This window comes from Embleya sp. NBC_00896 (assembly GCF_045207785.1).
GTDB lineage: Bacteria > Actinomycetota > Actinomycetes > Streptomycetales > Streptomycetaceae > Embleya.
In genome coordinates, this window is the sequence record NZ_CP108776.1 from 230,687 (window position 1) to 346,029 (window position 115,343).

Genomic DNA, 115,343 nt, shown 5'->3' on the forward strand with positions numbered 1-115,343 from the left:
CCATGGTGCCGTCCGCGGCGATCGTGCTCGGCATGTCGTCGCTGGTCGCCCGCAACATCGTTCGCACCCGCAGCGAACGCTCGGGCCTACTGGTCAACCACACCACCGTCGTCGGCGCCGTCGGCGTGGCGCTGGTCCTGGCCATCAAGCGGCCGGACGCCCTGACGAACCTGCTGCTGCTCACGTACTCCGGCCTCGCGCAGATGGCGCCCGGACTGCTGTATGCGCTGAACCGTCGCCGCCCGCTCGTCGGCGCGTGGTCGGTGGCGGCCGGAATCCTCGCAGGCGAGGCGGTGGTCATCTGGCTGACGTTCGGCGACGACGGCCACGCCGTGGACACCAACCACGTCAGCGCGGGGCTGATCGGCCTGGGCGTCAACCTCGCCGTCGGCCTCCTCGTCGAAGCCGCTCGGCGCCTGGTCGCCGGCACGCAACCGACGGTCGACGCGATGCCGCGCCCGACGGAGAAGGCGGCCGCGTGAGCCCGGCACCGGCTGAGACCGGGACCGGGACCGCGACCAGGCGACACAACGGGGAACAAACGAACGAATGGCACACGCAATGACGACCCAAGGCATCCACGGCGGCACGGCACCCGCTCCGGCGAACACCCTGTCCCACCCGAACGAGCCCACCGCGAAGATCTTCCGATCCCGCCGCATCATCACCCTCGCCGACTCGGGCGGCGCCGCGGCCGCCGAACCGGAAGCCATCGCCACCTTCGGAGACCGCGTCGTCGCCGTCGGAGACGTCGCCGACCTGCGGCCGCGTCTCCCCGGAGCCGAGCTGGTCGACCTCGGCGACGCCGTCGTGGTCCCCGGCTTCAACGACGCGCACTGCCACCCCGCCGGGTTGGCGGACACCCGCATGCGGGTGCCACTGACGCCGCAGACCCTGGCGGCCGCCGGCGGATCGCGCAACCCGCTCGCGGAGCGCGTCCGAGCGACCCCGCCCGGAGGCTGGGTGGTGGCCGAGGGATACGACCCCAACGCCGACCCGCAAGGCCGCCTCGACCGTGCGGCCCTGGACGCGATATCCGCCGAACACCCGGTCCTCGTCGTGCACTTCTCGTGCCACATGGCCGTCGCCAACTCCCGAGCCCTGGGACTCGCCGGCTACCGCGACACCGACCTCGACCCGCACGGGGGCACGCTCGGCCGCGAAGCGGACGGTCGGCTCGACGGGTGGATGTACGAGGGCGCGTGGTTCGACCAGTGGTTCCGCCCGAGCGGCGCCCCCGAGCTGCTGGGCGAGTTCACCCTCGACGACCTCGTCCCGTCGTTCGTCGAAGTGGTCCGCGAGTTCCACGCGGCGGGCATCACCTCCTGGTGCGACGCGTTGGTCTCGCCGCGCGAACTCCGGCTGTACCAGGAAGCCGCGCACCGCGGGGTCCTCACCGCCCGCGTCGGCATGCTCATTTGGCACCGCTACTTCGCGGACCTGGCGCGGACCGGACTGCGCACCGGTTTCGGCGACGAGCACCTGCGGCTGGTCGGCGTCAAGCTCATGATCGACGGCGCGCTCGCGGGCGGCACCTGCCTGTGCCGCGCCCCGTACCCCAGCCAGACAGGCGCCGACAACGGCATCCAACTCATGACCGACGAGGAGTTCGCCGAAACGGTCCTCGCCGTCCACCGGACCGGCAGCCGCGTCGCCGTGCACGCGAACGGGGACTTGGCCGTCGGCAAGGTCCTGGACGCCATCGAAGCCGCCCGCGCCGAAGTCCCGGCGTACGCGGGGATCAATCACCGCATCGAGCACTGCAGCCTCGTCGACGACAGCCTGATCGAGCGCATCGCCGCGGCCGGGATCACCCCCGTGCCGTTCGGCTCGTTCGTCCACGACCACGGCGGCAAGCTCCGCGGCTACTACGGCGACGAACGCGCCGCCGCGGCCTGCGGCCACCGCCGCTTCCTCGACGCGGGCATCACCGTGGGCGGCTCCTCCGACCACCCGGCCGGCCCCCTCCCGCCGCTGCTCGCGATCCGCACCATGGTCACCCGGCAGACCCGCGACGGCGAAGTCCTCGGCCCGGACCAGCGCATCAGCGCCCGCGAAGCCCTGGCCGTCTACACGACCGGCTCCGCCCACGCCACGGGCGAAGGCCACCTGAAGGGCCGCCTCGCCCCGGGTATGCTCGCGGACTTCACCGTCCTGGGCGAGGACCTGCTGTCCGTCGCACCCGAACACATCGCGGACATCCCGATCCTGTCGACTTGGGTGGGCGCCCGGCAGGTGTGGGGCGCGTAGGAGCCCGACCGTGTCCGGAACCGGCGCACGGACCGGTTGGCGGCGCCGGAGTCCCGGCCGGACGATCGTCGACCGCGTTGGCGAGCGGCTGCGGTCGTGTTGCGCCGGGCCCGGCCGGCGGACGTCGCCGCGTGCCGTGCCGCTCGCCAACGCATCTCAGCGTTAGCATGCGTCCCATGTCGGACGCCCTGCCCCGTCCCGAGCCGTTCACCCGCAGGCCGCCCCCACGGCGCTCGAGGACCTTCGGGCGCGGTTGCGCGCGACGCGCTGGCCGGACACGCCGGAGGACGCCGGGTGGTCGCTCGGGTCCGACCTCGCCTACCTCCGCGAGCTCGTCGCCTACTGGGCGGACGGGTTCGACTGGCCGGCCCAGGAGGCGGCGCTCGCCCGGCTCGCCCGCTTCCGCGTACCGCTCGACGGCCTCGGGATCCACTTCGTGCACGTCCGGGCCGTCGCGCCGGCCGGGCCCGTCCTGCCGCTGGTCCTCAGCCACGGCTGGCCGGACTCGTTCTGGCGCTACGCGAAGGTCGTCCCGCTCCTCACCGACCCCGGCGCGCACGGCGCCGATCCCGCCGACGCGTTCGACGTCGTCGTGCCCGACATGCCGGGCTGTGGCTCGAGCGCACGGCGAACGTCGTGCGCGTGACCGAGCCCGCGCGCGGCGGTCACTTCGCCCCGTTCGAGGAGCCCGAGCTCTACGCGGAGGAACTGCGCGCGTTCTTCCGCCCCTACCGGTCGGCGGCAACGGGCTGACGGCGCCGCCGCGCACCCGGCCGGCAGGTGGAGGGCCGATGTCGCCTGCCGCCAGGAGACCAACCAGCGGCGCCGCATTCCCGTTCTCGGTCACGAAGCCGTGGTTACTGCGGGTCCCGGTGCCCCAGTTGGCCACATGGTTGGGGACGGCCAGGGAGTCTTCGTAGACGACGCCCATCCCGTTCTGATCGCAGCCGACGGACTCCATGTGCAGGTGTGCGGGATGGTGCGGCCTTCGGAGTAGAGCGGTGTGATGCGGTGCCGCATGGTCAGCGTCGGGTTCGCCTGAATGAAGTCGTAGACCTTCTTGTCGTACTTCTCGTAGCTCCTCATGCTCTCGTCCAGACGGCCGCGGTCCGCACGCAGGCGGGGCCGACAGGTACTGCCCGTTCCCGGCCATGTGCACGGAGGGCACGTTCTTGCGGCGACGGGGCCCATTACCGACTATGCACGGCGGCCAGGCACCACCCATTCCCTCGGGTCGCCGTCGGGCCGGCTGGTGGTTCCGGCGGCAAGGTCCTGGAACCCGGCGAGGCGGTTGCGGACGGAGTCGGCCACGTAGTCCTCGAGGGACGTGGCGAGCCCGAGTCCGATCAACACCCGTACGCGTTCCACCGCTTCCGGAGACAGGCTGACCCGGACCTCGGCCCCGCCGCCGCGGGTTGGTTCGATACTCATCCGGCGGACGGTACCGCCGCCCACCGACACCACCCGCGTCCGAGCCGCCATGTCCCGCCCATCGAGACCTCGCCGAACGCGCCGGCCACGCCTGATGATGCCTGCATGTCGTTTCTCTCCTTTCACGGTGCCGTGTTCTTCGACGTCGACGGGACGCTGGTCCCGGGCACCAGTTCGTCCGCGTTCCTCGCCGGCCGTCTGGGCCATCTCCGGCCGTTGGCGGCGGCCGAGGAGGGGTACGCGGGCGGGCGGCTGACGAACCAGGAGGTCTCCGAGATCGATGCGCGCGGGTGGGCCGGTGCCTCGGCCGCCGAAGTCCGCGGCTGGCTCGCGGAGTTGCCGCTCGTGGTCGGGATCGACGAGACGATCCGATGGTGCCGCGCCCAAGGCCTCGCCCCCTTCCTCGCCACGCTTGCCTGGGATCCGGTGGGCGGGTACCTGACCGACCGCTTCGACTTCGAAGGCTTCTGCGGCGCGCGGCTCGCCGTGGAGTCCGGGCGGTACACGGGTACGGTCTCCCGGGACTTCGACGAGTTCGGCAAACGCGACTACGCCGCGCACCAGGCCCGACGCCTCGGACTGGCCCGGCACCGCTGCGCCGCCGTGGGAGACAGCCGCTCCGACCTACCCCTGTTCACCGACGTCGGCTTGAGCGTGGCCTTCAACGGCGACGCCGCCGCACGCCGAGCAGCACACGCCGTAGTGGACGCTCCCGACCTGCGCGCCATCGTCCCGACCCTCGCTGCCTGGGCCGAACGCCTGTGACCGGCATGCGCTCGTGGTCCGATGGGGGCACGCCGTGTCCGGCCGGATGGAACGTGGGCAGCTCCTGGCTTCGTTTCCGTCGGTCCGGGGGTGCGGATCTCGGCCGACTGCCCGGGGCGCAGCGCCGCCACGGCGGGTCTGCCGGCGATGTGCGCGCTGAACGCGCCACGATGTCACCGGCGGGGCCGAGGATCTGAACGAGTTGCTCGTCGTCCTCGGTGACCGCCAGAGCCTGCGGCTCCCTCCCGGCCTCCAGTACCGCGGCGACCTCCTCGGCGCGCACCCGGGTGGCCGATCGCACCTCCTTGGTCAGCGTGTCCCGCTACGCGCCCACCAGTGCCAGGGCCCCGATCAGGAGCGCCAGGCCCACCACGACCACCGCCGCGGTGGCGTCGATTTGCGGCGTAGCGGGGCAGGTGGCGCCGGTGGGGAGGGCCGCGCCGCCCGGTCTCGTACATCGAAGTGCGCATCCGCCTCTCGTTCGGCGCGTCGACGCGCCGGGGTGTTCGGGCCGCGAGGCTTGCGGGGTCGGGCGTCGACGACGGCGAATCGACGGGATCGGACGGCGGAGGCGACCACCATGACGACGGACGAGGGCAAGCGCGAGTCCACTGCGGCAGCGGGCTGGCTGGAGGGATTCGGCTGGGCCGCGACGGTGCAGGGGGTCGGCGCGGGGATCTCCTGGTACGGCTTCGACACGCGCTTCGGGGTGGTCGCGACCAGGGCCATGCAGCCGTGGGCCTCTACCGTGCTTGTGGCACTCGGCGTGGCCCTGATCGCCGCCGCCTACCGGGAACGGGCACGCGTGAAACGGGTCCACCGGTGATCGCGGTGTGACGGGAATGGCCGTCGTGGATACGCGGGTTCGGGCGTCGCGGAGAACCGGAGGGGCTCGACGCGCGGGCGGGCCGGCCGGTTACGGTTTCCGGAGTGGGATCGGGGTCGGGATCGGCATCGGAGCGGGGAGTCGGAGTTGAGTTTCGAAGGGCGTATCGAGTATCGGTCGGCCCTGCCGCGGGACGGGGCGGGGATGGGCGCGATCGACGACTCGTTCACAACGGACACCGTGTACGAAGTCGTGGTGGAGGAGGAGGCGTTCACGCTTCGGCCGGTCTCCGTGGATCCGCCGCTGGTCAAGGTCTTCCCCGCGGAGGACGAGGGCGAGCGCGAGGATGAGGATGAGGATGAGGACGACGCGGACGACGAGTCGACCGGCCGACACGTCGTGGTCGCAGTCCACGGCGAGACCGACGCCGACGCCGAGACCGACACCGACACCGACACCGTCTGTGGCTACGTCGAGGTCGAGGTGCAGGAGTGGAATCGCCGCCTGGTCGTGCACGTGATCGCGGTCGCTCCCGGGTATCGCGGGCGCGGTGTCGGCGCGGGCCTGATGGAACGGGCCCTCGCGTACGGGAGCAGCCACGGCGCGCGCACGGCCTGGCTGGAGACCACCAGTGTCAACGTCCCCGCCGTGCGCGCGTATCGACGGATGGGCTTCGTCTTGTGCGGCCTCGACACCACCCTCTACAACGGAACGTCGAGCGAGGGTGAGACGGCCCTGTTCATGAGCAAACCGATCGACGGCGGGTAAGGAACAGGGGGCGCCTCCCGCGTGGTCCAGGGCGTGGTGGGTCAGGGGGCGACGGACAAGACGATCTTTCCGGTGGTGCGGCCGGTCTCGCCCAACATGTGGGCTTGAGCGGCTTGTTCGAGGGGGAAGACCGCGTCGGCGATTACGCGCAGGCGGCCGTTCTCGACCAGGGTGGTGATCTCCCGCAGGGCGTGGTGGTCGGGTTCGACGAGCATGAACACCGCCCGTACGCCGACCGCCTCGGCCTCCTTGACCGGGAAGGTGTCGTCCGGCGGGAGGATCGAGATCAGCATGCCGCCCGGGCGCAGGGTGCGCAGGGAGCCGGCCCAGGTGGGGCCGCCGAGGGCATCCAGGACGACGTCGACGTCGCGGACGGTCTCGGCGAAATCCCGGGTGCGGTAGTCGATCGGTTCGTCGACGCCCAGTGAGCGCAGCAGGTCGTGCTTGGCGGCACTGGCCGTGCCGATGACGTACGCACCGCGGGCCTTGGCGATCTGGACGGCCAGGTGGCCGACGCCCCCGGCGGCGGCATGGATCAGTACGCGTTGCCCGGGCTGGACGTTCGCGGTGTCCACCAGGGCCTGCCAGGCCGTCAGCGCGGCCAGCGGCAGGGCGCCGGCGTGGATGTGATCGAGGCCTCGGGGGCGTGGGGCGAAGTGTCGGGCCGGGGCGGTGACGTACTCGGCGTACGCGCCCGCCGGGTGCGGGAAACGCGGCATCCCGAACACCTCGTCGCCCGGCTGGAAGAGCGTCACCCCGCGGCCGACCGCCTCGACCACCCCCGCGACGTCGAAGCCGAGGGTGAACGGCGGCTTGGCTCCGGTGGAGAACGCGCCTCGGGCTCGGCTCTTCCAGTCCGCGGGGTTCACACCCGCCGCGTGTACCCGGACCAGGATCTCGCCCACGCCCGGATCCGGGCGCCTCGTCTCGACGACCTTGAGCACCTCCGGGCCTCCGGCGGCGTCCTGGACGACGGCGCGCATGGTGGTGGTGGTGGGGACGGTGGAGGTCTGGGACATGACGATCTCTTTTCGGCGCGTATTTCTTGTGGTTCGTGCCGGTTCGCTTGGGCACGTTCCCAGCCTGCCGGAGCCGGAAGCCCCCCAGTAGTGGCCCGATGGCCAATGAGTGAAAGGATCGGGCCAGGCACGACTTCGGGTGCGGCGTCGATGAGGTTCGTCATTCCGTCGCCCGGCGTCGGCGCGGTCGGGCACACAGACGGCCCCGCCGCGATGGTTGCGACGGGGCTCGGCCGGTGGATCGTCAGCCCAGGACCTTGACCGCCTGGTAGTAGGTCCACGCCGTGCTGTTGCACGTGGCGCGGGTCACCGCGCCGTAGCGGGCGCACACGCGCTTGAGGTCCTCGTAGAAGGCGCTGTCGATCCGCGACTTGTTCGCGCTGAAGGTGCCCGCCGCCTTGTAGTTGCGGTAGCCGAAGTCATGGCGCGCGCACGAGACCTGGAAGGGGAAGCCGAAGGGGTTGTCGGGCGAACTGCTGCAGTAGTCGGTCGACCAGTCGAAGGCGTAGGCGGACCAGGATCCCTGGTTCTGGCGTGCGGAATACCAGGCGTTGTAGCTGTCTACGCTCGTTTGGGTCCAGCTTGACAGTACTTTCGGCTTGTCCGCCGGGGCGGCGTGGACGGGCAGGGCCACGCCGACTCCGGCGATGGCGGCCACCGCCGTGGCGGCAAGGGTTGTGGTCAGCCGACGCATCAAATACCTCCAATATTCCGACGCTCCCCGTATGGACGTCGGGTCAGGGGTGTGCAGCCGAACTCCGAACTCCCCGCCGTCCACCGGAAACGCAAGGCCCGAGTGGAGAACGGGGAGCGCAAGCCATCCCACAGGGTGAAGCGGTCGGTAGTCCATAGTTCGACCCCGCCGCATTCGAAAATTCACTCGACCGGTCCTTCCCGTTCGCGGCGACGCGGGCGAACGACCGATGCGGGCGATGCAACCGACGCGGCCGATGCGGCCGACGTAAGGCGCGGGCACGGGTGTCGGGAGCATGCCGCAACGCGGGCCGACCACGACCGATTCGTAAAACTCGTGCAACTCGCGTGTGAACACTGAGGGTTCGAGCCCCCGCACCGGGCCGGGGCGCGACCTTTGCCGCGCCCGCCTCCCGGCCGCGGACCGCCCCCGCGCCTCGCGCCATGGCGACCCGCGCGACCTCGTCATCAGCGCACTTCGCCTCGCCGCAGGCACGTTCGCGGCACCCGCGTCACGACGCAACACCCTCTGCCCGAAGCCCTCTTCGGCGCGGAGAGCGGCACATCGCGGCACTTGACGTGACGATTGGTCCAGGCCAATATTTCAATTGGTCTGGACCAAGTGCCCCGCGCTGCGGTCCATCCATCGGCACTCCAGGAAGGCCCGGCTGACCTTGCCCAGTACACGAAGCAGCGAACTGACGACCCTCGCCTACAAGATCCTCCAGCCCGGCTTCAAGGGCACCGAGGCACCGGAGTGGCTGCTTCGCCGGATCGGCGAGGGCCTGTCGGGCGTGGTCCTGTTCTCCCGCAACATCGCCAACGCCGGGCAACTGGCGCGACTCACCCGGCAACTTCGCGCCGAGAACCCGGACCTCGTCATCGCCATCGACGAGGAGGCCGGCGACGTCACCCGGATCGAGTCGCTGACCGGCAGCACCCGCCCGGGAAACCTGGCGCTCGGCGCGATCGACGACCCGGATCTGACGGAGGCGGTGGCCCGGGACATCGGGCACGAGCTTCGCTCGGCGGGAATCAGCCTGACCTACGCGCCGAGCGTGGACGTCAATTCGAATCCGAACAACCCGGTCATCGGCGTCAGGTCCTTCGGTGCGACCACGGACCTGGTGGCCCGGCACTCGGCCGCCTGGATTCGCGGTCTCCAGTCCGCGGGCGTGGCGGCCTGCGCCAAGCACTTCCCCGGACACGGCGACACCGAGGTGGACTCCCACCACGGACTGCCCACCTACAACGCGTCGGTCGAGGTGATCCGGGAGCAGGCGCTGCCGCCGTTCCGGGCGGCGATGGAGAGTGGTGTCCGGGCGGTGATGAGCGCTCACCTGCTCGTCCCGGCCTACGACCCCGAGCTTCCCGCCACGCTGAGTCCGCGACTTCTCGTGGATCTGCTGCGAACGGAGATGGGCTTCGACGGCCTCGTCATCACGGACGGCATCGAGATGGGAGCCGTCAGCGGCCTCTACGGCATCGCCGGTGCCACGGTGCGGGCCGTGGCCGGCGGTTCCGACGCGGTGTGCATCGGTGGGGAGAGTTCCGATCCGGAGGTCGTCGACCTCCTGACTGCGGCGCTGGTGGTCGCCGTCCGTGACGGTGGACTCTCGGAGGATCGGCTCAGGGAAGCGGCGGCGCGCGTGGAGGAGTTCACCGCCTGGTCGAAGGGCATCTTCCGAGCCGCCCCGCCGCATCGGATCAAGTCGGACATCGGCTTCGTGGCCGCCCGTCGTGCCCTTCGCCTGACCGGGGCCGACGCCGAGGTCCTGCCGCTCGGCGCTGCACCGCACGTCGTGGAGCTCATCCCGACGATGAACCTCGCCATCGCCAAGGAAACACCCTGGGGGGTGGCCGCACCGCTGCGCGAACGACTGATCGGGACGACCTCGGTCGGGATCCACGAGGAGGACGTGAACGGCGAGGACCTCTCCGTACTCGACCGGTACGTACTGGGGCCGGCGACCGAGCGGCCGCTGGTCATCGTGGTCCGGGACGCGTCCCGACACACCTGGATGGCGAACTCCCTCAAGCACCTGCTGAGCGCCCGTCCGGACGCCATCGTGGTCGAGATGGGTCTGCCGACCGCCGAGACACAGGGAGCGGTGCACATCGCGACCTACGGAGCCACCACGGCCTCGGGCGTGGCGGTCGCCGAGGTGCTTGCGGGCTGACGCCCCTCGCGGGGGATTCGGCGCGCACGGCCGGCGGCGCGGCGATCCCGTACCGGGCCGTCGGGCGCGCCGCCGGCGGAAAAAGCGCTGCCGCGATCCTCCGGCCCGACGTCCGTCGACGCGGGGACGAACCCCCGTGTCCTGTAACGGCGTTCGACGACCCTCGTCCCGGGTCGGCATCCCGTCGCAGCACGAGCGGCGGGCCGAGGTCGCGGCGTGCTCTGCCCCGGCAAGCCGGCCATCCGCCCATCGCGCCGAGGCGACCGGTCGATCCGGTCGATCCGGTCGAACCCGGCACATTCGAACTCTGGAGTGGTTGCATGCCCACGCCCGACCGATACCTGTATCGAGCCCCTTCGGACATCCCGTACTTCAGCGCGGACGGTGAGACGTACCTGGCGCAGACACCGCTCAGGGATCTCCGAAAGTCCCGACCTCTTCGCGTGTTGTCGCAAGAGGACTTCGCCTTCTGGCAGACCTACGGCTACGTCATCGTCAAGCAGGCGATCCCCACCGCCGCGGCGGCCCGTCTGCTGGAGTTCACCTGGGACTTCCAAGGACTCGACCCGGCCCGACCGGAGAGTTGGTACTCGGATCATCGACGGTTCCGGTCGGACCTGGACCGAGAACTGCACATATACGGGTTCGTGGAGGCGTACCACCACCAACTCCTGTGGGACAGCCGTCAGGCACAGCGCGTCTACGACGCGTTCGTCGACGTGTGGGACTGCGAAGAGCTGTGGGTGACCCTGGACCGGCTCAACCTCAACCCGCCCAACGTCAAGGATCGCGATCGCGCGCACATCGCGCCCACGGACAAGGGGTTCGACATCGAACTCCATTGGGATGTCGACACCACGCTCGGCGTGCTGCCCCAGCGGGTCCAGGGGATCATCGCGCTCAACGACACCCGGCCGGAACAGGGCGGATTCCAGTGCGCGCCCGAGTTGTTCCGCCGGTTCGACCAGTGGAAGGTCGCTCAGCCGGCCGACCGCGATCCCATCAGACCTCGGGTCGACCGCGCGGAGTTTCCCGTGATCCGACCCGAACTCCAAGCGGGCGACCTGCTGATCTGGAACGGTCTGCTCGCGCACGGGGTGGCACGCAACGTCTCCGAGAGCGGCGTTCGCGCGGTCCAGTACCTCTCCATGATGCCCGCGCTGGAAGCACACGAGGAGATGCGGCGATCCCGGGTCGACTCGTGGCGCCGGCTCGGCACGCCGGACTGGAACAAGACGCTGGTCGGCGACGCGACGAAGCATGAATCGCTCAGGTACGGCACGGCCACGCTGAACGATCTCGGCGCGAAGTTGTTGGGGCGCGAATCCTGGCGTGGGCGGAACTCGAAGAGTCGACCGGAGAACTGGCATGCCCAAAATCTGCCTGACCCTGCCCACGAACAGGCCCTGCGCCGCGACGATATCGGCCATCGGCGAGGAAGCCGCCCACGCGGCCGAACACTTCGATGTCGAGGTGCACCTGCTGATCCTGGACTCCTCCGACGAACGGGCGCTCGCGGAGCACGCCAGGGTCGTCGGCGAGGTCGCCGGGGCGCCGAACGTCATCTGGCATCACCTCGGCGAAGCGGCGCAGCGGCAGTTTCTGCGGGAGGTGATCGACCGCGCCGGCGTCGCCAAGCCCGAGCTGATCCTCGATCTCATGTTGCCGGCCGACGTCTCCTACGGAGCCTGCACCAATCGCGCGTTCCTGATCGCCGGTGCACTCGGGTGTCGATCCGTACACCGCAGGGATTCGGACAGCGGCTATCAGGTCCTCGACGGTGCGCCGGTGTTTCCCGTTCACCACGAACTCATGTCGCTCGGCAAGCGCGCGATCGACGCGGTGGACGGCGTATCCGAGAGCACGTTGGCTCCGGAACTCGCCGACCGGCCGGTGGTGTTGGTGGGCAGTTCGTTCGTGGGCGAGCTCTCCGTGGACATCGGTGAGATCCAGCGGCTCGACCCGGACGTCTACCACGACGTGGTCAGCCTGTGGGCGCCCGCCCAAGCGTCGGACGAGGAGAAGAGGCAACTCGTCGCCGAATCCTTCACGGGAGCCGGCACCGACCCCTTCGTCCGGGATCGATCGACCCTGACGATCGTCGATCCCATGCGGCTGGACATGTGCAATATCAGTTTCGATCACGAGGTGTACGACCGCGTCCCGCTGCCACCGGCGACCGACACCATCGGCAGCGACTACTTCCTCATGCACCTGGTCCACGACGCCCGGTTGCCCGGCGTCCTGCACAACCGCAACATCGTGAACTTCTACACCAAGGAACGGCGAACGGACGCCGGATTCATGGCGTACCAGCTGCGGTTCACGAAGTTCTTCCTGTCGATGCTCTACTTCAATTTCATCTACGCCGGGATGGCGGCGGCCGACGCGGCGCTGCTGGACGATCGCCACCGCGTCCGCGCGTCCACGATCGTCGCGTTGGCCAGGGAGAGCACCTGGCTGGACAGGGCAGAGAACGAACAGCGACTGAGGGAACTGGACCGTTCCTATCGAAAGCTGGGCGGTAGATATGCCGAGTTCGCCGACATCCTGGCGTCGTGCGGTCGGCAACTGCTCGACGAAGCTCGGCAGGACCTCGAGGAATTCGCCCTGCTGATCGAAGCGTGGGACCCGCTGATGCGGGCGAGCAAGGCCACGAGCCTCTACCAGCCCATCCCGTAGCCGGATCCAGACCAGCACTTAGGCACATGAATATACATATGCACGCCGCCCTGGCCGCCGCCTCCGAGGACCAGCTCGTCTTCGATCTCGCCGGAATCGAAAGACAATACGAATCGCTGACGCGGGAACTACCCGGCGTCGACGTCCGGTTCGCCATGAAAGCCTGCCCCGTGGACGAGGTGCTCACCTGTCTCGCGAACAAGGGCGCCGGTTTCGACGCGGCGGGTCCCAACGAGATCGCGCAGGCGATCCGGACCGGCGTACCGATCGGCAGGATCCACTACGGCAACACCATCAAGTCCGACCGGAACATCGTCGACGCCCATCGTCTCGGCGTCCGCGACTTCGCGACCGACTGCCTGGAGGACGTGGCCGCGATCGCCACCCATGCCCCGGGGGCACGGGTGTTCTGCCGGTTGGCCACCAGCGGGGACGGGGCGCTCTGGGGCCTCAGCCGGAAGTTCGGCTGCTCGGGTGCCGACGCGGTGCGGGTGATGGAGGCGGCGCGGGACGCGGGCCTGACGCCGTCGGGGCTGTCGGTTCACGTCGGCTCACAACAAATGACGGCCGAGGCCTGGAGAGAGGCTCTCGAACGCCTCTCCGAGGTGCTCGCCACCCTGAATCGGCGAGGGATCTTTCCGGACCACATAAACCTCGGTGGCGGCCTGCCCGCCCTCGGCTATCTCGACAAGCGGGGCAGGTCGCTGGATCCCCCGGTGGACAAGATATTCGCGGTCGTCCGAGAGGGAATGCAGCAACTCCGGGGGATGTCGGGGACTCCCCTGGAATTCGTCATGGAGCCGGGACGTCACTTGGTCGCCGATCACGGTGCCATCAAGGCGCACGTTTCCCGACTTTCCTCGCGGCAACAACTGAGCGGCGAACGGCAGTACTGGCTGTACCTGAGCTGTGGAAAGTTCAACGGATTGTATGAGATGGACGAGCTGCAATACAAGCTTGTCTTTCCCTCCCACGCCGACGCGGAATACGTGCCGGCCGTGGTCGCGGGCCCCACGTGCGATTCGGACGACGCCTATGCGCACGAGGACAATCTCGTTCGAGTGCCCGAGGCGGTCGAATCCGGGGATCCGGTCTGGATCCTGTCGTCCGGCGCCTATGCCACCAGCTACATGACGCAGGGGTTCAACGGTTTCAGCCCGCTTCCGTACACCCTGATACACGGCGAACAGTCGCCCCGTGTCGGCGTATCCGTGGGTGGTCGGAAGTAGATGGCCTCCGACGTGCATATCCGGCGGATCACCGACGACGACTGGAACGGCATCGTGGCGCTGGAGGCCGGCGCGTACACCGACAGCGCGCTGTCGGAGGAACGGGCCGCGCTGGAGTCCAGGGCGCGCGCCTCACCGGCCACGTGCTTCGTACTGGAGTGTGATCGGCGACTGGCGGGCTATGTTCTGGCGCTGCCCTATCCGATGTTCCGATACCCCGATCCGACCAGACGGGAGGAGATCGCCTTTCGCTCGCCCAATCTGCATCTGCACGATCTCGTCATCGCCGAGAATCTGCGCGGGAGGGGGTTGGCGAAGCGTCTTCTGCGCCACCTCACCACGACGGCCGGATCCAGGGCGCACGAACGGATCTCCCTGATCGCCGTGGGCGGCAGCGAGACCTTCTGGTCGACGAACGGATACAAGGCCCATCACGAGGTCGAACTCCCCAGCAGTTACGGCCCGAACGCGGTGTACATGTCCCGGGCGGTATGAGGTGTCGCGCCGAGACGTCGACGCCGTAGCCGTAGCCGTAGCCGTAGCCGAAATCGAAGCCGACCAGCGATCCGCTGCACGGATCACCACCGGAAGACAAGTGGGCTGATTCATATGTTTCGCGTTCGCGTTCGCGATCCGTTCCGCAGAGCGCAGTTGGCGATCGCGGCGTTGTTCTGCTTTCTCGGGTTCCAGTACGGCACCTGGGCTTCGCGGATCCCCACGATCAAGTCGCGGCTCGATCTGAGCGAGGCGGAGATCGGGCTGCTGTTGATGGCCACCGGTGTCGGCGCCGCGGCCTCCTATCCCCTCCTGGGGATGCTGATGAAGCGACTGGGCTCGAAGCGCCTCGCGTCGTTGTCGGCCCTCGTGCTGGGCCTGCTTCTGCTCGCGTTGGCCGCGGCGCCGAACTATCCGGTGGCGCTGGTGGTGCTGCTCTGCGACGGCGTCGCCGTGGGCTGCCTGAACGTCGCCATGAACGCGCAGGGCGCCGCGCTCGAGGTCGAGTTCCGGCGCACGACCATGGCCAAGCTGCATGCGACGTTCAGCGCCGGGGCGCTGTTCGCCGCGCTCCTGGCGTCCGGCATGAACTGGTTGACCTCGTCCACGGGGGCACACTTCGCGGTGGCCACCGGCCTGCTGTTGCTGCTGGTCGGGTCCACCCGGTCGGGATTGTTGACGCAAGACCAGCCGACGGACGATCCGGAGCCGGTGAAGAAGAGCCCCCGCAAGTGGAGCGTGCCGGCGCGCATGACGCTCTGGATGGGCTGCGCGATGGCCTTCGGCACCGTGACCGAGGGCGCCATGAACGACTGGTCGGCGCTGTATCTGGAGGACGTCGTCGACGCGCCCTCCGAACTGGCACCGATGGGCATCGCCGTCGTCTCCGTCATGATGGTGCTGGCCCGGATCTTCGCCGACGGCCGGCGCAGCCGCTGGGGCGACGGGCTCGTCGTCCGGGTCGGCAGCGCGGTGGCCGGTGCGGGGCTGGCGCTGGCCCTGGTGGTCGGTGGCGTGGTGCCGACGCTGATCGGGTTCGCGTGCGTCGGGCTGGGCGTCGCGGCCGTGACGCCGTGCGTCTACGTGACCGCCGCACGACAGGGCCCGGACGCGTTGGCCCTGGTCGCCACCATGGGGACCGTGGGCCTGCTGGCCGGACCGGCGGTCATCGGCTTCATAGCGAACGCGAGCAGCCTGGTGTGGGGCATGGGCGCGGTCGCGGCGGCGGCGATCCTGGTGTCCCTGTGCGCCACGCGGATCCGTTGGTCGACCCTCGCCGACGCGACCTGATTCCGGGCGGGGTGCCGCGTCGGGTGCGCCGCGGAGGGGTGAGGCGTGCCGGGCCGGTACATCCTTCGGTGTAGGCCCGGCAGACGATGTCCCGGCGTTCGGTCCGTGCTGGGATGGGCACTTGGAGGCGGTTCGGTCGCCCTCACGGATCGGTAGGCGCGGGGGAAGTATGAACGTTTGGCTGCTCGCCTCGATCATCGCGGTCGTGGCGATCGCGGTGGTGATCAAGCGGCTGGTGGGCGAACCGCCCAATGCCCGGGACCTGTTCGGGCCGCCGGTGGTGCTCGTCGCACTCGGGATCTGGTCGCTGGCCGAGGTCGACGGGCTGACCGGCACCGACATCGGATGGGTCGTCGGCGGTGCGGTGCTCGCGGTGGGGCTGGGCGCGGCGCGGGGGGCGACCGTGCGCGTCTACCCCCAAGACGGGATGCTCTTCCAGCGTTATACGGGCCGGACGTTCCTGGCCATCGCCGCGACCCTGGCGGCGATGGCCGCCTTCGGCTTCGTGGCCGTGCGAATGGGCATGAACGAGGATGCCTGGCCGATCAAGCTGTCCATCGGCCTCGGCTTCCTGGGTGAGGCGCTGGTCGTGGGGGCGCGTGGTCTGGCCGTCGGAACACCCTTCGCCCCCGAACGGCCCGGCCTGCTCGACGGGTACACCCGGCGCTGAGCACCGCGCGTCCGCGATGCTGCGGGACGCGCCCACGGACGGCGGAGTGCGCGCTCGCCGGCAGCAGGCGGTGAGTTGATATGGGGAAGGGCACACCGCCTGCTGTCGAGAATGCGAGGAGACACACTCCATGACGACCGAGAACGATCTCGGGACCACCGTGAGCGAACTGCGCCACGATGTCGAAAGGCTCGTCGGGAACGTCGGCGCGGTGTCGGCGGCCGGCGACTACAACGAGGTGAACGACTACAAGAGCTATCTCGGGCGCCTGCACACGCTGATGGACGACGCGCGTTTGCAGCAGCTCGGCGAGGCGGAGCGGTACGCGTTCGGTGACGCCTTTCGCAACGAGGTGAACTGGGTGAGGTCGCCCGAGGCGAACCAGGATGCGATCCCGGCTCGCTTCAAGGCACTTCGAGCCGTGTGCAACCCGATCCTCAGGAAGGCGGGCATCACGCTCTGACGGACGCGCGCGGGCAGGTGGCGCGATCCCGCCGCCGTGGTGGACCGGGTCGCCGCGCCGGCCATCCGGACCGCGAGCACGGGGGTGTGGGCTGTTTGGTCATCGGTCGCCCCCGACGTCGCACGACGCGGCCATGTGCGGCCGGCCTCGTGGCGAGCGGACCACGAGGCGGCCGTCGGTCTCGTACCGGTGTTGTGGGTCAGGCGGGCGGGCGGTTCGACAGGGTTTCGGTCAGGGCGCGCTTGTCGATCTTGCCGATTGCGGTGAGGGGAAACTCGGTGACGGCCGCGATGCGGTCCGGCATCTTGAAGGCGGCGACGCCCCGGTCGACCAGGAAGGCGCGGAGTTCGGCGAGGGTGGGTGCGGTGTGTCCGGCGGCAAGGACGACCACGGCGCAGATCTGCTCGCCGCGGGCGGGGTCGGCCAAGCCGATCGCCGCGCACTGTCCGATGCTCGGGTGGGCGCGGACGTGGGTTTCCACCTCCTCGGCGGAGACGCTCTCGCCGTTGCGGTCGATGGTGTCCTTGACCCGCCCCTCGACGACCAGGTGTCCGGAGGGGAGTCGGCGCACCAGGTCGCCCGAGCAGTAGAAGCCGTCGGCGGTGAAGGCCGTCGCGTTGACCTCCGGTGCCCGGTAGTAGCCGCGGAGCGTGTAGGGCCCGCGGACGAGGAGTTCGCCGATCTCGCCGGGCGCGACCTCGCGCCCTTGCGCGTCCACGATCCGCAGTTCGTCGTCGGGGCTCAACGGGCGGCCCTGGGTGGTGGCCACGGTTTCGGCGTCGTCGTCGGCGCGCGTGTAGTTGAGCAGTCCCTCGGCCATGCCGAACACCTGTTGCACGGCGCAGCCCAGGCCCTCGGGCACGGTCCGGGCGACCTCGGCGGACAGCTTCGAGCCGCCGGCCTGGAGCAGCCGCAGACTGGAGAGGTCGCTGTCGTCCCATTCCGCGGTGTCCAGCCACAGCGGGATCAGCGGCGGGACCAGCGCCGTGTGCGTGACCCCCTCGGCCGCGATCAGCGCGAACGCGGCGTCCGGTGCCGGGGACGGGGACAGCACCACGGTGCCGCCCACGGACAGGGTGCCGAGCATTCCGGGGCAGGCCAGCGGGAAGTTGTGCGCGACGGGCAGGCACGCGAGGTAGACCGTGTCGCCGCCGAGGTCGCAAGCCTGGGCGCTGGCCCGGGCGTTGTAGCCGTAGTCGTCGTGCGTGCGCGGGATGAGCTTGGGCACGCCGGTGGTGCCGCCGGACACGAGCAGCAGCGCGACATCGGCGGGGTCGGGCTCGGGTCGCGGGCGGGGCTCGCCGTCGATGGTGTCGAGCGCGACGTACGGCCCGGGGTCGCCCGCCACGAGCACATGGCGCAGATCGGGCGCCTCCGCGAGCACCTGCGCGGCCAGATCGCGGTAGTCGAAGCCCGCCACCTCGTCGGCCACGACGTAGGCGACGGCGCCGCTCAGCCGGGCGAGATGGCCGATCTCGGTGAGCCGGTGCGCGGGAAGGGTCAGCACGGGTATCGCGCCCAGCCGGGCCAGCGCGAAGAAGAGCACGGGAAAGGGGGCGACGTTGGGCAGTTGGACCAGCACCCGATCCCCGGAGCGGATCCCGAGCTCGGCGAGGCCGGTGGCCATCCGGTCGGCGCGCTCGTCGAGTTGACGGTACGTCAGCCGCTGGTCGCCGGCCACCACCGCGAGTCGTTCCGGGTATTCGGCGGTCCAATCGCCCAGCAGGCGCCCCAGGGTGCGGCCGTCCCAGTAGCCGGCCTTGCGGTATTCGGCGGCCGTTTCCGCCGGCCATGGTGTCAGGCCCGAACTTAGCGACGGCGCAGGAGAGTTGGGATGACTCATCGGGTTCGTCGACCTCCGCGTTGATGACCGCTCAGGCGAATTGGAGTTTGGTTAGGCTAGCCTAAATCTCATCTGTGTGTCCTTGCCGGATGGAAAGCGGCTGGTCCGGAACGGCCCGGAACGGCCCGGCACAGAACGGCTGGAGCACAGTGCGACTACCCGGAATCTCCGGTGTCGGACACGGCGCGGAAGAAGCGGGCGGGTCGGTGGCCGTCGTGTCATGGTGGGCGCATGGCGATCCTCTCCGACTTCGTCGGCGCGTGGGCGGGCACGAACGGGTTCCGGTTGATGCCCGGTGACCCGCTCACCGAGTTTCCGGCGGCGGCGACCGTGACGGTCGCGGCCGGCGGCCATCTGACCTCGGTCGGGTATTCCTGGCGGCACCCGGACGACGGGCCGCAGGACGGGCTGGTCGTGCTCGGGTCGGCCGGCGACGACGGCTCCCTTGTCGCCATGTGGGCCGACTCCTGGCATCAGCAGCCGGTGCCGATGTCGTTGTCGGGGCGCCCGGGAGTGGACGCGGGGGTCGAGCTCGCCGGCGGTTACGGCGACGGCTGGGGTTGGCGCGTCGGGTTCGAGGCCACCGGGGACGGGGGTCTGCGGATGCGGATGGACAACGTGATTCCGGAGGAGCAGGCAACCGCCGAGATCTCCGCCGGGCCGTACCCCGTGATGGTCATGGACCTGCGCCGCGCCTGAAGGAGCACCCAAACGTCCGCACCGGTACCGGGCCGGGGCGCGCTCGTGGGATAGCCGCGCCCGGGACGGCGGCGTCGCGGCGGTCCGAGGCGCGGCGCGGGCGCGTCTCGGGGTCGGGTCGAGTCGGGGAAACCGCCGCTCGGCGCCCGCACGTGAGCGGCGGACGGGCGGACGGGCCGACGCTCGGTGGGACGGCCGAGACGATGGGGTAACCGCTCCGGTCCGCCGGGACCTTCGGCGTTCGTGGTGGGCCGGGTGGCCCTGGGGTAGAGGCGTCGGACCGAGTTGACTGAGGTCGTACCGCCCGGGTCGATCGGCCGAACGGCGGCCATAGCCGACGCAGGAGACTCCGTGATCACCATCGCAACGACGCCGAGTGGTTCGAGCACCCATGGGGTCCCCGAGGACCGGGTCGTCGTTCACGTCCGCGGCGAGCTCGATCTCGACAGCGTCGCCGCCATCGAACCGACACTGTCGGCGCTGGCTCGGCACGGCCGTTCCGCCTTACGGCTCGACCTCGGCGGCCTCGACTTCTGTGACAGCTCCGGGATCAACCTGTTCCTGCGCATGCGAACCCGCTGCGCCCGCTCCGGAACGCGTCTCACGCTGACGGGAATCGCCGGACAACCGGCCCAGGTGATTCGGCTGGTGCGACTGGCCGAGGCGATCGACTGCCATTTCACGACCGCGGCGCCGCCGAACGCACCGCGACGCCGAACGGGGACCCGGGCGTAGCGTGCGGCCACCGCTCCCACCCGCGCCGTCCTCGTTCGGCTGAGCGGCCGGACGACTCGGGCCTGTTGCGAAAGGGATCAAGAGACTCGGCCGGCGTCCGATACGGGTCGTGTGAAGCTGGCGTCATGACTGATCAACCCGAGGTTGTTGTCGTCCGTTGGCCAGGTCGGAGCCCTTCCGATGAGGGCGGGTTGGCTGAGCTGTTGGCGGCCTACCATCTGCGTACGGAGGCAGAGAAGGGCGAGGCCGTTGCCGGTGTGGACGGGCTGCCGGACCGCTATCGGGCGGAGATCCTGGACCCGCGGACCGCGTTCGGCGGCGATGTCGTGCTGGTGGCGTTGAGCGGGGACACCGCCATGGGCTGCCTTGTGGTGACCGCCCCCGTCGGGGGTCGGGCGGAGCTGAAGAGGCTGTGGACGGACCCGGCATGCCGAGGCCGGGGTATCGCGTCCGGGCTGGTCGGCGCCGCGCTTGCGCACGCCGCGGAAAACGGCGTCGAAACCGTTGGGCTGTCGGTGTGGACGTGGCGGACGGGTGTCATTGCCCTGTACGAGCGGCTCGGGTTCACCGTCACCGAATCGTGGGACGAGCGGGATCAACTGGTCTGCATGGAGCGCGCTTTGTGAGTGGTCACAGCGTGCCGGAGCGGTACCACCGCCACCGGGCAGGGGGCGTGGTGGACCTGATCGGGCCCCGGCACGGCGCGCAACGGCCTTGCGGTGGACGCTGATTGGCGGCAACCGGCCGTTGTGCCCGGGCGATCGGGCCGGTCGGCCCTGGGGGCGCCGCAGTGCACGCGGGAAGGTCGGGACACGGCCCGAGCACGAGACGCACCAACCGAACGCCGGAGCACCACTCGGCGACACACCACCGCGCCACACTGGGAGGGAACCCACCATGACCACGTCACAGGACCACCGCCCGAGCACACGCTTCCACCTGCCGCACCGCGCATCCGCGAAACACCCGGCGCCCGCGACTCCCGGGACTCCCGCGGACGGTGCGACTCCCGCCGCCGGCGCTCGGCACGCGACCGTCGTGGGTACCCGGATCGGCGCCGCCGACGCCGCTCTCGCCGGTCTGCGGGTGGTGCTGGGATTCGCGTTCCTGTGGGCGTTCCTCGACAAGACCTTCGGCCTCGGGTACGCCACCCGCAGCGGCAAGGGCTGGATCGACGGCGGCTCGCCCACGCGGGGATTCCTGTCGCACGTGGACGTCGGCCCGATGGCCTCGACCCTGCGCGGCTGGGCCGGCGCCGGATGGGCGGACTGGTTGTTCATGCTCGGCCTGCTCGGGCTCGGCGTCGCGCTGACCTTCGGCATCGGTCTGCGGCTCGCCGCCATCGCCGGCACCGCGATGATGGCGCTGATGTGGATGGCCGAATGGCCCCCGGCCAAGCACCTCGACAGCGGTGCGGCGAGCGGCTCCACGAACCCGTTCGTGGACTACCACCTCGTCTACGCGATCGCCCTGGTGGCGCTTGCCGCGTTCGCGGTCCGCAGCCGCCTGGGCCTGGGCGCCCGTTGGGCCCGCCTGCCCATCGTCGAGCGCAACCACTGGCTGCTCTGAACCGCGCGGTCCGACGCGGTCGGACCGGCACGTCCGGGCGCCCCTCAGTACTCCGACACCTCCAGGAGGTTCGCATGTTGCACAGGAAGATCGAGGACGTCATGACGCACGACGTCGCCACCGTCGGCACCGACGCCGGATTCCCGGAGATCGCCGGCCTGTTGGAGACGTGGCGGGTCAGCGCGTTGCCGGTGGTCGACGACGAACGCCGCGTACTCGGGGTGGTCTCCGAGGCCGACCTGCTGCACACGCGGATCGCCCAGGCGCGGGCCGACGCGATATCGCCTGGGCCGCACCGGCGCACCGGCCGGGAGCCCAAGGGCGTGGGGCACACCGCGCGGGAGCTGATGACCTCGCCCGTGGTGACCGTGGATCCGTTGGCCGGCACCTTGCGGGCCGCGCGCCTGATGGACCGTCACCACGTCAAGCGCCTTCCGGTGGTGGACGGTTCCGGCCGACTCGTGGGCATCGTCAGCCGCCGCGACCTGCTGCGCACGTTGCTGCAGCCGGACCCGGTGATCCGCACGGAGATCGAGGAGGGTGTTCTGCGTGAGGCGTTGTGGCTGGAACCCGGACAGGTCACCGTCGAGGTCCAGGACGCGGTCGTGCGGCTGTCCGGCAAGGTGGACAACCGCAGCCTGATCGACATCGTGGTGCGGCTGTGCCGGGCGGTCGAGGGCGTGGACAGCGTCACGCACGACCTGACGTACGAGTTCGACGACAGTCACCTCAAGCCGGGTCCACCCCGCTTCAAGCGGCGCGCGACCGGTCGCTGAGTTCTCCTCGGCAATCGGTCGCCGAGGAGAACTACCGCCTCCCCCGGGCGCGTTGCCCGCGGCCGGGGGATGGCCCGGGCGGACCGTCAGGGGTGGGCGCGGTCGGTGCCGTGGTGCAACTCCGTGGCGTACACGGCGGCTTGGACTCGGCGTTCCAGCCCCAACTTGTTCAGCACGGCCGAGACGTAGTTCTTGACGGTCTTCTCCGCCAGGCCCAGGCTCTCCGCGATCTCCCGGTTGGTCTGGCCCTGGGCGATGTGTTCCAGGACCTGCCGCTCCCGTTCGCTCAGCCCGTCCGGGGTCGGGTCGGCGGCGGGCCCCCTGCGGACCCGGTCCAGCACGCGTGTGGTGACCGCCGGATCGAGCAGCGACTGGCCCGCGGCCACGGCACGCACGGCCGCGATCAGGTCCCGACCGCGCACCTGCTTGAGGATGTAGCCGGCCGCACCCGCCATGATCGCCGCGAACAGCGCCTCCTCGTCGTCGAACGAGGTCAGGATCAGCGCCTTGATCTCGGGGAAGCGCGAGCGCACCTCCCGGCAGACGTCGATGCCGCTCCCGTCCTGGAGTCGGCCGTCCAGGATCGCGACGTCCGGCCGGAGCGCGGGGATGCGTCGGGTCGCCTCGGCGGCGGACCCGGACTCGCCCACGATCTCGATGTCGGGTTCACCGCCGAGCAGGTCCGCGAGGCCCCTGCGGACCACTTCGTGGTCGTCGAGGAGAAAGACTCGGATAGGCGGTGTCGACATGCCCCTCCTTGGGATGATCCGCCGGGAACCGGCTTCGGGCGCCGACTCTACCGACGCTCCTCACCGTAGTGGTGGGCCGACCCGACCAGAACCCACCGACGGAGCAACCGACAACCACGCGAGACGACCGACGCGTCACGGGGGTCACGGGCCTCCTGGGCGTCCTCGTCGTCTTGGTCGTCCTGGTTCCTGATCGTCCTGGTCGTCCTGGTTCCCGGTCGTCCTGGGCGGCTACGACGGCTCCCCCGACCGAGGACGGCCGAAGGCGCCGCAACGGTCATTCGGTGACCAAGCAGACGTGCGCGGGCGTCTTTGACAGGATGGCGGTGGGAGCTTCCCGACGATTCACCGAACCCTTGGAGGGGCTGTGACGTCGGACCACTATCGACCGGCACTGCCACGCATGCGCCTGGACGAACTCTTGGACGAGCTCCAGGCGCACGTGGAGCTGGTCCGCTCCACCCGGAATCGGGTCGGCGGCCTGCTGGAGGCCGTCCTCTCCGTGGGCGGCGACCTCGACCTGGAGACCGTGCTGCGCCGGATCGTCGAGTCGGCCGTGACCCTGGTGGACGCCGGGTACGGCGCCCTCGGGGTGATCGGCGACGAGGAACAGCTCGCCCGGTTCCTGCCCGTGGGCATGGACCCGGAGACGATCCTGAGCATCGGGCCGCTGCCGACCGGCCGCGGCATCCTCGGGTCGATCATCCGCGACCCGCATCCGCTGCGGCTGCACGACCTGTCCACCCACGCCGACTCCTTCGGGTTCCCGAAGGGACATCCGCCGATGAACACCTTCGTGGGCGTGCCGATCCGAATCCGGGGCGTGGTCTTCGGCAACATCTACCTGACCGAGAAGCGCGGCGGGACGGACTTCGACGACGACGACGAGGCGGTGCTGCGCACGCTGGCCGCGGCCGCCGGGGTCGCGATCGACAACGCCCGCCTGTACGACGACGTGCTCCGGCGCGAGCGGTGGTTGGCCGCGAGTTCGGACCTGACCCGCAGTCTGCTCTCGGGGGACGCGCCCGCGGACGTCCTGCGGGCCTTCACCGCGACGATCCGAGAGATGGCCGACGCCGACCTGGTGACCCTGGCGGTACCGGTCCCGGGTGGCGACCTGCTCGTGGAGGCCGCCGACGGACCGTTGGCGGATCGGGTTCGCGGCATGGTCCTGTCCGGCGAGGACACCCTGATGGGGAAGGTCTTCAGCTCCGGGGAGGCGATCACGAGCACGGATCTGAGCACCGATCCGCGCGCGGTCGTCGCGACCGCGACCGGTCTCGACCTGGGCTCGGCCTTCCTGCTGCCGCTGGGGACGCCCGAACGGATCCGCGGGGTGCTCCAGATCGCCAATCGGACCGACCGCCCCGAGTTGCCGACCGCGGTCGTCCGCATGGTCACCGGCTTCGCCGACCACGCGGCGCTTGCCCTGGAGATCGCCGAACGGCGGCGCGACGCCGAGCTCCTGACGGTGCTTCGGGACCGCGACCGGATCGCGCGGGACCTGCACGACCTCGCGATCCAACGCTTGTTCGCCACGGGGATGACGCTGCAGAGCGCGACCCGCTTCATCGATCATCCCGTGGCGCTGGAACGGGTCGAAGCGGCGGTCGACGCGTTGGACGAGACCATCAAGGTGATCCGCTCGACGATCTTCTCGCTCAAGGCCCGCGGCCGGGACCAGGGCACGGGGCTGCGTTCGCGGTGCCTGCGCGAGGTGGACGGGATCGCCGAAGTGCTCGGCTTCGCCCCGACGTTGCGGGTGGACGGCCTGCTGGACACGCTCGTGTCGGATGACATCGCCGAGGACGTGGTGGCGGTACTGCGCGAGGCGCTGACCAACGCGGCCCGACACGCGCGGGCGAGCCGGGTGGAGGTGCACGCCGAGGCGAACGCGGAGCGGGTGCGCCTGCGCGTGAACGACGACGGCGTGGGGCCGTCCCCCGACCTCGTCCGCGGCAGCGGCCTGGACAACCTGCGCGAGCGCGCCGAAGCCCTCGGCGGCTCCTTCTCGTTCGGCCCCGCCCCGGACGGCGGCGCCCTCCTGGAATGGCGCGTACCGCTGGAGTGACGGGCGCCGGGCCGAGGACGTGTCCTCAAGCCCCGCCGAGTCGGCCCCACCGAGTGCGCGCCGCCGGTCCCGGCGGTCCCGGGGCCGACGACGAAGCCGACGACGGGGCCGTCCGGCCCGTGGCGGCGGGACGAACGGCCCTGTCCGGACGGGTGCCGGAGCGACCAGGGTCGACGCAGTCGTCGGCGGCCGCCGACGAGCCACCGCAACCGCATCCACCCGAAACGGCGGACCATCATGCGCGACGGCCCCATCGCGGCCCTCCCACCGCGATCCGCGACACCGAGCCAAGGGCTGACGACAGGTCAGGCGTCCGACCGGCGGGCCGCGTTCGGGAGCAACACGATCGAACGGGCCCCGTCGGTACCGGTTTGGGCGCGGATCGCGGCGCAACTGCGGGATCCGCTCGTCCTGGTCCTGCTTGCCGCCGCCGTGCTGACCACCGTGACGGGGGACGTGGCCGACACCGCGATCATCCTGGTCGTGGTCATCTTCAACACGGTGGTGGGCGTGGTCCAGGAGATCCGGGCCGATCGCGCGGTGACAGCCCTGTCCGACCTGACCACACCCGCCGTGCGCGTGCTGCGCGACGGTGTCGAGCGCGAACTCCCGTCCGTGGACCTGGTCCCCGGGGACGTCGTGCTCCTGGAGGAGGGTGCTGTCGTGCCCGCCGACGCCCTCGTATCGGAGGCGTCCGCGCTGCTGGTCGACGAATCCTCGCTGACCGGCGAATCGGTGCCCGTGGACAAGTCGCCCATCGACCCGACCGGGCCCACAAAGACCCAGAACGTGCTCGCCGCGGGCACCGTCGTGCTGCGCGGACGGGTGGTCGCCGAAGTGATCGCGACCGGTGCGAACAGCGCGCTCGGTCGGATCGCGGCGCTGATGCGCGAACGCCCCGGCCCGACCCCGCTGCAGCGCCGACTCGCGCGGCTCGGCCGGGTATTGGCGCTCGTGGTCGTCGTGCTGTGCGGGGTCGTGTTCGCGCTGGGTCTGCTGCGCGGGGAGCCGACCGAGGCGATGGCGATCAGCGCGATCAGCCTGGCGGTGGCGGCCGTTCCCGAATCGCTGCCCGCCGTGGTCACCCTGGGCCTGGCGCTCGGCGCTCGCCGGATGGCCGCGCGGCACGCCATCGTGCGCAACCTGCCCGCGGTGGAGACCCTGGGGTCGGTCACCGTGTTGGCCACCGACAAGACCGGCACGCTCACCGAGGGCAGCATGGTCGCCGAACGACTGTGGACACCCTCGGGCACCGCCGAACTCACCGGCACCGGCTACGCCCCGACCGGACGACTGCGCGTGGGCGATCGGGTCGCGGCGCTCGACACCGTGCCGCACATCCGCGAGTTGCTCGTCGCGGCCGCGCTGTGCAACGACGCGACGCTGGTGCCGCCGGACGCCGACCGGGCGGCCTGGCAGGCGCTGGGCGACCCCACCGAGGCCGCGCTCGTGGCCGCCGCGGGCAAGGCGGGCCTGGACCGCGCTGCCCTGCGCGAGCGGTACCCGCGCGTCGCCGAGGCGCCGTTCGACAGCGGACGCAGGCGCATGACCACCGTCCATCGCGCGCCCGGCGGCGGGCTGCGCGCCGTCCTCAAGGGCGCGCCCGAAGTGGTGCTCACGGCCGAGTTCGTCACCGCCGATCCGAACGCGCTGCGCGCGGCCCGGCACGCGGCCGACGTCCTCGCCGCCGAGGGCTACCGCGTGTTGGCGCTCGCCACCCGCGACCTCGACGAGATCCCGGCGCACGCCGAGTCCGTCGAGCGGGCCATGACACTGCTCGGCCTGATCGCCATCGACGACCCGCCCAAGGCCGCGGCCAAGGAGACCGTCGCCGCGTGCCGCGCGGCCGGCATCACCACGGTGATGATCACCGGAGACCATCCGGCCACCGCCCGCGAGATCGCCGTACGCCTGGGCATCGTCGACGACCGCTCCGCGACGGTCCTGACCGGCGACGACCTCGCGGCCGACCCGAACCTCGACCTCACCCGGACCCGCGTCTTCGCCCGGACCTCCCCCGAACAGAAACTGACGATCATTCAGGCGTGGCGCGCCCGCGGCGCGGTGACCGCGATGAACGGTGACGGCGTCAACGACGGCCCCGCGTTGCGCCGAGCCGACATCGGCGTCGCGATGGGCCGGCGCGGCACCGAGGTCGCCCGCCAGGCCGCCGACGTGATCCTGGCCGACGACGAGATCTCCACCGTGGTCTCCGCCGTCGAGGAGGGTCGTCGGGTGTACGACAACATCCGCCGCTTCCTCGTGTACGCGCTCTCCGGCGGCACCGCCGAGATCGCGGTCATGCTGATCGGGCCGGCCCTGGGGCTGCCGATCCCGCTGGTCGCCGCGCAGATCCTGTGGATCAACCTGCTCACGCACGGCCTCACGGGGGTCGCCCTGGGCACCGAACCCGTCGGCCCCGGCACGATGCGCCGGCCGCCGCGCCCGCCCGAGCAGAGCATCCTCGGCGACGGCCTGTGGCAACGCGTCGGCTGTCTGGGCGCGATCGTCACCGGTGTGACCCTGGCGGTCGGTGTCTGGGCCGAGCACACCGGCCGCGCCTGGCAGACCCTGCTGTTCCTGACCCTGCTCGCCGCCCAACTGGGCGTCGTCATGGGCCTGCGCACCCGGCCCTTCGGCCGCGCGAACCCGGCGCTGCCGCTCGCGGTCCTGGCATCCGCCGCGCTCGGCCTGGCCGGCGTGTACACGCCGTGGTTGCGCGAACTGCTCGGCACCGAGACGCTGCCCGCGGTCGAGCTCCTGCTCGCCCTGGCCGGTGCCCTCGTCGGCTTCCTCGCCGCCCGCGTCGCGCGGTGGGCCGGCTCACGCGCCCGCCGCGCCGGCGATCCCCCGCCGCCCGCCGCCGGCGAACGGGCCGATCGGCTCGCCCGTACCGGGACTTCCGGCCCTGTGGCCCACGCGCCCGACGCCCGAGGCTGAGGGCAGATCGGCGTACCCGGTCGATCGACCACACCGCGAAGGGACCCACCATGAACCACGCATCGCCGTCCGCCGGTTCGAGTCCGCGGCCCACGCTTCCGCTCGGCCACGTGATCGTCGGCGTGGACGGCTCACCGGCCGCGGAGGTCGCCGCCGACCTCGCCGCCGACGAGGCCCTGCGCCGACACACCACCCTCGAGGTGCTGCACGTTCTGGAGTGGGTCGAACTCGGCGGCGGCAAGGACCGCTTCGGGCAACAGCTGCGCGAGAACGCGCACGCCATCGCCGACGCGGCGGCCGAACGCGCCCGCCTGCGACACCCCGATCTGAAGGTCGTCGCCACCGTCGAACTCGCGGACGTCGTGGACGCGTTGGCGGCGGCGAGCGACCGCGCGGCCCTGCTCGTCGTCGGCAGTCGCGGCCTCGGCGGTTTCGCCGGTCTGCTGATGGGTTCGGTCGGCCTCCCGATCGCGGCCGTCGTCCGCTGCCCGCTCCTGGTCGTGCACCCTGAGCACCGGCCCGCCCCCGAGCGCACGCCGGGGCCGATCGTCGTCGGTGTCTCCGGCACCGACTGCGCCCCCGCCCTGGAGGCCGCCTTCGCCCAGGCCCTGGCCCGGTCCGTCCCCGTGCACGCCGTGCACGCGTGGCGCCACCCGGCCATGGTGTCCGCGGGCGCCCCCTTCGCCCCGGCCCCGTGGGTCGTGCAGGACTGGCAGGGCCTGGCCGAGACCACCCTGGACGCCGCCGTCGCACCGCTGCGCGAGAAGTACCCCGACGTCGCCGTCACCGAGGCCGTCGTCCTCGACGCCGCCGCCCACGCGCTGATCGCCGCGAGCGCCGACGCCGACCTCGTCGTCCTGGCCGCCCACCGCCGCACCGCCCGCTTCGGGCCCAACCTCGGCCGCACCACCCACACGGTGCTGCACCACGCCAAGGCCCCGATCCTCCTGGTTCCCGTCGGCACCCGGGCGCCCCACCAAGGGTGACCGGCACCCACACGCCACGCGCACACCCGCGCGCTCCGCACGACCGACTCACCAACGCCACGGCCGCGTCCACGACCTCGTCCGACACGGCTACCGCCACGAGAGGGTCCTGCTGCGCCCGCAGGCCGTACAGGTCTGCCGCCTGAGCGAACCGACCGCCTGACCGGTCCGCCCGGCGGCGCGTCCACCGGGCGGACCGGGATCGGACGGGGCCCACGGCGATCGTGGGCCCGTCGGGTGTGCGGGACGCGTCGTGGCGGCAGGTCGGGGATGAGGAGCGCCGTTCGGGGTCGGCGAGAGGTGTTGTGGAGCGGACGCTCTGTTATTGTTTCGGCATGCCTCGGCCTCGGGTTCACGATCTTGAACGGCTGCTGGACGTCGCCGAGTCCTTGGTGGCCGCCGGTGGGCCGGAGGGCTTCACCGTGCGGGCGCTGGCGGCGGCGTCCGGGGTGTCGAACGGGGCGATCTATCACGCCTTCGGGTCGCTGCCGGTGCTGCTCGGGCGGGTGTGGTTGCGGGCCGCGGGCGACTTCCTGGATCTCCAGGCCGAGCTCGTCGACGCGGTGCGCGGCAGCGGGCCCGAGGCGGCCGTCGCGGCGGTGGTGGCCGCGGCGAGCGCGCCCGCGGTGTTCGCCGACCGGCGGCCCGCGGCGGCCCGCATGCTCATGGAGGTGCGCCGCGAGCAGCTGCTCGGCCCCGAAGTACCCCCGGAACCGGCCGAGGCGATGCTCGCGCTGGACGAGCGCGTGTCGGCGATGCTGACCCGGCTGGCACGGGCATTGTGGGGCCGGGCCGACGGGCCGAGCGTCGCGGTGATGACGATGTGCGTGGTCGACCTGCCGACGGCCCTGTTCCGCCGGGCGCTGACCGGGCCGACCCCGACCGGCGGGCCCGTGGTCGGCCCGGACAATCGAGAACGTCTGGAGGCCGCGGTCCGCGCGGTCCTCACCCTGCCGCCGCCGCCTCCGCGCGGCGGGCGGCCGACACCCTCCGGAAAGGATTGACCATGCCCGAACTGCGCCACGAGGACAGCGTCTTCGTCCTGGACCTCGGCGACGGGGAGAACCGGTTCGCGCCGGACTGGATGAAGAGCGTCCACTCGCTGCTCGACACGGTCGTCGACCACCCGGGGCCGGCCGCGCTGGTCACCACCGGGCGAGGCAAGTTCTTCTCCAACGGGCTCGACCTGGACTGGCTCGGCGAGCACGGCGACCGACTCGCGCCCTACGTCGCGGACGTACAGGTCCTGCTGGCCCGGCTGCTCACCCTGCCCGTCCCGACGGTCGCCGCGGTCAACGGCCACGCGTTCGGCGCCGGGGCGATGCTCGCGATGGCCCACGACTTCCGGATCATGCGGGCCGACCGGGGCTACTTCTGCTTTCCCGAGGTCGACATCCACATCCCCTTCTCCCCCGGCATGGCCGCGCTCATCCAGGGCAAGCTGACGCCCGCCGCGGCCATCGCCTCGATGACCACCGGACGGCGCTTCGGCGGCGGCGAGGCCCGCGATCTCGCCCTGGTCGACGACGTCGCCGACGAGAGCGGCCTGATCGAGGCCGCCACCGCCCGGATTCGGCCACTGGCGGGCAAGGACCGCACCACCCTCGGCACGATCAAGTCGACCATGTACGTGACCGCCGTCACGGCACTCACCAACCCCTGAATCCCGCTCGCGGCCCATCGCCAAATCAGGACACGCCGACCTAAAAGCCGTGGATAATTCGCGATCGGGCCGCGCCGCGAGCAAAACGGGTCGCCGGAACGGCAACCACCGCTCGGCATTTTCACTAGTCTCTGCCTGGGTGAATTCGTCACCCCTCTACACGACAGAGATAAAGTGCGAATACCAGGACAATATCTGCGACAAATCCTCGGTTCGGCGGTACTGACGGTCGCATTGGCGCTCGGCGCCTTGCCGCCGGCAGCCGCGGGGCCCTCGGATCCGCCCAGCGGTTTCTTGCAAATCCTTGCACATCCCGACGACGACCTGTACTTCATGAATCCCGAGTTGCTGGAGGGGATCCGGGCGGGAGGGTCCTCCACGTCCGTCTACCTCACGGCCGGCGAGATTCAGGATCCGCTCCTGCTGCGCCAGCAGGGCATCATGGCGGCCTACGCGGCCATGGCCGAGAAGTGGGGCTCGTCGTGGACCGGCTCCTCGATCACGGTGGCCAACGCGAAGGCCGAGGTCTACACGCTCGACGACCGACCCGACATTCGCGTGGTGTTCCTCAACCTTCCGGACGACGCCTGCCTGCAACCGCTCGCGCAGAACCCGGCGGGATCCTGCATCACGAAGAACCCGGCGTCGCCCGGGACGGGCGTCAACGCCACCTACGTCTATCGCCCCGAGGACCTCTCCGAGGCCCTGTACCAGCTGCTCCGCGAGTATCGGCCCGCGGGGGTACGAATATTGGACGCAAATCCCGACATACGGAACCAATCCGATCATCGTGATCATATCTCCGCCGCGATTTTCGCAAATCGGGCAATAGGTCGCTACAGCGCGACGGAGACCAGCCGCATATTCGTCGCGGCGTTCCAGGGGTACGGGACGGCCAACGCCCCCGACAACCTCGCCGAGGACGACCTGTACAACAAGCTGGCCGCGTCCGGCGAGTACGAGAGCATCGCCACGAACGCGCAGGGCACCCAGGCCTGGCGCCGACCGCAATACGAACGCTGGTCACGCGGATCGAACTGGATCGGCCGCAACACCGACGGCGGCCTCCAGGCGTTCGCGGTGGTGGGCGAAAAGGTCCTCACCTGGCGCCAGAGCGCCAACGGGACGTGGAGCGCCGCGCAGCAACTCCCTTCGCCCGGTGGCCCCCTGGCACCCGGGCTGTCCGTGGGCAACAACCCCGACGGCCGACTCCAGGTGGTGGGCCGGCGGCTCGACAACGACGCGATCATGACGATCCACCAGACAGCCGTCAACGGGAACTTCGCCGCGTCGTGGAGCAACTTCGGCAATCCCAACGACCTGGTCGACACGACGAAACGCACCCAGGTCGGCACGCCGCTCATGGTCCGCAACGCGGACGGCCTGCTGCAGATCTTCGTGAAGAACGGCGCGGGCAGGGTCGGCACCGTCTACCAGTCCAACCCGAGCAACGGCGCGTGGGACCTCGGCTGGAAGGACATCGGCGGGTTGGGCGTCCAGGACGGCCTCAGCGCCGTCGTGAACGGGGTCGGCCGCATCGAACTGTTCGGCTGGACCCTCAACAGCGGACGCGTGGGGAAGCTGGCCACCTGGTACCAGGGGGACACCAAGGGCCAGTTCTCGCACAACCCGTTCCTGGTGGCGAGCAACGTCGCCAGCGCGCCCACCGCAATGGTCGCGGCGAACGGCCGGGTCCGGGTGTTCTACCGCACGAGCGGGACCGGGTCCGTCTCGGTGCTCAACCAGCTGAACGTGGCCGGTGCGTGGCAGCAGACCACGTCGAGCACGGGCGACCAGGGCGGCACCCGACGGCCCGAGGTCGCCCGCGGGTCCGATGGGCGGCTGCTCCTGTACGCCCGCAACGACAATTCCGGGCTCAGCCTGAACTGGCAGACCTCCCCGACCGGCGGGTACGCGGGATGGGGACGGTTCGCCAGTCTGGTGATCGACTCGCCGGCGATCGTCACCCGGGGTGACGGTCGGCTGTCCCTCTTCCACATCGGGGCCAACGGCCTCCTGTATGTGGCCGAGCAGTCGGCCGGGGCCCCCGACGCGGCCTTCGCCGACTGGAATTCCATCAGCTGAGCCCCACGGCACGCCGATCGTCGCCGCCCCGGCGCGTCGAGCAGTCGTGTACGACGGGTGACCCCGGACTTCGAGCCTTGGGCTCGGGGTCCGGGGTCGTTCCCGTTCCGTGGGTAGGGCCGCGACCGCGGCCCCGATCACGGGCCTCGTGTACAGGGAGGGGCGGCCGGTTTGGCAGATGTTGCCGTCGAGGGGGGTAAGGGAGACGGCGTGTACTGGACAACGATCACTCGGGCGGGGTCGTGCCGAGGTGAACCGAGCAGCATGTGCGTCGTGTGCGTCGAGAGGTGCGGACCGTGACGGAGCCGTGGTGGGATGGCGAGGGCGTCGATGGCGACGGCCTCGGTGGGCCCGAGGGGGTGGTCGGGCGGCTCGATGCCGTGGACTACCTGGCCGGCGACGGCATCGGGACCGCCGCCTATCTCGCGTTGCGAATGAGCCGGCCGTTGCTGGTCGAGGGTGAGCCGGGGGTAGGCAAAACCGCGCTGGCGCAGGCCCTCGCGGACGCGTTTGCGGTACCGCTGTTCCGGTTGCAGTGCTACGAGGGGCTGGACGCGTCCCAGGCGCTCTACGACTGGGACTTCCCCCGTCAGATGCTGCACCTTCGAGCGGCCGGCGTGGCCGGCGAGACCGATGCCGCGACGCTGGAGGCGGGGCTGTACGACCGGCGGTATCTGATCGCCCGACCGGTGCTGCAGGCGATCGAGGCGGCGCCGGCGGTGCTGCTCGTGGACGAGGTGGATCGCGCCGACGACGAGTTCGACGCGTTCCTGCTCGAAGTGCTGTCGGACTTCGCGGTGACCGTGCCCGAGCTGGGGCGGATCGGCGCGAAGGTGCCGCCGCTCGTGGTGCTGACCTCGAATCGGACCCGCGAACTGCACGACGCGCTCAAGCGGCGCTGCCTCTACCACTGGCTCGATCACCCCGATCACGCGCACGAGGTGGCGATCGTGCGCCGCCGGCTGCCCGAGGTCGGCGCGCGGCTCGCCGACGACGTGGTGCGGGCCGTCGGTCGGCTGCGCGCGGCCGACCTGGTCAAGCAGCCCGGGGTGTCCGAGACCCTCGACTGGGCCTGCGCGCTGCTCGTGCTCGGGGTGCGCGAACTCGACCCGGACAGCGCGGCGCGCACGCTCGGGGCGGTGCTCAAGCACCGGGAGGACCTGGAGAGCGTACGGGCCACCGGGCTCGATCGGCTGCTCGCGGCGGGCGCCTGAGATGGCCGCGCGCAGCCCGCTCGACGCCGCGACCGTCCGGGCCGCCGCCGGCGCGCCGGTGCGACGGGACGGGGTGGAGGTGCTGGTCGCGTTCGCGCGCACGGTACGGGCCGCCGGCGTCGCGGCCGACCCGCAGCGGGTGCACGTGTTCCTGGCCGCGGTCGCCGCGCTCGGCGTCGACGAGCGGCACGCGACCTACTGGGCGGGCCGGCTCGCGCTGTGCTCCACCCGCGAGGACCTGCCCCGCTACGACGCCGCGTTCACCGCGTACTTCGGCTGCGAGCAACCGCCGCCGGGCAAGCGCCGACCCGTCGTCGACGTCGAGCGCGCCGTGGGCCTGCCCGGCGCCGACCGGCCCCCGCCGCCGCGGGAGGGCGAGCACGATCGCGAGGACCGGATCGCCGCCGCCGACCGCACCGAGATCCTGCGCCGCCGCGACATCGCCTCGCTCGATCCCGCCGCGCGCGTCGAGCTGCGCCGGCTGCTGGCGTTGTTGCGCCCGGCCGCGCCCATGCGCCGCACCCGGCGCCGGCGCCCGGCCCGGCACGGCCGGATCGACCGCAGGCGCACGGTGCGCGCGGCGCTGCGGACCGGCGAGTTCGACCGGTTGCGGTACGCGGAACGCACCGTCCGCCCGCGCCGCCTGGTGCTGCTCCTGGACGTCAGCGGCTCGATGGCCCCGTACGCGGACGCGCTGCTGCGCTTCGGCCACGCCGCGGCCCGCCGGCGCCGGGGCACCGAGGTGTTCACCATCGGCACCCGGCTGACCCGGATCAGCCGCGAACTCGCGCACACCGACCCGGACCGGGCGCTCGCCGCCGCGTCCGCCCTGGTGCCCGACTTCAGCGGCGGCACCCGGCTCGGCGACCAGCTGCACACGTTCCTGGAGCGCTGGGGCCGGCGCGGTGTGGCCCGGGGGGCGGTCGTGGTGATCGCCTCCGACGGCTGGGAACGCGGTGATCCCGACCGCCTCGGGATGGGGATGGCCCGTCTGCACCGGCTCGCCCATCGGGTGATCTGGGTCAATCCGCACCGGGCCCGGGACGGCTATGAACCCCTCGCCGCGGGTATGGCCGCCGCCCTGCCGTACGTTGACGACTTCGTCGCCGGGCACAGCCTGGCGGCCCTGGAGGAATTGTGCGCACTGCTGGTCGACGAACGACGGACGAGGTGAGCGGCCATGCGTGAACTGCTCGATCACCTCGAGGCGTGGTACCTGGACGGGCGTACCTTCGCGCTCGCCACGGTGGTGTCCACGCTGCGCAGTGCCCCGCGCGACGCCGGCGCGGTGATGGCGGTGTCCGCCGACGGCGTGGCCCTGGGCAGCGTCTCGGGCGGGTGTGTCGAGGGCGCGGTGTACGAGTTGGCGAACGAGGTCATCGACACCGGCCTGCCCCGTACCGCCGCGTACGGGATCAGCGACGACGACGCGCTGATGGTGGGGCTGACCTGCGGCGGCACCCTGGAGGTGTACGTCGAACCGGTCGATCCGGCGCGCTACCCCGAGTTCCCCGAGCTGATCGCCGCGCTGCGGGAGGGCCGGCCGGTCGCGGTCGCCACCGTGGTCGCGACCGGCGATCCGACCCGGCTCGGCGCCCGGACGCTGGTCGGCCCGGACGGGGAGGCCGCCGGCGACGACGAGTGCGGCCCGTTCGTGGGCGGCCTGCGCGACCTGCTCGAAGCCGACCGGACCACGCTGGTGCGGCCGGACGGCGACGACCTCGTCCCGGTCGGCGAACTCGGCGTGTGGCCGGGCGAGATCATATTCGTGCGCTCCTACGTACCGCGGCCGCGCCTGCTGGTGTTCGGCTCGAACGACTACGCGGTGGCCGTCGCCCGGGCCGGCGCGTTCGCCGGCTACCGGGTGACCGTGTGCGACGCCCGTCCCGTCTTCGCGACCGCCGACCGCTTCCCCGACGTCGACGAACTCGTGGTGGACTGGCCCGACCGCTACCTCGCGAGTACCCGGGTCGACGCGCGCACCGCCGTGTGCGTGCTCACCCACGACCCCAAGTTCGACGTGCCGGTGCTGGTCCGGGCGCTGCGCCTGCCGGTCGCCTACGTCGGTGCGATGGGCAGTCGGCGCGCGCACGAGGACCGGGTGCTGCGGCTGCGCGAAGCGGGCCTGGCCGAGGCCGAACTGGCGCTGCTGCACTCCCCCATCGGCCTCGACCTGGGCGCGCGCACTCCGCAGGAGACGGCGATCGCGGTGCTCGCCGAGATCATCCGCGGCCGGCACGGCGGCTCGGCGCGACCGTTGTCGCACACGAGCGGACGCATCCACCGCTGAGCCGACCCGCGGGCGGCGAAAACAAAGGGCCCGCCGGGTGCGATTCGCACCCGGCGGGCCCTTCGTTCGCCTCGACTCAGCCGAGCGGCGCGGCCGCCTCCGCCAGCGCCCCGATGGCCGCCACGAAGCAGTCCGCCGGCGGCGTCACCAGACCCGCGCCGACCTGGCCCGTGCCCGCGACCCGACCGGCGATGCCGGTGTTGATCTGCGGCAGGATGCCGGTCCGCACGACCTTGGTGACATCGATGCCGGTCGGCGTGCCGCGGAAGTCGAGCACCGGGATCTGGTACGCGGGGTTCTCCGCGAGGGTGATCTCGTACATCCGCCGGGTCGCGGCCAGCGCGTCGTCGACCTCGCCGCCGATGAAGCGCACGATCGCCGGCGCCGCCGCCATCGCGAAGCCGCCGATGCCCGCCGTCTCGGTGATCGCCGAGTCGCCGATGTCCGGGTTGGCGTCGTCCGGCCCGTACGCGCCCAGGTAGAGGCCGTCCGGGACCTCGGCGGGGCCGGTGTACCAGCGGTCGCCGGTGCCGGACACCTGGATGCCGAAGTCGGTGCCGTTGCGGGCCATCGCCACCACGAGGGACGAGCCGGGCACGTCGCGGCCCGCGTCCATCGCCAGCTTGCAGGCGGGCATGTCGAGGTTGAGGAAGAAGTGGTCGTTGCCGCCCACGAACCTGGCCGCCTCGGCGATGTCCGACGTCGGCGCGCCGCTGTCGATCATGTTCGGCAGGAGCTCGCGCAGCAGCATCAGGGTGCCCGCGCGGTTGCGGTTGTGGCCCTCGTCGCCCATCTGCAACATCTGCGCGATGATCGCCCGGATGTCGATCGGTTCGCCCGCCCGCACGGCCGTGCGCAGCAGCGGGCCGAGCACCGCCGACATCCACTGGAGCCGCTCGATCACCTCGGGGCCGTACGCGCCGTAGCGCAGCACCTTGCCCAGGCCCTCGTTCAGCGAGCACCACGCGCGGGTGCCGTGGGTGGTGTCCTCCAGCTCGAACATCCACATCGACGGGCTGACCACGCCCGCCATCGGCCCCACCGCGCGGTGGTGGTGGCAGGAGTCCAGTTCGGCCCGTCCCTCGGCGAGGAACTTCTCCGCCGCCTCGGGCGAGTCGGCCAGGCCCTCGAAGAGCACCGCGCCGATCAGCGCGCCGCGCATCGGCCCGGAGGCCCGCTCCCAGTCGATCGGCGGTCCCGCGTGCCGGAACTGGCCCGGCGTCAGGCCCAGCGCCTCGCTCGCCGGCTTGACGTCCACCAGGTGCGGCGTGGACGCCAGGACCCGCTCGATCGCGACCTTGTTGGCCGCTTCGCGGCGCGCGTCCGCGAGGACTCGGGCCAGCGCGTCCGCGGTGCCGGGCAGCGGCGGGCGCCAGTCCACCGCCGTCACCGGTACCGCCTGCGCGGTCAGCGCGTCGGCGAGCAGTTCGGCGCCGGCCGTCACCACCGACGGGTCCCGGGTCAGCAGCGCGTTGCCTGGGGGGTTGGGAGCACTCACGCGTCGAGCCCTTCTACGATCGCCACGGCACGCCGGGCGGCCTCGGCATTGGAGAGGTGGACCTCGGCCCCCGCAAGGGCCAGCGTGCGGGCCTGGGCGTCGAGGTCCTGGGGGTCCAGGTCGGTTCCGCACAGCGAGATCAGTACGGCCGGCGCGTCCGGCCCGGCCGCGCGCAGCACCTCGGCCAGTTCCGCCGCGGGGTCCGCGTGCGCGCCGTGTCCGAGCACGACGTCCAGGAGCAGCACGGCCGTCTCGGGGGAGGCCAACTCCTCGGCGAGCCGCTCCAGACGCAGGCTCGGGTCGATCATCGGGTGCGGGCGCCCGGCGGTGAGGCCGTCGTCGCCGAAGTCGATCATCAGGTGGCCGGCGGCGCGCAGGTCGGCGGGCAGCGCCCAGTCGGCCTGGAGCGGGATGTTGGACGCGATCGGCCCGAGCCGGTCGGCGGCGATGATCATCGCCTCGTCGCACAGCGTGCCGCCGCAGAACAGCCCGCGCAGGGCGCCGGTGCGGGCGGCGGGCGTCCGCTCGGGCCGCCAGGTCCGGTCCTGGACGCCGGCGTGTCCGACCGCGGCGAGCGCCTTGGTCGCGGCGGCGGTCAGGTCCGCCCGTCCCCGGCCCAGGAACGCGAGTTGGACCGGCGTGGACAAGGTGGCGGCGTACCGCTCGACCTCGGCCGCGACCGCCTCGGCGGGCGGCTTGGAGACCACGACGATCAGCTCGGTGGCCGGGTCCGCGTCGAGCAGCGCGAGTGCCTGCAGGGTCGAGCGGGCGCCGACCGCCTCGCTCAGGTCGCGCCCGCCCACGCCCAGGCAGTGGCTCACGCCGCTGCCGGCCGCGTGCAGCAGGCACATCAGTTCCTGCGAGCCGGTGCCGGAGGCGGCCACCAGGCCGATCGGCCCGGTCCGGACTGTGTTGGAGAAGCCGAGGCCGACCCCGCCGACCATGGCCGTCCCGCAGTCGGGTCCCATCACCAGCAGTCCGCGTTCGCGACCCGCGTCCTTGAGCCGGATCTCGTGTTCCACGGGGACGTTGTCGCTGAAGATCATCACGTCGAGGCCGGCTTCGAGCGCGTCCATCGCCTCGGCGAAGGCGTGCGGCCCGGGGACCGACACGAGCGCGAGCGTCGCGCCCGGCGTCGCGTTCGCGGCGGTGCGGATCGTGCGCGGCGGGACGCCGGCGGCCGAACCGATCCCGGTGCCGCCGCCCGTCGACAGGACGAGGGCCTCCTCCAGCACCTCGCGAGCGCGCCGCAGCGCGTCCTCGTCGTCGGCCCGGATCGCCACGATCAGGTCGTTGGGGCCGGCGCCGTCGGGCGTCTCGAAGCCCATGCCCGCCAACAGGCCGACGTTGAGTTCCGTCGCCATGGCGACGAGCGCCTTGGTCACCCCGTCCACCGCGGATACCGATCGGCTCACCTGCATCAGGCTGACCGAGTCTCGGTATGTTCCGCGGCGCAGCTCAAGCGCGCTGCTCACGGGCGCTCCTTCCTTCGGGGGTACGGGAGTTCGGGTCCAGCGGGGTGCCCGCGCAGGCCGCCTCGGCCCCGGCGAGCACGCCGAGGGAGAGGTCCGCGCCGGAGGTATGACCCACCGTCAGCAGGCGGCGCAGGCAAGGAAATACGTCATGTCCGCGGCCCACGGCGCCGATCAGGTCGACCAGTTGCGCGCAGCCGTCGCCGCGGGCGGCGTGGCCGAGCAATGCCGCGGACAGGTCGGTGGTGCGGCCCGCGGCGTGCGCCGTGACGCGTGCGCCGAGCGCGGTCGCGAGCCGGGCGCCGGTCGGGCCGGGAGTCAGGTGGCGCAGCGCGAGCAGGAGACCGCACAGCGCGTCGTCGCCGCTGGGGGTCAGGCCGGGGCCGAGGCCGATCAGGCGCAGCGCGGCGGCGCCGGCGCGCTCGGGGTCGGTCGCGACGTGTCGGCCCACTTCGGCGAGGTCGGCCCGCGCACGGGTGGACAGGCCGGTGGGCACGGTGTCGAGGGCGGTGCGCAGCGCGGCGACGCCGGCCCGCGAGGCGTCGGTGTCGTTCGGCGCGGACGGGCGCGGCGGGTCCACCAGCGGACCGCGTCCACCCGCAGCGCCCCGATCGTCAGCAGGCCGTCGCCGACGCGTGCGTCGGCGAGCGCGTCGGGGTGGGCGGCGAGCGCGGGAAAGGGCGACGCGTCGGTTCGGGCGGCGAGCACGACGGCGTTCGGCAGCCGGACCGCGTCGTGCGTGCACAGGGCGAGCACTGCGCCGTCCGGGTCGGCCAGGTACACCGCGGCCGGGAAGATCCCCAGCACCCGGGCGGGCCGCGCGGGCCGCTCCAGCAGGTCGCGCACCAGCACCGACGCCGAGCCCGGCACCGCGGTCGGGCCCGGCACCGCGGTCGGGCGCTTCGCCGAGGCGTGCGCACGGGCGCGGTGCGGCGGTGCGGCGGTGGTCGTGCCTCCCGGGTCTGCCACGGTGCGTGCCTCCCGGGAACGGTGCGGAGCCGGCGACGGAAACGGTGGGGACGGGATCCCCGGGACGGGTCGGCGGCGGTGTGGCCGACCGTTCGTTGCGACTTGAATCGGACCGGCTCTATGTCTGTTGTGAACGTAATCCAATGGCTATGGTCCTCGAATGGAGAATGTTGCCAGCCTTGGCGCACTTAATTCGCGTAACTTGCCAAGCCCCGGCGGAGTGCGATCCGCGAGTACCGGCACGCTCGTTCGTGGCGTGTCGGTCCGCGACGTGCTGAGCCTCTCCAGCCTGTCCGGCGCCCGACTGTTGGCCGGCGAGCGCGGCCTGGACCGGGTCGTGCAGCGGCTCAACGTGATGGAGGTCCCGGACATCCTGCCCTGGACCAAGCCGCACGAACTGCTGCTGACCACGGGTTATCCACTGCGCGAGACCCCGCAGTCGTTGTCCGACCTGGTGACCGAGCTGGAGTCGCGCCGGCTGGCCGCCGTGGGGATCAAGCTCGGACGCTATCTCGACGAACTGCCGGCCGACATGCTGGCCGCCGCCGACCTGGTCGGCCTGCCGATCATCCGGCTGCCCGACGACGTCGCGTTCGACGACATTCTCAACCAGGTGCTCACCGACATCCTCAACCGCCAGGCCGCGGTGCTGGCCCGCTCCGAGGAGGCGCACCGCGCGCTGGTGAGCGTGGTGCTCGCCGGCGGCGGCCTGGAGGCGATCACCGACGAGCTCAGCCGGCTGCTCGGCGGCACCGTCATGGTCACCACGCCCGACGGCCGACTGCTCGCCTCGTCCGACTCGGCCGACGCGAAGCCGCACGGGCGCGGCGTGTTCGACGCCACCGGCCGCTTCCGGGTGGAGCGCTTCAAGCACGGCTCGCGCGCCCTGGACGAGCCGGGCACGGGCGTCGCGCTGGTGCCGATCCTGGCCGGCGCCCTCGACCACGGCCGGGTCGTGCTGATCTCCGCGGGCCGCACGCTCGACGAGAGCGACATCCAGGTCCTGGAGCGAGCCGCCGCCACCGCGGCGCTGGTGATCACCAAGGAACTCGCGGTCGCCGCGGTCGAGAGCAAGTACCAGGGCGACTTCATGCGCGACCTGCTCGCCGGCCGGGCCGGCGACCCGCTGCACACCGTGCGGCACTGCGCCTCGCTCGGCTGGGCCATCGACCGCCCGCTGACCGTCGTCGTGGCGCAGCTCGAACCGGGCGAGAACCCCGACCTGGAGCCCGACGACCTGCGGCCCGCGCACGAGCGCTTCGCGACGGCCTGGGGCATCGTGGTGCACGAGCGCGATCCGCAGGCGGCCGTGGTCGGCTACAGCCAGGAGGTCGTCGTGGTGATGGGCGCGTCCGGGCGCACCCCGCCCGGCGAGGCGGTCCGGCACATGGTCGCCCAGGTCTCGGGGGACGGCGGCGGCGGACGCCGGTCGTTCTCCACCGGGGTCAGCCGGGTGGTCACCGATCCGGCGCTGCTGCCCGAGGCGTACGAACAGGCCCGCCGCGCCGCCAAGGTCGGCCGGCAGATGCACGGCCCGGGCGGGGTCGCCGACTTCGACAGTCTCGGCGTGTACCGACTGCTGAGCCTGGTCCCGGACTCCGCCGAGCTGACCAGCTTCATGAGGGAGACCCTCGGCGAACTCGCGAGCCGCGAGGACGAGGAGACCGTCGATCTGCGCACCACCCTGGAGGTGCTGCTGGACACCAACCTCAACGTCGCCGAGACCGCGCGGATCCTGCACTTCCACTACAACACGCTGCGTTATCGGATCGGCAAGCTCGAGCGGCTGCTCGGCTCCTTCACGACCGACTCGCATCTGCGGCTCAACATCATGCTGGCGTTGCAGGTCCGCCGCATGCGCGGGCTGTAGCGTCGCGGGCACGGACGGACAGACCTTTGGGCGTTCCTCCAAGGCCCGACACACGAAGGCAAACAAACCTTGGGTGAATTCCACAACAGTGCCGGAGCAGCTCTGTCACCTATCACCCAAGCCTCGGTGTCCGGCCCGTCCGTAGCCTTCCTCCAACCTCGTGGCGGGAACGGCGGATACCACCGGATCGCGCTCACCGTGCCGGGTCGTGCGACAACGAATCGCCCTCGCACCCCCATACGCCTGGAAGGCGGCTGAACATGGCACTCGGCTTGGGATGGAAACTCTACGGGGACGGCAGCACCCCACCTCCTGGTGAGGTCGTGCGCCCCGACCAACGACTCTCGTGGGGCCGGACCATCGGCCTGGGAGCACAGCACATCGTCGCGATGTTCGGCGCGACGTTCGTGTTCCCGGTGGTGATGGGTCTCGACCCGAACCTCGCGATCATGATGTCGGGCCTGGCCACCGTGGTCTTCCTGCTCATCGTGCAGGGAAAGATCCCCAGTTATCTCGGTACCAGCGCGGCCTTCGTCGGCGCGGTCGCCACGATCCGGGCCTCCGGCGGCTCCAGCGCCACGGTCACCGGCGCGATCCTGGTCGCCGGCGCCGTGCTCGCGCTCGCCGGCGTCCTGATCCACCTGCTCGGCGCCGCCGCCGTCAACAAGGCGCTGCCGCCGGTGGTCACCGGCGCGGTGGTGCTGTTGATCGGCTTCAACCTGGCACCCGTGGTGGCGAAGGTGTACTGGCCGCAGGACCAGTGGATCGCCATCCTGACGATGACCGCGGTCATCGCGATGACGGTGCTGCTGCGCGGCTTCTGGTCCCGGATCGCGATCTTCCTGGGCCTGGTTTTCGGGTACGCGATGTCGTGGCTATTCGACAAGGGCTTCGGTCAGATCACCTCGGTCCAGCCGGGCCAGAACGACGGCAAGGAGTTCGCGCACGACCGCGTCGACTTCTCCGGGGTCACCTCGGCCGACTGGTTCGGCCTCCCCGGCACGCACGCGCCGGACTTCAAGACCTCGGCGATCCTGGTCGCGCTGCCCGCCGTGATCGCGCTCATCGCGGAGAACGCCGGACACGTCAAGGCGGTCTCCGAGATGACCGGTGCCGACCTGGACGGCAGCCTGGGCAAGGCGATCACCGCGGACGGCCTCGGCACCATGATGGCCAGCGCCGTCGGCGGCTCCCCCACCACCACCTACGCCGAGAACATCGGCGTCATGGCGGCCACCCGGGTCTACTCCACGGCCGCCTACTACGTGGCCGCCGCCGTCGCCGTGCTGTTCGGCCTGTGCCCCAAGTTCGGCGCGCTGATCGCGGCCACGCCCGGCGGCGTGCTCGGCGGGATCACCGTCGTGTTGTACGGCATGATCGGCCTGCTCGGCGCGAAGATCTGGATCGAGAACAAGGTCGACTTCGCCAACCCGATCAACCTCGTGCCGGTCGCCGCGGGCGTCGTGATCGGCATCGGCGGGGTCGCGATCAAGTTCAGCGACGACTTCACCATCGAGGGCATCGCCCTGGGCACGATCGTCACCCTCGTCATATACCACGTCCTGCACGCCCTCGCCCCCGCGCACATGCGGGACCCGAAGGCACCCGCCGACGTCGAACTCGAAGGTGGCACGGCGCTCTCTCTGGGCACAGTCGAGGAACACCCGCACGCCGCCGAACACAAGCAACCCGTGACCGGCACCGGCTCGCCGCCGAGCTGACGTCCACGCGCACCCACCGCGACACCGCACGCGAACACCAGGAGAGGACGAGCACCGTGAAGCCGTCGGCATTCCGATACCACGCACCGACCAATCTGGCCGAGGCCCTCGAGGCCCTCGACGCGGTCGGCCACGACGGAAAGGTCCTCGCCGGCGGCCAGAGTCTGATCCCGATGCTCAACATGAGACTCGCGGCCCCGGCTCACCTGGTCGACATCAACGGGCTCGCCGAACTCTCCTATGTCCGCACCGACCCCGGCGGTGTCGCGGTGGGCGCGCTCGCCCGGCACGCCGAGGTCGAGGCGGACGACGCCGCGTACGCGGCCGTTCCACTGCTGCGCCAGGGCCTGCGCCTGGTCGCCCACCCGGTGATCCGCAACCGCGGCACCACCGTCGGCAGCCTCGCGCACGCCGACCCCTCCGGCGAGATGACCGCCGTACTCGCCCTGCTCGGCGGCTCGGTCGTACTGGCCCGCAAGGGCTCGACCCGCACGGTCGCCGCCGAGGACTTCTTCGTCGGCCCCCTCGAGGCGTGCATCGAGACCGGCGAGCTGGCCGTGTCCGCGTACTTCCCCCGGCTGCCGGGCCGCACCGGCACCGAGTTCGTGGAAACCGCGCGCCGACACGGCGACTACGCGATCTGCGGCGTGGCGGCCGCCGTCACGCTCGACGACGACCTGCGGATCGTCTCGGCCCGCGCCGCGTACCTGTCCATCTCCTCCACCCCGCTCGTGCTCGACCTCACGGACGCGCTGATCGGGCGCACCGCCGACACCGCGATCTGGCGGGACGCGGTGACCCTGGCGACCTCGCGGATCGACCCCGAGCCCGACATCCACGCCACCGCCGAGTACCGCGCGCAGGTCGCCGGCGTGCTGACCGCCCGAGCCCTGCGCACCGCCACCGAACGCGCGGCGACCACCGACCCCAACGCACCCGGCAGCACCGGCACCACCGGCACGAACGAGCGGAGCGCATGATGACGGAGACGCAGATCCCCACCGAGCAACGGCTCGACATCCGGTTGAGCGTGAACGGCGTCCTGCGCACCACCACCGTCACGCCGCGCCGGCTGCTCTCCGACTGCCTGCGCCACGACCTCGGTCTGACCGGCACCCACGTCGGCTGCGAGCACGGCGTGTGCGGCGCGTGCACCGTACAGATCGACGGCAAGCCGATGCGCGCGTGCCTGATGTTCGCGGTGAGCGCTCAGGGCCACGAGATCACCACAGTCGAGGGGCTCGCCGATCCGGACGGCACGATGCACCCCGTGCAGCAGGCCTTCCGCGAATGCCACGGCCTCCAGTGCGGGTTCTGCACCCCCGGCTTCCTCACCGTCGTCGCGGCCTTCGTGAAGGAGAACCCGACGCCCACCGAGGAGGAGGCGCGCGAGGCGATCTCCGGCAATCTGTGTCGCTGTACCGGCTACCAGAACATCGTGAAGTCCGTGCTGCGCGCCGCCGAGATCACCGCCGAGCAGGGCCGGGACCAGGCCGAAGGGGACGCCCGATGACCACGAAGATGTTCGGCGCCCCCGTCCAGCGCACCGAGGACCTGCGGCTGTTGGTGGGCAACGGCCGCTACCTCGACGACCTCGGCGAGGGCGCGTACGAGGCCGCGTTCGTACGCAGCCCGCACGCCCGCGCCAGGATCACCGGCATCGACGTGAGCGACGCCCTCGACGTGGACGGCCTGGTCGCGATCTACACGTACGAGGACCTCACCGACCGGGTCGCCGAGCCGCTGCCGCTGCTCATCCCGCACCCCGCGCTCACCCACGGCCGCACCGCCTACGCGCTGGCCAAGGAGTTCGTCAACCACGTCGGCGAGGCCGTCGTGATGGTCGTCGCGCGCGACCGCTACCTCGCCGAGGACGCGTGCGAGCGGATCACCGTCGAGTACGAACCGCTGCCCCCGGTCGTCGGCATCGAGAACGCCTTCCGCGCCGAACGCCTGGTACACGAGGACGTCCCCGGCAACTGCGCCGCGCACTTCGTCCAGGAGGTGGGCGACGCGCCCGCCGCGATCGCGGCCGCGCCCAACCGGCTCGAACTGCACCTGGACATCGAACGCAGCGCGTGCATGCCCATGGAGGGCCGGGGCGTCTACGCCCGCTGGGACGCCGCCGACGCGAGCCTGCGCGTGTACACCTCCACGCAGACCTCCACCGGCGTCCGGGCGGCCGTGGCCGCCAAGCTCGACCTGCCGCTGGACCGGGTCGAGTGCGTCACCCCCGACGTCGGCGGCGGCTTCGGCGTCAAGATCGTGCACCCCTGGCCCGAGGAGATCCTCGTCCCGTGGGCGGCCCGGCTGCTGGACCACGAGGTCAAGTGGACCGAGGACCGCCGCGAGCACTTCATCTCCGCCGCGCACGAACGCGGCCAATTGCAGACCGTGCGCGTGGGCTTCGACGACGACGGCCGACTGCTCGGCCTCGACGTGGAGATCCTGCACGACAACGGCGCCTACACGCCGTACGGGATCATCGTCCCGATCATCACCTCCACCCAGCTCCTGGGACCGTACAAGCCGGGCGCCTACCGGGTGGACTTCCGCAGCCTCTACACCAACACGGTGATAGTCACCCCCTACCGCGGCGCGGGCCGCCCGCAGGGCGTGTTCGCGATGGAACGCGCGATGGACGCGATCGCCGACCACCTCGGCAAGGACCGCACCCAGGTGCGCGCGCTCAACTTCATCAAGCCCGACGAGATGCCCTACGACCACGGCCTGCTCTTCCAGGACGGCCGCCCGCTGATCTACGACTCGGGCGACTTCCCCGCGTCGCTGGACGCGCTCAAGAAGCTGGTCGGCTGGGACGAGTTCGAGGCCTACCGCGCGCAGGCCCGCGCCGAGGGGCGCCGGGTCGGCATCGGCGTCGCGTGCTACGTCGAGGGCACCGGTGTCGGGCCCTACGAGGGCGGCCACGTCCAGGTCGAGACCAATGGCAAGGTCAACGTCGCCACCGGCCTGACCAGCCAGGGCCAGGGACACCAGACGGTGTTCGCGCAGATCGTCGCCGACGAACTCGGCGTACCGCTCCAAGACGTCACCGTGACCACCGGCGACACCCGCCGCTTCCCGTACGCGGTGGGCACGTTCGCCTCCCGGGCGGCGGTGATGAGCGGCAACGCCATCGCGCTGGCGGCGCGCAACGTCAAGGCCAAGGCGCTGCGGATCGCCGGCGAGGCCCTGGAGGCCGACCCGCGCGACCTGGAGATCGTCGACGGCCACGTGCGGGTCAAGGGCAGCCCCGGCTCCTCGGTCGCCCTCGGCACCGTCGCGGTGCTGTCCAACCCGCTGCGCTACGCCTTCGACGAGGCGTCCCAGGCGGCCACCCAGCTCACCGGGACCGCGGACCTGTCCAAGCCGCCGATCGCCGAGGGCGAGGAACCCGGCCTGGAGGGCCGCGACTACTACTCGCCGCCGACCGCGACGTTCGCCAACGGGATGCACGCGGTGATCGTGGAGACCGACCCGGACACCGCCGAGATCCGCATCCTGCGCTACTGCGTCGTGCACGACTGCGGACACCTGATCAACCCGATGATCGTCGAGGGACAGGTGCACGGCGGCGTCGCGCAGGGCGTCGGCGGGGCGCTGTACGAGCGGATGGAGTACGACGAGCACGGCCAGTTGGTCAACGCGTCGTTCATGGACTTCCTGATGCCGTACGCGAGCGAGGTCCCCAAGATCGAGATCGACCACCTGGAGACGCCCTCCCCGCTCAACCCGCTCGGCATCAAGGGCGCGGGCGAGGCGGGCGTGATCCCCGGGGCGGCCGTGTTCGCCTCCGCGATCGAGGACGCCGAGGGCTTCCCGATCGTCCGGATGCCCATCCAGCCCTCCGAACTGTTCCACCTGCGCAAGCGGTTCGCCGCCGGCGAGATCCCGGCCCTGCGCCGCGGCGCCGATCACTCCGCCGGCGCGGGCAGCGCCCCCGGCACCCACCGTTAAGGAGCACGTCGCACCATGAAGGTCCAAGGAAACGCCATCCTGAACGCGCCGGCCGAGAAGGTCTGGGCGGCGCTGAACGACCCGGCCGTGCTCACCCGCACCATCCCCGGCTGCGAGAAGCTGGAGGAGACCGGCCCCGACGCCTACCGGATGACCGTGACGATGGGCGTCGCCTCGATCAAGGGCACCTACCTGGGCAACGTGCAGCTCACCGACCAGGTGCCGCCCGGCTCGTTCATGCTCAAGGCGTCCGGCTCGGGCGGTCCCGGCACGGTCAGCGCGGAGGTCAAGGTCACCCTGGAGGACCTCGACGGCGGCCGGACCCGGCTCGAATACGACGCCGAGGCCGTGGTCGGCGGCGTCATCGGCGGGGTCGGCCAGCGGATGCTGACCGGCGTCGCGAAGAAGACGGCCGGTGAGTTCTTCAAGTCCGTCGACAACATCCTCACCGGCAAGACCCCGCTCGCCCCCGCCCCCGCGCTCAACGGAACGCCCGTCGTGGCCGCGGCCGACGGCGCCGCCCCCGCCGGCGTGTACGCGGCCCCGGCCGCGACGTCTGCGCTCGCCGGAATCGGTGGCGACGACTTCGCGAAGGGCGCGCTGTTCGGCGCGACCGTGGCGCTGCTCGGCGCGATCGTCGGCGGCCTGATCGCCCGGCGCCGCTGACCCGTCGTACCCGCGTCCCGAGTGCCGCGACCGGGAACCGGTGAAGGTTTCCGGTCACGGCACCAGCAAGGAGGATCAGACATGCGTGCGTTCACGGCGGCGGCCGTCCAGATCGTGCCCCGGCCCGGGCCGCTCACATCGGCGGTGGTCGAGGCGAACATCGCCCACGCGCTCGACTGGGTCACCCGATGCGTCGAGTCCACCGGTGCCGAGTTGATCGTGCTGCCGGAGAGCGTCACCACCGGGTTCACCCCGGCGCTGGGCGCGGAGGAGTTGTGGGACCTCGTCGACGACATCCCCGGCGCGCTCACCGCGCCCTTCCAGGAACGGGCCCGCGAACTGGGCGTGCACCTGGTGTGGGGCACCTACGAGCGCGGCGAGGACCGCGGCGTCGTGTACAACTCGTCGGTGCTGGCCGGACCGGACGGAAGGGTCCTCGGCGTCTATCGCAAGACCCACCCGTTCGGGCCCGAACTGCGTTCGCGCGGCGGCTGGGTCACCCCGGGCGAGTGGGTGAGCGTGGTGGAGACCGACCTCGGCCGGATCGGCATGATCATCTGCTTCGACGGCGACTACCCGGAGCTCAGCCGGATCCAGGCCGTGCACGGCGCCGAGGTCATCTGCCGGCCGTCCGCGCTGCTGCGCTCGGCCGACCTGTGGGAACTGACCTGCCGGGCCCGCGCGTACGACAACCACGTGTACGTGATCGGCGCCAACGCGACCGGCAGCGATCCGGCCGGCGTGCTCTACTTCGGCAATTCGATGATCGTCACGCCCGGCGCCGAGGTGCTCGCGCGGGGATCGTCGCACGAGGGCTGGGTCTCGGCCCGGCTGGACCCGGACCGCGCGCTCGCGTCGCTGACCCCCGGTTCCAACGTCCCGCAGGTGTTCGACCACCTCGCGGATCGCAACCTCGATCTGATCGCGAACTACGCGGACGACCTGGTCCGCCCGGCGAAGACGACCTTCCCGCACGGCTGACGGCCCGGCGGGCGCCGATTCGGGGACCATCCATCGCCGCGGCGGAGGGTGGTCCCCACCGGCATGCCCGGGCGGTCAGCCCATGGTCTTCGCGCCGTCCAGCGATTCGCGGAGGATGTCCGCGTGCCCGGCGTGCTGGGCGGTCTCGGCGATGACGTGCAGAAGGACGCGGCGCACGGACCACCGGGCGCCCGGCTCGAACCACGGGGCTTCGGGCAGCGGATGGGACGCGTCCAGGTCGGGCAGGTCGGCCACCAGCTTGTCGGTCCCGCGCGCCACCGCTTCGTACGCGTCGAGCAGTCCGACGAGCGTTTCCCCCTCGGCCATCCGGAACTGGCCCTCCCAGTCGACCGGTTCGCTCGCCATGGCCTCAGCGCCGCCGACCGCGAATCGCATCCAGGACGCCTCGGTGCCGGCCACGTGTTTGATCAGGCCGCCGAGACAGAGTTCGCTCACGGTGGTGCGCGTCGCCGCCTGTTCGTCGGTGAGCCCTTGGACCGTCTGCCGCAGGAACCCGCGATGCCTCGCCAGCGATTCCAGCAGGTCGGCGCGCTCGCGCGTGGTGGCCATCGGGTCGCCGCTCATGGTGCCTGCCCTTCGACGTCGTCTACCAACTCGCCCGCGCCGCCCGACTATGCCGGCAACGGCGACCACGCACCCGCAACAACACGAAACGGCTCGACCCGAATCAGCCCATCCGGTCGCGACTCGTCCACCTCGGAATCGACATGGTTCGTGACGGGACCGCCATTTTGGCGTCCAATGGGTGAAGTGTCGTGTCGATGACGTTCCGCCGGCGTGGTCGGCCGAACACTGGGGGTAGGCCGATGCGGCTCGGCGAACGTAACCGGAGGCACCATGGCGACAGTCCTGCAAGGCACTCTCACGTTGAGCGAGCGGCAACTCCTCGTCGACCAGGCGCTGGTCCTGTTCGAGCAGAACTACGTCCATCTACCGCTGAAGACGGCGATGCACGCGGTGAATCCGGTGCAACGGCTGCGCGTGTTGCGCCGGCGGCTGGAGCGGCAGACCGAATCGACGATGCCCAAGGAATGGCTCTTCCACGCCGAGCTGTCGGAGATCTTCCACTCGGTCAGGGACCTGCACACCAACTACCTGCTCCCCCTGCCCTTCGCGGGCAAGGTCGCGTTTCTCCCGTTCCTGATCGAGGAGTACACCGACGAGCAGGGTCCGCACTTCCTGGTGACCCACATCGCCCCCCAGTTCCCGCTCCCCGAGCCCGATTTCAAGCCCGGCGTCGAGATCACGCACTGGAGCGGCATCCCCATCGCCCAGGCCGTCGACCTCAACGCCGCCCGCTACGCGGGGAGCAACGCCGCCGCCCGGCACAGCCGCGGCGTGCAGTCGCTCACGGTCCGTCCGCTCAGGATCCACCTGCCCCCGTTCGAGGAGTGGGTGACCGTCAGCTACCTCGCCGCCGGCGCCGCTCGTGAGCTGCGGGTGGACTGGCGGGTCGGGGACAACGCGCCGCCGTTCGTCAACGCCGACACGATCACCTCCGCCGCGCTCGCCCAGGGCCTGGACCTGGACGCGGACGAGACCGGCCGGGCCAAGGTGACGCTGTTCGCACCGCAGATCGCCGCCCAGGAGCGCGCGTTCGCCGCGGGCGAACCGGCGCCCGACCTCGCGCAGGGGGAAATCGCGAGCACGATGCCCAAGGTCTTCCGGGCCCGCGAGGTGACCACTCCCTCGGGCACCTTCGGCCACGTCCGGATCTTCACGTTCAGCGTGGACAACCCCGCCGCCTTCGTGCGCGAGTTCGTCCGCCTGATCGGCAAACTTCCGCAGAACGGTCTCATCGTCGATGTCCGCGACAACGGCGGCGGGCACATCCACGCCGCCGAGTTCACGCTCCAGACGCTCTGCCCCCGACGGATCGCCCCCGAACCGGTGCAGTTCATCAACACGCCCGTCAACCTGCGCATCTGCCGCACGCATCAGGACAACCCGAACATCGACCTCGGTGCCTGGGTGCCGTCGATGGAGCAGGCCGTCGAGACCGGCGCCACCTTCTCCAACGCCTTCCCCATCACCCCTGTGGCCGGTGCCAACGACATCGGGCAGGAGTACTCCGGGCCCGTCGTCCTGATCACCAACGCGCGCTGCTACTCCGCCACCGACATCTTCGCCGCCGGTTTCCAGGACCACGGGATCGGACCCGTGCTCGGGGCCGACGACAACACCGGAGCGGGTGGGGCCAACGTCTGGACCCACGACCTGCTCAGCGCGCTGCTCGAGGGCGACCCGGAGACGCCGTACGAGCCGTTGCCGAAGGGGGCGGGCATGCGCGTGTCCATCCGTCGGACACTGCGCGTCGGCGACCTGTCGGGCACACCCGTGGAGGATCTCGGCGTCGTCCCGGACAAGCGCCACACCATGACCCGCAAGGACCTGCTGGAGGACAACGTCGACCTGCTCGCCCGAGCCGGAGAGCTGCTCAAGGCACAGACCCCGCACACGGTGACCATCGCGGGCCTCGCGCGGACCGACGGTGTCCTGCGATTCACCCTGAAGACGACCAACGTGGACCGGGCCGACGTCTACCTCGACCGGCGCCCCCGCACGTCGGTGGACGTCGCCGACGGCCGGGTCGACGTCACGGTGCCGGGACCGGGCGCGGCGCAGTCCGTACGGGTGGAGGGGTTCTCGTCCGGAGCACTCGTCTCCAGCTGCACCGAGCCGATCCAGTAGTACTCGCGGCAACGCCGCGATGCCGTGCACGTCGTGCGCACCCGCACGACGTGCACGGCGAGCCCGCGCGCCGTCCGGGGTGCGTCGGTCCGGCCGCGGGCCCGCGAACTCGGGCAGCGCCTGCGCGCAGCGCCCGCGCGCGCAGCGCCCGCCGAAGCCGACCTGCGTGATGTGTTCGAACCCGAACCTCGTCGGTTCGGGGCGCCACGCGGCCCGTACGTCCACCTCGTGCAGCCGCACGGACCTGCGACCGAAGCCCACCACGGCGCCGATCCAGTTTTCGGTGGATGGGGCCGGGCGCGGACGGGGTCGGGGCGAGGACGAAGGCATGCGCCGATTGTTCGCGAAACCGATCCGACCCGCAGGGCCATTTTCGCCCCGGGTGATCGCGTCCGCGTCCCGACGTCGGGGTGTGGGGAGCGACAGCTCACGGAAATCACCAAGTGTTGCCGAGACCCTTGGCAGAAGTTGCCGATTCCGTGCCATGGCATGGCGAAGTTGAATCGCTGACAGCAGCCGGGCGACCAGCCCTCCGCGAACCCGACTTCCCTGCCTCCCCGATTGGAGCGCGCTGATGACGCCTGCCGCAGCGGCGGGACCCCGCCGACGGATTCGTATCGGCATCGACACCGGCGGAACCTTCACCGACGTGGTCGCCCTGGACGAGGAGTCCGGCGAACTCGTCACCACCAAGACGCCGTCCACGCCGAGCGACCCGGCCGACGGCTTCATGAACGGGATCGACAAGGTCCTGGGCCTGCTCGGCTGTACCGGAGCCGACGTCACCGCGGTCGCGCACGGCACCACGGTGGCCACCAACCAGCTCCTCGAGGACAAGATCGACCGCCTCGGGTTCATCACCACCGAGGGCTACGAGTACATCCTGGAGATCGCCCGTCAGGCGGTCCCGGACGGCTACGGCAACTCCTACTTCTGGGTCAAGCCCGACCGCATCGTGCCGGTCGACCTGGTGCACACGGTCGGCGGCCGGTTCGACTTCAAGGGCAACGAGGTCCGCCCGTTCGACGAGGACGGCGCCCGCACCGCGGCCCGGCGGCTGCGCGACCAGGGCATCATGACCATCGGCGTGTGCCTGCTGCACTCCTACGCCAACCCGGCGCACGAACTGCGCATGCGCGAGATCCTGCGCGAGGAACACCCCGACGCGGTCGTGTCGATCAGCTCCGAGGTGCTGCGCGAGTACCGCGAGTACGAGCGCTCCATGACCACGCTCGTGGACGCCGCCGTGAAGCCGCGCGTGGCCCGCTACGTCGGCGGCATCCGCCGCCGTCTGGACGCGTTCACCACCGCCGACACCGACGAGCCCCGTCGGGTCCCGTTCGCCATCATGAAGTCCAACGGCGGCGTGCTCTCCGCCGAGGAGGTCGTGCACCAGCCGATCACCACCGTCCTGTCCGGCCCCGCGGCGGGCGCGCTCGGCGCGGCCCTGATCGCCGAGAAGGCCGGCTTCGACAAGGTCTTGACCTGTGACGGCGGCGGCACCTCCACCGACGTGTCGGTGGTGCTGGGCGGCGAGCCGACGCTGACCACCGAGGGTTCGATCGGGCGCTACCCGTCCAAGATCCCGATGATCGACGTGGTCACCGTCGGCGCGGGCGGCGGCTCGATCGCGTGGACCTCCCCCGAGGGCACGCTCAAGGTCGGACCCCGCTCGGCGGGCGCCGATCCCGGCCCCATCTGCTACGGCAAGGGCGGCGTCGAGCCCACCATCACCGACGCGCACGTCCTGCTCGGCCGGATCCCCCCGCACCTGCTCGGGGGCGAGATCCCGCTCGACGTCGAGGCGGCCCGCGAGGGCCTGACCAAGTTCGCCGCCGAGCTGGGCATCAGCGTCGAGCAGTGCGCCACCGGCATCCTGGAGATCTCCGCCTGGAACCAGGCCAACGCGCTGCGACAGATCACCGTCAAGCGCGGCCTGGACGTCCGCGACTTCACCATGGCCACCTTCGGCGGCTCCGGCTCCCTGCTGCTGTGCCGCCTCATCGACATCCTCGGCCTCGCCGGCGTCATCGTGCCGCGCGACCCCGGCAACGTCTCGGCGTTCGGCCTGCTCACCGTCGACGTGCGCTGCGACTACGTGCAGACCGCCGTCGGCAGCCACCCCGAGCTCGACCACGCCAAGGTGGCGGGCATCTTCGGCGAGCTGGCGGGCAAGGCGGGCGAGGCCCTCGACAAGGAGGGCTTCGCGGCCGAGGACCACCGTTACGTGCGCACCGCCGACCTGCGCTACTTCGGACAGGCCTTCGAGGTCCGCGTCCCGGTGCCGGACGGCCCGTTCGACGGCGAACTCGCGGACACCGTCGCCGAGGCGTTCCACGCCGCGCACGAACAGCTCTATGGCTACAACTTCCGCGGCGACGCGAGCCAGACCGTCGAGTGGGTCAACCTGCGCGTCACCGGCGTCGGGCCGATCCGCCGGCCCGAACTGCGCGAACTGCCCGCCCGCGACGGCGGCGTCGAGCGCGCCCGCACCGGCACCCGGTCGGTGTGCTTCGAGGACCGCGAGGGCTACGTCGACACGACCGTGTACACGCGGCCCGAACTGGCGCCCGGCGATGTGATCACCGGACCCGCGATCATCGAGGAATTCGGCTCCACCATCCCGATCCATCCCGGCTTCGCCGCCCGCGTCGACGCGTACGGCAACGTCGTCGTCACCCGCGACACCACCTCGAAGGGAGCCTGAGCATGACCACCACCACCGCCACCACGGCGCAGGACGCGCTGCACGGTGTGGACCCCGTGCTCCTGGAGATCGTCGAGGGCACGCTGGCCTCGGTCGAGATGGAGGTCGAGACGGCCATCGGCCGGACCTCCCGCTCACCGATGATCCGCGACGCGCACGACTTCCGGGCCGGCATCCACGACCGCAAGTTGCGCAAGCTGACCGGCCGTTCGTACTCGGCCCTGGTGCACCCCGTCGCCCGGGACTTCCCGCTGGAGACGATGCGCCCCGGCGACGTGTTCTTCCACAACGACGTCTACGAGTCCGAGGGCGGCATCGGCCACCTGCCCGACCTGTGCGTGACCGTCCCGGTGTTCGCGGACGGGCAGGTCGTCGCGTTCGTCCAGGCGTTCGGCCACCACGACGACATCGGCGGCTGCTGCCCCGGATCGATGCCCTCGGGCGCGACCAGCGTGTACGAAGAGGGCCTGATGGTCCCGCCGATCAAGCTGTGGGACCAGGGCGTCCCGAACGTCGCCGCGTTGCGGATCATGACCCGCAACTCGCGGATGCCGGACTCGCTCGCCGCCGACCTCGACGCCGAGTGCTCCGCGTGTCTGATGGGTTCGCGCCGGCTCGGCGAACTCTTCGAGCGCTACGGCCGCGAGACCGTCGAGGCGTGCTTCGACGCGATCCTGGACAAGACCACCGAGACCTACCGGCGCGAGATCCTCTCGAAGATCCCCGACGGCGAGTACGTGTGGGAGGACTACGCCGAGCACGACGGCGTGGACGAGCCGATGCTGCACACGCAGCGGATCACCCTCACCAAGACGCCCGAGAAGATCGTCATCGACTTCACCGGCACGTCCAAGCAGGCCAAGGGCCCGATCAACCACTGCGGCGACTACGCGGACGGCAACTTCCTCAAGAAGTGGCTCGCCCCCATCCTGCGCAACCTCGCGGACACTCCCGAGCGGATGGCCGAACTCGACGTCAACGAGGGCGTGGTGCCGCTGATCGAGATGAAGTTCCCGGAGAAGGGCACGCTGCTCACGCCGATCTTCCCGGCCCCCACCAACGCCCGCACCTTCGTGATCCTGCGCCTGCTCGGCGTGCTCTCGGGCGTGCTCGCCAAGGCGGTCGACGGCAAGATGCCGGCCGACCAGGAGACGATCCGCTACACCGGCGTGTACGGGCACGACGCGGACGGCCGCGACTACCTCATGCGCGAGGTGCTCGGCGGCGGCTCGGGCGGTCGCTACTACGCGGACGGCGAGGACACCATCCACGTCGTGCCGGACTCGCGGAACCTGCCGACCGAGTTCACCGAGTCGCGCTTCCCGTTCCTGGTCGAACGGCTCGGCCTGGCCACCGACTCCGGTGGTCCCGGCCAGTTCCGCGGCGGCCTCGGCTACGAGAAGCACATCCGGATGCTGCTCGACGCGTCGTTCATGTCGATCGCCGACCGCTCGATCCTGGCCTGCTGGGGCGTCAAGGGCGGCAAGGCCGGGCGCTCCTTCCAGGTGGTGATCGACCCGGGCGGCCCGAACGAGCGCGAGATGGACGGCCTGGTCGACGACGAACCGGTCAAGGCCGGCGAGGTGATCCGGATCCGCACCACCGGGGGCGGCGGCTGGGGCGACCCGCTGGACCGGCTGACCGAGTCGGTGCTGCGGGACGTGCGGTGGGGCAAGGTCTCCGCCGGCGCCGCGGCCGACGACTACGGCGTCGTGCTCGTCGGCGAGGGCGACGAGCTGGCCGTGGACGAGCCCGCGACCGCGGCGCTGCGCGCGTCGATGCGCGCCGAGCGTCCCGAGGTCGAGCCGTTCTTCGACCGCGGCCCGGGCTACGCGCTGCTGTCCGGCGGCGACGCCTACCCGGCGGTGGACCTGCTGTAGGGACGACGGCGCCGGGCCCACACCCCCGTCGACCGACACCATGGTCCGGGTTGTCCATGGACAACCCGGACCATGGTCTTGTCGGAACCGTTGCGAGCGACCAGGCGCTCTTGTCCTTTGCCATCCAACTTAGTCGTAGACGTGCCACCTGACCTGGGCGGACCAGGTTGGATGGCAAGGTGCCCGAACGTGCTCCGGTGGCCGTTCAGTCCTCGCTGTGGAACTGAGGGCGGGTCCAGAGGGTGAGGTCGCTGCTGGTCGCGATTGCAAAGTCCACACGTCTCACCCAATCCAGTCCACGCAATTCAGCGGCAATGCGGACGACTAACTTCGCCGAGACAGGACATCTCTGGCCATCACCTCGCGTCCCAGGCCCACGCAGGAGCCTGACGAGGAGAAACCCGAGTTGTCCGTCGTCGAACGGGCCTGGTTTCTCGCATACTCCGGGCTATGCGCCCGGCAGGTTCCACGCCAGATCGGTGCCGGGAAGGTGGATCGTCTGTTCACCGGACACGATGCGGAAGCGGAACATCTCGGTACTGGGGGAGCCGGCATCTCGCCAGGCTCCGACAAGCTTCTCGGCCTGTTCCCAGAGCTTGACTGCCCCGCCCTCGCGGACATTCCAGGTGCCGTCGGACTGGGGGAGCAGCGTCGCGAAGGAGCCATCCACGGCGATCAGATGGTTGAGGTACGGTCCGTCGCCGATGCGCGTCGTCCGGTGTGTGGTGGTCGGTAGCGCGCCCTGGAGGACGAAGCGGCCCGTCCAGTCGCTCAGAACTTCCGGGCCGAGGGATGTGGGACGACCGGGGCCGGTCGCGGTCAGGGCTGCGTGGTCGTCCATGGGCGGCGCTGCGTGGCGGCGCGCGGTCATGAACGAGATGCTGCCGGGCAGGAACTCGCCCACCGCGTTGTCGGCATCGACCACGGTGAGGCGGGCCTGTCCGTACGCGTAGAGCCAGCCGGTCATGTTGGTGAGGATGGTTGCGCCGGGGGCGGCTTGGTCGAGCCATGGTTGCGGTACGCGGCGCACGGCGCAGGTGGCGATGATCCCGTCGTATGGGGCGTGTTCGGGTGCGCCGTCGAGGCCATCGCCGACGACGAGTCGGGGGCGGAAACCGGCTTCCTTGAGTGATGCGGCGGCGCGGGCCGCGGTGTCCGGGTCGACCTCGATCGAAGTCACTCGGTCGTCGCCCAGTCGATGGGTGAGCAGGGCGGTGGAGTAGCCCGTGCCGGTACCGATCTCCAGGACCCGATCGGTGTCGCCGACCCGGAGGTCTTCGAGCATGCCGACGACCAGGCTCGGCAGGGTCGAGGATGAGGTGGGCGAGCCGTATACGGGGCCCGGCGCGTCGGAGGGCCGTACCTCGTCGAGTTGGGTGACGAGGGTGACGTCGGTGTAGATCGTGTCCAGGGTCGCCGCGTCGCCGGTGACGGGGGTCCACAGCGTTCCCTGGTCGGTGTCGCTGCGGGTGAACCATTCACAGGCGAAGGCTTCGCGGGGGACCGCCTCGACCGCCGTGCGCCAGGCCGGGGTGTGAATGTGCCCGGCTTCGACCAGGGCGTGCGCGAGCCGGCGCCGGAGTGCGATGGCGTCGGGTGTGGATTGATCGGTCATGCCGTTCCGTTCTGTAGGAGATCGGCGAACGTCGGTGTGATCGGCAGGCCGGTGGCGGCCTCGATCCAGCCGTATTGCCCGCTCGGGTTGGCCTCGTAGAACACCCAGTCGTCGGCCGCGGTGAGAGCGAAGTCGAAGCAGGCGTAGACCAGTCGCAGATCGGCCATGTAGGCCGTGATCGAATCCGCGACCTCAGGCGGAACATCGATCGGCCGGTAGGTGTGCCGGTCGTAGTCGGTGCGCCAGTCCAACAGCCCGGAGTCGATCCGGACAGCGAACCGTCGACCGCCGACCACGGTGACCCGCATGTCCGCGACGGAGTCGACGCGGGTCTGGAACAAGGCGGCGGTGCCGGCCACGTCGTCGTCGATGTCGTCCGGCTCCACGGCGGTGGTCCATACCGTCAGTGGCATCTCGTCCGGGTCGAGGTGGCGCGTGACTCGCAAGAGCTTGTGGATCACCGGTCCGTGGTCCTTCGCGAATGTGCGCGCGGCGTCCGGATCGGAGGTGATCAGGGTCGGGGGAACGGTGAAGCCGGCGCGTACCGCGGCGGCCAGGCCGATCGGTTTGTACGAGGCGGCCGCGGTCGCGTGCGGGTGGTTGACCTGGAGACAGGGCAGGGCGGCGAGCACGCCGCCGAGACCGTGTCGAGCCTGAGCGGTCGCGAACAGCGCGTCCTGCTCGGACAGGTGCGCGAAGGCCGCCCCGTACTCGGTCGCATGCCGGTGCCAGACCGCGCGGACCTTCCCGAGCTGGACGTGCCGGCTCGGGGTCCGCAGGACGCCGTGGATGGGGCCGGTGGTTCCAGCGCGCGATCCGTCTGCCCACCGAACACCTTGAAGTCCATCTCGTGTTTCCTCGCGCGCTCGACCCGACAGTGTGGGGCACCGAGACGTCGATGACTGCCGAAGCCGCGCTCCGGACCGCGATAGCGTGCCGCGACGAGGGCGAGACCCGCGTCTACACGTGGTCCACGACCGCCCCGGCCCTGCACACTCGGTACCGGCTCGAATGGCGATTCCGGGCCCAATACGACACCAAGGGAGAGTCGCGGTGACCGACCAGGTGCGCCCCAGCCGGCGAATGCAGGACATCGGCGTCGTTCAAGAGGGTGCGGACATCCTGACCCGGCACGCGGACCCGTTCGTTTTTCCTGCAGAGCGCGCGGAGGCGGCACGGGTCATCCGGGAACTGTCCATCGCGATGGACCAAATCGCTGCAGCCCACGACTTCAGCGGCAAGGGCCTGGGCTTGGCCGCCCCCCAGATCGGCATCGGCCGTGCCGCCGCAACGGTACGGCCCGCAGAGGCCGGGACTTCGCCGATCGTGCTCCTCAACCCGATCATCACCGCCCGGTCCGACGAGGTGGACGAGCAGTACGAAGGCTGCCTCAGCTTCTTCGACGTCCGCGGCGCAGTCCCCCGCTCACTGCGAATCACCGTCGAGACCACCACAGTCGATGGTGCCACGATCACCACCGTCTACGAACGCGGTCTCGCCCGACTCGTCCACCACGAGATCGACCACCTCGACGGACTCCTCTACACCGCCCGCATGCGCCCAGAGGTGAGCCCGATCCCTGTCGAGCAGTACCGCCAGACCGGCCACGCATGGGCTTACGAATAGGTCGGACGGCCTGAATCCCTCTATTCCACGGCCACTGAGGCGGCCGCACCGCTACCGGCCCGCAGCTCCCGGACACGCGTCGATCGCCGTGGGCTGCCAGGCGTCCTGGCGCGCGCCGTGGCACATGCGGACCGTAGGTTCGGGTGTCCGAGACGCTTTTGGAGAAGGCCGTCTTGCGTCAACGCAACCTGTACGGCCGGTTCGGTGCCGCGTCAGTCCCATTGGGTGTAGGTCAGCCGACGCTCGGCTCCGCTGACGAGGTCGAGAACATCCTGTGAGAGGAATGCTCGGGTTCCGGCAGGCTGCAAGCTCTCTTGAGTACGGGCGACATGCCGGAACGCTTCGGGCGTCAGCTCGCCCGGCGGTGCAAGGAGAACCCTGCGCTCGAAACTGCCGACTTGCTCGCGTTGTGGCACGAGCTGGGCATCGGAGGAAGCCGCGAAGTTGAAACGAAAGGTGACTCGGAGAACGAATCCCGGTGCTCGCCTGGCGGGCCGAGCGCCGCGACGTCGAAGCCGGGGGAACCGGGGGCGCAGTTGTCCATGGACAACCCGATGCCGCCCGCCGTACCCATCCCCGGTCAGGTGTCGCGGTTGTCCATGGACAACCGCTCCGGGGCCGAGCTCGGCACGACGCCGCAAGGAGCGCAAGTTCCGAGAAGCGCAGTCAGGAATCGTCTCCACGCGACGCTGGTGGCAGCTACGGCGCAGACCCATCGAGTAAATTCGGGGACGCTGAGCGGGTCGTCGCTGACAGGCGGCACTGAGTGAGCGGGCATATGGGTTCGGCCAGTCCTCGTCGAGCCCGGCGGCGTCCGGGTCGCGCAGCGGCCGCGGGCCGCCGGCCGGGGTGGAGGCGGTGAACCTGTATTGGCCCAGTACGTTGAGGTTGCGGTGCTTGAGTGGGGACAGGCGGGCAATGTCCTCATCCGTCTTCGCGTTTCCGGAGAGCCGTCGAGCGGTCGACCCGTGACGCGGCGGCGCACCGCCGCCGGTCGCGTCAGTCGGCGGGAAGATCCGCCGCGACGGCGCGACCGCGGGTCGATTCGCGGGGCACGACGGTGCAGGGCACGACGGTCTTGACGGCCGGCGACCCCGCGAGGAGGTCGATGAGCACCGCCGCGGCCTCCGCGCCGATGCGTTTCGCGTCCAGGCTCAGGGCGGTCAGGGGGATGTCCCAGTCCTTGGGGTCGGCCGTCTCGCTCATCACGCTGACCCGGAGGTCGTCGGGGATGGCCAGACCCAGGCGCCGGGCGGCGACCAGGAGGGCCTGGCCGTAGGTCTCGTTGAGGCCGTGCACGGCGTCGGGACGGTCCGGGCCGGCGAGGAGTCTGTGGGCGGCCCGGGCGGGTTGCTCGCCGGGGGCGGGTGCCTCCACCCTGGGGCGCCGGCCGCGCCGTTCGCACCAGGCGCGGTAGAGGGCTTCGCAGTCCTGGGTGTAGGCGTCGACCTCGGAACCGGAGAGCAGGGCGATGTCGCGGGCCCCGCTGTCCCACAGGTGGTCGAGGATGGCGGGCATCCCGCCCTCCAGGTCGCTGTCGATGGTGGCGACGTCCTCGTAGCCGGGATCGATCGGGCGGCCGTCGGTGACGAAGGGAAGTCCGCGCCGGGTGCAATCGACCAGCAGCGGGTCGTCGCGCACCGGGTCGATGATGATCAGCCCGTCCATCGGTACGCGTGCCCACAGGCCGGAGGCGGGGTCGCCGGGGACGACGACCAGGGCGTAGTCGCGTTCGATGGCGGCCATGGTCGCGCCGGCGGAGAACGCCGCGTAGTACGGCCGATAGGTGCCCTCCCACGGCGCGGCGCCGAGGTGGCTGACCGCGAGGCCGAGGATTCCGGTGCGACCGGACACCAGGCCGCGGGCGACCGGGCTGGGCCGGTAGTCGAGCCGGTCCGCGGCCTCGCGCACCCGGGCCCGGGTCTGCGGAGCGATCTGGCCCTTGCCGCTGAGCGCGTGCGAGACGGTCGTGATCGAGAGGCCGGTGGCCTCCGCGACATCGCGAATGCCGATCCGCTTCCTGCGCTTCCCCCGAGTGCCGTCCATGGCGCCGCTCTCTCCCATCCGCCGCGTGCCGTCGCGACTCGTCGTGCGTCGTCGTGCGTCCGTCGTAAGTCGTCGGCCGCCGACGTGCCCGGCCTTCCTCGCCGGTCGTCGGTGCACCGAACCAAAACGTTTTGGTTTCGTGGCAGGCAAACCCTTGACGCGCCCAAAACGTTTTGGGCAGCCTATCCCACACGTCCCCGCTCTCAGAAGGAAATCCTTCGATGCCAAGCATGCGCATGTCCATCACAGCGATACTCGCCGCCACGCTGACGCTCGCCGCCTGCTCCAGTCCGGGCGGCGACGCCTCCACGGCGACGACGGACGCCAAGGGCTCCACCACATACGGCAAATGCACCGTGACCGGCAAGCGCGGGGAGTTCAAGCTCGACCCCACCGCCAAGAACACCCTGACTGTCCAGGGCGACCTGCCCTCGCCGGGCTGGTGGAACGGCGACACCGTCAAGGCCATCAAGGACGGCTACGAGTACTGCATGGCGGCGAACATCGCCTACCGCGCCGGACTGGACAAGCTCAAGATCGCCAACGCCTCCTTCGACGCGTTGGTCGCGGGCAAGACGCACGACTTCGATCTCGCGCTGGCCGAGATCTCGATCACCGAAGAGCGCCGCAAGGCCGTCACGTTCTCCGAGCCCTACTACGCGTCGAACATCGCCGTCCTGGTCAAGGGCGACTCCACGGTCACCGCCGCGAACCTCCCCAAGCTCCGCATCGGCGTCAAGCAGGGCACCACCGGCGCCGCGTTCGTCGCCGACAAGATCAAGCCCGCCTCCGCGCCCAGCGTCTTCGCGGGCGACCCCGAGATGGACGCGGCCCTGCAAGCCGGCCAGATCGACGTCGCGATGACCGACGTCGCCATCGTCCTGGGCAAGGCCAACAAGTCCGGCGGCAAGCTCAAGGTCGTCGGCCAGTACGACACCGGCGAGTCGTACGGCGCGCTCTACCCCAAGGGCTCGGCCAACGCCGCCACCCTGGACGCGATCATCAAGCAGATGCGCGAGGACGGCACCTTCGACTCCCTCGCCACCACCTACCTCGGCCCGGCGTTCGGCGGCGACCCCAAGACCATCCCCGTGTGGACCGTCTCATGACCGACATCGCCACCGACGGCCCGGTGCTCGCCCCCACCAAGACCCGGCACACGCCGACCGCCGCCGCACCGCCGCGCCCCTGCACGCTCCTCGCCGGGACCGCCCTTGCGGGCACCCTGGCCACCGCGGCCCTGGCCCTGCTCACCGGCACGACCGCGCACACCGCGCTCGACGGCACCCCCGTCGGCGGAGCCACGACCTGGATCCTCACCGCCGCCGCGGTCGCCGCGATCCTGCTGCTCCTGCGCCCGGCCCTGGGCGCACAACGCGCGGCCCGCGACAGCGCCCGCGCCTGGCGGGCGGGCAACTGGGCCAAGTCCCGCAGCACCGCCGCGCACTCCCGCGAACTGTCCTGGACCACCCTCGGCTGGGCCCTCGCCGCCGCGTGCGCACTCGGCCTGGTGTGGTTCGTACTCGGCAACGACCGCGTCGTCCAGCGGACCTTCCTCGACGGCCACGTGATGCGGATCAGCTTCGCCGACATCACCCGCGCGTTCGGCACCAACCTGTACATCGCCGTGGTCGCCCAAGTGCTGGTGATGGTCTGGGGCCTGGCCCTGGCCCTGGCCCGACTCGCCCCCGGCCGCGCCGGCCGCCCGCTGCGCATGCTCGCCATCGCCTACATCGACCTGATGCGCGCCGTCCCCGCGATCATCGTCATCTACCTGGTCGGATTCGGCCTCCCGCTCGCCGAAGTCCCCTTCCTGAGCTCCTTGTCCGCCGAATGGTTCGCCATCACGGCCCTCACCCTCACCTACGGCGCTTACGTCGCCGAGGTCTACCGCGCCGGCATCGAAGGCATCCACAACGGGCAGACCGCCGCCGCTCGCTCGCTGGGCCTGTCCTACGGCGCCACGCTGCGCCACGTGATCGTCCCCCAGGCCGGGCGGCGCGTCGTGCCACCGCTCCTGAACGACTTCATCAGCCTCCAGAAGGACACCGCCCTGGTCGCCGTCATCGGCACCATCGACGCCTTCAACCAGTCGAAGATCCATGCCACCAATCACTTCAACCTGTCCTCGGTGACCGTCGTGGCCGTGCTGTTCATCCTCGTCACCATCCCCCAGGCGCGCTTCGTCGACCACCTCGTCGCCCGCGAACACCGCGCCCAGGCCAAGGGAGCCTGACCCATGGCCTTCCTCGACATCGACGACGTCCACAAGACCTACGGCGACCACCGCGTCCTCACCGGCATCGACCTGTCCGTCGAACACCACCAGGTCGTCACCCTCATCGGCGCCTCCGGCAGCGGCAAGTCCACGCTGCTGCGCTGTATCAACGCCCTGGAGGACATCGACGGTGGGGAGATCCGCCTCGACGGCGACGTGGTCTCCGGTCCCGGCACCGACGTCAACCGGCTGCGCCGCGACATCGGCATGGTCTTCCAGAGCTACAACCTCTTCCCGCACATGACCGTGCTGCGCAACATCACCCTCGCCCCGGTCAAACTCGGCCGCCTGTCCCGCGCCGAGGCCGAGGAGAAGGCGATGGCGCTGCTGGCCCGGGTCGGCCTCGCCGACAAGGCCGACGCCCATCCCGACCGCCTCTCCGGCGGGCAACAGCAGCGCGCCGCCATCGTCCGCTCGCTCGCGATGGAACCCCGCGTCCTGCTCCTGGACGAGATCACCTCCGCCCTCGACCCCGAACTCGTCGCCGAAGTCCTGGCGATCGTGCGCGAGTTGGCCGACGACGGAATGACCATGCTGCTCGCCACCCACGAGATGGGATTCGCCCGCGAAGTGTCCGGTAAAGTCTGTTTCCTCCATCAAGGCGTCCTCGTCGAGGAAGGCCCGCCCGAACAGATCTTCGGCGACCCGACCCACGAACGAACCCGTGCTTTCCTGCACCGCATCATCGAGGCAGGCCGCCTGTGAACGACGCCCGGCAGCACACCGCACCCGGCACACCCGCGACCCGCGGCGGCGAGCCCCCGCGCACCGCGAACGTGCTCGTGGTCGAACACGAGGACGGCACCGGCCCCGGCCTCTTCGGCGAGCGGATCGCCGCGCACGGCTTCCGCCTCGACCTCCGCCGCCCCTGGAAGGGCGACGAACTCCCCGACGACCTCACGGGATTCGACGCACTCCTGGTCCTCGGCGGCACCCCCGGGCCGTACGACGACGCGACCTCCCCGTGGCTGCCGCACACCCGCACCCTGCTCCGCCAGGCCACCGCCGCCGACCTGCCCACCTTCGGCATCTGCCTCGGCGCGGAACTCCTGACCGTGGCGTGCGGCGGCTCCGTACGCCACGCCGAGCATCCGGAGGTCGGCCCGGTGACCGTCACCACGACCGCGGCGGCCGGCACCGACCGGCTGTTCGCGCCGCTCACCGTGGACGCCGAACACGGCACCCCGGCCGTGCAATGGCACTGGGAGGAGACCGAGTCGCTCCCGCCCGGCGCGGTGGTACTGGCCGGCAGCGAACACTGCGCCGTCCAGGCGTACCGACTGGGCGAACACGTGTGGGCCGTGCAGTTCCACCCGGAGGTGCTCACCGACGCGGCCCGCGAGTGGGCGAGCCACGACGAGGGACAGCTGCCCCCACTGGGCATCGACCCCGCCGTGCTCGTCGCCGAGGTGGCCGCGATCGAGCCGCGGCTGCGCGCGGACTGGGGCGCCCTCGCCGACCGGTGGGCCGCCGTGGTCACGGACCGCCTGGCCGGCGCCGGCACCGGCGACTGACCACGCGATAGCCGCCTCGGGGTGCCGAGGCGGCTTCGCGGGCGGACGCGTCAGGGCCGGGTGAAGTCGACCCGTTCCGCGGGCGGCCCGGTCGGTGACCATGGCGAACGCCTCCACGATCTCGTCCTGCCCGGACAACTGCGCCGCCAGGATGCCCGCGTGCGCGACCTGGACCGGATTCGCCGTGCCCAGCGGGAACCACGGGTCCATCACGTCGTCGTGGCCGAACGCGACATTGACGCCGGCCGCCGGCATCTCCTTGACCTGGGTCAGCCCGCGCCGCTTCGGGTAGTCGTCGAAGCGGCCCTGGAGGGTCAGGTTCACCATCGGGTTGCAGACCAGATTGATCCCCGAACGCGCCACGATCCGCCGAAGCTTGCGGCTGTAGGCGCCGTTGTACGAGCCCATCGCGGTGGTGTGACTGGCCGTCACCCGCCCCCCGAGCCCCGAGCGGCGCGCGAGCGTAGCGACCACCTCGACGAACCCGGACTGCTCGTCGTCGATCTCGTCGCAGTGCACGTCGACCGAGAGGCCGTGCCGCTCGGCCAGTTCGAAGGCGATCTCCAGCGAGCGGATCCCGTCCTCGCGGGTGTCCTCGAAGTGCGGGATCGCGCCGATCACGTCGGCGCCCGCGTCGACCGCCCGGGCCATCAGGCGCTCGCCCCCGTCGAAGGACACGATGCCCTCCTGCGGGAACGCCACCACCTGGAGGTCGAGCACGTCCCGCACCCGCTCGCGCAGCTCGACCAGCGCGTGCAGCGCGGTCAGTTCCGGGTCGGTCACGTCGCAGTGGCTGCGTACGTGCAGGACGCCGTGCGCGACCTGCCAGCGCAGCACCTCCTCGGCCCGGGCGAGGACGTCCTCGCGGGACAGTGTGGCCTTGCGCTCCCCCCACCGCTCGAACTGGCTCTGCGAAACGCCGCCCGGCACACCGGGACGGCCGTGGTGCTGGTCAATCCCGCGTACACGTCGCAGACCTGCAACCGCTGCAAGCACGTGGACCCGAAGTCGCGCAAGAGCCAAGCCGACTTCCGGTGCACCGCTTGCGGCCACCGCGCGCACGCCGACGTGAACGCCGCCAAGAACATCCTCGACAAGCACCACAACGCCGCAGGACATGCGGTGTCACGACGTGGAGACCTCGGCACCAGCCGGTCCGTGAAGCGTCAACCACGGCGACGCGCACACGCGCGGCCGAAATCTCCGTGCCTCGGCGCGGAGAGGAAGTCAAAACGGACATTGTGACCGCCATACTGGCCGATCTTCCGGACGGAGCGTCCATGGCACTGTGCCTGCGAGCGGTACTCGATCACCCGGTGATGCGCAGAGCCGACCCGGTCGTGCCGGACCCCCGCGCCGACCTCGACCGCCCGGTGCGCTGGGTGCATTCCAGCGAGATCTACGAGATAGCGCCGCTGCTGCGCGGCGACGAACTGCTGCTCACCACCGGTCTGGGCCTCGCCGGGCGGGACTCCGCGGCTCGCTGCCGCTACATCGCGGAACTGGCGTCGGCGGGCGTGGCCGGGGTCGCCCTGGAGATCGGCCGGACCTTTCCCGAGGTGCCCGCGGACGTCCTGGACGCGGCGGCGGAGGCCGGGCTGCCGTTGGTCGTGCTGCGCGGCGTGGTCCCCTTCGTGGAGATCACCGAGGCCGTGAACGCGGCCATCGTCGACTCCTCGGTGGCCCGTCTGCGGCGCGTGAACGAGATCGTCCGGGTGCTGTCGGGCGTGCTCGCTCGCGGCGCCGGTGTGGACGAGTTGACCCGCACGCTGGCCGAGCTGACCGGGCGGCCCGTCGTGCTGGCGCGGGTCGACGGCGGCCTCGCCGCGTGGGCGGGGACCGACGCGCCGGCCCGGGTGCTGGCCGCGCCGCCGCCGGTGCCGGGGTGGAGCTGCGCGGGACGCTGTGGGGCCGACTCGTCCTGGGCGCGGGCCGGCCCTCGGCGGCGGATCCCCACCCTGGTCGGCCGCCGCGCCGGAGCTCGCGGCCGAGGTGGCCGAGCACGCCGCGCAGGTGTTCGCCCCGGCGCTGCTGCGGCTCGCCGATCACGGCGGCTGGGCCGGTCGCGAGCACCGCGAGCTGGTCGAGGCCCTGCTGGCCGGCACGCTGCCGCCGCGCGAGGTGGCCGCGCGGCTGACGGTCTGCGGTCTGGTCCCGACGGGCACCTCGGCCTGGGCGACCGCGACCCTGGCCCTGCCGGATCCGGTCCGCGCGGTGACCGCGCTGCACGAGGGTTGCGCGCGTGCGGCGGGCGCGGGCTGGTCACCGACGGTCCCGGCGCGGCGTACGCGATCGTCGCGCTCGACCGGCCGACCCACGTCGCCGAGCTGACCGCGCGCCTGGGCGCGCCGCCGGATGCGCCCGCCGAGGGCCCGGGCCCGGTCGCCGCCCTCGGCCCCGTGGTGCGCGACCTCGCGCGCCTGGGGCACAGCCTGCGCGCCGCCCGGGACACGCTGCGGCTGGCCCGCCGCGTGCACACCGTGCGCGGCACGCCCGTGCCCGCCACGGTGATCGCCGACGACTGGGCGCTCGAACGCGTCCTGGAGCGGTTGACCCCGGAGGAGCTCGCGGATCTCGTGGAGGATCAGCTGGGTCCGCTGCTCGCCGCGGACGCGACGCGCGGTACGGGTCTGGTGGTCACGTTGGCGGCGTATCTGGACAGCGGCTGCTCCGAGACCGCCACGGGCGGCGTGCTGTTCCTGCGCCGCCAGTCGGTCCACCAGCGGCTGGCCATGATCGAGTCGCTGCTGCGGGTCAGCCCCGACGACCCGGCCCGGCAGGGGCCGCTGCGCGCGGCGCTGGTGGCCCGGGACCTGCTCGCGACCCGGGGTCCGGTGCGGAGCTGACGGCGAGTCTCGCCCACGCCTTCGGCAGGATGTGCCCGATTCGGGTGGTCCGCGTTGGCGAGCGCGGCCGGTGAACGGGACCGGGCCGGTGCCTAGCGTGGAGCGCATGATCGTGATCACCGGCGCGGCAGGCAAGACCGGACGGGCGCTCACCTGGGCGCTGGCCGAACGCGGGGCTCGGGTGCGGGCGTTCGTGCGCAGACCCGAGCAGGTCCCGGTCGCGCTGGCGGCCGGCGCGGCGGAGGCCGTCGTGGGCGACGTCGGTGATCCGGCCGCCCTCGACGAGGCGCTGCGCGCCTGTTCGGCCGTCTATCACATCGCGCCCAACGTGCACCCCGACGAGCCAGCCATCGGGCGGGCGGTGATCGCGGCGGCCGAGCGGGCCGGGGTGGGCCGCTTCGTGTTCCATTCGGTGCTGCGTCCGCAGTTGCGGGCGATGGCGCACCACGAGGCGAAGGCCCGGGTCGAGGAGGCCCTGTTCGAGTCGGGCCTCGCGGTGACCGTGCTGCAACCGGGGCCGTACCAGCAGAACACGCTGGACGCGCGGGAGGCGATCGTGCGGATCGGCGACTACGCGGTGCCGTATCGCGTCGACGCGCCGTTCGCCGCCGTCGACCTGCGCGACGTCGCGGCGGCCGCGGCGGTCGTGCTGTGCGAGGACGGCCACGAGAACGCGGTGTACGAGCTGGCCGGACCCGAGGCGTTGACCCCTCGGCAGATCGCGGCAGAGCTGGCGACGGTCCTGGACCGCCCGGTCACCGCGCGCCGGATCGACCCGCTCGACTGGCACGACAGCGCCCGCGCCGGCGGCCTCTCGGGCTACCCGCTGGACACCCTGACCGCGATGTTCGCGTTCTACGACCGGCACGGTCTGACCGGGAACCCGCGCGCGCTCGCCGGGCTGCTCGGCCGGCCGCCGACCCGCTTCGCGGACTTCGCGCGCCGGGTGTTCGGACCCGACGACGTGCGGTACGCCCCGGGGTTCCAACACCAAGTATTGCCAAGTGAGCGCGATTCGTTGGGCAGTAACTGACGGCGAGGGACGCGCGTCCGACGCCTAGCTTTGAGACATCCCGGCCCTCGCTTCGCTTGCCGATCGCGCATGCCGCATGCACACAGCAGAAAGGGGTGTTTCGACGTGAGCGGACCGCTCTGCGACCTCGTCGTGCTCGACCTCTCCCGCGCCCTCGCCGGCCCGCACGCCGCGATGATGCTCGGCGACATGGGCGCCCGCGTCATCAAGGTGGAGAACCCCGACGGCGGGGACGACACCCGCGGCTGGGGCCCACCGTTCGTCGGGTCCCAGGACGCGCGCGAGTCGACGTACTTCCTGTCCTGCAATCGCAACAAGGAATCGATCGTCCTCGACCTCAAGACCGAGGAGGGCCGGGCCACGCTGACCCGCCTGATCCGGCACAGCGACGTGCTCGTGGAGAACTTCCGCACCGGCGTGCTCGACCGGCTCGGCTTCCCGATGGCGGAACTGCGGCGGCTGAACCCGCGCCTGGTGGTCCTGTCCATCACCGGCTTCGGGCACGACGGTCCGCAGGGCGGCCGGCCAGGCTACGACCAGATCGCGCAGGGCGAGGCCGGCCTGATGAGCCTCACCGGTCCGGGTCCGGACGACCCCACCCGGATCGGCGTGCCGATCGGCGACCTGCTGGCCGGCATGTACGGCGCCTACGGCGTGGTCGCCGCGCTGCACGAGCGCGAACGCACCGGCCTCGGCCAGGTCGTGCGCACCTCGCTGCTCGCCGCGATCGTCGGCGTACACGCCTTCCAGGGCACCAACTACACCGTGGCCGGCCAGGTCGGGCACGCGCAGGGCAACCTGCACCCCTCCCTCCAGCCGTACGGGTCCTACCGCTGCCGCGACGCGATCATCCAGGTGGCGGTGGGCAGCGAGAAGTTGTGGGCCCGCTTCGCGCCGATGGTGGGCCTCGCCGTGGACGACCCCCGGTTCGCGGTCAACGCCGACCGGGTCGGCAACCGGGCCGAGCTCGCGGACGCGATCAACGCCGCGTTCGCCGACCGCGCCGTGGACGAGCTGCTGCCCGAGCTCGCCGCCGCGGGCATACCCGCCGGCGAGGTGCGCACGATCGACCGGGTCTACGACTGGGACCAGACCAAATCTCAGGGTCTGCTGCTCGACGTCATGCACAGCACGCTGGGCCCGATCACCCTGCCCGGCCCGCCGATCCGCCTCGACGGCCCGGACGCGGGTTCGGGCTCGGGCACCGCCACGGACGGCGGCCGGCGCCGCCACGAGGCACCGCCGACGCTGGGCCAGCACACGGACGCCGTCCAGGCCTGGCTCGACGCCGAGGACGCGCGCGCCCTGCACGCCGCGCGACGCGCGTGAACACCGCGCCCGCACCGACCCGCCGCCCCCGCGTCGGTGCGCACGACCTGATCCGCCGGGTCCTGGACCCGGACACCTGGACGAGTTGGGACACCGCGCCGCACCGCTCGGAGCGACTGGACGCCGGGTACGCCGACGAACTGCGCGCCGCCGCCGCCAAGAGCGGCGTCGACGAGTCCGTGGTCACCGGCGAGGGCCGGATCCGCGGCCGCCGGGTCGCCGTCGTGGCGTGCGAGTTCGACTTCCTCGCCGGCTCGATCGGCGTCGCCGCCTCGTCCCGGCTGGTCGCCGCCCTCGAACGGGCCACCGCCGAGCGGCTGCCGATCGTCGCGTCCCCCACCTCCGGCGGCACCCGGATGCAGGAGGGCACCGTGGCCTTCCTCCAGATGGTCCGGATCAGCGCCGCCGTCGCCGCGCACAAGAGCGCGGGTCTGCCCTACCTCGTCTACCTGCGCGGCCCCACCACCGGCGGCGTGCTCGCGTCGTGGGGCTCGCTCGGCCACGTCACCGCCGCCGAACCCGGTGCGCTGATCGGCTTCCTCGGCCCGCGCGTATACGAGGCCCTGCACGGACGGTCCTTCCCCGAGGGCGTCCAGGTCGCGGAGAACCTGTACGCGCACGGCCTGGTGGACGCCGTGGTGGACCCCGACGACCTCGGCGAGGTCGCCGCGCGCGTGCTCGACATCGTCACCGCGCCGCGCGAGAACCTCCCCGACGTCGCGCCGCTGCCCGTCGAGGAGCTCGCCGACGTGCCCGCGTGGACCTCGGTCGAACTCTCCCGTCGTCCCGAACGCCCGGGGGCCCGCGCCCTGCTGCGGCACGCGGCCGGCGCGGTGGTGCCGCTGCACGGCACCGGCCAGGGCGAGAGCGACCCGGGACTGCTGCTCGCGCTGGCCCGGTTCGGCGGCGCCCCGTGCGTGGTGCTGGCCCAGGACCGCGCCCGGCAGTCGAGCCACGGCCCGTTCGGCCCGGCGGGACTGCGGGTGGCCCGACGCGGCATGCGTCTGGCCGCCGAACTCGACCTGCCGCTGGTCAGCGTCGTGGACACCGGCGGTGCGGCGCTCAGCCGGGAGGCCGAGGAGGGCGGGCTCGCCGGCGAGATCGCCCGCTGCCTCGCCGAACTGGTCACGCTGCCCACCCCGACGCTGTGCCTGCTGCTGGGCCAGGGCGCGGGTGGCGGTGCGATGGCACTGCTGCCGGCCGACCGGGTGCTGTGCGCCCAGCACGGCTGGCTGTCCCCGCTCCCGCCCGAGGGCGCCTCGGCGCTGCGGTACCGCACGACCACCCGGGGCGCGGAGATCGCCGCCGCGCAGGGCATCCGCTCGCTCGACCTGCTGCGCGACGGGGTGGTGGACCGGATCGTGGCGGAACGCCCCGACGCGGCCGACGAACCGCTCGCGTTCCTGGCCCGGCTCGCGCAGGTGCTGGAGTACGAGCTGGTCGGGCTGTTGCGCCGGCCGACCGCCGAACGCCGCGCGGCCCGGCTCGACCGGTACGCGCGCCTGGGCTGCTGAACCCCGGCGATCGGCGCGGCGGAACCCGAGGAGGGGGCCGGAGTACGGAACCCTGGATCAGCTCGGCAACATCTGCCAGATCGATCGGTCTTTGTAGTCAATAAGCCCCCAAGCCATCGACCCGGTTTCCCGCTTAGAGTCCCAAGTCCCGAACGGACGGGACGCCCGCGTACGACAGGACAGGAGAGCCCGACACATGCCAACTCCCCGGACCGGGAGAGTGCTCATCGCCCTCGGTGGAAACGCCATGACGGGACCCGACGGGAGCGCCACCCCGGACGCCCAGCGGGCCGCCGTCGCGGTGGCGATGGAAGCGGTGGCCGACCTGATCGTCTCCGGCGTCGACGTCGTCCTGACGCACGGCAACGGGCCGCAGGTGGGCAACCTGCTCGTCAAGAACGAACTCACCGCGCACGTCGTCCCGCCGGTGTCCCTGGACTGGTGCGGCGCGCAGACGCAGGGCACCCTCGGCTTCACCATCGTCTCCGCCCTGGAGGCCGCGCTGCGCCGCCGCGAGCGGCCGGCGCAGGTGGCGGCCGTGGTCACCCGCACGCTCGTGGACGCCGCCGACCCGGCGTTCGAGCACCCCACCAAGCCGGTCGGCCGGCACCTGTCGCAGGCCGAGGCGGAGCGCTTCATCGCGCTCGGCCAGCGGTGGGAGGACCGCGGCGCGAAGGGCTGGCGGCGGGTGGTGCCCTCGCCCGATCCGCTGGAGGTCGTCGACGCGCCGGCCATCCGCACGCTGGTCGCGGCGGGCTTCACCACGGTCGCGGCGGGCGGCGGCGGCATCCCGGTGGTGCGCGACGCGGACGGCGCCGAGCGCGGCGTGGAGGCGGTCCTGGACAAGGACCTCACCGCGGCCCTGCTCGCCGCGTCCGTCGACGCGGACGTGCTGGTGATCGCCACCGACGTACCGCACGCGATGCTCGACTACGGCACCGCGAACGAACGCTCCCTCGGCCGGGTCACGCCCGAGGAGCTGCGCAAGCACGCCGAGGCGGGCCAGTTCGCCGGTGGCAGCATGGGGCCCAAGGTCGAGGCCGCGGTGCGCTTCGTCGAGGCGGGCGGCCGCCGTTCGGTGATCACCTCGCTCGACCGGATCACCGCCGCGGTGGCCGGGGAAGCGGGCACCGTCGTGGAGGCGGCGCCCATCGATCCGCGATAGCCGCAGGAATCGCGGGACTCGCAGTATCCGCAGTATCCGCAGGACGACAACACCCGAGCACCCCAGTACCGCAGCACCGCAGTGATCGACGTCAACGTACTTCAACGAACGAGGTGGAACCCGTGCCCAGGCCGATCGAGGTTCACAAAGTCGCCATCGAGAGCGTCACCGACGCGTCCGGACTGGCCAAGCTCATCGACGACGGCGTGTTCGCCGCGGACGACGTACTCGCCGTCATCGGCAAGACCGAGGGCAACGGCGGGGTCAACGACTACACCCGCATCCTCGCCGACCGCGCCTTCCGCGAGGTGCTGGTCGCCAAGGGCAAGCGCTCGGCCGAAGAGGCCCAGCAGGTCCCGCTGGTGTGGTCCGGCGGCACCGACGGCGTGATCTCCCCGCACGCGACCGTCTTCGCGTACGCCCCGGAGACCCGCTACGAGCCCAGCGACGAGCCGCGCGTATCGGTCGGCGTCGCGATGAGCGAGCCGATCCTGCCCGAGGACATCGGCCGCGTGCCGATGGTCGAGAAGGTCGCCGCCGGCGTGCGCGAGGCGATGGCCGTCGCGGGCATCACCGACCCGGCCGACGTGCACTACGTCCAGACCAAGACGCCGCTGCTCGTCCTGGACACCATCAACGACGCCAAGGCGCGCGGCTTCGACGTGTGGACCGAGGACACCCTCAAGTCCATGGACGTCTCCAACTCCACGACCGCGCTCGGCATCGCGGTGGCGCTCGGCGAGATCGACCTGCCGACCGCCGAGCAGATCCACCGCGACCTGTCGCTGTACTCGTCGGTGGCGTCCTGCTCCTCCGGCGTCGAGCTGGACTGCGCGCAGATCGTCGTGGTCGGCAACGTCCGCGGCGTCGGCGGCCGGTTCCGGGTCGGCCACGGGGTGATGAAGGACGCGCTCGACGCGGACGGCATCTGGTCCGCGATCCGTTCGGCCGGGCTCGACCTGCCGGAGCGTCCGCACACCACCGACCTCGGCGACCGCCTGGTCAACGTCTTCCTCAAGTGCGAGGCCGACCCCAGCGGCAGCGTGCGCGGGCGCCGCAACATCATGCTCGACGACTCGGACGTGCACTGGCACCGGCAGATCAAGGCCACCGTCGGCGGCGTGACCGCGGCCGTCACCGGCGACCCGGCCGTGTTCGTGTCGGTCGCCGCCGTCCACCAGGGCCCCTCCGGCGGCGGCCCGGTCGCGGCCATCGTCCGCACGGACTGACCCGCACCGCGCGGTACGACACCGCACGACGTGCCATCGGCCACCGCTCCCCGTCCCGGGGCGGTGGCCGATGGCGTGCCCAGGCGGGGGCGCGGCATCGGGTCCGGCGCGTTCGGGTTCAGCGCATGACGCGGATCGGCTGCCCGGAACGGAACGCGGCGATGTCCTCGACCGCGTCCCGATAGAAGATCTCGTACAACTCGCGGGTGACGTAGCCGATGTGCGGCGTGACCACGGCGTTCTCCAGCGTCCGCAGCGGATGATCGGCCGCCGCCGGCTCGGTGTCGTAGACGTCGATCGCCGCCGACCCGATGGTCTTCTGCCGCAGCGCCTCCACCAGCGCCTGTTCGTCGACGATGGGCCCCCGCGAGGTGTTCACCAGGATGGCCGTCGGCTTCATCATGGCCAGCTCGGCGGCGCCGACCAGACCTCGGGTGCGGGCGCTCAGCACGAGGTGGACGGAGAGCACGTCGGCCCGCTGGAACAGGGCGTCCCTGGAGACCGCCGTCACCCCGCGCTCGGCGGCCCTGTCGGCGGTGAGGTTTTGGCTCCAGGCGATGGTGTCCATGCCGAACGCCTGCCCGATCCGGGCGACTTCGCTGCCGAGCCGGCCGAGGCCGAGCAGCCCCAGGGTCTTGCCGCGCAGCCCGACGCCGAGTCCGACCTGCCAGCCGCCCTCGCGTACGGACCGCACCTCGGCGGGGATGTTCCGAGCCGCCGCCAGGATCAGCGCCCAGGTGAGCTCGGCGGTGGGATGCGCGACGTAGCCGGTCCCGCACACGACGACGCCCAGCTCTCGGGCCGCGGCGACGTCGATGGCCGCGTTCACGGGCCCGGTGCTCACCAGTAGCCTGAGCCCCGTCAACCCGGCCAGCACCTCGGCCGGAAACCGGGTGCGTTCGCGCATCGCCACGATCACGTCGAAGCCGGCCAGCGCCCGGACCACCTCGTCGGCGTCGGCGAAAGGTTCGGTGAACACCCGAATCTCGGCGGCGTCGAGGGAATCCCAGTCGGCGAGGCTGCGCGCCACCCGCTGGTAGTCGTCGAGGACGGCGATCTTCATGCTGCTCCTATGGCGGGTCCGGCGCGGTGGTCCACGATCCAGTGATCTTTCCGCACCATTCATATCGCGACACTGTGGCGAACGTCATTCCCGCGCGATATATCCGGTTTCCGTCGAGGTCACCGCCGACCGGTTCAGGACGCGAGTGGCCGCCCCGATCGGGTGACGGCATGGCGTAGGGCGTGTTCCACGCCGGCGTCCACGGCCGGGACCAGGTAGGCGAAGAGGGCGAGGACCAGGTGTTCGCCTTCCGCGGGGGCCGGTTCGAGGGCCGGGGCGGGTTCGGTGGGCGGCGTGGGATGCGGGTCGAGAAGGGCGAGGGTGTCCTCGATCGCGGCGACGAGCACGTTCAGCGCCTCGTCGAAGGAAGCGGGTGCGGTCATGGACGGACAACGAGCGACGACCCCCGATCGCAACGGCAATGGGGGCCGGGCCATCCGATCGACTGGCTTCCCGTCACTCCCACTGTGCTCTCCTGCGCCCGCGGGTGGAGCCGGCGGCTCGGCATCGGGGGCGGGTGGTCGGGTCGGGGAGTCCAGGTCGGGAGCCGTCGGGTGCCGTCGTGGGCCGGGCCTCGCCGGTCAGGTGACGTCGCGGAGCAGTCGTCCGGCGTACACGTCGGTGGCGTGGCCGTGCAGGTGCGCCCAGACCGCGACGGAGCAGGGAAACTCGTTGTCGCGGTAGGCGATGAACACCATGTCGTCGCGGTGGAAGAGTCCGTGCTCGGCGCCGCGTTCGCGCGGCCAGTCGCGGACGACCGCCTCGGCGTGCTCGGGCCCGACACAGCGCAGCGGCGCGATCGCCAGGTGCGCGTACGCGGGCGGGACGATGCGGGCGACGGTCTGGATGTGGGCGAGGTGGCGGCCGAACGCCTTCAGGTGGTCGCTGCCGGCCCAGGGCCGGTTGGAGGCCCAGGTGCCGCACGAGCAGGTCGCTCGGGTCGGCACGAAGCCGACGCCGCCGTGGTCGCCGGGGTAGGGCGTGAACTCGATGCGGTGACCGTCGAGTTCGACGCGAGGGTCGCGGATGTCGGTTGGTGTGCTCATGGTGGTTGCCCCCGTGGTGGTCGCGTGGTACGCACCCGAGCGTAGGCAACCGAACCGACATCGGCGACCGCATATTCGCCGGAGCCGGCGCGTGCCCCGGGGCACGCGCCGGCTCCGGGCCGGGCGGGCGTCGGCTCAGCCGCCGGGTGGGGCCGGGAAGAGCTTCTCCCGCGCGCCCGTGGGCGAGCACGATCGGTCGTCGGCGGCGTCACCCGTTTGCGTCCGCCGGGCCTGCGAGCCCAGCAAACGGGCGGTCAACTCCCCTTTCCGGCAGGGGACTTCGACCCCGAAGCCGCCATGTGCGGCATGGACCCGGCCGGGGCGGCGCCGTAGCCCAGGGTCACCATCATGCCCAGCGCGCCGTGGTAGAGGTTGTGGCAGTGCAGCATCCACTCCCCGGGATTGTCCGCGACGAAGTCGGCGGCGACGGTCTTCCCGGGCCGCACGATCACGGTGTCCTTGCGCGCCCCCGGGCCCGTGCCTCCGCGCACCTGGAACGTGTGTCCGTGCAGGTGGACCGGGTGCCAGATCCCGCTCCGGTTGGTGAACGACAGGCGGACCCGCTCGCCCTCCTCGACCTGGAGCCGCAGGGGCGCGGAGTCGGACCCGGAGGACGTCCCGATCGTCCAACCCACCCCTCGCGCCCCTCGGCGCAGCACGAGACGCACCTCGCGCGCGGGCGCCTCGCCCAGGTCGACCGACGGGTCGGCGACCAGGTCGGCCGGTACGAGCAGGCGGCCGTCCAGCTCCGGCACGGCGACGTCCGACGGCGGGGCCTCGCCGCCCGAGGTGCGCACGACGGCGAACGCCCGGGCGTTCTTGCCCTCCGCCGACGCGACCAGCGGGAAGACCCCGTCCGCCAGGGTGACCAGCGCGTCGTAGCGCTCGCCCATCCCGAGCAGCACCGTGTCCACGGTCACCGGCGCGACCGGGAACCCGTCGGCGTGGGTGACCGTGAGCCGGTGACCGCCCAACGCGACCTGGAACGCGGTGTCCGCGCCGACGTTGATCAAGCGCAGCCGGATCCGCTGCCCCGGTGCGCCCTCGAACCGCGTGGGCGCCTGTGCCGTCCGGCCGTTGACGAGGTAGTGCGGGTAGGCGACGTGCCCGGCCGCCCCGCCCAGCAGGTCGCTGTGCATCGTCCGCGGTGGTTTCGGCCGTTCGTGCAACCCCTCCAGGACCGCGTCCGGGTCGGTGCCGGTGCCGTCGATCCAGTCGTCCAGCATGATCGTCCACTCCGCGTCGTACGCCAGCGGCTCGTTCGGGTCCTCGACCACGAGTGCCCCGTAGAGCCCGCGGTCGAGCTGCGTACCCACGTGCGAGTGGTAGAAGTACGTGCCCGGGTCGGGCGCGGTGAACAGGTAGTCGAACGAGTCGCCCGGCGCGACCGGTGCCTGGCTGAGCCCGGGGGCGCCGTCCATCGCGGACACGAGGCGTACCCCGTGCCAGTGCACCGTGGTGTCGTGGGGAAGGTCGTTCTTCAGGCGCGCGGCCAGGGTGGTGCCCGCGGTGACCCGGATCTCCGGACCGGGCAACGTGTCGCCGTAGGCCCATGTCCGCACGGTGCGCGAGCCCAGGTCCACCGTGGTCGGCGCCGCGCCGAGCCACACCGCGCCGGCGGCGGCGGGAAGGAGGACGGACCGCGCGCCGGCGCCGGCCCGAGAACCGCCGGCCGTGCCGGCGCTCGCCCGCGTCCCGCCGGCGAGCAGCGTGGCGGTGCCCACCGCGCCGAACAGGAAGGAGCGGCGGGAGGGGTGGGAGGGGACAGGCACGATGCGGCCCTGCTTCCTGGAGTCGGCTCACGAGGACGAGGCTTCGACCGCGGGACGCCCCCGCGCGGTCCGGCGGCGAATACCCCGCCCGGGCCGGCGAAACACGCCGGGTACCCGCCTCGGCGGATCCGGGGGGCCTTCCGGACCGGGGCGGGCCCCGATCTGGCCTCCGCGTCGAGCACCGGCTACGGTCCCCTCAGGAGCGCGACAACGAAGGACAGGGGGCGCATCGTGCAGGCTCATCCGAGCGGCCCGTACCGCGTGGAGTACACCGAGACCGCGGCCGGCGTGCGTGACTCGCTTCCGCCCGATCGACGTGAACAGCTCGCGAAGGCGCTGCGCGTCCTCGCCCGCGACCCCTACACCAAGGCGTCCGCGCCGATAGGGCCCGACGACGACACCCGGCAGGCGATGGTCGCCCCGGCGCTGTTGATCGAGTACGGCGTGTTGCGCGGCATCATGGTCGTCGTGGTGGTGACCGTCCTGGACGGCATGCAGTTCCTGGGCGACGCGGACGAGTGACCCCGCCGGCCGAATCCGGCCGGTGGACGCGGGGCGGTCAGCGTCGGCGGAGCAGGGTGTAGGCGAGGCCGACGAGCATGCCGCCGACCACGCAGACCACCACTCCCGCACGTGTGTCGATCATGAAGGCCAGGACGACGGCGGCGGCGTAGACCATGGGCAGGGCGACGCGTACGTTCCGGATCATGGGGTCCCTCGGTGCGGCGTCGGGGTCAGGAGCGGCGGGTTCGCGTACGCGGTGGTGATGCAGTCGTGGATCGGACGACCGCTGCCGTGCCATACCGAGAGGGCGTAGGCGCTGAACGGGTAGTGGGTGCGGGCCGGCGGGACCGTGACCGTGCCGCGGATCAGGTCCGCGTCGCCGCCGCCGGCCTCCGGCACGTCGCCGTGCTCGCGCAGTACCGCCCACAACGCGGCGGGCAGCGCGAAGTCGTGCGTCTCGGCCACCCTGTGGATGCCGGCCCGGAAGACGGCGACGGCGGCCAGGTCCAGTCCGGTCACCCGGTCGAGGTCGGCCCGCTCGGGCAGCAGCGCGGCGGTGACCGGATCGGCGCCGAGGTGTTCGTACAGGAAGTCGACCGCGGCGCTGGCGTGCCGCTCGGCGCGCTCCGGGTCGCGGACCACGCGGTGCAGGATCGCCTGGTAGTGCACCTCTTCGTGGATCAACTCGGTACCGAGTTCGGCGTACAGCGCCTCGCGCGGGAACCGGTCGGGCTCGCGCCACGAGCGGGTGTAGTCGGCGTACCAGTAGGCGGCGATCGGGTCGGGTCCGCCCGCGCGCAGGTGTTCGCCGAGCGCGGTGACCAGGTCGACCGTCCGGGTGCCGGTCGCGTGCGCGAGCACGCGCAGGGTGCAGCGCAGCAGGCACTTGTGGAACAGCGTGAGCGGGATGCGCAGTTCCATGCCGCGCAGCCAGTCCTCGAAGTCCATCCGGGAGTGGCCGGTGACCACGTCGGCGACCAGGTCGGTGTTGCCCGGGTCGCACGGCATCCGGCGGGTGGTCAGCGCGTGCTCGTCGCGAAAGCGCGCGTGGGTGTAGTCGGTGTTGTTGAGCAGCAGGAGCGGGTAGACCACCGGCGATCCCCCGGCGGCGACCGCCTCCTCGACGCCGTCCAGGTGGGTCGCGAGCGACTCGCCGGGCAGGCCCCAGATCAGGTCGGTGTAAGTGGGGATGCCGTGCTCACGGAACTGACGCTGCATGCGGCGGTAGTTGTCCACCCGGATGTTGGTGCGGTTGGCGATCTGCAACACCTCGGCGTCGAAGGACTGTGCGGACAGCGTGATCGCGCCGGTCAGGCCCGCGCGGTGCAGGATCGAGGCGATCTCGACCACGCGCCCGTTGGTGTTCTTGGCCCAGTTGGTCATCACCAGGAGCCGCTTGCGGTGCCGCGCGCACAGCTCGACGAGGTGGCGGGCGATCTCGGTGTCGCGCGGCAGGATGCCGAAGTTGGCGTCGGCGATGAAGAGTTGGGTGCCGTCGCCGGCGTGCGTGACGATCCGTTCGAGTTCGGCGCGGATCCGGTCGAGGGAGTATTGGCGGACCTTGGAATTGGTGTCACCGCCCCAGTAGCAGAACGCGCACGAGTACGGGCAGCCGCGATTGGTCTCGTAGACGATCATCCGGGACGCGGCGAGGTCGGCGTCCGACCACACGTCCGGGTCCAGCAGGGGCGAGGGGAGTGCGTCGAGATCGGTCACCCGCGGCGCGTCGGCGGTGCTCACCGGGCGGCCGTCGGGTCCGGGGTGGCTGATGCCGGGCACCGCGGCGAGCGCGGTCCGCAGGGCGGGGTCGGTGAGCGGGGCGTCGGGGTGCGCGAGGAAGTGCCGCAGCAGGTCGCGGAAACGCGACTCGCCCTCGCCGTGCACGAGTACGTCCACCCACGGCGCCTCGGCGAACAGCGCGGCCTGCTGGTGGGTGACGTCGTTCCCGCCGACCACGATCCGACAGCGCGGCCAGCGGTCCTTGATCAGTCGGGCCAGCTCCAGGGTGCGCGCCCGGTTCCAGAAGTAGACCGTGAAGGCGACCGCGAGCGGGTCGTCGAGGCCGTCCAGGACGGTGCGCACGGCGCGCCGGTGGGCGGCGCCGCCCTGGAGGTGCACGTGCTTGTGAAAGGTCACCGCGGCGGCGACGCCGGGGTCCGCCTGGGCGGCCGCCTGGAGCTGGCCGAGCACGGCGCTGTAGCGGACGCCGGGCATCACGGTCAGCTCGACCAGGTGGACCTGGCGGCGACGGGCCGGTTCGACGGACGGCGGCATCGGGATCCTCTCGGGAACGCGGCGGGCGAAGGGAACCGACATGTCCTCAGGTGACCGAGAGGGCGTAGTCGCCGTAGGCGATCAGCTGGACGCCGGTACCCGGGGCGGACGCCGGCGGGATGTGGCTGAGCGAGACCTCCAGGCGGTTCACGACGTACTGCGGCGCGCGGGCGCCCTCGGGGCTGCCGGCCAGCGCGGCCTCGCGGCTGCCCGCGTCCAGCGGCACGCCGTCCTTGCCGCCCGCGCTGGTCATCGTGTCGCGGACCTGGATGGCGGTGAAGGCGAGCACGCCGCCGTCGCGCGTGCGCAGCAGGTACGTCGGGTACTGCGGCGCGTCGGCGGGGATGGTCCGCTCCAGCAGGCAGCCCTTGGCGCGCAGCGCCTGGACGCCGGCGGTCCAACCTCCGGTGAGCTGCCCGGTGAGCGTCTTGGTCGGCGACAGCGGCACCTTGGGGTCGCGCTTGCCCTGGGCGTAGTCCTGGTACGCGCGACCGAGTGCGGCGGGGTCGGCGAGCAGTCCGGCGGTGTCGGTGACGGCGGGTGCGCCGCCGGTGCTGTCCTGGTCCAGTTGCGGGATCTCGGAGCGGTCGGTCACGAACGGGTAGTAGGCGACCTTCCAGGGCGCGCCCTCTCGCTCCTGGACGAAGAGCAGGTACTTGGGCGACGGGGAGACCGTATCGGACTGGAACAGTTGGGTGATCGCGACGAAGAACTTCGGATGGCCGGTCAACCGGGGGAAGACGAACCTCGGTTGCACGTATCCGGTCGAGGGCACCGCGACCGCCTGGGTCTTGGCGATCTGCAGCCCGGCCTTGCTGCCGGTGGCCGCGGGCGGCAGCTCGATGGCGTCGACGCCGGCCGGGTCCAGGCTCGCGTTGATCCGGGTGTTGGCCGCGGCGTAGTCCTGGAGCAGGCGGGTGGCCTGCTCGATGCCGACCGGTGGCGCGGCGGCCTCGGGGCCGGCCGGCTTGGGGTCGGCGGGTGTGTCCCCGCACCCGGTGAGCGCGACGCCGGCGAGCAGGACGGCCGCGACGAGCGCGGCGATCCGGCGGCGAACGCCCGAATTCGCCCCACGGCGGCGGCCGACGGGCGTCGAGTTCACGCGCGCCGCGGACGGGCGCGATGCGCTCACTTGGGGCGCGGCTGATCCGGGCATCGGTCTCCACCTCGGGTGAGTGGACGGTCGGATGATCCGAGCGGGGTGACGCGGGCGGCCGGGTGATCGGAGCGGGGAACGGCGACGGTTCCGGTGCCGCGGGCGACGAACGTCTCCCGCGGCACCGGAACCACATTCACCGGGAACGACCGGTCAGGTGCTGGTGCAGCACGGCGAACAGCAACAGCTGTACGCGTCGCCGCCGGCCACCGCGTCCAGATCGGCCTCGGACAACTCGCGCGTCTCGAGCAACGGCGAGTCCAGTACCCACAGTTCGTAGCGGCCGGTCTTCGCGCCGTCCTCCCAGGCCACGACCTGTGCCTCCAGGTCGGGCTCGCCACCGGCCTCACGCGTGATCCGCACGGTGGCGCCGGCGGGCAGCTCGAAGCCCATCTCCGCGAGTGCCGCACGCGGATCCAACTCCAACCGGGCCGCGTACTCGTCGTCCGACCACGCCGCGGTCAGCACCTTGGCGTAGAAACTGACGAACGCGGCCCTCTCCCTGGGCTCCATGAGCCGTCCTCCCCTATCTCTCGCGCCGTCGGGGACCGTCGGCCGTCAGGTGCAGCAGCAGCACGGCGAGCAGCAGCAGCAGTACGTGGTGTCGTCCCTCGGCGCGTCCACACCGCCGGCGACGGACTCCAGGTCGGCCTCGGACAGTTCGCGCATCTCGATCTGCGGCGAGTTGGGCACGCGCAGGTCGTACTCGCCGGTCACGGTGCCGCTCTCCCACAGTGCGACCTGGGCCTCGAGGTCCGGCTCGCCACCGACGTTGCGCACGATGCGCACGTGGGCGCCGGCGGGCAGTTCGAGGCCGTGCTCGGCCAGCGCGGCGCGCGGGTCGCTTTCGAGCCGTGCCGCGTACTCGTCGTCCGACCAGGCCGCGGTCAGCACCTTCGTGTAGGACCTGACGAACGCGGCCCTGTCCCTGGGGTCCATGAGAATCTCCCTCGTTGGGGTCCGATTTCGGGGCATGCGCCGAAATCCGGTCGGATCCGAATCCGACGCACATCCGAATCGCGTTCGAATCGCCTTCGCATCGCCTTCGCACCGGCTGCGCATCGACTGCGGATCGCGTTCGGATCGCGTTCGGATCGGGTTCGGATCGGGTTCGGCTGCAATACCGGAAGCATGCGGAGGGCGCCGACGGCCCGTCAATGCCCGAATTCATAATTGCCGACTCCCGTGCTTTCCGCGCCCCTCCCCCGAACCGTGCCACTCCCTGCCCGCACGGCAACGCGGCCGACCGGCGGTTTAGCCGGGGCACCCCCCAACGTTAAGCAGGACCTACCGATAGGACTCACCGGAACACCCCGCAGCCGTGCATAAACACACCGGAGAAACAGCGAGGAATCGGTGCAACGACCTTGTCCGTACACCCGGGCGGCGACTAGGAATTAGCCGGCAGCAGCCTTCGATCGCCGCTCGTGGAATTTCGACTACGCCGGGAGAGAATTCGTGGACCTGCCTCGCCTCAAAGCACATCTCGTCGCCCGCGCCTTCGGATCCGACCGGGTCTTCCTGGTCTGCGAGGAGGGTCACTACCTCGTCCAGGGCAAGGCCGTCTCGGCGGTGCTGCCACATCTCGACGGCACGCACACCATCGCCGAGATCACCGAGAAGCTCGCCGAGCGGTTCACCATGGGCGAGGTGGTCTTCGCGATCTCGAAGTTCCAGCGCTTCGGGCATCTCGTGGACGGCGCGGCGGGCGACGACCGGGCGACGGCGGCGGCCTGGGAGGGGTTGGGTCTGGACACCGTCGAGGCCACCCGCCGGCTCGGCGCCGCCCGGATCGAGGTGGCCGCGCTCGGCGCGGTGGACGCCGCCGCCGTGGTCGCCGCGCTGCGCGAGACCGGCGCGTCGGTGACGCCGGTGACCGCGGACGAGGTCGGCGCGGGGTCGACGGACGAGCGGCACCCGCCCGAGCTGACCGTGGTGCTCACCGACGACTACCTCGACCCCCGACTCGCCGCGATGGACGCCCGGTTGCGGGAGCGCCGGCTGCCGTGGCTGCTCGCCAAGCCGACCGGGGCCGAGGTGTGGACCGGCCCCTACCTGGTGCCCGAGCAGACCGGTTGTTGGCACTGTCTGGCCCACCGCCTGGCCGGCAACCAGCAGGTCGAGACCTTCCTGCGGCGGCGCGACGACGGCACCCTCGCCGACGAGCCGATCCGCACCTCGCTCGCCGCCACCGCGTGGTCGGTGGGCCTGTCCGCGCACCTGGTCGCGGCAGCCGCGGCGGAGCTCCTGACCGCCGCCGGCCGATCCGGCTACGAGGGCGAGCTGGTGTCCCTGCACGTGCCGACCCAGCGGATCGAGCGACACCGGTTGATCCGGCAGCCGCAGTGCCCCGCGTGCGGCGACCCCGCGCTGCTGCTCGACCGCGACCCGCGGATCGAACTCACCACGCAGCCGGTGCTGTTCGACGACGAGGGCGGCCACCGCACGATGCGCCCCGACGACACGTTCAAGCGCCTGGAGAAGCACATCGGTCGGCTGCTCGGCGCGGTCAGCTCGCTGCGACTGCTCAACGACGTCGACAACGGCGTCACCTTCAGCTACTCGGCGAGCCACAACTTCGCGGTGCCCGGCCACAACATCGCCATGCTGCGGCGCAACCTGCGCGGGCAAAGCGGCGGCAAAGGGCGCAGCGACGTGCAGGCGCGAGTCAGCGGCGTGTGCGAGGCGATCGAGCGGTACTCGGGCGTGTGGCGCGGCGACCGGTCCACCGAACCGGGCTCGTTCGACGCCTTGGGCCCGGAACTGGCGGTGCACCCCTACGACTTGCTGCTGTACTCCGACACCCAGTACGAGACGCGCGAGCGGTGGAACCGCGAGTCGGCCGGGCGGCTGCACATCGTGCCCGAGCGCTTCGACCAGAGCCGTCGGTTGAACTGGACCCGGGCGTGGTCGCTGACCGAGGACCGGGCCCGTCTGGTGCCGGCCGGCTACTCGTGGTTCGGCCACCCCGATCTGTCCGAGCACTTCTACTGCTTCAGCGACGGCAACGGCAACGCGTCGGGCAACACCCTCGAAGAGGCGATCATGCAGGGCCTGTTCGAGAGTTGCGAACGCGACGCGGTCGGCCTGTGGTGGTACAACCGGGCGCCGCGTCCCGGGTTCGACCTGGACTCGCTGCACGAGCCGTACGTGGACACCCTGCGCGAGTTCTACGGCGCGATGCAGCGCAGCCTGGAGGTGGTCGACCTGACCACCGACCTGGGCGTGCCCACGTTCGCCGCGGTGTCGCGCCGGACCGACCACCCGGTCGAGGACATCCTGCTCGGGTTCGGCGCGCACCTGGACGTGCGGATCGCGGTGCTGCGCGCGCTCACCGAGGTGAACCAGTTCCTGCCGGCGGTGGTCAACCGCAACCCGGACGGCACCACGCGGTATTGGGAGGACGACCCGCACACGCTCGCGTGGCTGCACACCGCGACCGCCGCGCGGGAGCCGTGGGCGCTGCCCGCCGCGCACCTGCCGGCCACCACGCTGTCCGGCTACGGCACGTTGCACAGCGGCGACATCGCACAGGACATCCGCGACACCGTGAACCGCCTGCGCGCGGTCGACCTCGAGGTGATCGTCCTCGACCAGAGCCTGCCCGACCTGGAACTGCACGTGGCCAAGGTGATGGTGCCGGGACTGCGGCACTTCTGGCGCCGGCTGGGCCCGGGGCGGCTGTACGACACACCCGTGCGGCTGGGTTGGCTCGCGGAGCCCACCGCCGAGGCCGACCTCAACCCGTACAGCGTCTTCTTCTGAGTGCGCCGAGCGGTCCCGGCCGGCGCTCCCCCGTGCGTCGGCCGGGCCGCTCGACCGACCGGCTCGACCGACCGGCCCGACCCGATCCGGCCCGACCTGTTCCGGAGGTTCCATGACCAGCCTCGGTACTTCGCCGACGACCGCGGCGGCCGCCCCCGTCGAAGCCGTGCCGGTGGAACGCTTCGCCCTGCACCCGGGCGCGCGGGCGCACACCGCCGCCGACGGCGCGACGCTGCTGTTCCTCGGCCCGCGCGCGCTGGCGCTCGGCGTGCTGACACCCGGCGTGGCGGCGGCCGTTCGGCTCCTCGCGACGCGCCTGTGCGTCGAGGACGACCTGCATCGGGCCGTGCTCGAACGAGACGGCGAAGCGGCGCTGCTCAAGGTGCCGGGGCTGCTCCAACGGCTGCGCGCGGGCGGCTGGCTGAGCACCACGGTGGAGGTGGCCGGCCGCCCGCTACTCACGCTGCGCCCGCTCGCTCCCCCGGCACCGCTCACGCGTGCGCGTGCCGCGACGACGCTCGACCCGGCCCGACTGCGGCTGTCCCGCTTCGCGGTGCTGCGCCGCGACGGCGACCACACCGTGCTGGAGTCGCCGCTGGCTCCGGTCGCGGCCGAGCTGCTCGACCCGGCGCTGGCCGGCCTGCTCGCCGCGCTGCCGCACCGGCCGGCCGCCGGATCGCCGCCCGGTACCACCCGCGCGCTCGAACTCCTGGCCCGGCACGGCCTGCTCGTCGACCCCGAGGACGAGGACGCCGATCCCGACCGGGCGCAGTGGTCGCCGCACGAGCTGTGGTTCCACGGCCGGACCCGGGCCGGCCGTCACGACCTGCCCTACGGCGGCACGTACTGGCGGGCGAAGCTGGTCGAGCCGCTGCCCGCGGTCCGCGCGCCGTTCCCGGGGCCGAGCATCGACCTGCCCCGCCCCGACCCGGACGCGGTGCGCCGCGCCGACCCCACGCTCACCGAGGCGTTGGAGGGCCGCCGCTCGGTGCGCGCGCACGACGACGCGGCGCCGCTGACCCTGGCCCAACTGGGCGAGTTCCTCCACCGCTCGGCCCGCAACCGGGCGATCTACCACGAGGAGCGGCAGGAGATCGGCGACCGCCCCTACCCCTCGGGTGGGCGCTGCCACGAGCTGGAGCTGTATCCGCTGGTCAACAACGTCGACGGGGTCGCGCCCGGGCTGTACCACTACGACCCGCAGGAACATCGCCTGGAGCACGTCGCGGCCCCCGGACCGGCGGTCGCCCGGCTGTCCGAGGTGGCCCGGGCGACGTCGCTGATGACCGGTCCGCCGCAGGTCGTGCTCCTGGTGAGCGCGCGCTTCGGCCGGGTGATGTGGAAGTACCAGACGATGGGCTACGCGCTCGTACTCAAACACGTGGGCGTGCTCTACCAGACCATGTACCTCGTCGCGACCGCGATGGGCCTGGCCGCGTGCGGACTCGGCGGCGGTGACTCCGACATGTTCGCCCTGGCCACCGGCAACCGGTGGGAACACGAGGGCAGCGTCGGCGAGTTCCTGCTCGGCACGATCGGCCCGGGACCGGCCGCTCCGGCGGCCGACGGCCCGGCGCCCACCGGCTCGGACGGAGGCCGCGATGAACTTCCGACGTGAGGCCCTGGAGGCGCTCAAGGCGCCAGAGGAACTGGACGCGCCGATCCGCCTGGTGCGGCCCCGCGCGTGGGCGCTGCTCGTCGCGCTCGCGCTCCTGGTGGGCTGCACCGCCGCGTGGTCGACGACCGGCACCCTCCCCCGCAAGGTCCGGGTGCCCGGCATCCTGACCCATCCGCTGGGTGTCTCACGCGTGCAGAGCCCGCAGACCGGCCTGGTGTCCAACCTGTTCGTCGACTCCGCGTCGCTGGTGCCCAAGGGCACTCCGGTGCTCTCGGTGGTCGACGCGCAGGGCGCGACCCAGATCGTCCGCGCGCCGTTCGCCGGGCGGGTGATCGGCCTGCTCGTGTCCAGCGGTCAGTACATCTCGGTCGGCACCACGTTCATGACCGTCGAACGCACCGACGCCAACGACGACCGGCTGCTGGCGACGCTGTTCGTGTCGCCGCGCAGCGCGGGCATGCTGCGCCCGGGCGGCAAGGTGGACGTGTCGGTGCAGTCGGCGCCGTCCCAGGCGTTCGGGCTGCTGCGCGGGACGATCACCGCGATCGACCAGTTCCCCTACACCGCCCAGCAGGTGACCGACTTCCTCGGCGGCGACCAGCAGGCCGCGGCCCGGCTGCTCTCGGCCGGCGGCGCGGTCCGGGTCACCGTCGATCTCGACACCGATCCGCGCACGCTCAGCGGCTATCGGTGGACCAACAAGTCGGGCCCGCCGTTCCGGATCGACTCGCAGACCCCCGTCACCGGCTTCGCCCGCCTGCCGGGTGAACGCCCGATCGATTGGCTGCTTCCTGGATGACCACCACCTCGCCCCCGCCGGCCGGGGCTCCCGCCGCCGGCGATCCGGCCGGCCCGCCGGATGCGCCCGGTCGCGGTCGGCGCCGTCGGGATTCCGGCGAACGTCGGATGTCGGTCCGCACGCCCACCGTCATTCAGCTGGAGGGCGTCGAGTGCGGCGCCGCCGCGCTGGCCATGGTGCTCGCGCATTACGGGCGGTTCGTGCCGCTGGAGGAGCTGCGGCACGCGTGCGGGGTCTCCCGGGACGGCGCCAAGGCCGCGAACCTGCTGCGGGCCGCCCGCGCCTACGGGTTGACCGCGCGCGGCATGCAGATGGAGACCGGCGCGCTCACCGAGACCCACCCGCCGGCCATCCTGTTCTGGAAGTTCAACCACTTCGTGGTCTACGAGGGCATGGCGCGCCGGCTCGGCCCCCCGATGGTGCGGATCAACGACCCCGCGCAGGGCCGTCGGCTGATCACCACCGAGGATTTCGACCTCGCGTTCACCGGCATCGTGCTCACCTTCGCGCCGGGCCCGGACTTCCGACCCGGCGGGCACCCGCCACGCCTGCTCGCCGACCTGCGCGCGCGCTATCGCAGCAGCGGCGGCGCGCTGCTGCTCGCGCTGTTGGCCAGCCTGCTGCTGATCCTGCCCGGGCTCGCCGCGCCGGCCTTCACGCGGGTGTTCATCGACCGCGTCCTCACCGGCGGCGACCACTCGTTCCTGCCCGCGCTGCTCGCGTCGATGGGGTTGGCGGCGACGGTCACGGTCGGCCTGACCATGCTGCAACAGAGCCATCTGCTTCGGGTCGAGTCCGCGTCCTCGATCCGAAGTTCGGTGCGCGTGGTGCGCCATCTGTTGCGGCTGCCCGTGGTGTTCTTCACCCAGCGCAATCCCGCCGAGATCAGCAAACGGGTGTCCTCGAACAACACCATCGCCCAGATCCTGTCCCGCGACGTGGCCACCACGGTGGTCAGCATGCTGCTCGTGGTGTTCTACGCGGGCCTGCTGTGGAGCTACGACGCCCAGCTCACCCTGGTCGGGGTCGGCGTGGCGGCGCTCAACATCGTGGTGCTGCGCCTGGTCTCGCGGCTGCGCACCGACACCGTGGCGCGGCTGCGCGCGGACCGGTCGGGACTGGTGTCGGCCTCGTTCAACGGGCTCCAGTTGATCGAGACGCTCAAGGCCTCGGGCGCCGAGGGCGACTACTTCAAGCGCTGGGCCGGGTTCCAGGCCAGGGTCGTGTCCGGGCAGCAGGCCCTGGGCGGGCCCACCGCGATGCTGGCCGTGGTCCCGCCGCTGCTGGCGGCCGTGGACAGCGGCCTGCTGCTGTGGATCGGCGGGCTGCGGGCGATCGACGGGCACATGTCGATCGGCCTGCTCGTGGCCTTCCAGACGCTGGTCAACTCGTTCAGCCGACCCGTGGCCCAACTGACCAACCTCGGGCCGCGGCTACAGGACGTCACCGCCGACCTCAACCGGCTCAAGGACATCGAGAAGTTCCCGCCCGCGCCCGAGTTCCTGGAGGACGAGCAGGCCCGACAGGCCCGGTTCGCCGACGGCAACGACACCCCGACGGTGCTCGCGGGGCGGGTCGAGCTGGCCCACATCACCTTCGGCTACAGCCCGCTGGGCAAACCGCTGCTCGACGATTTCTCGCTGCGGGTGGGGCCCGGCGAGCGGGTCGCCCTGGTCGGCGGCTCGGGCAGCGGCAAGTCGACGGTGAGCCGGCTGATCGCCGGCCTGTACGAGCCGTGGCACGGCGAGTTGCTGTTCGACGGCCGACCGCGACGGGACTACCCGCGCGACGTGATGGGTACCGCGGTCGCGTTCGTGGACCAGGACATCTTCCTGTTCGAGGGCACCGTGCGGGACAACGTCACGCTGTGGGACGACTCGATCCCGGACGAGGCGGTGGTGGCCGCGCTGCGCGACGCCGCCGTCTACGACGTGGTGTCGGCGCGCCCGGGCACCATCCACAGCTCGGTCGCCGAGGGCGGCAAGAACTTCTCCGGCGGCCAGCGCCAGCGCCTGGAGATCGCCCGTGCGCTGGTCCGCAATCCCAGCGTCCTGGTCCTGGACGAGGCCACGAGCGCGCTGGACGCGCAGACCGAGGCGACCATCGACGACAACCTGCGCCGGCGCGGCTGCGCGTGCGTGATCATCGCGCACCGGCTGTCCACCGTGCGCGACAGCGACGAGATCGTCGTCCTCGAACGGGGCAAGGTCGCACAGCGCGGCAACCACCACGCGCTCGCCGCCGTGCCCGGCCCGTACGCCGAGTTGATCCGCGAGCTCTAGTGCCGGTCACCGCACCGATGCGGCTCGTTGCGGCTCGTTGCGCCCGATGGAGGAGGAAGGCATGACCGAGCCCCCGCAGGGCTTCGAACCCACCGAGCCGCAGGGCGACGCGCCGTTGGACCTGGACGTGCTCGGCACCCACCTGGGGCCGGTGCTCGCCGGCGCGTTCCCGCTCGACGGCGGCCGCGGGGTGTGGTTCGTCACGAGCGGCATGGTGGACGTGTTCGCCACCACCGAAGAGGAGGGCGGGCGCTGGCAGTTCCTGTGCCGGGTGGGCGCCGGGACGGTGCTGTGCGGGGCGCCGGCGGGCACTACCGCGATGCTGGGCAAGCCGCTGCCCGGCGGGACCGTGCGCACCGCGCCGCTGGCCGCCGTGCTCGCCGCCGCCGCGACCGACGACGTGTTCGCGGCCTGCTTCGCGGGCGGCCTCGATCGCGGCCTGGGCGCGCTCGCGGACGCGGTCCGCATGGGTCTGCCGCCGCGGACGTTCACCGCCCTGGAGGCCGGGGACGGCGCGGAGTTGCCGGCCGGGGGCTCGGCCCGCTCGGTCGAGGGCACGCTGTGGGTGCGGGTGCTCTCCGGCGCGGTGGCCATCGGTGGGCCGAACGACGACGGTGACGAGGCGGACGGGGGCGGGCGGCTCGCGGTCGCGGGCGCCGGGGCTGGCTCTGGGGCGGGCGCCGGGGTGGGCACTGGGGCGGGCGCGCCGCCGGCCGCCGGCGACGCGACCGATCCCGAGTCGCTGCCCACGGTCGGCTTCGGCGGCCGGCTCGCGATCGGCGCGGCCGACTGGCTGTACTCCGCCGAGGGCGCGCTCGTGCACGTCGTGCGCACCCTCGACGTGCTGTCGGAGGCCGCGTTCGCGAACGACCTCGCCCGGCACCAACGCACCCTGGTCCAACGCGTCGACGAGCGGCTGCGCGGGCGGCGCGGCAACGCCTGCCGGGAGCTGGACGCGCGGCGGATGGTCGACGCGGACGCGCTGCGCCGCTCCTCGCGAGCGCTCGGCGCGGTGCTCGACCCGTACCGGCCCACGAACCGGGTCGGCCTGGACGCGGCCGACGAGGACGACTACGTCGCGGTGGCCCGGGTGGTCGGGGAGGCCGCCGGGGTCGCCGTCACCCGGGCCACCACGTCGGAGGCGGCCGACGCCCGGCTGGACCCGCTGGAGCGGATCGCGGTCTCCTCCGGTTTCCGGGTCCGGGACGTGCAACTGACCCACCGTTGGTGGCGAACCGAGTCCGGCCCGCTGGTGGGACACGTCCGCGCGGTGGACGAGGACCCGGCCGGCCGCCGCCCGGTCGCGCTGCTGTGGCGCCGTCGCCGCTATCACGCGCTCGACGCCGCGGGCGGCGACTGGACGCCGGTGACCCGCGCGGTCGCGGCCACGCTGGAGAGCCGGGCGACGATGTTCTACCCGCCCCTGCCCGAGCGGCCGGGCGGACCGCGCGCGCTGTTGCGGTTCGGCATCCGCGGCAGCACGCGCGACCTGCTCGTCCTGTTCGCGTGCGGCCTGGCGGCGGCCCTGGTCGGGCTGCTGGTGCCGGTGCTGACCGGCAGGGTGCTCGGCGTGTTCGTGCCGGAGGGCGACCGGGTCCTGGTGACCCAGATGTGCGTCGTACTGATCGCGTCGGCGCTGCTGGCCGCGGCGTTGTCGGCGGTCCAGAACCTCTCCCTGCTGCGCGTGGAGGGCCGGTTCGAGGCGATCGCGCAGGCGGCGGTGTGGGATCGGCTCCTGCGGCTGCCGACCGGGTTCTTCGCGTCGGTCTCGTCGGGCTCGCTGAGCAGCGCCGCGCTCGGCATCAGCGCGCTGCGGGAGATCCTGGGCGGGGTCACCGCGCTGTTCGTGCCCGCGTGCCTGATCTTCCTGGTCAACCTGGGGCTGCTGTTCTTCTACAGCGTGCCGCTGGCGCTGTTCGCGACGCTGCTCGCGGTCCTGGGGGGCGTGGTGTGCGCGGTCACCGGACTGCGCCAGATGCGGTGGCAACGCGAACTGGTCATCGAGGACCACCAGTTGTCCGGCAAGATGTTCCAACTGCTCTCGGGGCTGCCCAAGCTGCGCGTCGCGGCGGCCGAGGACCGGGCCTTCGCGTTCTGGGCGATGGGCTTCGCCCGCGGGCGCGCGCTGTCGGTGCGCACCCGTCGGCTGCAGAACACGGTCACGGTGTTCAACTCGGGCTACCTGCTCGCCTGCACGCTGCTGCTGTTCGCGATGGTCTCCGGGCCCGCCTCCGGGCAACTCGACGTGGCCGGCTTCCTGTCCTTCAACGTCGCGTTCACGCTGATGCTCGGCTCGGTGCTGCAGATGACCGCGAGCATCACGATGGTGGCGGCGGCGGTGCCGCTGTACGAGGGGGTGCAGCCGGTGCTCGCCGAGTTGCCCGAGGTGGTGGAGTCCAAGCAGCCGCCGGGGGACCTGTACGGCGGGATCGAGGTGAGCCGACTGTCCTTCCGCTATCACGAGGACTCGCCGCCGGTCCTGGACGACGTGGATCTGCGGGCCCGGCCCGGCGAGTTCGTGGCCATCGTCGGGCCGACCGGCTGCGGCAAGTCGACGCTGCTGCGGCTGTTGATCGGCTTCGAGCAGCCGACGACCGGTTCGGTCCTGTACGACGGCCAGGACCTCTCGTCGCTGGATGTGGCGGCCGTGCGGCGGCAGTTCGGCGTGGTGCTGCAGAACGGGCAGTTGTTCGCGGGCAGCGTGCTGCACAACATCTGCGGGTTGCGCAACTACACGCTCGACGAGGCCTGGGAGGCCGCCGAGATGGCGGGTCTGGAGCACGATCTGGGCCAGATGCCGATGGGCATGCAGACCGTGCTCTCCGACGGCGCGGTGACCCTGTCGGCCGGGCAGCGGCAGCGGCTGATGATCGCGCGGGCGCTGATCGGCCGACCGCGCATCCTGTTCTTCGACGAGGCGACCAGCGCGCTGGACAACCGCACGCAGGAGATCGTCACCCAGAGCACGCGGCGGCTCAACGCCACGCGCGTGATCATCGCGCACCGGCTGTCCACGGTGATGCAGGCCGACCGGATCGTGGTGCTGGACGCGGGTCGGGTCGTGCAGTCGGGGCCGCCGGAGCAGTTGTTGGCGGACGAGGACGGGCTGTTCCACCAGCTGGTGCAGCGTCAGATGGCTTAGCGGACCCGCACCGGGTCTCCCCCCCAAAAAAAGAAATAGTTCTCAGGAGGTCGTCCGTGCCCGGATCGCCCGTGCACAACCGCCCGCCCGGTCCGGCCGACGAGCTCGACCTGGCCGGTATCCGCAACGACCCGCTGGCCTTCCTCACCGCGCTCGCCGCCGACTACGGCGACCTGTGCAGCCACCGTACGCGCGGTGAGGTGGTGTGGTTCGTCAATCGGCCCGACCTGGTCCGGCACATCCTCAAGGACAACTACACCGCGTGGACGAAGGCGGGCACGCCCGACGACTTCATGCTCACGCCGCTGCTCGGGACCGGTCTGCTCACCAGCGACGGCCCCGTGTGGGAGCGGCAACGACGGTTGTGCGCACCGGCGTTCCGCGCTCGCCAGGTCGAGGAGTTCGACACTCTGATGACCGACGCCGCACAGGATCTGACCGCGGCGTGGGAGCGCGCCGCCGCCGCGGGGCGGACCGTGCGCGTCGACCACGACTTCACCGCGCTGACGCTGCGGATCGTCGCGGACGCGCTGCTCGGGGCGGATCTGGCCGCGGCCGGTCCCGGCTTCGGTCGCGCCGTCGACGACATCAACCGCTTCATCGGGCACTTCGACGGCGAGCCGACCGCACCGGTCCAGGACGAGGCGTTTCGCCGGCTGCGTCGCTCCTACACCGGCGCGCAGACCTTCCTGGAGCGGGTCGTGGGCATGCTGGTGGCGGCCCGACGGTACGCCGGGCCACCGGTCGACCGGCCCGCGGATCTGCTGGACGCGATGCTCTCGGCGCGCGACGCGCACGGGGACGCGCTCAGCGATCGCGAGCTGCACGATCAGGTGCTGACGATGGTGATGGCCGGGCACGAGACCACGGCGAAGGCGCTGAGCTGGACGGTGCACCTGCTCGACCGGCATCCCGAACACGCCGCAGGGGTACGGGCGGAGCTGGCCGCGGTGCTGGGCGGGCGGGCGCCGCGGGCCGCGGATCTGCCGCGTCTGGAGCTGACCCGGCGGTGCCTGGAGGAGGCGATCCGGCTGTATCCGCCGGTGTGGCTGATCTCGCGCCGGGCCGCGGCGAAGGACGTGCTCGACGGCCGGTCGGTGCCCAAGGGGACGCTGGTGTGCATCAGCCCGTGGACGCTGCACCGGCACCCCGCGGTGTGGGACGCGCCGGAGGAGTTCCGGCCCTCGCGGTTCACCGCGACCGCCCGGCAGGGTCGGCCTGCCCACGCGTACGTGCCGTTCGGCGGCGGGCCCCGGGTGTGCATCGGCCAGTCGTTCGCGACGACGGAGGCGGTCCTGGTGCTTGCCACGGTCTTGCAGCGCCTGGAACTGCGCGGGTCGGCCGGGCACCCGGTGGTGCCGGAGGCGCTCGTGACGCTGCGGCCCAGGGACGGGTTGCTGATGACGCCGCACGTGCTCGCGGACGGGGGCGGGCGGTGAGCGGGGTGGGGCACCCCGGGGGCAGCTACCGGCCGCAGGCCGAACTCGGCGGGGTGCCGGCCGAGGTGCGGCGGTTGGAGGCGCAGGCCGAGTTGAGCTGGGCGCACGAGTGGCGGGTGCTCGCGGAGTGGGCGCCGGTGTCGGGCGGGGCGGTGCTGGACGCCGGGTGCGGTACGGGGGCGATCACCCGGCGGTTGCGGGCGGCGCTGGCCGATCCCGCGACGCGCGTGGTGGGGTTGGACGCGGACGAGCGGTTGTTGGCGGTGGCCCGGGCGGGCGCGGGGCCGACCGCGCCGGGAATTCGCTACGTGTCCGGTGATCTCGGCCAACCGCCTTTGCCAGCCGGGGAGTTCGACCTGGTGCTGGCACGCTACGTGTTTCAGCACCTGGCCGATCCGGTCGGTGCCGCGCGCGCCCTCGCGGGGTTGCTGCGGCCGGGTGGGCGGCTGACCGTGATCGATGTGGACGCCGGGCTTTGGGGCTGCGCGGACCCGGACCTGTCGGTCTTCTCGGCCGACGCGTATCGCGCGCTCGGCTCGGCACAGGCGGCGGACGGCGGGGATCGGCTGGTGGCCCGCCGGTTGCCGCGGATCCTGCGGGCGGCCGGGCTGTGCGACGTCGCGGTGCGGCCGTTCGCCTATACGAGCGACGAGGTCGGCGGGGTGGCCGCGCTCGCGCCGCAGCTGTCGCCGGAGCGGTTGCTCCCGCTGGTCGAGCGGGGCGCCCTGGGGTTGGGCGCGTACGCCCGGGCGATGGCGGCGTGGGAGCGGTTCGTCGCGGTGGACGGGTTCACACTGCTGCTGGGCTTCGCGGTGACCGGTCGGGCTGAGCCCGCGGGAACCGGCGGCGGGTGAGGGCCGGTGAGAGCCGGCGTGGGCTATTTCGGCGTCAGATGGGTGGAGAGCAAGGAGCGGCCGGAGATGCCGAGTTTGCGATAGACGTGGGTCAGGTGGACCTCGACCGTGCCGCGCGTGACGCACAGGGCCTCGGCGATGGCGCGGTTGGTGTGGCCGGCGGCGGCGAGTTCGGCGATCTGGCGTTCCGAGGGGGTCAGCGAGCCGGGACCGGACAGGCTCGTGCGGCGCAGTCGGCCGCCGCAGGCCAGGAGGTCCTTGTGGGCCCGCTCGACCAGCACGTCCCAGCCGCATTCCTGGGCCAGGCCCATGCCGCGCCGCAGTGCCTGCCGGGCCGCCGCAGGATGCCCGCCGAGCGCGTACGCGCGGCCCGACTCGACCAGTGACAAAGTCAGTTGCAGCCGGGCGCCGGAGTGTTCCAGGACCGCGACCGACTCCTCCAGGAGCGGCACGGCCGCGCGTGCGTCCTCGATCCGCGCGCGGTTGCGCAACGCCTCGCCGATCGTGGCCGCGGCGCCCCAGCGTCGGGCGAGTTCCAGGCCCTCGTCCAGGAGCGGCATCGCCTCGATCCGCCGATCGAGGTCGGCCAGCGCGACGCCCGCGCGGCCCCGCCAGTCGCTCAACGCCGGGTTGACGATGCCCAGTTCGGTCAGCCTCCGACCGCATTCGAGATAGTCCGCGAGTGCCCCTCGCGCGTCCCCGCCCGCGTGCCGACATCGCCCGCGGACGCCCAGCGCGGTGGCCCGCGCCCGGGGCGTGCCCAGGGCCCCGCGCAGCATCCCGGCGGCGGCGTCGTACTGCCCCAGGACCGCGCGGATGCGAGCCAGTTGCACCCGGGCCAGCTGGGCGAGGGCGGGCATCTCGGGTCCGCGCGCGAGTCGGCTCGCGATCCGGGCCTCGGCCAGCGCCTCGGGCAGGTTCCCGGCCCGCAGCGCGATGTCCGCGCACAGGCAGTGCGCGACCACGGCGGGCAGCCCGACCCTGGAGTGCGCCGGGCCGGCCGGGATCGTCGCGGTCAGGCTCCCGGCCCACACACGGGCCTCGTCCAACCGCCCGGCCCAGGCCAGTACGACGACGCTGCGCAGCAGGAGCAGGGCCGACGCGCCGCCGCGTGATGGTTCGCCGGAAAGCGCGCGCTCGACGAGGTCCAGGGCCAGCACGCTCGGTTCGGCCCGGCAGGCGCTGTCGGAGGCGAACGCCGCGAGGAGCTCGCGCTCACCCGCGGTGTCGCCCGCCACGTCGGCCCCGGGGCCGACGCCGTACCGGAGTTCCCGGCTCGAATACGCGCCGACCAGGGCCCCGGCGGACCCGGCCGGCACCCTCGGGTGCGCGACCGCGCGCAGCCGTAACCGTACGTCGGGGTCGGGGCAGTCCTGCTCGGCCAGTTCGCCCAGCCGCGACGCGGCGTCGTGGGGCGGGCGCATGACCGACTCGACGCAGTCCCCCTGGCGCAGCGCGTGCGCGTAGCACAGTTCGAGCACGGCCTCGGCGCGCTCGGTCGGATCGGTGAGCAGTCGCAGCGCCTCCTCCAGGTGCCGGGCGGCGGCCTCGGGCGCGGTCAACACCTCGGCGCGGCCGAGCAGGACGAGCAGCCGCCCGCGGTGTTCGGGGGCCGGGTCCTCGCGCAGGGCCCGTCGGGCGTATTCGGCGCAGCGCGACGTCGAGCCCGCGTCGAGCGCGGCCCGGCCGGCGTCGTAGAGCACGCCGCCCGCCCACGCGTGGTCGTCGACGTCGAGCGTGTCGATCCGCAGGAGGTGCTCGGCGACCCGGGCCGGCGGCGCGCCGTAGTCGCCGAGCCGGCGGGCGGCCCGCAGGTGCCGGTCGCGCAGCGAGCCCTCCGGGATGGTGTCGTAGACCGCGTCGCGCAACTCGGGGGTGCGGAACATCAGCCGGCTGCCGGAGACCGTTCCGCGCAGCGCGCCGACCCGGACGAGTTCGGCGAGCAGGCCGTCCAGCCGATCGGGTCCGGTGCCGAGCAGGTCGGCGACGATGTCCGGGTCCGCGCCGTCGCCGAACAGCGCGGCGGTTCGGGCCAACGCCTGTACACGTTCGGGCTGTCGGACCAGTCGTGTGGTCACCGCGCCGGCCTCGATCCGGGCCGCGATGGCGCGGATGTGGTCGGCCCGGGTGAGCCGGGGCCGGCCGTCGAGGTGGGCTCCCGAGCGGGTGGGGCCCAGCTCCGGCGGCAGGCCGGCCTGGAGCTGGGTGTCGATCAGCCGGGCCAGGTACTCGGGCACGCCGGCGGTGACGTGGTGGCACAGCCGGACGAACGGGTCGTCGAGGGTGCGTCCGGGGTAGGCGCGTTGGACGAGTTCGCGGGCGCTGTGCACGGACAGCGGGCGCAGCGTGATCCGGTGGCACGCGGCCTGCGCGTCGATGTCGTCGAGCGCGTCGCGCGCGGGCAGGTCGTCGTCGGTGCGCACGCCGAGCACGACCAGCAGCGGCAGCCGAGACATGCGTCGGACCAGGTGGGCGAACCAGCGCAGCGAGGCGTCGTCCATCCATTGCGCGTGGTCGACGACGATCACCCGGGGGCAGCGTCGCACGGCCGGCAGCAGTGCCTCGTACAACTCGTCGAACAACTTCCGGTCGTGGTCGGGTACGGCGTGCGGCAGCGCGCGGCGCAGTTCGTCGAAGAGGTCGTGCCCGGGCGGTTCGGCCGCGTCGCCGAGGCCGGCGAGCAACTGGCGTAGTGCGGCGAAGGGTTCGCGCGCGTCGCGGTGCTGGCACGAGACCAGGATGGGCGCGGCGCCCGCGCGGCGTTGGCGGTCGGTGAACTCGACGAGGAGTTCACGGCACCACATCCCCGACGGCGTCCTGATGATCACGGCGCGACCCCCGGCGCCGATCCGGGAGGCGCGTGCGTGCGCCAATAGATCGGAAAGTTCGGATACCCGCTCGGGTTCCACGGAGGCGTTCCCCTTCCCCTGGACACTGCCGGCACCGCGATGTTCGGGGGGAAATGGGCACGACACGGCTCGTCGGGAACGCCGCCGGCGGCTCCCCCCGGGGCCTGAGCGGTGTGTCACGGTCTGGGACGTGGGATGGCGTCCCGCCAGATTCGGCTGTGCGCTTGCTGTTCCGGTGCCGCGGCGCGGCCCTCTTCCACCGGTCTCCGGCGTTGCGGACCGGCCCGTGGGCCTCGCCGATCAGCTGTGCCACACCATCAGCGGGTTCCTTGTTACGCCATTTCGGCGGCGCGCCACAAGCCCCGATCAGGCAACTGCACGCAAGAATCTTGTGACTTTCCGTTGAACGAATTTCAAGTTCGGTCGGGCCGCCGCGAAACCCCCGAGCCGACACCGAATCCGGTCCGCCGGGCGACCGGCCGGATGGTCGCGGGTGTCCGTCGACGCGGTACGGAGCGGGCCGTTCCGGTCCTCGCGATCGCGGGCGGTCGAGGGGGCGCGGGGGCGTGATCGGGGGGTGTTGGGGGCAGGCGAGAGGGCGTGAGGGCGGTTCGGTCGCGGCGGCGCGGGGACGCGGAGCGCGCCGAGTGGGCTCCGGGCTCAGTCGATGAAGGTGACCATCCTCGAGGGGATGCCGTGGGGGGAACGATGGTCAGGGTTCTGCTCGCCGAGGACATGCCCATGCTTCGCCGGGCGCTGGTGTCGCTGTTGGAATTGGAACCCGATATCGAGGTCGTCGCCGAGGTGGACTGTGCGGACCTGATTCTGCCGATCGCGCTCGAAGTGCGGCCGGAGGTCGCGGTGTTGGACATCGACCTGCCGGGAATGGACGGGATCCGGGTCGCCGCGTTGTTGCACGAGCGGTTGCCCACCTGCCGAACGCTGATACTGACCGGCCTGGGACGACCGGGGAAATTACGCCGGGCGTTGGCGGCGCACGCGTCGGGATTCCTGCTCAAGGACGCGGATCCGGATCAACTGGCCGCCGCGATCCGGGCGGTGGCCGCCGGTGAGCAGGTCATCGATCCGCAGTTGGCGGTGGCCACGTTGCAGGCGGAGGAGAATCCGCTCAGCGCGCGCGAGACCGAGGTGCTGCGCTTGGCGGCCGAGGGTGCCGACGTCACGGAGATCGCGCGTGGCCTGTTCCTCTCCGCCGGAACGGTGCGCAATTACCTGACGATCAGCGTCACCAAGCTCAATGCGCGAAATCGCATGGACGCGGTCCGAATAGCGCGCGATTCCGGCTGGTTGTGACGGGTCGTGGGTGTGGTTTGATGCGGTGTGGTGCGGTGGAATGCGAGCGGGGCGGTCCCGTCGGGAATTCGGCCATAAAGCGCGCTGATCGAAATGAACGCAAGCCCTTACCCGCGGGCGCACTGCGTGCCCGGATCGATTTCTAGCCTTGAAGCATGACTTCACCGATCGTTCACCCGGAAGCGGCGCCGCCGGACAGGCGGCGCTGGATCGCGCTCGCCATCGTCATGACCGCGGCGTTCATGGACCTTCTCGACGTCACGATCGTCAACGTCGCCCTGCCCTCGATCCAGCGCGACGTGGACGCCTCCACCAGCCAGATCCAGTGGATCACCGCGGGCTACGTGCTCGCGTTCGCGGCGGGTCTGATCACCGGCGGCCGGCTCGGCGACATCCACGGCCGCAAGCGGATCTTCCTGATCGGCGTCACGGGCTTCACCGTGGCCTCCGCGCTCAGCGGCTTCGCCGTGAACGCGGACATGCTCGTCGCGTCCCGAATCCTACAGGGCGCGATGGCGGCGATCATGGTCCCGCAGGTGTTGTCCATCGTGCACGCGACCTTCCCGGCGCACGAACGCGGCAAGGTCTTCGGCCTGTTCGGCGCCATCGTCGGGATGGGCGGGGTCTGCGGGCCGCTCCTGGGCGCCCTACTCACCGAGTGGAACCTGTTCGGCCTCGAATGGCGGACGATCTTCCTGATCAACCTGCCGGTGGGCATCGCCGGGATCGTGCTCGGCCGCAGGTTCATCACCGAGTCCAGGGCCGCGCGCACCCTGCACCTGGACCTGGTCGGCGTCGGGCTGGTCACGCTGGCCCTGCTGATGCTGCTGTATCCGCTCACGCGGGGGCGCGAACTGGGTTGGCCGCTGTGGGGGTACGCCTCGATGGTCGGCTCCGCCCTCGTGCTCGCCGGCTTCGTGCTCTACGAGCGGCTGAAGGTCCGCCGCGACGGGTCGCCGCTGGTGGAGCTGTCCCTGTTCAGGGTGAAGAGCTTCAGCGCGGGGATCGCGGTGGAGTTCGGCTTCGGGGTCGTGTGCGGGATGTTCTTCCTGGTCTGGACCCTGTACATGCAGATCGGGCTCGGCTGGAGCGTGATGCGGGCCGGGCTGACCAGCCTGCCGTTCTCGATCGCGGTGGCCGCGGCGGCCGGGGTCTCGGTCCAGCAGCTGGTGCCGCGGTTCGGGCGCAAGGTGTTGCAGGCCGGCGCGCTGATCATGGCCCTGGGGATGCTTCTGTACATGTGGGAGGCGGACCGCTACGGCACGGGCATCGCGGCCTGGCAGATGGCGCTGCCGCTCGTGGTGATCGGCATCGGCATGGGCCTGATCGTGGCACCGCTGACCAACGCGGTGTTGTCCGAGGTGCCGCGTGAGCACTCCGGTTCCGCGTCCGGGCTGATCAACACCACCCTGCAGACCGGCAACGCGCTGGGGCTCGGGCTGACTTCGGTGGTCTTCTTCGCGCTGATCGACGACGGCGCGGCGCCGCCGAGGGTGGGGCCGGAGTTCGTGGACGCCTTCGAGAACGCGGTGCTGTGGGCCGCGATCGTGCTCGGCGCGATCTTCGTGTTGATGTTCGCGTTGCCGGCCCGGCCCGAGATGGACTTCGAGGCCGAGGTCGCGGGCGACGACGTCCTGTCCGGGGACGGGGACGAGGCGCATTGGCGGGCCGCGCCCGTCGAGCAGGCCGGCTCGGCCGCCGAGCCCCGGCCCCCCGCGGCCCGCTGACGCGGCGTCGGGCGCGAGCCCGCGACGACGCACACGACGCAGGGGATCGGCTCCGTACCCATCCCGGTGGGCACGGAGCCGATCCCCTGCGTCGACCGGGCACCGCGGTCAGTCGGTGCGGTCGGCCATGCCGGCCGCCAGGGTGGCCCCGTCGACCGGATCGATCAGCAGGAACGAGCCGGTGCGGCGGGAGTCGGCGTAGGCGTCCAGGGCCAGCGGCTCGGAGGTGCGGAGCACGGCGGTGCCGATGTCGTTGCCGACCAACTCGGCCGGCGCGGGGTGGTGGGAGAGGTCGTCCAGGTCCAGCCGGGACGGGATGTCCTCGACGATCGCCGCGACCGTGCGGGTGGTGTGCCGCAGCAGGACCCGTTGGCCCACCCGCAGCGGCCGGTCGTGCAGGTGACACAGCGTGGCGTGGACGTCCCTGGTGCTGCCGGGAGCGCAGGCGGTGGGGGCGAGGATGTCGCCGCGGGAGACGTCGAGGTCGTCGGTCAGTCGGACGATCACCGATTGCGGTGCCCACGCGGTGTCCACCGACGCGCCGAGCCCGTCGATCCCCGCGATCGTGCTGGTCCGGCCGGACGGCAGGGCGCTGACCGCGTCCCCCACCCGCAGCACGCCGGAGGCGATCTGGCCGGCATAGCCACGGTAGTCGGGGAGTTCGGCGGTCTGCGGGCGGATGACGTACTGGACCGGGAAGCGGGCCGGGTCCCGACGCGGGTCGCGCGTGACCGACACCGTCTCCAGGTGCTCCAGGACGGTCGGCCCGGCGTACCAGCTCATGGTCGCCGAGGGCGTGACCACGTTGTCCCCGGTCAGCGCGGAGATCGGGATGGCGGTGACCTCGTGCACGCCCAGTGCGGCGCAGCAGGACGTGAACTCGTCGGCGATCCGGGCGAAGACGGGTTCGGCGAAGTCGACCAGGTCCATCTTGTTGACCGCGAGCACCACGTGCCGTACGCGCAGCAGCGCGGCGACGGCGGCGTGCCGGCGGGTCTGTTCGACGACGCCGTTGCGCGCGTCGATCAGGACCACCGCCAATTCGGCGGTGGAGGCCCCGGTGACCATGTTGCGGGTGTACTGCACGTGCCCGGGCGTGTCCGCGAGGATGAACCGGCGGCGCCGGGTGGCGAAGTAGCGGTAGGCCACGTCGATGGTGATGCCCTGCTCGCGTTCGGCCCGCAGGCCGTCGGTGAGCAGGGCCAGGTCCGGCGTGGTCCGGCCCCGGCTGCGCGAGGCGTCCTCGACGGCCCGCATCTGGTCGCTCAGGATCGACTTGGAGTCGTGCAACAGGCGGCCCACCAGCGTGGACTTGCCGTCGTCCACGGACCCGGCGGTCGCGAACCGCAGTGTGTCGACGATCATCAGAAGTAGCCCTCCTTCTTGCGGTCCTCCATCGCGGCCTCGGACATCCTGTCGTCGGCGCGGGTGGCCCCTCGTTCGGTCAGGCGGGACGCGGCGATCTCGTCGATCACCTTCTCCACGGTGTCGGCGTCGGAGTCGACCGCACCGGTGCAGGACATGTCGCCGACGGTGCGGTAGCGCACCAGTCGGCGCTGGGTCGATTCGTCCTCGTCCGGGCCGCCCCAGTCGCCCTCGGTCAGCCACATCCCGGCGCGGTGGAAGACCTCGCGCTCGTGGGCGTAGTAGAGGGAGGGCAGTTCGATCCCCTCCCGGGCGATGTACTGCCAGACGTCGAGTTCGGTCCAGTTCGAGAGCGGGAAGACCCGCACGTGCTCGCCGGGCGCGTGCCGGCCGTTGTACAGCTGCCACAGCTCCGGTCGTTGCCGGCGCGGGTCCCAGCCGCCGAACTCGTCGCGCAGCGAGAACACCCGCTCCTTGGCCCGGGCCCGCTCCTCGTCGCGCCGGCCGCCGCCGAAGACGGCGTCGAAGTCGTGCTTGTCGATCGCGTCGAGCAGGGGCACGGTCTGGAGCGGGTTGCGGGTGCCGTCCGGGCGCTCGCGCACCGCGCCGGTGTCGATGAACTCCTGGACGGAGGCCACGTGCAGACGCAGCCCGTGCCGGGCGGCGGTGTCGTCGCGGTAGTCCAATACCTCGGGGAAGTTGTGCCCGGTGTCCACGTGCAGCAGGGTGAACGGGGGGATCCCGGGGGCGAATGCCTTCAGGGCCAGGTGCAGCATCACGATGGAGTCCTTGCCGCCGGAGAACAGGATCACCGGCCGCTCGAACTCGCCCGCCACTTCCCGGAATATGTGCACGGCCTCGGATTCCATCGCGTCCAGGTGCGAGAGCCCGAACGCGTCGGCGGTGTGGCCGGGGTCTGTCCTCACGGTGGTCATGCCGATCCCTTCTCGATGAGCGGCGCGCGGGTCGGGTTCACGACGCGCACCAGGCTCGGACGGCGGCGGTCAGGATCCCCTGTGCTCGGCGGAACTCGGCCGCGTCCAGGCGCTCGTGCGGGGTGTGGTCGAGCTTGGCGTCGCCGGGGCCGTAGGCGACCATCGGCACCCCGTGCCAGGTGGTGGCCAGGGTGTTCATGTCGCTGCTGCCCTTCTTGAGCAGGAAGCGGGGCGTCACGTCGGCCGCGCGGAACGCGCGTTGGAAGACCTTCACCAGTGGATCGGAGCGCGGCGTGGTCACCCCCGGGGTGGCCCGGACGACCTCGAGCCGAATCGGATCCATGGTCAACTCTCGCAAGGCGCCCAGCAGTTCGTCCACGTCCAGAGCCGGGGGGACCCGCACGTCCACGACCGCGTCGCCGACCTGGGTGTCGCCCTGGTTGCGCGCGTGGATGCCCAGGACCGCGGTCATCGCGTCCGGGTGCCGTCGTTCGACCTCGTCGCGGACCGCGCACAGGGCGTCGACCATGCGGTCGCCGGCGGTGCGAACTCCCTTGCCGGCGGTGTGTTCGGTGCGCTCGGACCCGCTCAGCCGGATCTTCACCAGGCCGTAGTAGCCGATGGTCAGGGCGCCCGCCCCGCTGGGTTCGCCGATGACGACGGCGTCGGCCGGGTAGTGGTCGCGGGCGTGGAACGCCCCGGCTCCGGTGGTCTCCTCCTGGACCACGCCGACCACGCGCACCTGCGCGTCGTCCGGCACGTCGAGGTCCGCGAGGGTGCGCAGGTAGGTCACCAGGCTCGCCTTGGCGTCGACGCAGCCGCGGCCGGTGAGCGCGTCGCCGTCCCAGCGGGCCGGCCAGCGGTGCGGCACGGTGTCCAGGTGGCCGAGCAGCAGCAGCCGGCGCGGTCCGGAGCCGCGGGTGGCCACGAGGTTGCCGACCGCGTCGATCTCCGCGTCGATCTTGTGTTCGGCGCACCACTGGGCGAGATACTCCGCGAGTTCCCGCTCGTCGCCCGATACGGAGGCCATCTCGACGGCGCGGGCGAGCAGTTCGAGATCCGGCGTGGGGGCCGGGGCCCGCCAGAACCTGGTGGCGTGTGCGCCGGCGAGCGTGTGCGGGCCGGTGATGGCGACGTCGCAGCTGCCGTCCAGAGCGATCTCCGCGGCGCGGACCTTGTGCCGCATCCGGCCTCGGGCCCAGTGCTGTCCCTGCCCCCGGCCGACGTCGCGCAGCGTGCTGTCGGGGCGGTCGGGGTCGGCGAGCAGGCCGGCCGTGCCGGTGACCAGGCGCAGGTGGGCCGCGTCCAGGGCGCGGGCGAGCTCGGCGGCCAGCACGTCGGCGTCGATGTTCAGGGGGGTGCCGCCGTCGACGTCGGCGACCGGCGGCGACAGGCACACCACGTCGAACGTGGCCAGCAGGCCGGTCAGGCGGGGGATGTCCACGCCGGCCGCGGTGCCGGCGCGCTGGTCGCGCACCAGCCGGGTGCGGCCGTTCTCGACCACCCGCAGCGGTCCGGCGACGCTCGCGTGCACCAGGGCGCCGCTGTGGGCCGGCACGGCGAGCACCGACAGGCCCCGTCGGGTCAGCGCCTCCTCGACCCGGGGCAGCGTCACCTGTGTGTACGCCGCCACCACGTGGGGCAGTTCCTCCGGCGGGCAGTAGCGGATCGCGTCGCCGGTGCGCGAGGTCAGCGTGCGGACCTCGCGGCCGATCCGGGCGCAGTACTCGGCGATCCCGGCCGCGCCGCCGGCCACGACCAACAGCCGTGCGCCGCGTCGGTGCAGGGCGAGCAGTTCGTCGAAGACCCGGTCGTGCGCCAGCGTCGCGCTGCCCAGTTTGACCACATACAGGGCGGCGTCGCGAGCGCCCGGGACCTCACTCGGGGCGGGCATGCGTGTACTCCTTTCGGTGTCTTCGCACGCGTGCTGCCGCGCGCTCGGGGCGATCAGGAACCGGGTGCCGACAGTGCCCGGTCGCGGCGTCGGGCCGCGGCGGTGCCGGTGAACAGCGAGCCCAGGACGGCGATCGCGGCCAGCAGGAACGTCGCGGTGTAGCTGACCTCGGCCAGCAGTCCGCCGAGCAGCCCCGCGATGCCGACCGCGATGTCGAAGAACGAGGAGATGGCGCCCAGGACGGCGCCGCGTTCGGATTCCGGCGGAGTGTCGATGGCGATGAGCGCCAGCGCCGGGTACAGCAGACTGAAGCCGCCGCCGGCGATCAGCGCGCCGACCGCGGCGGGCCACAGGGTCGTGGAGAAGGCGATGAACAGCAGGCCGACCGCCTCGACGCTCGCGGACACGATGATCACCGGCAGCGCGCCGACCCGGTCGGGCACCCGGCCGGCGACCAGTCGCACGGTGACGTACGACGCGCTGAACAGGCTCAGCAGCAGCGCGCCGTTCGCGATGCCGCGCGAGGTCAGCGCCAACGCCCCGAAGCTCGCGACCGCCGCGTACCCGAAGGCGCCGAAGCCCAGTGAGAGCCCGGGCAGGATCGCGGCGCGCGGCAGCAGCCTGGTGGACACCGCGGTGCCCAGGCGCGCACTGTCGGGCAGTCGGCTCAGCACCAGAACGGCGACCACCGGCAGTGCGGCGGCGGTCGTCCACACCGCGGGGTAGGAGCCGAAGCGGTAGAGCGCCTCGCCCAGGGCCGGACCCACCGCCAGGCCCGACCACATCGCGAGCCCGTAGAACCCGACGATCTGCCCGCGTCGGTCGACGGGGGTCAGCGACACCGTCCACACCGATCCGGCGGTGAACAGCAGGGCCTCCCCCACCCCCAGGACGAACCGGGCCGCGAACAGGCCGAGCATTCCCAGCGGCAGCGCGTACAGGGCACCGACCAGCACGATCAGCGCGGCGCCCAGCAGCATCACCGGGCGGCAGCCCCGCTGTTGGGCCAGCCGGCCGGCGTACGGGCGCACGAGCAGCGCCACCACACCCGAGACGGTGAACGCGACGCCGACGTCGAAGGCCGATCCGTGCAGTTCCTCGGTGACCAGTCGGGGGATGACCGTGATCGCCAGGCCGACCGCCACGAACGTGGCGAACAGCGCGGCCAGCACGCCCGCGAAGGTGCGCGCCCAGGGTCGCCCCGGCCCGGTCCCGGCGATCGCCACGGGCGCCGGGCCCGGCTTGCCCGCCGAGCCCGCCGAGCCCTCCTGGTCCGAGGGGTTCTCGGGTGTCGCCATCAGCCGATCCCGCCGGAGTTGCCGCCGTCGGCCACCAGTACCGAGCCGGTGACGAACGCGGCCTGGTCACTGGCGAGGAAGCACACCAGGGCGCCGAGATCCTCGGCACGGCCGATCCGGCCGAGCGGGATGCCCCGGGCCACCTCGGCGAGCCGCTCCTCGACCCGCCTGCCGTACTGCCGATCGAGGATGGGGGTCCGGTGGAAGCCGGGGGCCAGCACGTTCACGGTCACCCCCGAGGCGCCGAACGCGTGGACCAGGCCCTGGGCGAAGCCCAACACACCCAGTCGGGCCACCGACGAGAGCCCGCTGCCCGGGTGTGGTCGGCGCACCGACTCGGACGTGATCAGCACGATCCGCCCCCAGCCGGCGGCGGCCAGGTGCGGGGCGGCGGCGAGCGCGAGCGATACGTGCGGAAGCAGGTTGTCGTTGATCGCCTCGCGGTACTGCGCGACCGCGAAGTCCTGCACCGGGCCGAACGGGACGCCGCCGGAGTTGGTCACCACCACGTGCAGGGCGCCGAACTCCTCGGCGGTACGCCCGACCCACGCCGCGGCGGCGTCCTCGTCCCGCAGATCGACCGGGGTGGCCAGCACCCGGCCCTTGCCGCACGCGTCGACCTCGGCGTGCGCGCGGGCCAGTCGGGCCCGGTCCCGCCCGCAGATCGAGACGTCGGCGCCCTCTGCGGCGAGTGTGCGCGCGATGGCGAGTCCGATCCCGCTGGTGGAGGCCGCGACGAGGGCGGCGCGGCCGTCGAGTCCGAGGTCCACGGTCCGAAATCCCTTTCCTTGGAGGTCGGGCGCTGCGCGCCGCGCCGCGCCGGCGCGGGTGCCGCGATCCGGGGCGGCGCGGGTCGGCGGTGCAGGTCATCTGGTGCGGGTCAGGTGGTGCGGGTCGTCAGGTGGTGCGGGTCAGGTGGTACGGCCCGGCAGCAGCGGATAGCCGTAACGACGCAGCAGGGGCGCGGTGATGCCGGTGACGACGGCGGTGTCGCGTGTGGACAGTTCGCTGTGCCAGCGCTCGTCGGGGCGGATCGCCGTCATTCCCTGGCGCAGCCGGTCGGGGTTGCCGGTGACGGTGTGGTTTCCGCCCAGATGTACCTTCCCCGACCCGTCGACGGGCGAGGCGTCGTCGAGGCCGGCGAAGCGCAGCACGTCGGTGACCACCGCCATCGGGCGCTCGGCCAGGTCCTCGTAGCGCACCCGGAGACTGCGACCCACGGCCGCGGCGGCGACCTGCTCGGAGGCCAGGTTGAAGGCGTTCCAGTAGCCGCTGCTGCGCACCGGGCTCATCGGGTCGATGTACTGCTTGGCGCGCCGGAACGAGAGCGCCGCCGCCCGGGGGTCGCGCACGATGTGCAGGACGCGTACGTCCAGGTCGGCGCGCCCGAGCAGGGCGGCGGCCTCGGCCGGGTACTTCGAACCGTCCACGATCAGCCGGGACGCGCCGCCGTCGGCGGCGAGCCGTCGGTACACGCGGGCGCTCGTGTCGAGCAGTTCCCGGACGCCGGGCGGCACCGAAACCTCGCCGCGGGCCTCGGCCAGCCGGGCCCGGGTGTGGCGGGTGCGCAGCAGCGCGTGCTGCCGCATGGCGGTGCGTTGTGCCACGGCGTCGATCCCGCTGCCGGCGGCGTCCGCCAGGACGGACGACCACAGTGCGCACGCGCGCAGGTCCAGGCCGCATCCGCAGGTCGAGTTGGTGCCCAGGCCGAGCACGCCGTTGCGCCACAGGTAGTGCAGTTCTCCGACGTGTCGCACCTCGGGCAGTTCGTTGAGGATGTTGCCCAGCAGGGTGCTGCCGCTGCGCAACCAGCCGGTGATGTACAGAACGCGTGGGCTGTGCTCGGCCATCGCGGGGATACCTTCCGTCGGGTCGTCGCGTGTGTCGCCCGGGGTCGGGAGGGTGGTCAGACCCGGGTCAGCAGCAGGAAGTGCTGCGGCAGGTGAACGGCCAGGCCGACCCGGGTGGTCGCCTCGATCAGGTCGCCGCCGTCGGGTCCCCGGCCGCGGCGCAGAGCCAGCGAGGCCACGCCCGGTACCAGCAGGGTGGCCGCGGCGCGGAAATCGCCGAGCAGCACCTGATCGCGCCGGATCATCCGGGTGCGGGAGATCGTGATGCCGGCACCGGCCAGCAGCGCGAGCGTGCCGGTCTTGGCCAACTCCCAGTAGGTGTAGGGGTGGACGACGATGCCGTCGCACGAGCCACCGGTCTCCTCCACCTCCGCGGCGGCGGCGGTCAGGCCCTCGGCCAGGTCGGCGCCGAGCCGGCCGTGTCGGCTCTCGGGGAGGGTGAGCAGGCCCGGTATCGCCTTGTCCGCGCTGCCGTGCAGCAGGGACTCGTTCTCCACGACGGACAGCCGGACCAGGACGCGGTAGTCGACGAAAGTCGCGAGCAGCGCGGGTTCGTCGAGCAGACCGGCGGGCAGCGGGAACGACACCTTCAGGTCGGTGAGTTCGGCCCGCTCCAGACGCGGGGCGAAGGCGCCTTCGGGGGTGCTGCAGTAGGAGATCCCCGCGATGGCCGGCGCGGCGGCCGGGGGCTCGTGCACGTAGGGCACCGGCCGGTCGGGCACCGACGCGGTCTTGAGCAGGTGCCGGACGGCGTATCGCGGGCGGGTGGCGAACAGCGGGAAGGCGGCGGGCAGATGCGCCCGGAACGGCACGACGCGGTCCTCGGCCGGGCCCACACCGCCCATGGCCCAGGCGAACTCCTCGCCGGGGCTGCGGGTCCGCAGGTCCGGGTCGGCGAGGGTGCCCTGGACTCCCGGCCCGACGGCGGCATTGGCGGCTGCTCCCTGCATGACGACTCCTCGCGGTTCGGGCGGCCTCGGGTAAAGACCCCGGGTAATCGACGTTAGACGCGACCGGCACACGGCAGGGACACTCACGAATGCGGGTTTTTATGGCGTGGATAAGGCTGGGTTATTTCGCCCGGACGAGCAAATCGCCGACGCGCGGGCGATATCGATCCGCGGCCGGCGACGGGCCGAGTACCGGGGCGAGTTCGGCCGCGCGGTGATGGCATCGCCCGTATGCCCACGATTTCGCGGATCATGCCGATCGATCGCGGGGTCGCGCCGAGCCGTGAATATCTCACGCCGAAGTCGTGAGCGGTGCCGTGGGAATGCGCACGAACGCGGTCTACGCTGGGGCGAGTCGGTGCCCGCACGCCGATCGTGACTTCTCGATCCAGGGAGGTACGCGCCGGCGGCGGTGATCTTGCTGTTGTACCGCACGGTTTTGCTCGGCACCGCACTGTTTGGTCGGCACGGCACTGGCTCGTCCCGTATCGCCACCCGAATTCAAGCGTGTGGCAAGACCCTTCATGGATGTGAGTGGAATAATGCACCACGATCTGCAAGTCAACCGGCTGAGGGCGTTGTTGACGGTGGTCGATCTCGGTGGCTTCCGGCGGGCGGCCGAGGCCCTGCATGTCACGCAGCCGGCCGTCAGCCAGCAGATACGTCAGCTCAACGGTCTCATCAAGGGACCGATATTCACCTCGACCGGGCGGAATCTGCGATTAAGTACCCAGGGCGAGGAACTCCTCGGCTACGCCCGGCGGATCGTGGCCCTGAACGACGAGGCCGTCGATCGCTTCGTACCGGCGACCGGGCACGAGCGACTGTCGATCGGCATCGTGAACCAACTCGCGGAAGCCCTCCCCGAGTTCCTCCGGCTGGTCACGCGCCGGCTGCCGCAGGCCCGGGTGAGTGTGCGAACGGGGCTGAGCGAGGCGTTGGAGGCCCAGGTGAGCACGGGTCAACTGGACCTGGCCCTGCTGCTGCAGACGGACTCCCCCGAGGAGACCGCCGCCAGTCGCGGACTCGGCCACCTGGAGATGGCCTGGTTCGGGCAACCGGCGCACGGCGAGAAGGCCGCGCTGCCGCTGACCCTGTTCACCGAGCCCTGCACGATGCGCGCGCGGATCGTGGCCGCGCTGGACGCCTCGGATGTCCCCTGGCGAATCTCCTACGAGGGCGCCGAGTTGGTCGGACTGCGCGCCGCGGCCAAGGCCGGCATGGGGGTCGCCTGTCTGGTGGCCAACGGCGACGAGCTGTGGGACCTGCCCAGGGCGGTCCGACCCGGCCTCCCGCCCGCGCCCGGCCCGCTGCCGGTGACGATGGCCTATCCCGCCGACGCCGCGCCCTCGAACCTGCCCGGCATCGCGGAGAAGGCGTTCCGGCACGCGCTGCGCGGCTACCCGTTCGCCGACGCCCCGGGGGAACGCCCCGACCGGGTGCCGGCGCATCGGTGAGGGCGGGCGGGTTCCGCCGGGGCGTGTGTGCGGTGCTGTGACCGGGAACGTTCACCGGTTCTCGATGCCCGGCAAACGTTCCCTGTCCCAGCACCGGGGTCCGCTCAGCGTCGGCCGCGGGAACGGCTCGTCGGGGCGGCGTCGCCGATCTCGTCGCCGGCCTCGGCGTCGAAGATCCGGCCGGTGAGCGAGGCCGCCCGATCGCCGGTCAGGAACACGGCCAGGGCGCCGAACCCACCGGGGCCGTCGGTCCCTTCGCGGCGGCGCGACTCGGCGGCGCCCCGAGCGTTCTCGGGGATCGCGTCCGGGTCGAACCACGTGCCCGGAGCGAACTCGGGCCCGGCGCCGGGGACCAGCATGTTCACCGTGACACCGGTGTCCGCGAGCGTGTCCACCAGTTCGGACATGTATCCGATCAGACCCATCCGGGTCACCGCGGACAGCCCGTCCCGGGCACCCCGCCCGTGCGGCCGCCCGGGCGCGATCATCAACATCCGGCCCCAGCCGCCCCGTTTGACGATGGGCAGCGCGGCCAGCGTGACGCTCACGTGCGGGAGCAGGTTGGCGTCCAGGGCCGCGCGGTAGTCGGCGATCGCGAAACCGTCGACGCGACCGGGCGGGGCCGGGCCGGGATTGCTCACCACGATGTCCAGGCCGCCGAAGGCGTCGGCGGTCCGGTGCACCCACTCGGCGGCCTCGCACGCGTCGTGCGGATCCACCGGCATGCTCAGGACGTCGCCCGGCCCCAGCGCGTTGACCTCGACGTGGGCTCGGGCCAACCGTTGGGCGTCCCGGTCGCACAGCGAGACGTGCGCTCCCGTCGCGGCGAGCGCCTTGGCCACGGACAATCCGACGCCGGCGCTCGCACCCGTCACCATGGCGACGCGACCTCCCGGTCGAGAATTCATGATCGAGCCTTTCGCTCGCGCGCGGGTCCGAATTTCTCGTCGTGCCGCCCGGACGCGCCCGGCGGCCGCGCCGTACCTCGCTTTTCGGGCGGTGCGGCACCGGGTGCGGATCGACCGGACGACGATTTGTTTGGCGAAGATTTCATGTCAGGTAATGCTATTCGCATCGCGGGCGATTGTACGGACTTCGCCCGGCAGTGATTCTTATGTCGGAAACCCGACGCGGTTATGAGCATGGAGGTATAAGCGCTTCCTTTCGCTCCGATCAGATTCCGTCATTGGCAATTTTCGGGGAAAGGACGTTACCGTTTGAATTGGCAAAACGGACGGACATCACGACTACCACGACTACCGGAAGGCGAGCTCATGCAGCAGGTTGTGCGGGACCCCGAGTGTCCCGAATGCGCGACGACGGTGGCCCTCGACGACGACGCCAGGGTCAGCGAGATCATCGAGTGCGCGGACTGCCGGAGCGAGTTGGAGATCGCCTCCGTGAAGCCTCCCAAGGTCGAACTCGCGCCGGAGGTCGAGGAGGACTGGGGCGAGTAGGAACGACGACGAAAGGGATGCGGACGATGGATTCGACACCGCGCCTCGCCGTACTCGCGTCCCGGGTCCGGTTCGAGGAGAAAAGCATCATGACCGCGCTGGAAATCCGCGGGGTCGCGTTCGAACACCTGGACCCTCGGTCGTTGTTCGTCGCGAGCGGCACCGCCTGGACCGGCCCCCGTGTGGTGCTCAACCGCGAGATCGGCCACTTCCGGGCCCTGTACGCGGCGAGCGCGCTGGAGTCGACGGGCGTGACGGTGCTCAACAGCGCCGCCGCCACCCAGGTCGGCGGGGACAAGTGGCAGACCTCGGCGGCCCTGCTGCGACACGGACTGCCGACGCCCAGGACGGCACTGGCGATCACGCCCGACGCGGCCCTGGCCGCGCTGGCGGAGCTCGGCTATCCGGCCGTGCTCAAACCGCTCGTGGGCTCCTGGGGACGTCTGGTCACCCGGGTCACCGACCCCGCGATGGCGGCGGCCGTGCTCGAACACGTCGCCGCGCTGCCCTCCCCGCAGTCGCACGTCGTCTACCTTCAGGAGCTGGTCCCCGGGGCCGACCGCGACATCCGCGTGCTCGTCGTGGGCGGCGAGGCGCTCGCCGCGACGTATCGGCGGGCCGAGCACTGGCGCACCAACGTGGCCCGCGGCGCGGTCAGCGAGCCCCTGCCGCTGACGGCCGAGCACATCAAGCTCGCGGTCGCCGCGGCGGCCGCGATCGGCACCGACATCGCCGGCGTCGATCTCATCGAGGACCCGGAGGGCCGGCTCACCGTGCTGGAGGTCAACGATCGAGTGGAGTTCCAGGGCCTCCAGGGCGCCCACGGGCGCACGATCGACGTGGCCGGCGCCATCGTGGACCACCTGCTCACCCGGATCGCGCCGTGATCCGCGCCGGCGTCGTCGGGGCGGCCGGATACATCGGCGGCGAGTTGCTGCGGCTGCTCACCGTGCACCCCGGGGTCGAGGTCGCCGCCGCCACGTCGCGCACGCTGCGCGGGCGTCGGATCGACGGCGTACACCCGAATCTGCGCGGCCGCACCGACGTCGTCTTCTGCGCGGAGGACCGACTCGACTACTACGACGTGCTCTTCCTGGCCACCCCGCACCGCGAGACCATGCGCCGGATGCCGGAGTTCCTCGACCGCGCGGACACCGTCATCGACCTGTCCGGCGACTTCCGCCTGCGCGACAAGGACGTGTACGCCGACTACTACGGCTCCTCCCACGAGGCCCCCGACCTGCTCGCCTCCTTCGTGCCCGGCCTGCCCGAGTTCCACCGGCGACAGCTGCGCGGCGCGCGGCGGATCTCCGTGCCGGGCTGCATGGCGACCGCCGGGATCCTCTCGCTGGTCCCGCTGGCCGAGGCCGGGCTGATCCGGGGCGAGGTCACCATCGACGCCCGAACCGGCTCCAGCGGCTCCGGTGCCAAGGCGGGTCCGGAGAACCTGCATGCCGAACGCAGCGGCGCGCTCCGCGTGTTCGCCCCCACCCGGCACCGACACGAGGCGGAGATCGCCCAGGC

95 protein-coding genes and 2 pseudogenes (2 of these 97 running past the window's edge) are annotated in these 115,343 nt (G+C 71.9%); 65 read left to right on the forward strand and 32 right to left on the reverse strand.

Annotation, left to right across the window (positions count from 1 at the left end; translation table 11 throughout):
• The 3 genes from OG928_RS01110 to OG928_RS01120 form a co-directional block, all read left to right on the forward strand.
• Nucleotides 1-482, forward strand: the 3' end of a protein-coding gene (locus OG928_RS01110; RefSeq protein WP_406277722.1) for a sodium:solute symporter. 991 nt of this gene lie to the left of the window's left edge; 482 of the gene's 1,473 nt are visible here — the last part of the coding sequence; its start codon lies off the left edge, out of view; it ends in the stop codon at nucleotides 480-482.
• A gap of 79 nt (nucleotides 483-561) precedes the next feature.
• Nucleotides 562-2,250 carry an amidohydrolase gene (locus OG928_RS01115; protein ID WP_406277724.1) on the forward strand — a complete coding sequence of 563 codons (1,689 nt, stop codon included), beginning with the start codon at nucleotides 562-564 and terminating at the stop codon, nucleotides 2,248-2,250.
• A 253-nt stretch (nucleotides 2,251-2,503) separates the two neighbouring features.
• Entirely contained in the window at nucleotides 2,504-2,896 is a 393-nt protein-coding gene (locus OG928_RS01120) for an epoxide hydrolase (protein WP_406277727.1), read from the forward strand.
• 551 nt (nucleotides 2,897-3,447) lie between these two features.
• Here the strand turns inward: OG928_RS01120 and OG928_RS01125 are convergent.
• The gene (locus tag OG928_RS01125) at nucleotides 3,448-3,681 is read right to left on the reverse strand and encodes a hypothetical protein (protein WP_406277730.1); all 234 of its coding nucleotides are present in this window, start codon (nucleotides 3,679-3,681) and stop codon (nucleotides 3,448-3,450) included.
• Between the two features lie 105 nt (nucleotides 3,682-3,786).
• Between OG928_RS01125 and OG928_RS01130 the strand changes: the two genes are divergently transcribed.
• The 3 genes from OG928_RS01130 (at nucleotide 3,787) to OG928_RS01140 (ending at nucleotide 6,040) form a co-directional block, all read left to right on the forward strand.
• Complete coding sequence (locus tag OG928_RS01130; protein ID WP_406277733.1) at nucleotides 3,787-4,446, forward strand: HAD family hydrolase; 660 nt, start codon at nucleotides 3,787-3,789, stop codon at nucleotides 4,444-4,446.
• Between the two features lie 580 nt (nucleotides 4,447-5,026).
• Nucleotides 5,027-5,272, forward strand: a complete 246-nt coding sequence (locus OG928_RS01135) for a hypothetical protein (RefSeq protein ID WP_406277736.1) — start codon at nucleotides 5,027-5,029, stop codon at nucleotides 5,270-5,272.
• Nucleotides 5,273-5,419: 147 nt separating this feature from the next.
• Nucleotides 5,420-6,040: a GNAT family N-acetyltransferase gene (locus tag OG928_RS01140; RefSeq protein ID WP_406277739.1), complete on the forward strand. Its 621-nt coding sequence runs from the start codon at nucleotides 5,420-5,422 to the stop codon at nucleotides 6,038-6,040.
• Nucleotides 6,041-6,081: 41 nt separating this feature from the next.
• On the opposite strand, the gene OG928_RS01145 is transcribed toward OG928_RS01140, so the two are convergent.
• The gene (locus OG928_RS01145; protein ID WP_406277742.1) at nucleotides 6,082-7,059 is read right to left on the reverse strand and encodes an NADP-dependent oxidoreductase; all 978 of its coding nucleotides are present in this window, start codon (nucleotides 7,057-7,059) and stop codon (nucleotides 6,082-6,084) included.
• Between the two features lie 244 nt (nucleotides 7,060-7,303).
• Nucleotides 7,304-7,753: a phospholipase gene (locus OG928_RS01150; protein ID WP_406277745.1), complete on the reverse strand. Its 450-nt coding sequence runs from the start codon at nucleotides 7,751-7,753 to the stop codon at nucleotides 7,304-7,306.
• A gap of 673 nt (nucleotides 7,754-8,426) precedes the next feature.
• Between OG928_RS01150 and OG928_RS01155 the strand changes: the two genes are divergently transcribed.
• The 8 genes and pseudogenes from OG928_RS01155 to OG928_RS01190 all read left to right on the forward strand — a co-directional run bounded on the left by OG928_RS01155 (nucleotide 8,427) and on the right by OG928_RS01190 (nucleotide 16,761).
• Nucleotides 8,427-9,932 carry a glycoside hydrolase family 3 protein gene (locus tag OG928_RS01155; RefSeq protein ID WP_406277748.1) on the forward strand — a complete coding sequence of 502 codons (1,506 nt, stop codon included), beginning with the start codon at nucleotides 8,427-8,429 and terminating at the stop codon, nucleotides 9,930-9,932.
• 320 nt (nucleotides 9,933-10,252) lie between these two features.
• Nucleotides 10,253-11,319: pseudogene (locus OG928_RS01160) on the forward strand (phytanoyl-CoA dioxygenase family protein).
• Entirely contained in the window at nucleotides 11,301-12,614 is a 1,314-nt protein-coding gene (locus tag OG928_RS01165) for a DUF6271 family protein (protein WP_406277751.1), read from the forward strand. The pseudogene OG928_RS01160 and the gene OG928_RS01165 overlap by 19 nt, the downstream one beginning before the upstream one ends.
• Nucleotides 12,615-12,652: 38 nt before the next feature.
• On the forward strand, nucleotides 12,653-13,843 hold the full coding sequence (locus OG928_RS01170; RefSeq protein ID WP_406277754.1) for a type III PLP-dependent enzyme: 1,191 nt from the start codon (nucleotides 12,653-12,655) through the stop codon (nucleotides 13,841-13,843).
• Entirely contained in the window at nucleotides 13,844-14,338 is a 495-nt protein-coding gene (locus OG928_RS01175; RefSeq protein WP_406277757.1) for a GNAT family N-acetyltransferase, read from the forward strand. It abuts the gene before it with no gap.
• 114 nt (nucleotides 14,339-14,452) lie between these two features.
• Entirely contained in the window at nucleotides 14,453-15,628 is a 1,176-nt protein-coding gene (locus OG928_RS01180; protein WP_406277760.1) for an MFS transporter, read from the forward strand.
• A gap of 169 nt (nucleotides 15,629-15,797) precedes the next feature.
• Nucleotides 15,798-16,298, forward strand: a complete 501-nt coding sequence (locus OG928_RS01185) for a DUF1453 domain-containing protein (protein WP_406277763.1) — start codon at nucleotides 15,798-15,800, stop codon at nucleotides 16,296-16,298.
• Nucleotides 16,299-16,428: 130 nt separating this feature from the next.
• Complete coding sequence (locus OG928_RS01190; RefSeq protein WP_406277765.1) at nucleotides 16,429-16,761, forward strand: hypothetical protein; 333 nt, start codon at nucleotides 16,429-16,431, stop codon at nucleotides 16,759-16,761.
• Between the two features lie 199 nt (nucleotides 16,762-16,960).
• On the opposite strand, the gene OG928_RS01195 is transcribed toward OG928_RS01190, so the two are convergent.
• Nucleotides 16,961-18,604, reverse strand: a complete 1,644-nt coding sequence (locus OG928_RS01195) for a (2,3-dihydroxybenzoyl)adenylate synthase (protein WP_406277768.1) — start codon at nucleotides 18,602-18,604, stop codon at nucleotides 16,961-16,963.
• Between the two features lie 231 nt (nucleotides 18,605-18,835).
• Here OG928_RS01195 and OG928_RS01200 point away from each other — a divergent pair, with 231 nt between their 5' ends.
• The 5 genes from OG928_RS01200 to OG928_RS01220 all read left to right on the forward strand — a co-directional run bounded on the left by OG928_RS01200 (nucleotide 18,836) and on the right by OG928_RS01220 (nucleotide 22,383).
• The gene (locus tag OG928_RS01200; protein WP_406277771.1) at nucleotides 18,836-19,303 is read left to right on the forward strand and encodes a hypothetical protein; all 468 of its coding nucleotides are present in this window, start codon (nucleotides 18,836-18,838) and stop codon (nucleotides 19,301-19,303) included.
• A 351-nt stretch (nucleotides 19,304-19,654) separates the two neighbouring features.
• Complete coding sequence (locus OG928_RS01205) at nucleotides 19,655-20,038, forward strand: STAS domain-containing protein (protein ID WP_406277774.1); 384 nt, start codon at nucleotides 19,655-19,657, stop codon at nucleotides 20,036-20,038.
• A 125-nt stretch (nucleotides 20,039-20,163) separates the two neighbouring features.
• Nucleotides 20,164-20,664 (forward strand): GNAT family N-acetyltransferase, encoded by a 501-nt coding sequence (locus OG928_RS01210; RefSeq protein WP_406277777.1) that lies wholly within the window; start codon nucleotides 20,164-20,166, stop codon nucleotides 20,662-20,664.
• 271 nt (nucleotides 20,665-20,935) lie between these two features.
• Entirely contained in the window at nucleotides 20,936-21,607 is a 672-nt protein-coding gene (locus OG928_RS01215; protein ID WP_406277780.1) for a hypothetical protein, read from the forward strand.
• Between the two features lie 74 nt (nucleotides 21,608-21,681).
• Nucleotides 21,682-22,383: a CBS domain-containing protein gene (locus OG928_RS01220; protein ID WP_406277783.1), complete on the forward strand. Its 702-nt coding sequence runs from the start codon at nucleotides 21,682-21,684 to the stop codon at nucleotides 22,381-22,383.
• An 86-nt stretch (nucleotides 22,384-22,469) separates the two neighbouring features.
• Here OG928_RS01220 and OG928_RS01225 read toward each other — a convergent pair whose 3' ends face one another.
• Complete coding sequence (locus OG928_RS01225; RefSeq protein WP_406277786.1) at nucleotides 22,470-23,132, reverse strand: response regulator; 663 nt, start codon at nucleotides 23,130-23,132, stop codon at nucleotides 22,470-22,472.
• A 403-nt stretch (nucleotides 23,133-23,535) separates the two neighbouring features.
• Between OG928_RS01225 and OG928_RS01230 the strand changes: the two genes are divergently transcribed.
• The 9 genes from OG928_RS01230 to OG928_RS01270 all read left to right on the forward strand — a co-directional run bounded on the left by OG928_RS01230 (nucleotide 23,536) and on the right by OG928_RS01270 (nucleotide 36,381).
• Nucleotides 23,536-25,203, forward strand: coding sequence for a GAF domain-containing protein (locus OG928_RS01230; RefSeq protein ID WP_406290703.1), 1,668 nt, complete (start codon nucleotides 23,536-23,538; stop codon nucleotides 25,201-25,203).
• Between the two features lie 237 nt (nucleotides 25,204-25,440).
• Nucleotides 25,441-28,143 (forward strand): cation-translocating P-type ATPase, encoded by a 2,703-nt coding sequence (locus OG928_RS01235; RefSeq protein WP_406277789.1) that lies wholly within the window; start codon nucleotides 25,441-25,443, stop codon nucleotides 28,141-28,143.
• Nucleotides 28,144-28,193: 50 nt separating this feature from the next.
• On the forward strand, nucleotides 28,194-29,129 hold the full coding sequence (locus tag OG928_RS01240; protein ID WP_406277792.1) for a universal stress protein: 936 nt from the start codon (nucleotides 28,194-28,196) through the stop codon (nucleotides 29,127-29,129).
• 335 nt (nucleotides 29,130-29,464) lie between these two features.
• On the forward strand, nucleotides 29,465-30,133 hold the full coding sequence (locus tag OG928_RS01245; protein ID WP_406277795.1) for a TetR/AcrR family transcriptional regulator: 669 nt from the start codon (nucleotides 29,465-29,467) through the stop codon (nucleotides 30,131-30,133).
• 2 nt (nucleotides 30,134-30,135) lie between these two features.
• Entirely contained in the window at nucleotides 30,136-30,792 is a 657-nt protein-coding gene (locus tag OG928_RS01250; protein ID WP_406277799.1) for an enoyl-CoA hydratase-related protein, read from the forward strand.
• Nucleotides 30,793-31,086: 294 nt separating this feature from the next.
• Nucleotides 31,087-32,877: a PIG-L family deacetylase gene (locus tag OG928_RS01255; protein ID WP_406277802.1), complete on the forward strand. Its 1,791-nt coding sequence runs from the start codon at nucleotides 31,087-31,089 to the stop codon at nucleotides 32,875-32,877.
• A gap of 296 nt (nucleotides 32,878-33,173) precedes the next feature.
• Complete coding sequence (locus tag OG928_RS01260; RefSeq protein WP_406277805.1) at nucleotides 33,174-34,091, forward strand: AAA family ATPase; 918 nt, start codon at nucleotides 33,174-33,176, stop codon at nucleotides 34,089-34,091.
• Nucleotide 34,092: 1 nt separating this feature from the next.
• Nucleotides 34,093-35,265 (forward strand): vWA domain-containing protein, encoded by a 1,173-nt coding sequence (locus tag OG928_RS01265; RefSeq protein WP_406277808.1) that lies wholly within the window; start codon nucleotides 34,093-34,095, stop codon nucleotides 35,263-35,265.
• Nucleotides 35,266-35,271: 6 nt separating this feature from the next.
• A complete protein-coding gene (locus OG928_RS01270) occupies nucleotides 35,272-36,381 on the forward strand; it encodes an XdhC family protein (RefSeq protein WP_406277811.1) in 1,110 nt (369 codons plus the stop codon).
• Between the two features lie 76 nt (nucleotides 36,382-36,457).
• Here the strand turns inward: OG928_RS01270 and OG928_RS01275 are convergent, their stop codons facing one another.
• Genes OG928_RS01275 through OG928_RS01290 form a run of 4 tightly spaced genes read right to left on the reverse strand, consistent with a single transcriptional unit; the run spans nucleotide 36,458 to nucleotide 40,320 of the window.
• Nucleotides 36,458-37,879 (reverse strand): DUF1116 domain-containing protein, encoded by a 1,422-nt coding sequence (locus OG928_RS01275; RefSeq protein ID WP_406277814.1) that lies wholly within the window; start codon nucleotides 37,877-37,879, stop codon nucleotides 36,458-36,460.
• Nucleotides 37,876-39,354, reverse strand: coding sequence for an acyl-CoA synthetase FdrA (gene fdrA, locus OG928_RS01280; protein ID WP_406277817.1), 1,479 nt, complete (start codon nucleotides 39,352-39,354; stop codon nucleotides 37,876-37,878). Before fdrA ends, OG928_RS01275 begins: the two co-directional genes overlap by 4 nt.
• A complete protein-coding gene (locus OG928_RS01285) occupies nucleotides 39,338-39,802 on the reverse strand; it encodes a DUF2877 domain-containing protein (RefSeq protein ID WP_406277820.1) in 465 nt (154 codons plus the stop codon). The genes fdrA and OG928_RS01285 overlap by 17 nt, the downstream gene beginning before the upstream one ends.
• Nucleotides 39,745-40,320: a hypothetical protein gene (locus OG928_RS01290; protein ID WP_406277823.1), complete on the reverse strand. Its 576-nt coding sequence runs from the start codon at nucleotides 40,318-40,320 to the stop codon at nucleotides 39,745-39,747. Before OG928_RS01290 ends, OG928_RS01285 begins: the two co-directional genes overlap by 58 nt.
• A 256-nt stretch (nucleotides 40,321-40,576) precedes the next feature.
• On the opposite strand from OG928_RS01290, the gene OG928_RS01295 reads away from it, so the two are divergent.
• The 7 genes from OG928_RS01295 to OG928_RS01325 all read left to right on the forward strand — a co-directional run bounded on the left by OG928_RS01295 (nucleotide 40,577) and on the right by OG928_RS01325 (nucleotide 49,515).
• Nucleotides 40,577-42,190 carry a PucR family transcriptional regulator ligand-binding domain-containing protein gene (locus OG928_RS01295; RefSeq protein WP_406277826.1) on the forward strand — a complete coding sequence of 538 codons (1,614 nt, stop codon included), beginning with the start codon at nucleotides 40,577-40,579 and terminating at the stop codon, nucleotides 42,188-42,190.
• Between the two features lie 260 nt (nucleotides 42,191-42,450).
• On the forward strand, nucleotides 42,451-43,911 hold the full coding sequence (locus OG928_RS01300) for a uracil-xanthine permease family protein (protein WP_406277829.1): 1,461 nt from the start codon (nucleotides 42,451-42,453) through the stop codon (nucleotides 43,909-43,911).
• 56 nt (nucleotides 43,912-43,967) lie between these two features.
• The gene (locus OG928_RS01305; RefSeq protein ID WP_406277832.1) at nucleotides 43,968-44,891 is read left to right on the forward strand and encodes an FAD binding domain-containing protein; all 924 of its coding nucleotides are present in this window, start codon (nucleotides 43,968-43,970) and stop codon (nucleotides 44,889-44,891) included.
• Entirely contained in the window at nucleotides 44,891-45,424 is a 534-nt protein-coding gene (locus OG928_RS01310; protein ID WP_406290706.1) for a (2Fe-2S)-binding protein, read from the forward strand. The genes OG928_RS01305 and OG928_RS01310 overlap by 1 nt, the downstream gene beginning before the upstream one ends.
• Nucleotides 45,421-47,868, forward strand: a complete 2,448-nt coding sequence (gene cutA, locus OG928_RS01315) for an aerobic carbon-monoxide dehydrogenase large subunit (RefSeq protein ID WP_406277835.1) — start codon at nucleotides 45,421-45,423, stop codon at nucleotides 47,866-47,868. Before OG928_RS01310 ends, cutA begins: the two co-directional genes overlap by 4 nt.
• Before the next feature lie 15 nt (nucleotides 47,869-47,883).
• The gene (locus OG928_RS01320) at nucleotides 47,884-48,534 is read left to right on the forward strand and encodes a carbon monoxide dehydrogenase subunit G (protein ID WP_406277838.1); all 651 of its coding nucleotides are present in this window, start codon (nucleotides 47,884-47,886) and stop codon (nucleotides 48,532-48,534) included.
• An 81-nt stretch (nucleotides 48,535-48,615) separates the two neighbouring features.
• On the forward strand, nucleotides 48,616-49,515 hold the full coding sequence (locus tag OG928_RS01325; RefSeq protein WP_406277841.1) for a carbon-nitrogen hydrolase family protein: 900 nt from the start codon (nucleotides 48,616-48,618) through the stop codon (nucleotides 49,513-49,515).
• A gap of 75 nt (nucleotides 49,516-49,590) precedes the next feature.
• Here the strand turns inward: OG928_RS01325 and OG928_RS01330 are convergent, their stop codons facing one another.
• Entirely contained in the window at nucleotides 49,591-50,100 is a 510-nt protein-coding gene (locus OG928_RS01330; RefSeq protein WP_406277844.1) for a DinB family protein, read from the reverse strand.
• A 273-nt stretch (nucleotides 50,101-50,373) separates the two neighbouring features.
• Here OG928_RS01330 and OG928_RS01335 point away from each other — a divergent pair, with 273 nt between their 5' ends.
• The 3 genes from OG928_RS01335 (at nucleotide 50,374) to OG928_RS01345 (ending at nucleotide 56,814) form a co-directional block, all read left to right on the forward strand.
• Nucleotides 50,374-52,227 (forward strand): S41 family peptidase, encoded by a 1,854-nt coding sequence (locus OG928_RS01335; RefSeq protein WP_406277847.1) that lies wholly within the window; start codon nucleotides 50,374-50,376, stop codon nucleotides 52,225-52,227.
• A 574-nt stretch (nucleotides 52,228-52,801) separates the two neighbouring features.
• Nucleotides 52,802-54,934, forward strand: coding sequence for a hydantoinase/oxoprolinase family protein (locus OG928_RS01340; RefSeq protein WP_406277850.1), 2,133 nt, complete (start codon nucleotides 52,802-52,804; stop codon nucleotides 54,932-54,934).
• Between the two features lie 2 nt (nucleotides 54,935-54,936).
• On the forward strand, nucleotides 54,937-56,814 hold the full coding sequence (locus tag OG928_RS01345) for a hydantoinase B/oxoprolinase family protein (protein ID WP_406277853.1): 1,878 nt from the start codon (nucleotides 54,937-54,939) through the stop codon (nucleotides 56,812-56,814).
• 448 nt (nucleotides 56,815-57,262) lie between these two features.
• Here the strand turns inward: OG928_RS01345 and tgmC are convergent, their stop codons facing one another.
• Nucleotides 57,263-58,429 (reverse strand): ATP-grasp peptide maturase system methyltransferase, encoded by a 1,167-nt coding sequence (gene tgmC, locus OG928_RS01350; RefSeq protein WP_406277856.1) that lies wholly within the window; start codon nucleotides 58,427-58,429, stop codon nucleotides 57,263-57,265.
• Nucleotides 58,426-59,061, reverse strand: a complete 636-nt coding sequence (locus OG928_RS01355) for a hypothetical protein (RefSeq protein ID WP_406277858.1) — start codon at nucleotides 59,059-59,061, stop codon at nucleotides 58,426-58,428. The genes tgmC and OG928_RS01355 overlap by 4 nt, the downstream gene beginning before the upstream one ends.
• 266 nt (nucleotides 59,062-59,327) lie before the next feature.
• On the opposite strand from OG928_RS01355, the gene OG928_RS01360 reads away from it, so the two are divergent.
• Both OG928_RS01360 and OG928_RS01365 read left to right on the forward strand, forming a co-directional pair.
• Nucleotides 59,328-59,486 (forward strand): hypothetical protein, encoded by a 159-nt coding sequence (locus OG928_RS01360; RefSeq protein WP_406277861.1) that lies wholly within the window; start codon nucleotides 59,328-59,330, stop codon nucleotides 59,484-59,486.
• Nucleotides 59,483-60,055: a peptide deformylase gene (locus OG928_RS01365; RefSeq protein WP_406277864.1), complete on the forward strand. Its 573-nt coding sequence runs from the start codon at nucleotides 59,483-59,485 to the stop codon at nucleotides 60,053-60,055. Before OG928_RS01360 ends, OG928_RS01365 begins: the two co-directional genes overlap by 4 nt.
• Nucleotides 60,056-61,054: 999 nt before the next feature.
• Here the strand turns inward: OG928_RS01365 and OG928_RS01370 are convergent.
• Nucleotides 61,055-62,101 carry a LacI family DNA-binding transcriptional regulator gene (locus OG928_RS01370; RefSeq protein ID WP_406277867.1) on the reverse strand — a complete coding sequence of 349 codons (1,047 nt, stop codon included), beginning with the start codon at nucleotides 62,099-62,101 and terminating at the stop codon, nucleotides 61,055-61,057.
• A 230-nt stretch (nucleotides 62,102-62,331) separates the two neighbouring features.
• Here OG928_RS01370 and OG928_RS01375 point away from each other — a divergent pair, with 230 nt between their 5' ends.
• The 4 genes from OG928_RS01375 to OG928_RS01390 are packed head-to-tail and all read left to right on the forward strand — an operon-like array spanning nucleotide 62,332 to nucleotide 65,893.
• Nucleotides 62,332-63,210: an ABC transporter substrate-binding protein gene (locus OG928_RS01375; RefSeq protein WP_406277870.1), complete on the forward strand. Its 879-nt coding sequence runs from the start codon at nucleotides 62,332-62,334 to the stop codon at nucleotides 63,208-63,210.
• Nucleotides 63,195-64,337, forward strand: a complete 1,143-nt coding sequence (locus tag OG928_RS01380) for an amino acid ABC transporter permease (protein ID WP_406277873.1) — start codon at nucleotides 63,195-63,197, stop codon at nucleotides 64,335-64,337. Before OG928_RS01375 ends, OG928_RS01380 begins: the two co-directional genes overlap by 16 nt.
• Before the next feature lie 3 nt (nucleotides 64,338-64,340).
• The gene (locus OG928_RS01385; protein ID WP_406277876.1) at nucleotides 64,341-65,084 is read left to right on the forward strand and encodes an amino acid ABC transporter ATP-binding protein; all 744 of its coding nucleotides are present in this window, start codon (nucleotides 64,341-64,343) and stop codon (nucleotides 65,082-65,084) included.
• On the forward strand, nucleotides 65,081-65,893 hold the full coding sequence (locus OG928_RS01390) for a type 1 glutamine amidotransferase (protein WP_406277880.1): 813 nt from the start codon (nucleotides 65,081-65,083) through the stop codon (nucleotides 65,891-65,893). Before OG928_RS01385 ends, OG928_RS01390 begins: the two co-directional genes overlap by 4 nt.
• A 129-nt stretch (nucleotides 65,894-66,022) precedes the next feature.
• On the opposite strand, the pseudogene OG928_RS01395 reads toward OG928_RS01390, so the two are convergent.
• Nucleotides 66,023-66,823: pseudogene (locus OG928_RS01395) on the reverse strand (amidohydrolase family protein); the annotation flags it as partial.
• On the opposite strand from OG928_RS01395, the gene OG928_RS01400 reads away from it, so the two are divergent.
• The 7 genes from OG928_RS01400 (at nucleotide 66,707) to OG928_RS01430 (ending at nucleotide 75,009) form a co-directional block, all read left to right on the forward strand.
• Nucleotides 66,707-67,138: a zinc ribbon domain-containing protein gene (locus tag OG928_RS01400; protein ID WP_406290709.1), complete on the forward strand. Its 432-nt coding sequence runs from the start codon at nucleotides 66,707-66,709 to the stop codon at nucleotides 67,136-67,138. The pseudogene OG928_RS01395 and the gene OG928_RS01400 overlap by 117 nt on opposite strands.
• Nucleotides 67,139-67,173: 35 nt before the next feature.
• Entirely contained in the window at nucleotides 67,174-68,739 is a 1,566-nt protein-coding gene (locus OG928_RS01405; RefSeq protein ID WP_406277883.1) for a PucR family transcriptional regulator, read from the forward strand.
• A gap of 106 nt (nucleotides 68,740-68,845) precedes the next feature.
• Nucleotides 68,846-69,772 carry an SDR family oxidoreductase gene (locus tag OG928_RS01410; protein WP_406277886.1) on the forward strand — a complete coding sequence of 309 codons (927 nt, stop codon included), beginning with the start codon at nucleotides 68,846-68,848 and terminating at the stop codon, nucleotides 69,770-69,772.
• 105 nt (nucleotides 69,773-69,877) lie between these two features.
• The gene (locus tag OG928_RS01415) at nucleotides 69,878-71,101 is read left to right on the forward strand and encodes a CaiB/BaiF CoA transferase family protein (protein ID WP_406277889.1); all 1,224 of its coding nucleotides are present in this window, start codon (nucleotides 69,878-69,880) and stop codon (nucleotides 71,099-71,101) included.
• Nucleotides 71,098-72,615, forward strand: coding sequence for a carboxyl transferase domain-containing protein (locus OG928_RS01420; RefSeq protein WP_406277892.1), 1,518 nt, complete (start codon nucleotides 71,098-71,100; stop codon nucleotides 72,613-72,615). Before OG928_RS01415 ends, OG928_RS01420 begins: the two co-directional genes overlap by 4 nt.
• A gap of 196 nt (nucleotides 72,616-72,811) precedes the next feature.
• A complete protein-coding gene (locus OG928_RS01425; protein WP_406277895.1) occupies nucleotides 72,812-73,780 on the forward strand; it encodes a carbamate kinase in 969 nt (322 codons plus the stop codon).
• A gap of 122 nt (nucleotides 73,781-73,902) precedes the next feature.
• Nucleotides 73,903-75,009: a ring-opening amidohydrolase gene (locus OG928_RS01430; RefSeq protein ID WP_406277898.1), complete on the forward strand. Its 1,107-nt coding sequence runs from the start codon at nucleotides 73,903-73,905 to the stop codon at nucleotides 75,007-75,009.
• Between the two features lie 118 nt (nucleotides 75,010-75,127).
• On the opposite strand, the gene OG928_RS01435 is transcribed toward OG928_RS01430, so the two are convergent.
• The 4 genes from OG928_RS01435 to OG928_RS01450 all read right to left on the reverse strand — a co-directional run bounded on the left by OG928_RS01435 (nucleotide 75,128) and on the right by OG928_RS01450 (nucleotide 78,890).
• A complete protein-coding gene (locus OG928_RS01435; RefSeq protein ID WP_406277901.1) occupies nucleotides 75,128-76,072 on the reverse strand; it encodes a D-2-hydroxyacid dehydrogenase family protein in 945 nt (314 codons plus the stop codon).
• 134 nt (nucleotides 76,073-76,206) lie between these two features.
• On the reverse strand, nucleotides 76,207-76,455 hold the full coding sequence (locus tag OG928_RS01440; RefSeq protein ID WP_406277903.1) for a hypothetical protein: 249 nt from the start codon (nucleotides 76,453-76,455) through the stop codon (nucleotides 76,207-76,209).
• A gap of 198 nt (nucleotides 76,456-76,653) precedes the next feature.
• Nucleotides 76,654-77,118 (reverse strand): hypothetical protein, encoded by a 465-nt coding sequence (locus tag OG928_RS01445; RefSeq protein ID WP_406277906.1) that lies wholly within the window; start codon nucleotides 77,116-77,118, stop codon nucleotides 76,654-76,656.
• A 254-nt stretch (nucleotides 77,119-77,372) separates the two neighbouring features.
• Complete coding sequence (locus OG928_RS01450; RefSeq protein ID WP_406277909.1) at nucleotides 77,373-78,890, reverse strand: multicopper oxidase family protein; 1,518 nt, start codon at nucleotides 78,888-78,890, stop codon at nucleotides 77,373-77,375.
• A 231-nt stretch (nucleotides 78,891-79,121) separates the two neighbouring features.
• Between OG928_RS01450 and OG928_RS01455 the strand changes: the two genes are divergently transcribed.
• A complete protein-coding gene (locus tag OG928_RS01455; protein WP_406277912.1) occupies nucleotides 79,122-79,412 on the forward strand; it encodes a hypothetical protein in 291 nt (96 codons plus the stop codon).
• Between the two features lie 37 nt (nucleotides 79,413-79,449).
• Here OG928_RS01455 and OG928_RS01460 read toward each other — a convergent pair whose 3' ends face one another.
• The 5 genes from OG928_RS01460 to OG928_RS01480 form a co-directional block, all read right to left on the reverse strand.
• Nucleotides 79,450-79,599: a hypothetical protein gene (locus tag OG928_RS01460; protein ID WP_406277915.1), complete on the reverse strand. Its 150-nt coding sequence runs from the start codon at nucleotides 79,597-79,599 to the stop codon at nucleotides 79,450-79,452.
• Nucleotides 79,596-81,668, reverse strand: a complete 2,073-nt coding sequence (locus OG928_RS01465) for a radical SAM protein (RefSeq protein WP_406277918.1) — start codon at nucleotides 81,666-81,668, stop codon at nucleotides 79,596-79,598. The genes OG928_RS01460 and OG928_RS01465 overlap by 4 nt, the downstream gene beginning before the upstream one ends.
• 46 nt (nucleotides 81,669-81,714) lie before the next feature.
• Nucleotides 81,715-82,770, reverse strand: coding sequence for a hypothetical protein (locus OG928_RS01470; RefSeq protein WP_406277921.1), 1,056 nt, complete (start codon nucleotides 82,768-82,770; stop codon nucleotides 81,715-81,717).
• Between the two features lie 207 nt (nucleotides 82,771-82,977).
• Nucleotides 82,978-83,337, reverse strand: coding sequence for a hypothetical protein (locus OG928_RS01475; protein WP_406277923.1), 360 nt, complete (start codon nucleotides 83,335-83,337; stop codon nucleotides 82,978-82,980).
• Between the two features lie 45 nt (nucleotides 83,338-83,382).
• Nucleotides 83,383-83,763, reverse strand: a complete 381-nt coding sequence (locus OG928_RS01480; protein WP_406277926.1) for a hypothetical protein — start codon at nucleotides 83,761-83,763, stop codon at nucleotides 83,383-83,385.
• 519 nt (nucleotides 83,764-84,282) lie between these two features.
• On the opposite strand from OG928_RS01480, the gene OG928_RS01485 reads away from it, so the two are divergent.
• The 7 genes from OG928_RS01485 (at nucleotide 84,283) to OG928_RS01515 (ending at nucleotide 96,723) form a co-directional block, all read left to right on the forward strand.
• Nucleotides 84,283-86,589, forward strand: coding sequence for a TOMM precursor leader peptide-binding protein (locus OG928_RS01485; protein ID WP_406277929.1), 2,307 nt, complete (start codon nucleotides 84,283-84,285; stop codon nucleotides 86,587-86,589).
• Between the two features lie 112 nt (nucleotides 86,590-86,701).
• Entirely contained in the window at nucleotides 86,702-88,207 is a 1,506-nt protein-coding gene (locus OG928_RS01490; protein ID WP_406277932.1) for a SagB family peptide dehydrogenase, read from the forward strand.
• Nucleotides 88,191-89,006 carry an HlyD family efflux transporter periplasmic adaptor subunit gene (locus OG928_RS01495; RefSeq protein WP_406277935.1) on the forward strand — a complete coding sequence of 272 codons (816 nt, stop codon included), beginning with the start codon at nucleotides 88,191-88,193 and terminating at the stop codon, nucleotides 89,004-89,006. The genes OG928_RS01490 and OG928_RS01495 overlap by 17 nt, the downstream gene beginning before the upstream one ends.
• On the forward strand, nucleotides 89,003-91,288 hold the full coding sequence (locus OG928_RS01500; protein ID WP_406277938.1) for an NHLP family bacteriocin export ABC transporter peptidase/permease/ATPase subunit: 2,286 nt from the start codon (nucleotides 89,003-89,005) through the stop codon (nucleotides 91,286-91,288). Before OG928_RS01495 ends, OG928_RS01500 begins: the two co-directional genes overlap by 4 nt.
• 61 nt (nucleotides 91,289-91,349) lie before the next feature.
• Nucleotides 91,350-94,430, forward strand: coding sequence for an NHLP bacteriocin export ABC transporter permease/ATPase subunit (locus OG928_RS01505; RefSeq protein ID WP_406277941.1), 3,081 nt, complete (start codon nucleotides 91,350-91,352; stop codon nucleotides 94,428-94,430).
• 56 nt (nucleotides 94,431-94,486) lie between these two features.
• Nucleotides 94,487-95,869: a cytochrome P450 gene (locus tag OG928_RS01510; protein ID WP_406277944.1), complete on the forward strand. Its 1,383-nt coding sequence runs from the start codon at nucleotides 94,487-94,489 to the stop codon at nucleotides 95,867-95,869.
• A 5-nt stretch (nucleotides 95,870-95,874) separates the two neighbouring features.
• Complete coding sequence (locus OG928_RS01515; RefSeq protein ID WP_406277947.1) at nucleotides 95,875-96,723, forward strand: class I SAM-dependent methyltransferase; 849 nt, start codon at nucleotides 95,875-95,877, stop codon at nucleotides 96,721-96,723.
• Nucleotides 96,724-96,746: 23 nt separating this feature from the next.
• Here the strand turns inward: OG928_RS01515 and OG928_RS01520 are convergent, their stop codons facing one another.
• The gene (locus OG928_RS01520; protein WP_406277950.1) at nucleotides 96,747-99,752 is read right to left on the reverse strand and encodes a LuxR C-terminal-related transcriptional regulator; all 3,006 of its coding nucleotides are present in this window, start codon (nucleotides 99,750-99,752) and stop codon (nucleotides 96,747-96,749) included.
• A 528-nt stretch (nucleotides 99,753-100,280) separates the two neighbouring features.
• Here OG928_RS01520 and OG928_RS01525 point away from each other — a divergent pair.
• A complete protein-coding gene (locus OG928_RS01525; RefSeq protein ID WP_406290711.1) occupies nucleotides 100,281-100,886 on the forward strand; it encodes a DNA-binding response regulator in 606 nt (201 codons plus the stop codon).
• Nucleotides 100,887-101,041: 155 nt separating this feature from the next.
• The gene (locus OG928_RS01530; protein WP_406277953.1) at nucleotides 101,042-102,613 is read left to right on the forward strand and encodes an MFS transporter; all 1,572 of its coding nucleotides are present in this window, start codon (nucleotides 101,042-101,044) and stop codon (nucleotides 102,611-102,613) included.
• A 108-nt stretch (nucleotides 102,614-102,721) separates the two neighbouring features.
• Here OG928_RS01530 and OG928_RS01535 read toward each other — a convergent pair whose 3' ends face one another.
• From OG928_RS01535 to OG928_RS01565, 7 genes are all read right to left on the reverse strand, one after another.
• Complete coding sequence (locus OG928_RS01535; protein ID WP_406277955.1) at nucleotides 102,722-103,978, reverse strand: sulfate adenylyltransferase subunit 1; 1,257 nt, start codon at nucleotides 103,976-103,978, stop codon at nucleotides 102,722-102,724.
• Entirely contained in the window at nucleotides 103,978-104,913 is a 936-nt protein-coding gene (cysD, locus tag OG928_RS01540) for a sulfate adenylyltransferase subunit CysD (protein WP_406277958.1), read from the reverse strand. Before cysD ends, OG928_RS01535 begins: the two co-directional genes overlap by 1 nt.
• Nucleotides 104,914-104,950: 37 nt before the next feature.
• Nucleotides 104,951-106,807, reverse strand: a complete 1,857-nt coding sequence (locus OG928_RS01545) for a M20/M25/M40 family metallo-hydrolase (RefSeq protein ID WP_406277961.1) — start codon at nucleotides 106,805-106,807, stop codon at nucleotides 104,951-104,953.
• A 53-nt stretch (nucleotides 106,808-106,860) separates the two neighbouring features.
• Nucleotides 106,861-108,105, reverse strand: coding sequence for an MFS transporter (locus OG928_RS01550; protein WP_406277964.1), 1,245 nt, complete (start codon nucleotides 108,103-108,105; stop codon nucleotides 106,861-106,863).
• Nucleotides 108,105-108,875, reverse strand: a complete 771-nt coding sequence (locus tag OG928_RS01555; RefSeq protein WP_406277967.1) for an SDR family NAD(P)-dependent oxidoreductase — start codon at nucleotides 108,873-108,875, stop codon at nucleotides 108,105-108,107. The genes OG928_RS01550 and OG928_RS01555 overlap by 1 nt, the downstream gene beginning before the upstream one ends.
• Nucleotides 108,876-109,016: 141 nt before the next feature.
• Nucleotides 109,017-109,955: a sulfotransferase gene (locus OG928_RS01560; RefSeq protein WP_406277970.1), complete on the reverse strand. Its 939-nt coding sequence runs from the start codon at nucleotides 109,953-109,955 to the stop codon at nucleotides 109,017-109,019.
• Between the two features lie 56 nt (nucleotides 109,956-110,011).
• Nucleotides 110,012-110,905 carry a family 3 encapsulin nanocompartment shell protein gene (locus OG928_RS01565; protein WP_406277973.1) on the reverse strand — a complete coding sequence of 298 codons (894 nt, stop codon included), beginning with the start codon at nucleotides 110,903-110,905 and terminating at the stop codon, nucleotides 110,012-110,014.
• 530 nt (nucleotides 110,906-111,435) lie between these two features.
• On the opposite strand from OG928_RS01565, the gene OG928_RS01570 reads away from it, so the two are divergent.
• Entirely contained in the window at nucleotides 111,436-112,362 is a 927-nt protein-coding gene (locus tag OG928_RS01570) for a LysR substrate-binding domain-containing protein (protein ID WP_406277976.1), read from the forward strand.
• Nucleotides 112,363-112,466: 104 nt separating this feature from the next.
• Here the strand turns inward: OG928_RS01570 and OG928_RS01575 are convergent, their stop codons facing one another.
• Nucleotides 112,467-113,240, reverse strand: coding sequence for an SDR family NAD(P)-dependent oxidoreductase (locus tag OG928_RS01575; protein ID WP_406277979.1), 774 nt, complete (start codon nucleotides 113,238-113,240; stop codon nucleotides 112,467-112,469).
• A gap of 396 nt (nucleotides 113,241-113,636) precedes the next feature.
• On the opposite strand from OG928_RS01575, the gene lysW reads away from it, so the two are divergent.
• The 3 genes in view from lysW to argC are tightly spaced (at most 26 nt apart) and all read left to right on the forward strand, a layout consistent with a single transcriptional unit that may run on beyond the window.
• Entirely contained in the window at nucleotides 113,637-113,819 is a 183-nt protein-coding gene (lysW, locus tag OG928_RS01580; protein WP_406277982.1) for a lysine biosynthesis protein LysW, read from the forward strand.
• A 26-nt stretch (nucleotides 113,820-113,845) separates the two neighbouring features.
• Nucleotides 113,846-114,706, forward strand: a complete 861-nt coding sequence (locus OG928_RS01585) for a RimK family alpha-L-glutamate ligase (RefSeq protein WP_406277985.1) — start codon at nucleotides 113,846-113,848, stop codon at nucleotides 114,704-114,706.
• Nucleotides 114,703-115,343, forward strand: partial view of an N-acetyl-gamma-glutamyl-phosphate reductase gene (gene argC / locus OG928_RS01590; protein WP_406277988.1) — the 5' portion only. The gene runs 385 nt beyond the window's last position; the window shows 641 of its 1,026 coding nt (coding positions 1-641); its start codon is at nucleotides 114,703-114,705; its stop codon lies off the right edge, out of view. Before OG928_RS01585 ends, argC begins: the two co-directional genes overlap by 4 nt.

Coding starts and splice junctions, on each gene's coding strand:
- OG928_RS01115 (WP_406277724.1), top strand. CDS start 562: ATGACGACCCAAGGCATCCACGGCGGCACGGCACCCGCTCCGGCGAAC.
- OG928_RS01125 (WP_406277730.1), bottom strand. CDS start 3,681: ATGAGTATCGAACCAACCCGCGGCGGCGGGGCCGAGGTCCGGGTCAGC.
- OG928_RS01130 (WP_406277733.1), top strand. CDS start 3,787: ATGTCGTTTCTCTCCTTTCACGGTGCCGTGTTCTTCGACGTCGACGGG.
- OG928_RS01135 (WP_406277736.1), top strand. CDS start 5,027: ATGACGACGGACGAGGGCAAGCGCGAGTCCACTGCGGCAGCGGGCTGG.
- OG928_RS01145 (WP_406277742.1), bottom strand. CDS start 7,059: ATGTCCCAGACCTCCACCGTCCCCACCACCACCACCATGCGCGCCGTC.
- OG928_RS01150 (WP_406277745.1), bottom strand. CDS start 7,753: ATGCGTCGGCTGACCACAACCCTTGCCGCCACGGCGGTGGCCGCCATC.
- OG928_RS01165 (WP_406277751.1), top strand. CDS start 11,301: ATGCCCAAAATCTGCCTGACCCTGCCCACGAACAGGCCCTGCGCCGCG.
- OG928_RS01170 (WP_406277754.1), top strand. CDS start 12,653: ATGCACGCCGCCCTGGCCGCCGCCTCCGAGGACCAGCTCGTCTTCGAT.
- OG928_RS01175 (WP_406277757.1), top strand. CDS start 13,844: ATGGCCTCCGACGTGCATATCCGGCGGATCACCGACGACGACTGGAAC.
- OG928_RS01180 (WP_406277760.1), top strand. CDS start 14,453: ATGTTTCGCGTTCGCGTTCGCGATCCGTTCCGCAGAGCGCAGTTGGCG.
- OG928_RS01185 (WP_406277763.1), top strand. CDS start 15,798: ATGAACGTTTGGCTGCTCGCCTCGATCATCGCGGTCGTGGCGATCGCG.
- OG928_RS01190 (WP_406277765.1), top strand. CDS start 16,429: ATGACGACCGAGAACGATCTCGGGACCACCGTGAGCGAACTGCGCCAC.
- OG928_RS01195 (WP_406277768.1), bottom strand. CDS start 18,604: ATGAGTCATCCCAACTCTCCTGCGCCGTCGCTAAGTTCGGGCCTGACA.
- OG928_RS01200 (WP_406277771.1), top strand. CDS start 18,836: ATGGCGATCCTCTCCGACTTCGTCGGCGCGTGGGCGGGCACGAACGGG.
- OG928_RS01210 (WP_406277777.1), top strand. CDS start 20,164: ATGACTGATCAACCCGAGGTTGTTGTCGTCCGTTGGCCAGGTCGGAGC.
- OG928_RS01215 (WP_406277780.1), top strand. CDS start 20,936: ATGACCACGTCACAGGACCACCGCCCGAGCACACGCTTCCACCTGCCG.
- OG928_RS01220 (WP_406277783.1), top strand. CDS start 21,682: ATGTTGCACAGGAAGATCGAGGACGTCATGACGCACGACGTCGCCACC.
- OG928_RS01225 (WP_406277786.1), bottom strand. CDS start 23,132: ATGTCGACACCGCCTATCCGAGTCTTTCTCCTCGACGACCACGAAGTG.
- OG928_RS01230 (WP_406290703.1), top strand. CDS start 23,536: ATGCGCCTGGACGAACTCTTGGACGAGCTCCAGGCGCACGTGGAGCTG.
- OG928_RS01235 (WP_406277789.1), top strand. CDS start 25,441: ATGCGCGACGGCCCCATCGCGGCCCTCCCACCGCGATCCGCGACACCG.
- OG928_RS01240 (WP_406277792.1), top strand. CDS start 28,194: ATGAACCACGCATCGCCGTCCGCCGGTTCGAGTCCGCGGCCCACGCTT.
- OG928_RS01245 (WP_406277795.1), top strand. CDS start 29,465: ATGCCTCGGCCTCGGGTTCACGATCTTGAACGGCTGCTGGACGTCGCC.
- OG928_RS01250 (WP_406277799.1), top strand. CDS start 30,136: ATGCCCGAACTGCGCCACGAGGACAGCGTCTTCGTCCTGGACCTCGGC.
- OG928_RS01265 (WP_406277808.1), top strand. CDS start 34,093: ATGGCCGCGCGCAGCCCGCTCGACGCCGCGACCGTCCGGGCCGCCGCC.
- OG928_RS01270 (WP_406277811.1), top strand. CDS start 35,272: ATGCGTGAACTGCTCGATCACCTCGAGGCGTGGTACCTGGACGGGCGT.
- OG928_RS01300 (WP_406277829.1), top strand. CDS start 42,451: ATGGCACTCGGCTTGGGATGGAAACTCTACGGGGACGGCAGCACCCCA.
- OG928_RS01310 (WP_406290706.1), top strand. CDS start 44,891: ATGACGGAGACGCAGATCCCCACCGAGCAACGGCTCGACATCCGGTTG.
- cutA (WP_406277835.1), top strand. CDS start 45,421: ATGACCACGAAGATGTTCGGCGCCCCCGTCCAGCGCACCGAGGACCTG.
- OG928_RS01320 (WP_406277838.1), top strand. CDS start 47,884: ATGAAGGTCCAAGGAAACGCCATCCTGAACGCGCCGGCCGAGAAGGTC.
- OG928_RS01325 (WP_406277841.1), top strand. CDS start 48,616: ATGCGTGCGTTCACGGCGGCGGCCGTCCAGATCGTGCCCCGGCCCGGG.
- OG928_RS01330 (WP_406277844.1), bottom strand. CDS start 50,100: ATGAGCGGCGACCCGATGGCCACCACGCGCGAGCGCGCCGACCTGCTG.
- OG928_RS01335 (WP_406277847.1), top strand. CDS start 50,374: ATGGCGACAGTCCTGCAAGGCACTCTCACGTTGAGCGAGCGGCAACTC.
- OG928_RS01340 (WP_406277850.1), top strand. CDS start 52,802: ATGACGCCTGCCGCAGCGGCGGGACCCCGCCGACGGATTCGTATCGGC.
- OG928_RS01345 (WP_406277853.1), top strand. CDS start 54,937: ATGACCACCACCACCGCCACCACGGCGCAGGACGCGCTGCACGGTGTG.
- tgmC (WP_406277856.1), bottom strand. CDS start 58,429: ATGACCGATCAATCCACACCCGACGCCATCGCACTCCGGCGCCGGCTC.
- OG928_RS01360 (WP_406277861.1), top strand. CDS start 59,328: ATGACTGCCGAAGCCGCGCTCCGGACCGCGATAGCGTGCCGCGACGAG.
- OG928_RS01370 (WP_406277867.1), bottom strand. CDS start 62,101: ATGGACGGCACTCGGGGGAAGCGCAGGAAGCGGATCGGCATTCGCGAT.
- OG928_RS01375 (WP_406277870.1), top strand. CDS start 62,332: ATGCGCATGTCCATCACAGCGATACTCGCCGCCACGCTGACGCTCGCC.
- OG928_RS01385 (WP_406277876.1), top strand. CDS start 64,341: ATGGCCTTCCTCGACATCGACGACGTCCACAAGACCTACGGCGACCAC.
- OG928_RS01405 (WP_406277883.1), top strand. CDS start 67,174: ATGGCACTGTGCCTGCGAGCGGTACTCGATCACCCGGTGATGCGCAGA.
- OG928_RS01410 (WP_406277886.1), top strand. CDS start 68,846: ATGATCGTGATCACCGGCGCGGCAGGCAAGACCGGACGGGCGCTCACC.
- OG928_RS01425 (WP_406277895.1), top strand. CDS start 72,812: ATGCCAACTCCCCGGACCGGGAGAGTGCTCATCGCCCTCGGTGGAAAC.
- OG928_RS01435 (WP_406277901.1), bottom strand. CDS start 76,072: ATGAAGATCGCCGTCCTCGACGACTACCAGCGGGTGGCGCGCAGCCTC.
- OG928_RS01440 (WP_406277903.1), bottom strand. CDS start 76,455: ATGACCGCACCCGCTTCCTTCGACGAGGCGCTGAACGTGCTCGTCGCC.
- OG928_RS01445 (WP_406277906.1), bottom strand. CDS start 77,118: ATGAGCACACCAACCGACATCCGCGACCCTCGCGTCGAACTCGACGGT.
- OG928_RS01460 (WP_406277915.1), bottom strand. CDS start 79,599: ATGATCCGGAACGTACGCGTCGCCCTGCCCATGGTCTACGCCGCCGCC.
- OG928_RS01465 (WP_406277918.1), bottom strand. CDS start 81,668: ATGCCGCCGTCCGTCGAACCGGCCCGTCGCCGCCAGGTCCACCTGGTC.
- OG928_RS01475 (WP_406277923.1), bottom strand. CDS start 83,337: ATGGAGCCCAGGGAGAGGGCCGCGTTCGTCAGTTTCTACGCCAAGGTG.
- OG928_RS01480 (WP_406277926.1), bottom strand. CDS start 83,763: ATGGACCCCAGGGACAGGGCCGCGTTCGTCAGGTCCTACACGAAGGTG.
- OG928_RS01490 (WP_406277932.1), top strand. CDS start 86,702: ATGACCAGCCTCGGTACTTCGCCGACGACCGCGGCGGCCGCCCCCGTC.
- OG928_RS01495 (WP_406277935.1), top strand. CDS start 88,191: ATGAACTTCCGACGTGAGGCCCTGGAGGCGCTCAAGGCGCCAGAGGAA.
- OG928_RS01500 (WP_406277938.1), top strand. CDS start 89,003: ATGACCACCACCTCGCCCCCGCCGGCCGGGGCTCCCGCCGCCGGCGAT.
- OG928_RS01505 (WP_406277941.1), top strand. CDS start 91,350: ATGACCGAGCCCCCGCAGGGCTTCGAACCCACCGAGCCGCAGGGCGAC.
- OG928_RS01525 (WP_406290711.1), top strand. CDS start 100,281: ATGGTCAGGGTTCTGCTCGCCGAGGACATGCCCATGCTTCGCCGGGCG.
- OG928_RS01530 (WP_406277953.1), top strand. CDS start 101,042: ATGACTTCACCGATCGTTCACCCGGAAGCGGCGCCGCCGGACAGGCGG.
- OG928_RS01535 (WP_406277955.1), bottom strand. CDS start 103,978: ATGATCGTCGACACACTGCGGTTCGCGACCGCCGGGTCCGTGGACGAC.
- cysD (WP_406277958.1), bottom strand. CDS start 104,913: ATGACCACCGTGAGGACAGACCCCGGCCACACCGCCGACGCGTTCGGG.
- OG928_RS01545 (WP_406277961.1), bottom strand. CDS start 106,807: ATGCCCGCCCCGAGTGAGGTCCCGGGCGCTCGCGACGCCGCCCTGTAT.
- OG928_RS01550 (WP_406277964.1), bottom strand. CDS start 108,105: ATGGCGACACCCGAGAACCCCTCGGACCAGGAGGGCTCGGCGGGCTCG.
- OG928_RS01560 (WP_406277970.1), bottom strand. CDS start 109,955: ATGGCCGAGCACAGCCCACGCGTTCTGTACATCACCGGCTGGTTGCGC.
- OG928_RS01565 (WP_406277973.1), bottom strand. CDS start 110,905: ATGCAGGGAGCAGCCGCCAATGCCGCCGTCGGGCCGGGAGTCCAGGGC.
- OG928_RS01575 (WP_406277979.1), bottom strand. CDS start 113,240: ATGGTGACGGGTGCGAGCGCCGGCGTCGGATTGTCCGTGGCCAAGGCG.
- lysW (WP_406277982.1), top strand. CDS start 113,637: ATGCAGCAGGTTGTGCGGGACCCCGAGTGTCCCGAATGCGCGACGACG.
- OG928_RS01585 (WP_406277985.1), top strand. CDS start 113,846: ATGGATTCGACACCGCGCCTCGCCGTACTCGCGTCCCGGGTCCGGTTC.